The organism is Streptomyces sp. NBC_00442 (genome assembly GCF_036014195.1).
Lineage (GTDB): Bacteria > Actinomycetota > Actinomycetes > Streptomycetales > Streptomycetaceae > Streptomyces.
On sequence record NZ_CP107918.1, the window covers coordinates 1 to 112,759 of the forward strand.

The following is a 112,759-nucleotide window of genomic DNA, read 5'->3' on the forward strand; positions in this document are numbered from 1 at the left end:
GGTCGAGCCGCCGAACCAAATGCGGTGGTCGGTGTCGGAGACGATGCGGTCCCCCGTGACGGTTACGGGGTAGGTGAGGAAGCTGTACTCGACGGTGCGGTTCTCGGTGACGTACGGGATGCGCTGGACGACGAGGTGGCCGGCGCGGACGACGACGTCGTAGCCGTCGTCGAGGAGGCGGGACAGGTCCGTGTCACGAGCGAGAGGTCCGGTAGGCATCGAAGACCATCTCCTTCTTCACTCGGACGCTGTGGCCGGCGGTGAGGCTGCCCGTTCCGTGGCCTCCGTGGCCGCGGCTGTAGCGGACGGTGTAGGTGTCCTGCTCGTTCGGCTGCTGGCCGGGGTAGGCGAGGTCGACGACCTGCTCGTAGGTGATCTCCTTCGCCTCCCAGGTGTGGGGACGGGCGTTGACGATGATCGTGACGGACTTGTGCCCGTGGGTTTCCTGGGACATGGGGTCCTCCTGAAGTGGGGAGCGTGTGTTCAGAGTGGTGGGTGCCGGGGCGTCTGGCGCGCCGCCGTGTGGGCGGCGCGTCAGACGGCCGGTCGACGGTGGCGGGTCAGCGCCGGGGAAGGGCGAGGAGGTTGTTGGTCCATACGCCGTCGGCGTGGGTCCGCAGGTGCTTCTCGCCCCGGGCGGGCGTGACGACGGCGACCTCCGTGCGGTGTCCAGCCGCGTCGCTGGTGTAGGCCTTGCCGGATTTGTTCTCAATCCAGTCGACGATCTGCGCCCGGGTGCTGTTGCCGGTGTCGCCGGAGGTTTGGTTGGTCCACCACAGGTGGGTGATGTGCTCGTGCGTGGTGCCGCCGGCCGTCAGGCGCACCGCGGTGATCTGGATAGCCATGTTGCTGTTCCTGCCGTTCCTGCCGGCAACGCTCCAACGGGTTCCCGCGACCGGCGCCCGGGTTCCGTGAGCACCCTGGGTGGGGTGCTTCGCCTGGGACGGACGACGTAACTCGCGGGTAGCCGGGAGTACGTGGCGGGCGAGCCCTACGGGGTGTCAGGAGCAGTCGAGGCAGCGGCCGCTGTCCGTGGGGAACATGGCGGGCGGATGCACGATGAAGCATCCTGGGCAGGTGCGGCCGGGGGTGCGGAGCGGGCAGGCGCAGCGACCACAGTCGGGGCATCGGGGAACGCGGCAGCGCGGGCAGGCGGGTTCGAAGGAACGGTAGTGCTCGTCGCAGTTCGCGCAGTCGTAGTTGCGTGACTGGGGGCCGGTGTCGGGGGTGGGTGGGGTGAAGGCGCGCCAGGGGGCGGAGTCGGTGACGAGCACGGCGACGGTGTAGCCGCCCATGGGGGCGGTGTCAGTGTGCAGTTCGCGTCCAAGGATGCCGTCGCGGTAGCGGATCTGGGTTCGTCCTTGCGCGCGGCCGTAGCCGGTCAGGGCTCGGTCGATGACGGGGATGTCGCCTTGGAAGCTGCCGCGCCGCAGGGGTGGCAGGCCGTGGGAGGCGGCGAAAGCGAGGTGTCCGTCAGGGTCGAGGAGAAGAACGTGACCGGGGGCGGGGAGGTACTGGGCTGCTCGCACGCAGACGGCCATGCGGGAGGCGCTGCTCGACTCCCACAGGCGGGTGATCGCTGAGGCGGTGGGCCCTACGGCGTCCACGTGCTGCTCGACGAGGTGCGTGGGGATCAGGATCTGGGCGGCGAACGCGTCGCAGGCGGCGTCTTCGAGGAGGACGCCGCCGTCGGCTTCCCTGCTGAAGGGCTCCATGAGGTCGAAGCTGGTCTTCTGCAGGTGGTGACCGAGTTCGTGCAGGGCGGTGAAGTCCCGCCGTGCGTGGCTGGCGGAGGTGGCGATGGACAAGCGAGGTGGGGGGCCGTAGTCGTACGCTCCGGCAACGCTGCAGCCTGGTGCCGTCTCGTTCTCGGGAACGTCTTTGACTGTGAGCTCGGGCCAGATCCGCAATTCTGCGAGGGCGCCTTGTGTCAGGCGCTCGATGGCGCCGGGGCGGGCTGCGTCGAGTTCTGTGATTATGGCGGCGGCCTGGATCCGGGCGGCGCCGGCGAGCACGTAGTTGACCACCTCGGGCGTACCTCTCTCTTCTCTATTCGTCCAGGAGGAGTTCGAAGTAGCGGTCGGTGCGTGCAGTCCAGTTCGGCTGGGTGCGGTTTTCTTCGCGTGCCGCGAGCGCGTAGACACCGTAGGCGGCGCGCAGACGGGCGGCGTGTTCGGTTTCGCCGTACTGAGCGGCGAGCTTCTTGACCTGGCTGCGACGCAGGGGCCGGTTGAGTTCGTGTACGACGGTGGGCGGTAGGGCGGGGTTGGCGTCGAGGAAGTGGTCGGCGGGCTGGTCGTGGAGTGCGGCGAGCGTGGCGGCCTGTTCGGCGGAGAGGGGCTGCTGGCCCCTCCACACGTCCAGCGCCAGGGGTGGCGGCAGTTTCAGTTCGGCCGCGAGATGCTGGATGGTGATGTCGTGATCACGAAACACCTGAGAGAGGCCCCCCGACCCCTGCGGGGCCCACCGTGCCGAGGCGAGGACCTCCACGTGGTCGGTGAGGGTGGCACGGTACTCGCTGGCCGCCGCGGACAAGACGGTACCGCTCCCCCACTGGGCGCCGGTCACGGTGTCTGCGATCGTCCGGGGAGTGAGGGCGCCGGGGCGGCTGGTCAGTTCGCTGACCTGCCGGTCCAGCACACACCACGGCACGTCGGTCTCCAGGCCCCACCAAAGTGCAAGTGGCTGCTCCAAAGTGGTCGCCTGGGCGGGCAGGAGCAGCGTGTCGGCGTCGGCGTACCGTTCGAAGGAGACCGGGACGGCACGCACGGTGTCATCGGCACCAGTGGTAGTGATCAGAAGCAGTTGGACGGTGCCTTCCCACACCGCACGCCAGATGTGGCCGGGGCAGGGGTCCTGGGGTGGTGCGGTGGCCACCTGGTAGACGGCGTCGGGCACCCTCAGGCCCGCCGCGGCGGCTACCAGCCTCTGGTAGGCAGTGGTGTGGACAGAGCTCATGCTGTCTCCCCCGTCTCCTCGGCTGCGGTCCATCAGCGCATTCTCTTCTCACTGGGTCCAGACGACGTAACTGGGGCCGTTCACGACGCAGCCTCTTCGCAACGCCTCAGTAGCGCGGCCATCACTGCCTGCAGGTCGCTGTCCAACGACAGGGCATCGCGGAGCATGGTCTTGAGGTTGGACAGGACAAGCACTGCGTGGCCCTGCCGGATCTCCAGCAGCTGCGCCGCGTGATGCGCGTCCTTGTCGAGGTAGGGAAGCAGCAGGCGCTCGTTGGGTGAGAGTCGCTGCCAGATGTCCTCGGCGATCCCCTCCGTCCCGGTCGGGTCCGGCGCGGTAGTGGCCGCATGCTGCTCGACGATGGCGGCGACGGTCCCCTCATCGGCGAACAGCCGGGTCACGCGGGCCGGTGCCAAGAGCTCGAAGCGGGACTCGAGAACCTTTGCGAGGTCTTCCTCCCTTACCGCTCCCTGTGCGTGCTGCAGCACGCAGAGCAGGATGGTTTTGAGGGCGTGCACGGTCTGCTTGGGCGTTGGGCCGGAATGGTTCCAGCGGGTGATGCCGACGCCTCTGACGTGCGCGGCATGGGCGATGAGATCGTCGAGGTCCCCCTGCCAGAGGGCTTCTTCGGGGTGGTCGGCCAGCGCCCAACGCGGCGGGGAGCCGTTGCTCTTGCGGTAGGCCGTGTCCTCGCCCATCAGCCGGGCGATACGGCGCCGCAGTTTGCCGCGGGGGGTCTTCTTCGCTTCGTCGATGAGGTAGTTCTTAATGGAGGTGAGAAGTACGCGTTCCAGGGATTCCTGGTCTGCCGTAAGCGTGAAGCAGCGGGTCACGAACTTCTGCCCCTTGGCGGTCACCATCGCCAAAACCACCTCATAAGCAGCTTCGTTGCCCCACTGTGCGTAGCCCTCAGGCGGTGGAAATCCGTAGGCACGACGCACCTGATGCACCAGCCGCCACAACAGATCGAACGTGGCCGGCCCGAAGCCGCCGGTCTGCAGCTCCTCGTACGCACCACCTGTCACGAGCCCCACCCCGATCCATGCTCCCCACCAGACGTCTGTGGCCGTGGGGTTTCGAGCCCGCATGCACCAGCATCCGCGGACGCATGCGACACACGCATATCCCCTCACTTCGTGGCAGGACCTGACCAGTAGAAACCCAGGCGGTCTTGGCGACGGCGTCGTCAATGCCTTGTATCCGGACGCCCGAGAGGGGCTGTGGGCCGGATCGCTGTTGGCCCTGGTGGGGCATCGTTCGTACGCTACGAGCCGGCAGGCAGGGAAGCCAGTTCGCGCAGGTGAATGGGGGCGTAGGTGCAGGGCGGGCCAGTACTGCGGGCGCATCAGGTCGAGGCGGTGGACGCGGCGGCGCGCGCCTTGGCAGGCACCCCGCCGGCCAGCGGAGGTCTGCGGGCCACGGTGGTCTCGGCGTGCGGGACGGGAAAGACGTTCATGGGAGCGCACATCTCCTTGCGGGTGGCGCGCACAGGTGGCGTGCTGGTGTTGGTACCGACGCTGGATCTGCTGGTGCAGACGGTCGCCGCCTGGCGGAAGGCGGGCCGGGTGGGACCGATGGTGGCGGTCTGCTCGCTGCGGGCGGACGCGGAGCTGGATGCCGCCGGGGTGCGCTGCACTACTGACGCGAGGCTCCTGTCGGCGTGGGCTGGCAGGAAGGGGCGGGTGACGGTGTTCGCCACCTACGCGTCGCTGCCGGTGCTCACCGAGGCTCACGCCTCGGGGCTTCGGCGGTGGGACTTGGTGGTGGTGGACGAGGCGCACCGCACGTCGGGCCCGTGGGGCAAGCCGTGGGCCGCGGTCCATGACGATGCCGTGCTGCCGGCGGACCGCCGGCTGTATCTGACGGCGACGCCGCGGGTGGCCGATCCCTGGGCCGCGGTGGACGACGGGGATGACGAGGCCGCAAGCGGGCCGGCACTGATGGCCTCGATGGACGACGAGACGACGTTCGGCCCGGTGGTGTACCGGCTGACGCTGGCCGAAGCCATCGCCCGCGGGCTGCTGGCCCGCTACCAGATCATCGTGATGGAGATCCGCGACCAGGCCCTGGCGCCGGGGGCGGCGGGTGAGGAGCGCGCGGAGGTGGATGTGGCCGCGGCGCGGCTGGAAGCGCTGACCACAGCCGTACTCAAAGCCGCGGCCGCCCATCAGCTCGACCGTGTGATGACGTTCCATCACCGCGTCGCGGACACCCGCGCGTTTGCCGAGGCATCGCCGGGCGCCTCCCGTCAGCTCTGGGCCGTGGATCCGGCGATCTATCCGCGTCGGGTGTGGTCCGGCTGGCTGCACGGCGACCATGGCATGGCTCACCGGCGCGACGTGTTGGCCCAGTTCGCCCGCGGCTGGGGCGCGGACGGGGTGGTGGTGGAACGCTGCGTGCTCTCCAGTGCCCGGGTGCTGGCTGAGGGGGTGGACATCCCCGAGGTGGACGCGGTGGTCTTCGCCGACCCCAGGGAGTCGATCGTCGACACCGTCCAGACGGTCGGACGCGCGCTGCGGCAGGGGCCCAGCGGTGACAAGGTCGCCTCCCTGGTGGTGCCGGTCTTCCTGTCCCCCGACGAGCGCTGCGAGGACTGGCTGGCATCCGGCTCGTATCTGCCGCTGGTCAAGGTCCTGGCCGCGCTCGCCGCCCACGACACTGACGTGATCGACCGGCTCGCCGCCTGGCCCGGCGGGGACGACACGGGCGCGGCCCCACTGGCCAAGGGGCCGTTGCTGTTCGCCACCGACCGCCATCCCGCTGACATCGCGGAGTTCGTCAGGCTGCGGGTGATCAACGTAGAGCGCCGCGGGTGGCTGCGCGGCTGGACGGCCGCCCGCCGCTTTCACGCGACCCGCGGCCACCTGAACGTCCCCTACCTCTGCAAGGACGGGGCATTTCCGCTGGGCCAGTGGATCGCCGAGCAGCGCAAGGCCAACAAGACCGGCCGCCTGCCTGCCGTACGCATCGACGCGCTGACCAGGCTGGGCATGGTGTGGAGCCACCCCGACCATGTATTCAGCGCTGGGCTGTCGATGGCCCGCGCCTACCATGCCGTCCACGGCCACCTCGCGGCCGGGCACGACGCCGTCATGGACGGCTATCCGGTCGGAACGTGGCTGGCCAACCGGCGCCGGGAGGCACGCCTTGCCGTCGGCAGCAAGGGCGCGTTGTCCAACACGCGCAAGACGGCGTTGGCCGACGTGGACCCGTGCTGGTGCCCCGCGTGGCCGCTGGTGTGGCAGCGCCGTTTCACACTCCTCAAGCGGTACCTCGCCGCGGGAGGACCGGTAGAGATAGCGGAAATCGAGCCGGGTCACATGATTGCCGGAGAAGACGTCGGTGCCTGGCTGGCCCACCAGCGCAGCAACTGGGACACCCTCCACGAGGAACAGCGCCGGCTGCTGGCTGAGCTCAGCGTGACGCCCAGTGGTGGCGGCATCCAGAGCGCGCCGCGTCTCGCTCCAGACCACAAGTTCGCGCGGAACCTCGCCGCTGCGGCCAGCTACGCCCGGCGCGAAGGACACCTGAACGTCCCCCGCCAGCATGTGGAGATCACCGGCGGTACCGAGATCAAACTCGGGATATGGATCGCCAACCAGCGCTCCCGCCGAGCGAGACTGCACCCGCAGCGCATCGACGCGCTCAACGCTCTCGACATGCGCTGGAACTGAAGCCGGCAGCCGGGCCCACCGCAGCGCCGCGCGCACACCCTTCCGTCCACGCGCGCTCGGCGGCTCCCGCAGCCTCGGCCCAGGGCAAGCAGTTCACGCGGGTTCCGCGTGGCCTGGTCATGATGTGCTGGCCTGGGGCTTGTTGACAGGCCGTACACGCAGACGCGGACGCCGGGTGTGCTGGGGGGCCTCTGCGTCGATGCCTGACTCTGTCAGCTCGCGGTAGAACCACTCGATCCCGCGAGCAGGAACGGTGCCGCGCTCCTGGTCAGCGCTGGGCTGGGGTGGGCGCAGCCGGGCCTCTTCGGCGAGCCGAAGCAGGCCGGAGTGCTCCTCGGGACGAATAAGCAGGGGTGTGCCGGGTGCGGGGGTGAGGCGGGTGAAGCGGGCAGCGGCGTGCAGGAAGACGGTCGACCAGGAAGGAACGAGGTGCGTGGCGCAGCCGTCGGTCTGCCCGAGGGGGTCGTGCAAGGCCAGGGTGGAGGTTTCCTCGCGCCAGTCCGCCAGGCGCGCGGTGCCCAGTTGCTGCCCAGCGGCGCCGGTGAAGACCCCTACCGCCAGCGCGGCAGCGAGACGGGGGTGTGCGGTGGCGCCGTGGATGCGGCGGATGATCTCCGCGGTGGTCTGTGACGAGCACGGCCGCGGTCGGGGCCGGTAGCGCCATCTGATCGGCGGTGGGAGGCATCCGATGCAGTGGTCCTCACCGTCCCATTCCGCCAGCCGCTGAAGCGCCGGCACGGTGATCCAGCGGCCGGCAGCCCGCGGCGACACGGCGGGGCGGTCCGGGCCAGGAGCGGCCGCCCCGGCGAGGAGGTCGCCGGCGGCCGAAGCCTGGACGAGCGTGTGGGGCACGTCGGTGAGAGCGTCGCGCAGGGCAGCGGTCGGACGGGAGCGGTGGCACACCAGGACCAGGTGCGCTCCGGTGAACGCCCGCAGGTCGAGCAGGCGTTGCAGGCGGATTCGGGTGAGCAGGTGAGCACGAAGGATCGTCAGGCGTTCTACGGGAAGCGCCGCTAGCCAGGCTGTGGCGGCCTCCCACACCGGGGCGCGCGCATCTGGGAAGCCCGGGAGGTGCGCGGGTTTGCCCAGCGCCACCAGGAGGTCGTGGGCGAAGTAGCGGTCGCTGGTCGTACCCGGCGTGGGGTGGACGGTGACACAGCCGGCCGCCGGGTCGTGCCCGGCGAGCGCCGCACGGGTCACAGCAGCGTCGTCACTGGGGTCGAGCAGGACGGTGACATCAGGGAATGTGTTGTTCACAGGTCTCCGGCGTCGTTTCGTCGGCGCCAGGGTGCGGCGGGCAGATGCGGACGGGTCCGGAAGTACTCACGGCCGGGTGCGGCGGCCGAGCTTGCTGAAGACCCAGCGCAGCAGGTCCCGGTTGACCTCGAGATCCGGGGTGGCATCCAGGGCCCGCCCCAAGTGGTAGGTGATCTTGGCCCAGGTGCGGAAGACGCCATGGGCGGCCACGTCATCGCAGTACAGCAGGTCATCGCCATCCACGCCGTGCCACACCGGGTGGTAGGCGGGGATCGTGGTCAGGACCTCCTCGCGGGTCAGCGGACGAAACTCCTGCCAGATGTGCACCCGGGAGGCCAGCATGTCCTTGCGGCTCAGCACGTCGTAGGTGTTGCCGCCGCCGACGAAGACCACCGCGATATCGGTGTACAGGTCGTCGAACAGGTGCCGGAAGTACTCGAAGGACTCCTCCCGCAGCCACTGCGCCTCATCACAGACCAGCACGCGGAACTGTTCGGCCAGCACGTCTTTCAGCAGGGTGTCGAACGCGGTCGGCTGCCTGGGCGGGCTGCCCGGCAGTTCAAGCACGTTGAACAGGTTGTGTCGGATGTCCAGCACGGTGGGCCGGCCTCGGAACTCAATCCGGCGCGTCGCGCCCGGCGCCAGCTCCCGCAGCGAGGCGTTGACCGACATCGTCTTGCCCAGCCCCGCCGCCCCGTAGACACACATCATCCCGCGCGCGGCGATCACCTCCCCGAGATTGGCCAGCGTCTCCTTCAACGCCGATGTGCCCATCACGTGCGCGTCGGGCAGCGACAAGTAGTGGTCCTTGCGCGGCGACGGGAGCGGGCCGCGTCGCGGGCGGGCCGGCAAGGGGCGAGCGGCAGGTATGGCATTCATCGCGGCGTAAGGATGCTCTCGTCTTCGTCTTCGGGGCGGGGAGCAGTCGGCTTGACCGTGTCCGGTGCAGTCCAGGACGCGGGCATCTGGGCGGACAGCGGCAGGTAGCCGGGCAGCGCCACCTCGGTAAGGTCCGCGGCGGCAGCCGCGCGCAGATGTACCTCGGCCTCCATCTCGGTGACGGTACCGAGCACCTCGGCCGGTGTGCCGCGGGTAGCCGCCGCGTAGCGAGTGCCCCGGTCCTTCTCCGCCGCCGTAAGCAGCCGCTTGAGCCGGTCGGCCTCCCTGGCGCGGGACCGCTTCATCTCCCGGATCTGCTCCGCACTCGCCCGGTTCGACAGGTACGCCGACCCCAGATGCCGGCCCGTCACTGCGTCGTAGACCTCGATCTCGTGCTCGTGGTGCAGCATGTAACGCAGCCGCACCTTCCGCCCGGCCTGCCCGGTCATCCAGGCATCGACGTAGTGGCGATTGCGCCAGCGCACCCCCTTGCCGGTAAGAGTGCGCGCCCGGCCGTCGTCCTCGAGGGTGAACATGTGCAGCGCGCCCGGCTCAGCGTCCTCGATGGGAGTCAGATCTGCTTCCCACGCCGCCTGCGGGGTCCTGCCGGCCAGCGAGCGGAGGTCGTGCTCGGTGTTCCACCAGGCCACCCACTGCCCCAGCAGCTCAACGAACGCCTCCAGCGGCAGCAGCCGCTGCCCGGCGGACGGCTTCCTGCCGCCCTTCAAACGCGGAGCTGCGGTGTAACCAGGCAGCTGAGCGAAGAACATCTGCTTCGCGGCTTTGTTCAACGCCTCCACCGTGCCCTTCAGATGCGGGCTGTAGGCGGGAAGGTCGATGACCGGGACTGCGAACGCGCCCAACGCCTCACCCACCGCCCTCGACAGGAAGTCCTTCCCCCGGTCGACCCGTACCGCCCCCGGCAGGCCACCGAACGGGCCGTGCTCCCCTTCACGGGATATCGCGTCCCTGAGCGCGACCAGGACCGACTCCCGACTCGGGACCTGCGCGGTCACCGCGAACCCGCAGATCACCCGCGTCGCACAGTCGATGAACCAGGTCACCCACGGACGCCCCGGACGGCCATCGATATCAACGTCCACCTTCACCTGGACGTGATCGCTCTCCCACACCTCGTTGCGATGCCCCACCGGGCGCTGAAGGAACACGTCATGGGCCCGGCGGGCGCTCTCCCCACCCCTGAGCCCGGCCCACTGGCCCGGCGGAACATCCCTCGTTATGGCCCGGTACAACGTCGCGAGCGACGGCGCCTGCGCCCCTCCCCCGGCCTCCACGGTGACCAGCTCCCGGTGGAGCGCAGCCGCGTTCCCACGATGGAACGCCAACAGCTTCAACACCCCCGGCGTGACAACAAACCGCTCGCGTACCGCGGGGCCGAAACGATCCTCCGCGCGAGCCGCGGTAAGCCAGCGGCGGACCGTCCGCTCCGACGTCCCAAGCGTCTGCGCCACCATCCGCCTATGCGCCGGTGTCAACTCACCCCGACTCTCCAGGGCCAGCAGCCTGCGTACCGCCACCGGACGCAACACACCCACATCCGCCACAGACTCAACAGACCCCACCCGGCACCCCCGACACACAGTCCGGGCACACCGAACCCCTAAACGATCAAAAAAACCCTACCCCACTTGGAACCCTCAGCTCACTGACCAGCCAATCCTCACCCAGTGACCAGCCGACCCCCACTCCCCGTCCAACCGACACACCCATCAGCAACACACAACACCCCATGAGAACAACCAAGTTGGCCAAGTACACAAAACGATCACTGGACAACAAAACGAGAAACTACCCGGTCAGACCACCGAGATCCCCCAACCAGCGGTCCGCGTTTAGGAAGTGGGTGGGATTCCCTGCAAGGTCATCCGTGCCCCCGCAGGGTGCCCGGGGCACGATCGTGTCAGCGACCGGTTCGGGCAAGACGATCACGGCCGCCGCGTGCGCGCTGGAGAGCTTCGCAGACGGCCGGATCCTCGTGACCGTGCCGACCCTGGACCTGCTCGCGCAGACCGCCCAGGCGTGGCGGGCGGTGGGCCACCGGGCGCCGATGGTCGCGGTGTGCTCGCTGGAGAACGACGCCGTCCTCAACTCGCTCGGGGTGCGCACCACCACCAACCCGATCCAGCTCGCCCTGTGGGCCGGACACGGGCCCGTAGTCGTGTTCGCCACGTACGCCTCACTCGTGGACCGCGAGGACATCGACGCCGAGGGCCAGCGGAAGGTTCGCGGGCCGCTGGAGGCCGCTCTGGCGGGCGGAGAGCGCCTCTACGGACAGCGCATGGACCGGTTCGACCTCGCCATCGTGGATGAGGCCCACGGAACCGCTGGTGATCTTGGCCGTCCGTGGGCGGCGATCCACGACAACGCCCGTATCCCGGCGGACTTCCGGCTCTACCTGACCGCCACACCGCGCATCCTCGCCGCAGCCCGCCCGCAGAAGAGCGAGGACGGGCAGGAGGCAGAGATCGCGACCATGGCCGACGCCCCGGACGGCACCTACGGCGCGTGGCTCACGGAGCTCGGGCTGTCGGAGGCGATCGAACGCGAGATCCTCGCGGGGTTCGAGATCGACGTCCTGGAGATCCGTGATCCCTCGCCCGTTCTCGGGGAGTCTGAGGAGGCGCGGCGGGGACGGCGCCTGGCCCTGTTGCAGACCGCCCTGTTGGAGCACGCCGCCGCGTACAACCTCCGTACGGTCATGACGTTCCACCAGAAGGTCGAAGAGGCCCGCGCGTTCGCTGACAAGCTCCCCGAGACCGCAGCCGCGCTGTACGCCAACGACGCCTCCGACGCCGACCTGGCCGCCGCCGACAACCTCCCCGCATCGTCCATCGACATCGATGTGCCTTCTCCCTTGTGCACCTTGCCCGAGCACGCAGGCGGAGGCAATCAGCGGGTCAGAAGGTGTTGAAGATGACGGAGCGGAACTTCACGTCGGGGGGGCTAGTGAGCCCCTTCTTGATGACTGTGGCGGTGCCGAGGCACTCGAGGTCGGTGTAGACGGTGGCGACGTTGTCGGTGGCGTTCCTTCCGCTCCAGGCGCCGCTGTGGTCCTCGGGCTTGTCCACACCGAGAAGGTCGATGCACTTGTGGCTTGCCGGGTTGTTCTCGGTGTCGGTCTCCGTCCTGCCCTGTTCGTTGGTGAACGTGTAGCTGAACTTGCCGGTGGCGGCGTCGGCCGAGGTGGGCAGGGTGACGATGAGGGCCAGAGCGCCGAGGGCGGCACCGACCGTGTGACGAAGACGCACGTGTACTCCTACAGGCACTGAAGGGGATGTGGAACGTGAGCGCCGGGGTCTGGGGCCTCCCCCCTCAGACTCACCTGACCAGCACCAAAAACCTCTCACCGCCTGGCAGAAGTCACCCATAGGACGGGCGAAGAACCGATACCCCTATCCGCCATGCGAGGGACACCCAAACCATCCGCCCCACCGCCGGCCCGGGAGCAGCACTGCCCCTCCTTCACGCAGCGACGGCAGTGGGGGCAGGAGGCGACACTGTTAAGGAGCAAGCTCAATGGCCGGACGTGGGCCAAGAGGACTCTTGCCTGTTCGGGTTCTGCGGTGACCGTCAACGGGCGGGAGTGCGCGTGGCGGGAAGCGCGGGCGGGGCGGCTGGGTGGTGGGAGGGGGGCAGGAGGCTGCTGTGGTGTTGTTCGAGGAGGCGCTCGTGGGCGGGGGTGAAATAGGTGCGCCAGGCGCCCACCGCCAGGGGCCCGGTGCCGGGGTTGGTGGCGGTAGTGGTGGAGGGGGCGGGCCAGGCCGGTAGGGGGTCAGAGTCGGTGATGGCCGCGTGCAGGCGGGCCAGGGCCTGGTCGCGTGCCGCGGTGGTGCCGCCGAGGGCTGGGCCGGCGAGGTCTTCGTGGGTGATCACGCAGACGGCGGGGTGGTGGAGCAGCCAGCTGCTGCGGCGTGCCTCGTCCATGCCGGGAAAGTTGGGGTCGCTCAAGGCGAGGGTGATCTTGGCGTCCAAGGTGGGCAGAGCAGCCAGGATGCTGTGATAAACGAGGTGTTCGGGCATCGACCCCACAGCGTCGACGGGCCGCGAGAGCAGATGGATCTGGTCGATGATGCGGTCGCGGAGATCGCGGTGGTGGAAGACGATCCGTGGGTGCCCGCCGCTCTGCCAGTGGCGCAGGAAGTCGGCGTCGGCGCGGGCCAGGTCCAGCCCGGTCAGGTACCAGCAGCCCCGGCCCGGCAGTAGCCCGTAGAGGTCCTGCGACGGGATCCGGGCGAGACGGGCTTCGAGAGCCGGTTCGATCGGGGAGGCGTGGGTGACGGGCTGGCCCAGGCGCATCCACCACACCCGCCACAGGGCGCTGACCGCCTCCTGGAACGCCTCCTGCAAGGCGTGTCCTTTGAACTTGAGCAGGCGCACCGCTTCGTGTTGGCCGTAGCCGGCCAGCAGTACGGGGTAGGTCTCGCCGGGGGCGGGCTGCTCCTCCTCGAGCGGGCTGCCGCTCATTGTGCCGTACGAGGTGAAGCCGAGGGCGCTGGTGGCCTGGTTCAGCAGCTGGGTGCCGCTGCCGCGCAGTGAGACGACGATGACCTGGGGCACGAGGGGTCTCCGGGGAACTTAATAGGGCGCCCCCTGGTGCCTGCTCGGTGCGGTGGGCTGCCGGGACGAATGGGATCAGCGGGTTGGTACGGGGTGGGAGTGCGGCTGTGCGGGCATCCGGGTCGCCGGGGTGCGGGACGTTAGGAGGAGGTCTTCGTAGGTGTGGTGGCGGCGGGCGGTGACCCGCTCGTGCAGCAGGGCTGCAGCGCGGGCCGGGTCGCCGGCGTCGATCAGGGCGCGGGCGAGGGTGTCCTGGACGATCTCCCGCTCCACCCGCACCCCGCCCAGAGCTTCGACCTGCCCACCCAGCCCGGCCAACAGCTTCACCGCCCGGCCTGGGCGCCCGGCGGTCACCCAGGCCAGGGCCTGCACCACGGGGGCCAGCACGTCGCGGAACTCCGGGCGCTCGTCCGCGCCGGCGCGGCCGGCCAAGGCCTCCAGGTCGTCGGTGGCGGCCTCGCAGGCCAAGGCCAGGGCCAGGTTGAAGGTGTGGAAGACCTCCGCCATCCCGCCCGGGGCCGCCAGCAGCTCCCGCACGTGGGTCAGGTCGCTGAGGCGGGCGGGCGCCTGGCCGGCCAGCAGCAGCCGCCAGTTCGTCGCCGCCTGCATCCCCACATCGGCCCGGGTCAGCACCTCATCCGCCCGCCGCCGGGCGTCCGCGAAGTCTCCGCAGCTCAGCGACTGCAGGGCCGCATGCCAGTTCAAGTGTCGGAACTGCACGGCCTGCGGATCGCCCGCGAGCCACCCATCGAGGAAAGCGATGGCAGCCGTCCCGGCACCCTGCTCGTGCTCGGCATGCGTGCGGGCATGCGCGGCAACCCCCGAACGGGGGTACAGGCCCAGGGTGTGCTCGGCCAACTGGTGGGCGTCCTCGGTGCGGCCTTGCTCCACCCGCGTCCACGCCTTCCACCCCGCCCACGGCCAACTCTCCGGCCCGGCCAGCGCGTACTGCTCCTCCACCAGCGCATCCCCGCGCTGCCGGTAGCCCGGTCCGGTGCAAGCAGAGAAGGCGCCCAGCATCAGAGCAGCCGCCTCATCACCGGGCCACTGCGCGAAATGGGCCAGCAGGTGCTCGGCCGCCAGCGGGTACTGCCGGTGGGTGTACAGGAAAATCCCGTATACCACACTCGCCTCCCGCGCCCCGGCCGCCTGCGCCGCCTCGAACGCAGCCACCAGCTCGACCTTCAACGCCTCGTCACTCATGCCGCCACTGGTCTGCAAGACCAGCAACGCCCGCGCTACACCGCACTCAGGCTGCTCGGCCTGCCAGGACCGCAGCAGGGGAAGCGCCCGACCGGACAACGCCGCCACCTCCCGCACCACCAGCCGCTCCATCACTCGCCCCCCCTATTCCCCTCCCTCACCGCGTGAGATCACTCAGGCATCGTCGGTCACTAGGAGGGCCCAGGGCCACCACCCCCATTATTTTGTACATTGCCTCCGCCTCCGCCTTCGTCACCGTCGGCGTCGCACACGATGCCGCTGTTGCCGCAGTGGTTGCGGGGCAGCGACACCGGCAGCCGCAGCGCGCTCCCGCTGACCGCTCCGGGGCTCGCGACCGTGGCACCGCTGGCCAGAGCTCCGCCCACGTTGGCGCAGCTGTTGCCGAACGTCGCGTTCCCGACCGAGATGACACCGGCCTGCGCGGCACCGGCCGGAATCAGCCCGGCGCCGACCGCCGCACCCACCGCACCCACCCGAAGAGCCGTGCGCGCCGCCCGACGCGAACCCTCACCCCGGCCCGCTGTATTGGTCATTGCATCCACCGTGCACCTCCTAAGATCCAAACGGCACACCGCAGACGCCTGCCTGGTGCGCCCTGAGGGTGCGCCCTGAGGAAGACCTGTCCCCCCGACAACGACGTCCTCCCTGCCGAGACACGGCCACCGCATGTGTGGCACCGCGGGGATGCTGCGACTCGCAGGACCAGGCTTACGGAGTGAACCCTTTCTGCGGCGGGGAACAGTCCGGTCCGCTCGGGAAGGTGTAGGGCATGCAGCTTTTTGATCTTCCTGTCCCATTGGCTCTGTGCCGGCCTGTCGCGCAGGTGCGGGGTGGAGAGGGTCTGAGCCTGGAGCCGAAATTCGACGGCTGGCGCTGCCAGGTCCTGGCACGCGAGGGCCGGCTGTGGAGTCGGCACGGCACCGAGCTGACCGGGCCGTTCGCCGATGTGGCCGAGGCGGCCCGGTCCCTGCCCGCGTGTGTGTTGGACGCGGAGCTCGTCGCGGTCCTGGACAGCGGGGAGGTGGCGTTCTCCCGGCTGCAGTCCCGCTCCGGACGCGGGCCCCGGCGAGGAGAGGACTTCACTGTCCACCTGGCCGTGTTCGATCTCCTGGCCGTGGGGGACACCGACTGGGTCGTTTGGCGGTTTTGCCCACTTCCTGGTGGGTGGCGGGATGGCGGTTCTTGGAGCCGGGTGAGCGTCCGGGGCCGGGCCGGCTGGGTTTGGGCACCCGGGCCGGGCAGGGCAAGTGGGGTCGCAGGTGCCGAAACCCGCGCCGGACCCGAGTGGGTGTGAGTACCGTGTCGGGGCGGGTGGTCTTCTCCCAGGGCTTGCGCACGTCTGTCGTCAGCGGGGCTGCGAGGCGGAGTTGGGTGTGCGCGACGATGACGATCCAGGTCCAGCGGTCCGCCGCCTGCGGGTCACGCATGCGGGGACGGGCCCAGCCCAGTGACTGTTTGAACAGGCGAAATGTGTGTTCAAGGTCGAATCGGCGCAGGTAACTGGACCAGATGAAGTCGACGTCGTCCGGGGTGGCGCCGGTTGTGGAGGACCACAGCCATACCGGAGGTGCGTCGCGGTGGCGTGGCAGGTGATCGACTTTGAGGCGGATCAGGGTGCCCTCGATGACGGGGAGTTCGCTGCTGTGGTCGATCCAGGCGGACCGCTGCTGGAGCCGGGGATGGAGGCGGTCCCACGCTCGGGCTTCGGCTTTTCCGTAACGAGGCGTGTCGTTCACCGTGACGACCACGGGCTGCGGCCAGGTCTGCGGGTCGGCGAGCCGGAACTCCTTGCCGTGCCTCGGTGGCCGACCACCTCTTGGGTCGTGCACGTGCGGGGGTTTCGGCAGCCGCAGGTTGCGGTCGGAGCGCAGGCGGCCGACCAGTTCCACGGGCAGGTCCCGCAGCAGATAGGCGAGGCGCATGACGTCGTAGCCGGCGTCCATCACGATCAGCATGTCCCGGTCGCCCGGCTGCCACTGACGTGTCGTGATGAGGCGTTCGGTCACATGCCGGAGCTGCCTGGCGGTGACGGCTGCGGTGTCGTCTGCGGGGCCGAGCCGGACGACGTCCAGTACCTGGGTCCAGGAGGTGCGGTCCGGGGTGAGCGCGGCGACGAAGGAGTACGGCCAGCCCGGGATGATCTGCGCCGCCGCTTTCGAACGGCCGTGGACGTGGCAGAAGAGCCGTTCCGGTGCACACGCGGCTTCCGAGCGCAGCCACGGGGAAGCGTCCACGGTGAGCACGAGCCGCCCGCCGAACCGGGGCAACGGTAGCGATGCCAGCAGGTCCTGTAGCTGGTCGGTGTCCAGGCGCCCGTAGTTGAGGGCACCGTACAGCGAGCGACTGCGCAGATATTTCCAGCCAGTGAGTACCTACGTGGCCGGAACATGCCTGTCGACCGGAACTTGATGATCATTACGCTGGGTCGACGGATGGTGCCGTTCTGTGCACCGCTGTTGGCCTGCGTGACCGCAGGTGTCACACGTCGGTACAGAGAGGCTGAACGTCATGACCGAGTCTGGAACGCTGGAGTCGCCGCCAGATGTCTCGTGCAGTTTCAAGGCCGTGGGGCTTCCCGCACGGCGGGACGGTTCTCTTCACGCGAAGCCCGGCGATACGGTCGAGTTCCTCCTGACCGTCACCAACGACTCGACCACCGAGCAGCCTCAACTGCTCCTCGCCGTGGGTGGTAACACCTCTTACGAGGATCCCACTGATTTTACCGTTAATGGAGAGAAGAGGGAGGAACTCGCGCCCGGCACGTTCGGGGCGGGGAACCGCGTAAATTACGGCATCCCCTACACCACCGGCGCGCCGCTGGCGCCCGGTGAGACAATCACGATCCGCTTCTCCCGGCGAATCTCCACCACGCCGAAGGAGCGTGCCATCTGCCATGTTGGTGTTCGCAGCATCAACACCTCGGTCCTCACCAGGATTCTTGTCCAAAGCGTGATCGACACGCACTACGCGGGGCTGGATCTCGCTCTGACGGGCCCGGGTACCGCCGCCGCTGGTGAACAGGCAGCCCTCCGCCTTGACATCACCAACACCGATTCGCTGAACACGGACAACGATCACACCGAGGGCCAGAGCTTGAGGGTGGTCGTTTTCGCCGACTCCCGCATTACCGGGGTCAGCGGGGAGATCCCGAACGAAGGCACGAAGACGGAGGTCAAGCGGGCCGCTCTTCGCAAGCTCAAGGTGCCCGGGGCCTGGTCGAGCACTGCGGGCCTCAAGAAGCTGGCCGTCGGCGCAACCCACAGCGTGGACATCACTCTGACTGTGACGACGGAGCCTTCCCTGTTGGCCGGCACGTCACCGGCCATCATTGAAGTGTGGATCGGCAATTTCGACAAGGTGGGGGTGTGGGAGTTGCTGGGTTCGAAGGCGACCCGGGACGGCCTCGTGAAGATGCAGCAGGCGAACCCGGAGCAGTTTTGGTCCACGCAGTACCAGCTAGCCGTCCCTGCCCCTTCCTCGGTGCAGGACGTCCCTCAACCCTGACTGAGGAAGGCTCCTCCGGGACCGAGACAGTGCTGGGACATCGCAGGGAGGTGGCCGGGGCGCTGCACTTGGAAGGCGCCGGCTGTCGGCGCGGCGCGCGACAACCTCGTCTTGATGTCCTGGTCCTGGTCTGGCGGGCGGTCGCCCTGGTCGTGACCACCCAGACCCTGTTCGGACGCCCGGTCTACTTGCAGCAGTAGGCCGGGCGTCCGGCTCCGCGTCGTCCTGCCCCTGCAAGGCTTATACCGAATATCAGCTTGATCCTGAACGTCTTAATGATCGTCATGGACCTTAAGGATCAAGCTGACGGACCTCAGGATCCGCCGCCGGCCGCTTCGGCCTCTGCGACGGTCCCGTACGCCCGAAGAACGTCGCTCAGCCCAGTGATGCTCAACATCCGCCGGAGACTCGCCGCCACACACGCCAACACGACGACGACGCCCGTCGCGTGCGCCTCCCGCCATACCGCCATCAGCACATTCAACCCGGCGGAATCACAGAACGACATCGCGGACAAGTCCAGCACCACACGGCGCTGACCCTGCGCGATCTCCGCGAGGAGGCGGGCACGGAAAAACGGTGAGCTCTCATAGTCCATCTCGCCGCCGACCCGCACGACTCGGCAGTTCCCTAACGCACTCGAGTCAACTGAGGGCTCCACGGCCACACTCTCCCCACCGCCGCCTCAAGGGGAGACGCCACCAATTGTGACAATCAGCCTACCGAGCTCACCCGCCCCACACGGCGCGCCTCCGACCAGCCGCGTGTGACGACACGAGAACTGAGCTGTTCCTTAAGGCCCCGAAGATCGTTCGGGCCTTAAGGAACAGCTCAGCTTGTTCCATAAGGATTCACCCGGACGTCTGTGAGCCGGGGGCGGGGCCCCCGGGCGCCCCTGCCCTCGCCTTGATGGGGGCGGGCGTCACGCCTTCGGTGGTTTCCATGGGCGTCCGAGGGGTTTTGTCACATGGGCCGACACGGGAGAGGTGCGGCCGGAGTGCCCAAACCTCCTTCCCGAACGGTTGGCCATCTTGATCGGAGGATGCCTGGCGCCGGACACGGCATTACCCACTACCACCGGCTGAACGATCTTGTCCCAGGGTTCGGGGTTCTGCCTGTCCGTGATCACATACCACGCGATGATCCATCTGCACAGTCGGCGCCCACGCACGGGAGCCGCCTTGACCTGGCCGAGGCGCAGAGGGAGAAGTCAATGGCGATCACGATCAAGGGACGCGGCTCCGGGGGCGACGCGGTGATGGCCCCCCGATCGCGCAGCGTCCTGGCCATCCAAGACGGGACGGTGAAGGCGACCGCGCTGGAGGCGGGCAAGTTCTTCCCGCAGACCACCGGCGGCCATTCCGACCCCGCCTTCCACGAGGACACCCCGAACAGCGCTCCGCCGGCCGACGGGAAGATCGCCAGCGCAGGAAACCCCGGCGCAGCCCAACTCGACCGGACGGACATCGAGTGGGCCAAGCACCAGGTGGTCTCGGGGGAGGTCCTGGACGTCACCTGGTCCTTCACCGTGCTCCGCACGGTCCGCCGGTTCAACTACTTCCTGACCAACGCCGACTGGGACCCCACCCTGCCCCTGGCCCGCTCCCAGTTCGAGGACAAGCCCTTCTATACCGTTGAGAACACCCAGCGCCCTTTCTGGAACTACCAGAGTGAACTCGCCGCGCAGTCCCCGACGACGCACAGCATCCCCCTGCCGCAGCGCACGGACTATCAGGTGCTCCTGGCGGTCTGCGAGATCGCCGACACCGGCACCGCCCTGTACCAGGTCATCGACCTGAGCTTCGACAGCTGAGTTGAGCTTGATCCTTAAGGCCCCAGTGATCGTCGTAGACCTTAAGGATCAAGCTCAGAGATGGGGCGAAAAGGGTAGTAGTGGACACCCGGCAAAGGCGGTGCTGAAAATGCCGGGTGATCGGAGCCGGTGTCGCTGCACGATGGGGGCATGGATGACACGACCTTGGTATCCCGTTTCCTACGCGACGGTTTCGTGAAGTTGGAGGGCGCTGTCGCGCCGCGCGTGGCCGCGGACTGTGCGCGGCTGCTGTGGCGGGAGACGGGTTGCGACCCGGACGAGCCGTCGACGTGGACGCAGCCCGTGCACTGGGTGGCCGGCATGGCGCAGGGGCCGTTCGCCGCCGCACCCAACTCCCCGTCCCTGCACCGCGCGTACGACCTGCTCGTCGGCGCGGGACGCTGGGAGCCGCGCTACTCGCTGGGCACGTTCCCGCTGCGCTTCCCGCACGAGGAGGAGCCGGACGACGCGGGCTGGCACATCGAGGGGAGCTATCTGCCGGAAGGCGAGAGCTGGTACTTCACCAATCTGCGCTCCCAGGGCCGGGCGCTGCTGATGCTGTTCCTGTTCAGCGAGGTCGGTGAACAGGACGCCCCGACCCGGATCCGGGTCGGCTCGCACCTCGACGTGCCGAAGGTGCTGGAGGAGTACGGGGAGGACGGGGCGAGCGGGCTGGCCCTCGCGCCCGATCTGGTGGCGGCGTCCGACCACCGGCCAATCGCCCTCGCCACCGGGTCCCCGGGCGACGTCTTCCTGTGCCATCCGTTCCTGGTGCACTCGGCGCAGCCGCACCATGGGGTGCGGCCCCGCTTCATGGCCCAGCCGCCGCTGATGCCGGCCGCGCCGTGCGAACTGGAGCGGGCCGACGGCGCCTACTCGCCCGTGGAGATCGCGATCCGCCGGGGCCTGGGACACGACACCCCGGTCCCCAGCCTTCACTGAGAAACACTCAACCTTCCCTGCGAGAGATCAGCTCACACCTGACAGCCTCATCTCCGAGCTGGCCCGAGAGTTACCCATGGGGAAACAGGCGGGCGAGCAGGTCGCGGCGGTGGGCTTCGACGGCGAGTTCGCCGAGAGTGTCCGGTCCGACGCCGCGGGCGCGCGCGGCGAGGTCGGCGTCGGACAGGCCGACCAGATCGGGGCGCACGCCCGGTAGGCGGGTGGCGAGGTCGCGCCGGTCCATCTCCGTCATGATCCGCAACCCGTCGGCGTCGTCGAGGTGCGTGAAGACGCGCGCGAGTTCGCTGTCGGAAAACGAGGTGAGGTCGGCGGCGAGGCGTCCGCCGGGGCGGACGCGGGCGAGCAGGTCGTCGCGGTCGCGCCGGTCGGCCTCGACCTCGATGCGGGCGCGGTCGCGCTCGTCGAGGACCCCCGTCCGCATGGCGTCGGCGAGCTGCTGGTCGCTCATCTCGCGCGGCGTGCGGGCATCGCCGGAACGGATGCGTGCGGCCTCGGTGAACTCGCCCGGTGCCGGCGCAGTGTTGCGGGGGAGGTTCGAGGCTCCCGGCTGCTCGCGGTGGCGCAGCCGGCGCAAGTCGGGGTGGGCGGTGAGGTGGTCGCGCATGGCACCCTGCCACTGGCGCACCTTCGCCCGTGCGGCCTGCTGAGCTTCGGGGGTGACGGCGGCGGGTTCGCGGGCCTTGTGCTTGCGGATGTTCCGCTCGATCTCGCGCTGTCGCTGCCCGGCCTCGTAGCCGGCGGGATCGCTCTCGGCGGCCCCGGTGCGGGTGACGCCTGGGGTGTAACTACGCGTTCTGTGTCGGCAGTTGGGGTGTTGCAGTCCGGCACGCCTTGCCTCGTCGAGCGATCCGGCGATCTGTACGGGGATCATGCGGCCGTCGTCGGTGGCGTGCTCAACCTCGACCGTGCGCGCCCCGTCCGGGCCGCTGATGCTCAATACCTTGCCCTCCCACGCGCGGCACAGCGGGCACTCGCGCGGGGCGTTGGACACGACGACCATGTCGATACCGGCCGTCGTCAGGGTGCGCATGTGGGCCTCGGTGGCTGCGCGTCCGACGCTGGTCCGTATGGCCATCTCGGCGTAGCTGATGAGCTGCCAACGGCAGCCGGCGCGGTCGCTGAATGCCCGTAGACCGGTGTCGGCGAAGCGGCGCATCGCGTCTTGGGTGGCTTGGCGACGGGTGCCGGTGCCGAGGAGAGGCGTTGCGGTGACCTCGGCGACGATGGCGCGGTACTGGTCGGGGACGGCTCGCAGGATGCTGCGGTGTGTCGCGGTGAGGCGGTCGACGGTCTCTTGTGCGAGGCGGTCGACGGCCTGTGCGTTGGGGGTCACGTCGTCGACCAGGGCGCGAGCGTCGTCGGACAGGGCGCCGAGTTCAGCGACCGCGGCCCGGTGGCCGGTGTTGTACGCCTCGCTTACCGCGTCGAACACGTCGAGGGTGACGGCCTTGCCGAGTTCGTCGACAACGGCCTGCGAGGCGCGGCGGACCTGCTGAACCGCGGAGAGTTTCCGCGTGGCCCACCCGTGGGCTTCGAGGCCGTCGGCGAGCTGCCGGGCGATGATGCCCAACAGTCGCCGCTCGGCTTCCTCGTACAGGTCGCGGGTCCGCTCGGCGAGCGGTTCGACCTTGCCCGGGTGGATCGGCATGCCCCTCCCCTCTTTCCCTTGCGGTCAATTGAGTCGAGGAGGAGTCTCGTGAATCGTGTTGAGCGCGACAACGCGAGTCTGTGACGATCACGAGCAAGGGAGACTGGGCCATGAAGATGTGGGATCACAAGTTCGTCATGATCTACTCGCGTGATAATTCTGGTCGGGAGGGGCGCATGGAGGAAAGAGCACAAGAGATGCTCGACGACCACAGCAATGATGGATGGGAACTTGTTAGCCATGCCGCGCATGACTACTACCACGTTGGCATGCATGACACGCGAATTATGTGGTCATTTGCATTCAAGCGGCCCCGGGAAAACGGCTGAGGGGCCCCTCGTCTGCGTCGCGCCGATCGAGGTTGATCGAGCCGATCATCGCCCCGTCGATATCGATCACGAAGACGCCAGGGCGTCGACCGGGTATCTCTGGGACCGCGCGTTCGAGCTCATCGCGCGGTTGAGGGCCGCCGAGGTAGGTGCGGACCTCTGATGAGGCGAACAGCTCGATGAATGCCGCACGGTCCCGAGCCTCGGAATCGCGGAGCACGAGCCGTTCGGTGCGTATCGGGGTAAGTGGCCAGGCGACGGCTCCAAGCTCAGTCATGGCAGGCAACCTATCGAACGGCCGCCGAACAGTACGCGCCCTAGAAGAGCGTTTTGTCCTGCCAGGGGTGTTTGGTAGGGCGGTGGTTCGAGCGGTCCGCGGTCGCTCTCCAGAACGGTTCCGTAGGGTTCAATCTGGGTATGGGGAATGCTTTGCGGGACAGGCGCTCGGTTGAGGCGCAGTCAGAGGTGGACAGCCTCGTTTCGGCCGGGCGGAGAGCAATTGTCAAGAGTTGTGGTTCGGGTGACGCGTGATCAGGCAGCCGCGGCCTCCTCGCGCTCGACCAGGACGCTGTTTTCGAACCTTGTTCCTGCCCGGACCAGCGCGACGAGGTGCGCCGCGGTGATCGCTAGCCAGCGCGGCGGCCGCGCTGCCGGCTCCGCGGGTGATCCGGTGAGACTCGGTAATTCAGTTGAGCTGGCTGTTGTGGTTGGCACGTGTCTCGTCGGCAGCGGGTTGTGACGGGCTGAGGCTGGCCAGAAGCTGCAGCGATGCGGTGGCGTCCGAGCCGGGCGGAGCGCTGTAGATCATCATGGTCATGTCGGGATCGTCCGGGGCGCGCATGGCGACGTAGTCGAGGGTGAGGTCGCCGAGCTGGGGGTGGGCGAAGTGTTTCTTGCCTCGTGTCTTGCCCCGGACGTTGTGGTCCGCCCAGAGGCGGCGAAAGTCGTCGCTGCCCAGGGAGAGCTCGCCGATCAGGCTGGCCAGTTGAGGGTCGTCTGGGTGGCGGCCGGCGTCGAGGCGGAGGTTGGCAACGGTGTCGCGGGCTTTGTCGTCCCAGTCGGGGTAGAGGTCTTTGGCTGCCTCGTCGAGGAAGACCAGCCGGGCCATGTTCCGTTCGGCGGCGGGCATGGCGGGAAAGTCGGCGATGAGGGCTCGGGCCATGTCATTCCAGGCCAGGATGTCCAGGCGGCGGCCGACGATGTAGGCGGGGACGCCGGTGAGGGCGTTCAGGGCCTGGCGCATCTCGGCGCCGACCTGCTGCGGGCGGCTGGGTCGCTTGCGGGCGGTGGTGGGGCGGGCGAGGTTGTGCAGGTGGGTGCGTTCATCGGCGTCCAAGCGCAGGGCGCGAGCGACGGCGTCCAGGACGTCGGAGGAGACATTGCGGGCGCGGCCCTGTTCCAGGCGGGTGTAGTAGTCGACGCTGACGCCGGCGAGCAGGGCGAGCTCTTCGCGGCGCAGGCCGGGCACTCGCCGCTGGCCGCCGAATTCGGGGACGCCGACGTCGCCGGGGCTGAGCCGGGCCCGCCGGGCCTGCAGAAACTCGCTGAGCTGCTGTGCGCGATCCATGGATCCAGTGTGCGGATGCCCGAAGCGTTCTGCCTGGTCCTGGCAGACCCAGGCAGGGCCGACCCCGGCTGAGCGGAGCCCTGGGTGGTCCTGGGGTTGGCTTGCAGCATGGATGTCGTTCGCCAGCGGACATCCATTGCAAGACCATCTCACCTGGAGTTTTCTCATGTCGAACACCCTCACCCTCGTCGCCAGCTTCGTCGCCAAGCCGGGCCAGGAGGAGCGGCTGCGAGACGAGCTGAACGCGATGATCGCCCCGTCCGTCGCCGAGGAGGGCTGCCTGGGATACCAGCCCTTCACCGACCCCAACCACCTGGAGCGGATGATCATCCTGGAGGAATGGGTCGACAGCCGGGCGCTCGACCACCACTTCACGCTGCCACACTTCCAGCACGTCGCGAAGGTCTTGGACGAGATCCTCGCCGAGTCCTTCACCCTCCGGAAGCTGACCGACATCCCCAGCTGATCCGCCGGTTCTGCTGCGAGGCGGCCTCTTGCATCACCGGGGCCGCCTCGGCGTTTCCGATCTGCCACCAGCCTTGTGGGGCGGTTGAGATGGTTCAGGCTGCGTGAGCCTGGGGACGTTCGACGAGCTCGCCGTTGCGGAACACCGCGCCGGCGCGGACCAGGGCGACGAGGTGGGGCGCGGTGACCGCCCGCCAGCGTTCCTGGGCGGACTCGACCAGCTTGAAGACCATGGCCAGGGCGGCGGCCGGGCTGCCCGCGCCGCGCGTGACCTTGGTGCGGAGTTTCAGAAGGCCAGCAGCTCGTCGGTCTCCTCGGTGACCTTCTTCACCGCCTTGGGCCACTTCGCCTCGTAGGTGCGGGCGAACTCCTTGACCGCCTTGGCGGCGTGGTCACGGTCCTCGGCGTTGTAGATTTCCTGCAGGGCCCGCTTCGCACCGGGCTGGGAGGACTTCGGCAGCGCGTTGACGACGTTCCTGGTCTTGTGAACCCAGCACCTTTGGTGCCTGGCCTGCGGAAACACCTCCGCGAGCGCCCGCCACAGACCCATCGCGCCGTCCGCGACGACGAGTTCGGGATCCCGCATGCCGCGGCGGCGGCAGTCCCGCAGCAGATCGGCCCAGGACTCGGCCGACTCACGCAGCCCCTCGGCGAGCGCGATCAGCTCCTTGGTGCCGTCCGCGCGCACGCCCATCAGCACCAGAGCACACAGGAACGGGCCTGCCCGAGGCGGACCTTGGGGTGCACGCCGTCGGCCCACACGTACACGTAGTCGGACTCCGACAGGTCGCGCTCCTGGGAAGCGGCGTGATCGGCCTGCCACTGCCTCGTCAGCCGCGTCACCGTCGCCGACGACAGCCCCGCCGAGCCGCCCAGGAACTGCTCCAGCGCCGGCACGAAGTCCCCCGAGGACAGCCCGTGCAGGTAGAGCAGGGGCAGCACCTCGCTGATCTTCGGCGACTTGCGGCACCAGGACGGCAGGATCTTCGAGGAAAACCGCCGACGCTCACCGGACTCGGCATCGACGCGCCGGTCGTTCACCCGCGGGGCGGTGACCTCGATGGGCCCGGCGGCCGTGGTCACCGTGCGCGGCCGGTGACGGCCGTTGCGGACCACCAGACGCCGGCCGGCCTCGTCCTTCTCGGCAGCGAGATCGGCTATGTACTGATCAACCTCCGCTTCCAGGACGGCCGCCAGCATCCGCCGGGCCCCCTCACGGACGATCTCGTCGATCAGGGAGCCGGACTCCGTGGTGCCGTCCTCGTTGACTACGCTGAGCATGGGCGTGCCTTCCCGACCGACGGTGCAACGTCGGTCCACTCGGTGACCTATCGATCACTCGGGAAGGTACGCCCTTTCACGTCCCAACCCGAGGCCGATCCACAGATCTTGAGCATGGCTCCCGGGCGGAACGTGCAGGCCATTGCTGTGATGCGTGAGCGTGTCGGTCTGCCGACGCCGAGTGTGCATGAGTGTGTTGGTCTGGTGGATCAGCGGTTCAGCGTGTTACGGCAGGGGCCGCCGCACTCGTGAAGATGCCGCGGGCGGTGGTCATGCGTCGCGCCAGTTCGGGGTCGATTCGCGTGAGGCGGCGGCTTATGAGGTCGACCATCGCCACCTTGATCATGGCTTCGGAGCGGTTGGGATGCGTCTCATAGTCGCGGGCGAGGCGGCGATGGTGCATGAGCCAGCCGAAGTTCCGCTCGACGACCCAGCGCCGCGGAATGACCTTGAAGCCCTTCTGGGCAGGGTCGCGGCTGGTGACTTCGAGGTCGATGCCGAGGCGGGCACCGGGGTCGATGACCTTGGTGCGGTAGCCGGTGTCGGCCCATGCCTTGGTGATGCGGGGGTGGTCGGCGGCGATGGCCGTGAGCAGGTGGATGCCGCCGACGTTGTCGGAGACGCTGGCGGCGGTGACCAGCACGGTCAGGAGAAGGCCGAGTGTGTCGACGCCGATGTGGCGTTTGCGGCCTGAGATCTTCTTGCCCGCGTCGATGCCCTGGCCGGCGGCCGGGACGTTCGCGGAAGTCTTGACGCTCTGGGCGTCCAGGACGCAGGCGCTCGGCTCGGCGTCGCGGCCTTCGGCTTCCCGCACCAGGCGGCGCAGGAGACCGTTGAGCCGGTCGAGGACCGCGTCCTTCTGCCAGGCGGCGAAGTACCCGTAGACGGTTTCCCACGGGGCGAAGTCGTGTGGCAGGTACCGCCAGGGGACCCCGGTCCGATCGACATAGAGGATGGCGTCCATGATCCGGCGCAGGTCGTGCTCGGGCGGCCGACCGATGTCCAGGCCCTTTCCTTTTCGTTCGGCCCGCCAAGCTGTCAGGGTTGGTTCCAGCAGTTCCCAACGGGCATCGGACAGGTCACTCGGATATGGCCGCTGTCTGCGAGGCATGTTTCCGAAGTACCGATGGCCGCAGCCCCGCCACAGGGCGCACATAGGCGTGACCCGGGGCGTGTTGGGATTCGACAGGAGCGAAGGGACCAAACGGACCCTCGAAGGACGTCACCCGCCCCACCTGCCACAGCAGACGTCCACTGACTCAGCCCACCGCAGCGGTCCACCAACTAAACTGTAATGAAACACCCCTGACAGGACAAAACGCTCATTTAGCTTGTGCTTTATGGTCTGGCCTCGAACGATGCCCCGAACGTGATCGCCCGTAGGTGGATTCCGGGGACGTGAGCACGGGCCTTTGCCTGATGCTGTGCTCCGACCAACGAGGCGCTTGACCGGCACGAAGGCCGTGGGGGAATGAGTCTGCTCCATCAGGATGGTCAGCGGGATGCGTTCGCTGTGGCGTCACACTTCCGGAACGACTTCTACGCATCTCTGACCAGTCGGCGCGATGGCCTGTTCGAGGTCACGGACGCGCTGCTGTGCGCAGACGGGCCGGTGACTTCTCCGGTGGATCTGACACTGCTGGCCGAGCACCGCCGTGGACACGGCGCTCTCTACGGGGCTTTGAACGAGGGCCGCATCGACGCGGTGCGGTTGCGGCGGACGCTGGCCGCGCTGCCCCAGCCGAAGGCCGCCGACGGCCGGCTTGTCCTGGCCGTGGATGTGAGCAACTGGCTGCGGCCGGACGCGGAATGCAGTGAGGACAGGCTGTTCTGCCACACCTTCGGCCGGGGTCGGGACCAGCACCTGATGATCCCGGGCTGGCCATACTCCTTCGTCGCCGCGTTGGAGGCGGGCCGCACCTCTTGGTGCCAGCTGCTGGACGCGGTGCGGCTCGGCCCCGAGGACGACGTCGCCGAGGTCACCGCGCGACAGGTCCGCCGGGTGGTCGAGGATCTGCTCGTCGCCGGGCGGTGGCGCGAGGGCGAACCGGACATCCTGGTCGTCTTCGACGCCGGTTACGACGCTCCGCGCATGGCCTACCTTCTCGGCGGACTGCCCGTCGAGGTCCTGGGGCGGATGCGCTCGGACCGTGTCATGCGCCGGCCGACACCCACGCAGCTGGAGTACGCCGGAGCGTATCCCCAGGGAGGACGCCCTCCGAAGCACAGCAAGGAGTTCCGGTTCATCAAGCCCGAGACCTGGGGCGAGCCCGACGCGGCGACCGTCCAGATCGCCGACCGCTACGGCACAGCCCTGGCGATGGCCTGGGACCGCCTCCACCCTCGTCTCACCACCCGCTCCGCATGGATCGACCACGACAGAGAACTCCCCGTCATCGAAGGGACGGTGATCGGTCTGGAGGTCGACCGCCTACCCGGCGGTGGAGACCCGCTGCCGCTGTGGCTGTGGTCCTCCGCCATCGGTATGACCGGCTCCGACGTGGATCTGCGATGGCAGGTTTTCCTGCGGCGCTTCGACCTGGAACACACCTTCCGGATGATCAAGCAGACGCTCGGCTGGACCCGGCCCAAGCTCCGAACGCCACAAGCCGCGGACCTGTGGACGTGGCTGATCATCGTCGCGCACACCCAGTTGCGGCTTGCCCGGCCACTCGCCGAAGACGTCCGGCGGCCCTGGGAACGGCCGACCCAACCGAACAGGCTCACCCCGGCCCGGGTCCGCCGGGGGTTCAGGAACCTCCGTCCGGCCTTGCCCTGTCCGGCCCGTGCGCCGAAACCGTCGCGGCCCGGCACCGGCAGGCCCCTCGGCTCGAAGAACAAGCGGCCCGCCACCCGCTACGACGTGGGCAAAACCGTCAGACGACCCGAGACCATCATCGAACGCGACCGAGCCAGACCCTGACGAGGTCGCGGGAGACCTCGGCGGTCAGGTCGCAGTGGGTATGTAGGGCGCTGCTGCTTCCTGGGCCATCGTCCGAAGGATGCCTTCGAGAGCACCAAGGCAGGCATCCGCCCGCTCCCTGGCCCATGCAACTGCCAGAGCGGCGCGGCCCTGGCCGGGCCAGGCGGGCCAAGAAATCCAGGGTCTCGCACCGTCTCCGGAGGCTCGGCGTACGTCCCTCTGCTACCGGATCGAACCTGCGGGAGGTGCCCCCCCGTCGTAGCGCTCGGTCGCAGGCTGGACCGCTCTCTCTCCCACACACACCGGTAGCCGGCTCCGTACAGGCAGCCGCGGGCGGTCGCCGGTCGCCCGTGGTGATTTCGGGGATCCCGGCGCAGCCTGGTGGCAACGGGTGTGCCCCGGTCGCGGGCGGCGGTCGGGGCACGGTCGTCAGCTGTCGGGTTGGTCAGTTTTCTGTGGCGTTCAGGGCGAGGCGGTTCACGGTGGCGATGACCTCGTCGGCGAGGGATTGTGCGTCGCTGATGGTGAGGTAGGTGACGTCGGCGACGGTGTGGAGGCCGCGGACGAGGAAGGCGTAGTCCGCGCCGTCTTCGAGGAGGAGGACGATGGGCTTGCCCAGTGCGGAGGCCCAGCCGATCTCGATGTGGGTGCCGGGGGAAGCGGGGTGGCCAGGGAAGGCGACGAAGACGGTGCTCGCGGAGATCTCGTCGTAGTCCAGGCGGGTGCACTCGTCGGGGGTGAGGAACTTCGCGCCCCACGATTCGCGGCGGTGGGCGTTGTAGACGTGGTAGTCCTCGGCCTCCAGGCGCTCGATGAGCGTCTCGAAGCGGGTACGGGCCTCGGTGTTCATGGCGCCGTCCGCGTCGACGAGGGCCTTGAAGGGGCCGCCGAGGAAGACGCTGCGGGTCTGCCGGCCAGCTGTGGTGGGGGCTGCGGTCGTGGTGGTCACTGCTTGACTCCCGTGACGATGTGGAACGGCGGGTGGGCGGTCTCGGCCGGGTTCGGTCCGGGCAGGGCCGAGGGGTCGGACAGGAGGGGTTCCTCGACGGTCAAGTCGGTGAAGCCGGCCTCGGTCAGGACGTCGAGGTAGGTCTGGCGGGGCCAGTGGTGGTCGATGAGCTCCAGCGGCTCGCGTCCGCCGGGCTGGTCCAGGAGGACCTGGCGGCGCTCGCCGGGGGCGTAGGTGCGGCCGGGTTCGCCGCTGCGGAAGGTGGCGAAGCGGACGCCCGTGGTGGCGGGGTTGGTGTCCAGGACCGCGTAGCGGGCGCCGGGGCGCAGGACACGGTGGACCTCGGCGGCGATCTCGTGGAGGACCGGGACTTCGCCGACGTTGATGAAGACGTAGCAGGACATGGCCGCGTCGATCGAGTCGTCGGCGAGGAAGGTCAGTTTGCCGCTGTCGATCTGCCGGTAGTCGATGCGGGGGTGCGGACGCAGGGCCTGGGCGATTTCCAGCATGTGGGGGGAGATGTCGGCGGCCACGACCCGGACGTCGTCGCAGGATTCGGTGACGCGGGTGGCGACCTTGCCGGGGCCGCAGCCGTAATCCAGGACCGTGCGTACGGCAGGGGTGGCGATGCCGAGGGTGCGGAAGACGGCCGGGTAGCCGATGAGGCGCTCGGGGAGGTCGTCGTAGGCGTCGAAGCCGTCGGCGATCGAGGGCGTGGACTGCCAGTGGGTGCTGGTCGTCATGGCGGGATGCCTTTCAGCTGGCGACGGGGACGGGTGCGGGGGCTGCGACGCGTGCGGGGCAGATGCTCGGCCAGCGCTCTTCCATCAGACGGCGGTAGAGCGGCCACAGGCGGGTCAGTTGCTCTTCACCGACGTGTTCCTTGCTGCGGATGCGGCGGTGGATCTCGAAGAGGACCAGGACCTGGGCCCAGTACTCGGGCAGCCCGTGGATGCTCGGATCGGCGGCGAGCCGGTGGCGGCCGGTGCGTAGCTGCTCTTCCACGGCGAGGACCTCGCGTACGTAGGGCCAGTTGTCGCCTTCCGGCATGGACGGGAAGGGACATGCCGGGGGCTCGTCGGACGCCGGGTCGGCGAGGACTTCCAAGGCGCGCGCGTGGTCGGGGTCGTAGAGGTGGAGGGAGCCGACCTGGTGTACGTACGAGCCGAGGGGGACGCCGAGTTCGCGGGCGAGCATCTCCTGGAGGAAGGTGAAGGAGAAGACGTCGCTGGTCATGCCGCGGTAGACGTCGTTGGCGCGCATGAACCCGACACCGTGCAGGGCGCCTTCGCGCAGCAGGAACTGCAGACCGAGGGTGCAGGAGACGTCCGGGTTGCCGGGGACCTGGAGTTCCTCGCCGCGGAAGATCTGGATGACCGCGCGCTTGGAGTCCGGGTCGTCCCGAAGGGTTTCCGCTACGGCCGGCCACTGGTCGGGCCTGCCTTCGGCGGCCCCGAACAGGGCGCGGCCGTAGGCGGTGCCGGTCAGCCGGTGTCCGTCGGCGGAGTACTTGCGGATGCTGGGCGCGTAGTACGCGATGAAGTCGAGGTCGTCCCGGCCTGCCAGGTACCAGAGGGCTTCGGCGAAGTTGAAGACGATGTTCAGGCGCCGGGCCGGCACGAACGGAACCCGCTGGTCGGCCCGCGCGAGCCGGAAGCGGACACCGATCTGCTCGCGGCTGGCGTAGCCGCGCGGGGCGTTGCGGTAGGCGGGCTCGTCGATCAGCCACCGCAGCATGTGTGGGTAGGCATGGTGAAAGGTTTCGAAGTCCACGGAGTCGCTCTCTGCCGACGATGATCCACTCCGGTGGGAACGTACTGTCCGCCCGCCCCGGCCCCTGCCGGGCGGCGGGCTCCGAAACTGAGCGGCCAAGTGGACAAGGCCGCAGGTCAGAAGCGCTCAAGGTAACTCGGACGGCGGAGCCGATCTCTCTCCCAGTTTTCCGGATGCCGCCCACCCATCGGGTGAACCGTTGATCCGGATATGCCGGATAGCCGCAGGTCAGGCGAGGGAGAAACGTCAATTCAGGTACCCGTGTCGGGCATCGGGCGTTAACCGCGCTGCGACTGTGTGACGATCTTGGGTCGGAGGCCGTCGAACCGTCGGCGGGCGGTACCTGGAGGTCCCGATGGCCAGCGGTGTGATGTCGGCGGCGGTACTGCGAGCCTTGGGCAAGTCCCTGGAGATCGAGCTCCGCCCGCGCCCCGTCCCGGGTCCGGGACAGGTACTCGTCCGCGTTCGTGCGGCCGGCCTGTGCCACACCGATCTCCACCTGGCCGACGGCTCCGCCGTCACCCCTCCGCTGCCCATCGTCCTCGGGCACGAGATCGCCGGGGAGGTCGTCGAAGTCGGTTCCGGTGTCCGGGCTGCTCCCGGCGACCGGGTCCTGGCCTACTACTACGAGGGCTGCGGCGCCTGCACCTGGTGCGCGACCGGCTCGGAGAACCTCTGCCCCATCCCCGCGGCCAAGGTCGGCTTCGACTCCGACGGCGGACTGTGCGAGTACTACCTGGCCGGCGCCCGCTCCCTGGTGCCGATCGCGGACAGCGTGTCCTTCGCGGAAGCCGCCGTCCTCGGCTGCTCGGGAACGACCGCCGTACGCGTCGTCAGGTCCGTGGCCCGGACCGTCGCCGGTGAGACCCTCACGGTCATCGGCGCGGGCGGGGTAGGTCTGGCCGTCGTCCAGGTTGCCGTCGCGGACGGAGCGCGCGTCATCGCCGTCGACCCCCACGCGGCGAGCCGGGAACAGGCCCGCCGGTACGGGGCACACAACGTAATCGACCCGACCGCGAGCGACCCGGTCGCCGCCGTCCACACCTCGACGGACGGACACGGATGCGACGTGGTCGTCGACACAGTCGGCAACACGCACTCCCCCGGCCAGGCCGTACGGATGACAGGCACCCGCGGCCGTGTCGTCCTCGTCGGCTACACGGGCAAGCCAGCGAACCTGGACATCCTCGACGTGGTCGTACGCGAGACCGAGATCCGCGGCTCCGTCGGCGCCACCCTCGCCGACGCCCACACCGTCATGCAGATGGCCGAAGCCGGCCGCATCCGCGGACACGTGGAAGCCGAGTACCCCCTGGAACATGTCAACCAAGCCATGGCCCGCCTCGCCGCCGGCAACGTCACGGGGCGCCTGGTCATCACCCCCTGAAGGCAACGACCCCGGTCCGGATGGCCTGGAAGGCGCCAGGCCCATGGGCCACGCGACACCCGGGAGGCTCCGCCCGATATCGAGCTGCACGGACGGTAATACTGGGGATTTGGCCGCCGACGGCGGCGAGGACCAGGCGCCGGCCGGACAGGACTCCGAGCAGGCACCTGCGGCCCCGGTCGCTTCCCCCGCTGCAGACGAGCGCCCCCGCACCCCCGAAGGCATCGAGGCCGAGTACTTTGCTTCGGCGGAGTGGCAGATCCTGCGTCACGCCGACGGGCGGGTCGTCCCCACCCTGCCCGCCGTGCCGGTCGACAGGACCCTGACACAGCAGGAGTGGGAGGACGCGCTCACCATGGACCAGGGGGACCTCGCGGTCGCCGTCCTCGACGAGAAGCTGCATCTGTTGTACCGCCGGGGCGTTGACGACCACCGCCTGTGGCACGCGGTCTTCGACGGCACCGCGTGGTCCGAGCCCATCGCCCTGGAAGAGCAGACCACCGGCGACGGGGCGGCGCTGGCCGCCTTCGACGGCAAGCTCCACGCCGTCTACCCCGCGGCCGGCACCCAACGACTCGTCCACACCGTCCTCGAAGACGGCGAATGGAGCAAGGCCCAGCCCATCGACGGCCACGAGAGCGTCCAGGCCCCCGCGCTGCTGGCCCTGCCCGCCATGCCCAACAGCGCCGCAGCCCTTCTCCTCGTCCACGCCGGCCACACACCGGCCGAGTAACAGCAGCTCTCTCCTACGACAACTGCCCCCGGCCGCCCTGGCCGGGGGGAGTTGGCTCGGGGACAGCCGAGGTGTACGTCGCTGCCACCTACGCGAGGCATCACAGCCTGCCGGTCACTCCGAGAAGTGCTTCTGTGCCTCATCAGCGAGCTGTGCGGCGGTCTTGCCGGTGGGGTACAGCAGCACCGTTCCGGCGGGGACGTCCTGCCCGGCCGGTGCGTCCGGCCAGGAGGGGGGTACGTGGACTTCGCGCAGTGTGTCGATCAGGTCGGGGAATCGGCCCTCCCGGCGGGCTTGGGCGAGGCGGGAGGACAGGTACCGGTACATCGACGGCATGTGCGGCAGCACGCCCTCCGAGGCGAGGCGGTACATGACCTGGCGCAGCCTGATGCCGCCCTCATGGCTCCCCACGATCTCCCGGGCCCGGTCCACGACGACCGCCCACCGGATCCGCTCCCGCGTCATACCGGTACATGCACATGTACCCATCGCGCCCCGGCCGGCTGCCCCCGGTCGAAGCCGGCCTCTCCCACGGCTATCGCGTGGGAGAGGTGTCGGCGACCGGAAACGGCTTGCCCGCGGGGTCTGACCAGCAGATATCCAGCATCCGGTGATGTCGGGTTCACACTGTCGGCAGTGGCCGGCGGAAGTTGTTCAGAGTCCGCTGCCCACGATTGAGCCGCCGAAGGTTCCACCAGTCTGGAAGTTGTTGCCGACGCAATCGGCGGAGCCGAGGATGCCCTCGCAGTTGAGGACGTTGTCGAGGCCGATGCCCAGGAGACCCCCTCCGGGGGGCGGGTCGGCTGCGACGGACGGGGCGTTGACGTTCTGCGCGACCGTGCGCGGGGCGGCCAGGGCGGCCGGTGCGGCGGCCACAGCAGCGCCCAGCCCGGTGCAAACGGCCAACGCGATCGCGGCGACAGGGGCGGTGAAGCGAAACATCCTGACTCCTTCGTCTCCACAGCCGCGGTGTGCGGCTGCCCGCTCAGCTCAGCACGGCCACCAAATGTCCGCAGCTCAGCGCCCTCTCTCCGGGTAGGGCAGCCGAATCGTTGGGACGAGTCCGACGCCCCAGCGCGTGGTCCTCTGCCTCTGGCCAGTAGCCAGCTATCGATGACGGTCACAGCGACGGATCGGAAACTAGGCCCATAATTCGAACACGTGACGCAATGGATTGAGCCACTCATTGCGAGGAGAATCCGCCATAACGTCCCCCGCTCCAGGCCCTATGGCCAGGCCTCAACCGGTCACCTGGTCTCCCCAGACCGGTCCGTGCACCCGCTGCCACCAGCCGTGCTGCCGGTACGGCGTCGGCGGAAATCCCCTGTGCACCACGTGTCGCGAGCGACTGGCCAACGAGGGCCCATGACAGCCGCGACCACCAGCGAGCGGAAAGAGCACGCCGGGCGCAGCACGGTAGAAGGGCATGACGGCAATGGCATACAGCCACCAGCCCGGCCAGGGAGGCGGTAGCTCCCTCGGCTTCGCCAGCCGCCTCCCCGACGAAGCGGCGAGCAGGTGCTGAGCATGTACGACCCGCCTTCATCCGAACTGTCCCGCCTCGCAAAATTGCGCGTCGTGGAGGAGTACCAGGCGCACCAGCTGGAGCGGACGCGCGCTGTGATTCGCGAGTTCGAGGCCGAGCAGGAGCGTCTGCGCGAGCGGGAGAAGAAGCAGCGCATGCAGGTGTCGTGGAAACCGCAGCCCTCGTGCGCGGATGGCGGCGTCGCTCTGCTCCACCGGGGCAACTGCGGCCTGTACACGCAGGAGATGGGGTACCTCAACGCGCAGGAGGCGCAGATCGCGCCGGCCGAGGCGGGGATCGAGCCGTGCCAGGTGTGCCGCCCGCAGGACTGACCTGGGGGTGGACGAACGGCCGGACGCGATCGGGCAGGGCGCCGGTGTGGAAGGCATTACGGCATGACGTGGTCCTTGCCCGAGCCGATACTGACCGTGGCCGTGGCCGTGAACAGTCCGGTACTGCCCGCCGTGCACGCGGCGGAGCCGAAATGGGACGGGTTCCGCGCACAGCTCGCCGTGCACACAGGCGGTCGGGCAGTGCTGCGCTCTCGCCAGGGCACGGACCTGCTCGGGGCCTTCCCGGAGATTGGAGCGGCTGCCCTGGCGCAGCTGCCGCCGGACACGGGCCTGGACGGTGTTATGCGACCTGTCCGGATGTCTCACGCCCAAGGTGCCCCAGGTGAGTCAGCACACCAGGAAAGGGGGCTCTCACAGTACCTGTATCACCAGGGTCTCCCAGCCGTCCAAAACGCCTGTCAATCTGGATGAGTTGAAAGCGCCGACGACACTCCACGGACACGCACTGCAGCGTTAACCACATCAGTTCAGATTCAGCTGCCCGACTGCGCGACCGTGTCGGCGTGTTCTCCCACGACAGAAGGGACGGAGACCAATGGTGGACAACCAATGCACCACGCACACAGGACTTTTCGATCTGAGCGGAAAGTACGCTCTTGTCACTGGCGGCACCAGGGGAATTGGGATGATGATAGCGCGCGGCCTTCTCCAGGCCGGCGCCCGCGTCGTCATCAGCTCACGCAAGGCAGACACGTGCGCGGAAGCGCAGCGTGTGCTGTCCGAATTTGGAGACGTTCAAGCAATCCCCGCTGACCTGTCCAGGCACGACGAGTGTCAGCGCCTCGCTGATCATGTCAAGGCTGACTCGGAACGCCTCGACATCCTCGTCAACAACGCGGGAGCCATGTGGCGCGAGCCGCTGGAGACGTTCCCGGACGAGGCCTGGGACACAGTGATCGACCTCAACCTCAAGTCGCCGTTCTGGCTGGTGCAGGCGCTGCTCCCCGCACTTCGCCAGGCGGGCACCGCCGATGATCCCGCGCGGATCATCAACATCGGCAGTATCGCCGCCATCCACGTCGCTCAGGCGCCCAACTACTCGTACGCCAGCAGCAAGGCGGCACTCCATCAACTCACCAGAGTGCTTGCCAGAGAGCTGGGCCCACAGCACGTCACCGTGAACGCGGTAGCACCGGGAGTGTTCCCGTCGCAGATGATGGCGTCCACGCTCGATGCCATCGGCGACACGATCGCTGCGGCGACCCCGCTGCGCCGGCTCGGCCGCGACGACGACATGGCGGGTATCGCCGTGTTTCTCGCCAGCCGGGCTGGGTCCTACCTCACGGGCACCATCATCCCGGTGGACGGCGGCACCGCGACGACCGCATCGGGTACCCCTTAGATTGCGGGACGGCCTTACGGTGAGGGGATGGCCACGATGGATCTACGCACCGGGATACGGGAGTTCCTCAGCTCGCGTCGCGCCCGCATCACACCCGAGCAGGCGGGCCTGCCCGCTTACGGCGGCAACCGTCGGGTCAAAGGTCTGCGTCGCGAGGAGGTGGCGCTACTGGCGGGGGTATCGGTCGACTACTACGTGCGCATGGAGCGCGGCAGCCTCGCTGGTGCTTCCGACGGCGTGCTCGAGGCGTTGGCCTCTGCCTTGCAACTCGACGAGGCCGAGCGTGACCACCTGTTCCACCTCGCGCGTCAATCCGGGGCGCCCAGCGGCCCACGCCGGCGCAGACCTGCCGTGACGGTGCGCTCGACGCTGCAGCAGGTCCTCGACGCTATCTCCGATGCGCCGGCCTGGATCGGTAACGGACGATATGACGTGCTCGCCATGAATCAACTCGGTCGCGCGCTGTATTCACCGGTGCTGGCCGACCCGAGACGGCCCGCGAACACAGCGCGGTTCGTCTATCTGAACCCCGAGGCGGCCAGAGATCTCTTTGTCGACTACGACCAAATTACCGGTGCCGCTGCCGCGAAACTACGCATGGAAGCCGGGCGCAATCCGCACGACGAGGCGCTGATCGCCCTAGTCGGCGAACTGTCAACGCGCAGTGAACTATTTCGGCAGCGGTGGGCATCTCAGGACGTGCGGCTGCACCGGTCCGGCCGCAAACGTCTGCGCCATCCGATCGTGGGCCGGCTCGACCTGGACGTCGAGTCCCTGGAACTGCCCGCCGAACCCGGCCTGCACCTCAACGTCTACACCGCACCCGCGGGCACACCGACCGCTGACAATTTGACGCTCCTGGCGTCGTGGGCGGCCACCCAACAGACGCTGGCGACCGAGTTCGAAGCACACAACGGATAGCCCACCCCTCTCACTTCGATCACCTCGCTGATTCCGGATCCGTCCACCATCTCGGAGCTTGAGAACGGATGCCTTCTCCGCGCCCCTGACCACCTGCGCCGATGATCTGCCTGCGGATGATGAGCAGTCGATGAGACAGTTGTGGTAGCCCACGTAAACGGCGAGATCGTGGTGTGGGAGTCCGACCGGCTGGCGTTCGAGCGTCTCCAGCAGCGAATGGGTCGCCGCGGCACCGCTGCGGCCTAGGGGCTGTACGGATCCATGATCAACGCGTTGGTAGAACACCTGCGTGGTGAGACGTGAACTGAGCGATGCCGATTGGGTGTTGGTGGAGCCGTTGCTGCCGATAGGTGGGTACGGGCCGTATCCGCACCGGTTGCGGGACCAGTTCGAGGGTGTGGTCTGGCGGTTTCGTACCGGGAGCCAATGGCGTAACGCTGGGCACCTGTGAGGTGCCCAGCCCTGCCGGCCGCTGGCCTGCGGGAAGACGCATGGACGACGCTCGAAGGTGCCCCTGGCGCCGAGCCGGGCTGCATCGGGCGGCTAAGCACCGGTGCAGTGCGTAGCCGGAAACCTACCTTGCGGCGTGATCAAGAAGACCGCCAGACTTGGCAAGCCCTGCAGCCAGCCTGAAAGGACGCCTCCATGAGCGACCAGAGCGACACGACCACCTCGCCGGTACCGGTCGTGGTGACCTACCCCAACAACGACGCGCCGACGATCCCGCAAGGGCATCTGACCGCTACCGGCACGGGCGAGCCCGGAGCTGCGATTACTCTCGCCTACGACTTCTTTCCGGGCTCCTCGCCGATCGGCACCGCGGTGGTCGACGCCACCGGCGCCTGGTCCTGCACCCTAGAGCCCTACTTCGTCAACTCTGCGAAGACCCGGTCCGACGGGGAACACATCGAGGTCCGTCAGAAGTCCTCCCGCCCCACCGCGGCCGAGACCTGGACCAGCTTCAACTTCTGGATCGAATACGACACATCCTTCGACGAAGGCGATCCGTCGAGTAACGAAGGGCCGCCGAACCACGGCGCGTGGCAAGACCTGCGGTAGGTCACGGGCCCGCAGTTCCCACCACGGGGTCCCTGGTTGGGTTCTCAAGGCATGGCGGCAGTTGCACGGGATGGGGTGGCAGCAGTACGAGCCGCCCCTACCTCCCGAGACGAGCCAGTGATCACGTGGTCATCGCCGTCACCCGGCCTGTGCCCGCACGGCTGACTCCGCGTTGCCATTGGCGGAGCCAGCTCACCCAGCGGCCGCAGAAGGCCCGGCTCCGAACCCCGGGACCTCCTGCGCGCTGACTGCCGGCGTCACCTGCTCATCCCTGGAAGGGGTGGCCGTTCAGCGCCGGATGGAACACAGCGATCCCTCGAAGCCCACCTCGTGCAGCCCGATGTCGTGATGGAGATCGCCGTCGACGTCGTTCGTGATGCCGCAGGTCGGTGGCGACACTCAGTGCGGCCACACCGCGTCCGCGCCGACATCGAGGCGGCACAGGTACCGCTGTTCGGCAGCTGACCCGCGCGCGGGGACCCCGCCCGGCGAATCGGTGGGCTATGGAAGCTCGCTGCCTCTTCACCGCGCTCGCTGGTCCACCTGCCGATACGAGGGAACCGTGGCCCCTCCCGCGAGCTGCCAGAAGACGGCACACGGCAGCTTGATCTCGTGCGCCGCACCACTCGCTCCAGTTCGCCCCCTCACGCTGGAAGGAAATACGAGGACGGCTCGGCCCGGGGCGTCCGCAGACCGTGACGCTGCCCGGCCCAGGACACACCGACGAAGCCGTGATTGATCACGAGGCACGGCACTACCAGGAGAACCGGGATCTGTTCCACCAGCATCTCCACGCCGAGACCCTGTTCACGACCGGCAGCGCGAAGGTGTTCAGGGACACCGCCCGGCACTTCTTCGACGTCGCCCGAAACGGCCCCGCATACGTCCCCTCCATCCGAGCTACCCGCACTTCTGCACCGAGCTCCACTCCAACGACGGTATTCTCGGCGACGCGCGCGAGATCCACATCGAGTACTGCGACCAGTGGGACTCATGCCCCTGACCGACATGACCCAGCCGACCATGACGTTCAACGATCACCTCCAGCATCTCGCCGAGAGGGCCCTCGCATCCATCCCGGCCGCCGACGCCGGCGACATCTACGCTGTCTCCTTCCTCATCGACAACGAGGACGACGACCCTCGTCGGCCGACCTTGACGATCGGCTACAACACTGAAATTCAGGCCCGACGCAGCATCCAGGACGCCTCTGACCAGGCAGAAGCCCGCTGGAACTACGCTTTCTGGATCCAGAACGAGCTGGCCGTGGTCGGCGACCTGATCAGCGACCCCGCCGGGGCCACAGCTCGCCAGGAGTGGATCACCGAACTCGGACTTTGGTACGACGAGCCGACCGACCTCGCCGACTGGGATTCCGTCAGCGGGCCACTCGCCGCGCAGATCGAGGCCCGCTTCAACCAGACCTGCTGCCAGCTCGCCCGAACCCTCCACACGACCGGCGTCATCGAAACATCTGTCGGCCGAACCGTGCCGGTGATCGTCCACGAGCTGGAGTACCACGAGGCGATCGCCCGGCAGACCGAGGCCGCCAACCCGCTCGGCCTAGCCGGTGAGTTCACCTCATGGGTCCGCAATGGCTGAGGGATTCGGACCGTTCCAATACCCGACTCCACCATTGGGCACCAGCGGCTCCGGGTCCGCGACGAGGTCGAGGCCGAAGAAGCCCTCGCCCGAGGCCAGTTCCTCGCCGGCATGGCCACCGGCGAGGACCGTCCGGCACTGACCGGCCCGGCTGGCGCCGAGGCCGAGAGGCGGCTCGCCGAATTCGCCCGCCACACCGTCTTCGACGGCCAGGTCGCCACCGACGAAGCCCGCCTTCGCCGCATCGTGGCCCGCCACGAACCGCACCTGCACCTGCACCTCGGAGTCTTCGTCACCTGCGTCTACAACCCCGACCGCGCCCTGTGTCGAACGCCCGGCGCCTCCACCAACCGGCCCGTCCTGGACGACTGCCAGCCCCTCGCCTGCCGCAACACCGCGCTCACCCCCGCCAACCGCAACGCCCTGGCCGACCACCTCGCCCACTTGGAGAACGCCCTCGGCAAGGGCGACCTCCTGGCTCCCTACGTCCGTCACCGCCTTGAGGAACAGCACCCACGCCACGCCCGCGTTCCTCGACCGCCGCACCCCGCAGACCACCGAGTGAAACGTGCGCTGCCTGGCTTTGTTCGCGAGTTTGGGCTCTGGCTCAGCTTCTGCGGTGCCGGCCGGAAGCCAGGGCGTCGGCAAGCCGTGCCCCCGGATCCCCGGTGACGCGGTGTGTGGAGTGTCCGGTGGGCCAGGTCGAGATTCCGTCGTCCACCCATCGTGGAACGACATGAAAGTGCAGGTGGGGCACCGACTGCTCCGATCCCGGGCCGCTGGCGCTGAGGATGTTCACGCCCGATGCGTTCAGGGCGGTCCGCGCAGCCTCGGCCACGCGCTGAACCAGTGCCATCGTCATGGCGAGGACCTCGGGCGGGGTCTCGAACACGTCCGCGTAATGCAGTGTCGGAACCACCAGAGTGTGACCCGGCGCCAGCGGGTTCAGTGGAGCAAATGCACAGGCCACCGGACCACGATCCACCCAACTCGCGGTGCCTTCACGGATGAGCCCGCAGAAAATGCAATCCATGCGACCGACCCTGCCAGACGGGGGATGGCACTCGCCAACCGCTCGGGGTCTGGCGGGGACTGCTGGGACGGCCCACGACTGCACAGAAGTTGTGCCAGAACCCGAGTTTGAACAGCACTTGTTCATCGCTTTGGGCGGCACCCGTACCAGCCGGTGTTCGATGTCCATGAGAAACGACAGCACCGCAGTGACCATATGGAGCAGCGGCTTCCGCAGGGCTGCTTAATAGAGCGGGAAGGCCCAGCCGCCGGGATACCAGGGTTCGCGTTCGCCGCGGAAGGCCGCCGAACCTCGGGAAAGGGCACCACCCCGCACTTCCTTGACGAGGCCAGCGGCCGCGAGGGCCGTCAGCGAAGTGCCGCCGAGGAAGGCCGCGCCGAGTTCCGCCGCCGTCAGCCGCAGGTCGGCCGGAGCGGTCGTGGGCTCGCAGACGGCTTTGCCTGCTTCCGCCTGCAGCCGGTGGCGACCGCTATTCCACGGGCAGAAGTCGTCCCGCACATCCAGCACGAGGTCCAGCGGAAGGATGTAACTCCGGCCGCCCAGAGCCCTGTCCACGTCGGCCAGCCGCAGCCACAGGCGGTCCACCGGCGCGGCCTTGACCGCCCGGGGTTCGATGAGCAGGTGAGGCAAGGGCTCGTCCACAGAGCCCTCGTAGTCGATCCGGCTCGCCAGGTCGATGCCGGCGAGGAAGCGCCACAGCGCCGCATACGCCTGGCGCGAGCACGCTGCCAGTTCCACCACATCCACCACTCCAGCACTGCCGCCGGACCCGTCCGGGGAGGAGCCGTGCCGGTACAACGCGTAGCCGGTGGCACGTCCGTCGCGCTCCTGGTGCACGGCGAACCGCAGCGACGTCGCATCGCCGCGCCGATTCGGATGGTCCGCGAATCGGCCGGCGTGAGCCAGTCCTACCGGTTGGAGGGAACCGCCGGCCCCCGGGCGATCAGGACGTCGGCTTCGTGGCGCCAGCCGAGGGAGGAGTAGAGGCGCTGGCCTTCCTCACTGGCGATGAGAAGACCGGTACGGGCGCCCTGGGCCGCGGCGGCCTCCGCCAGAGCGCTCATCACGGCGCGGCCCATGCCGCGTCGTCGGTGCGCCGCGTCCGTCTCGATGCGATCGGCGATCGCATCAGCGCCGACCACGGCGATGGTGCCGCGCGCCGCCACATCTCCGGAGGAGTCATGGAGGGAGACGACCGTGACTGGTCCCTCCGTGCGGACCTCGCGCTCATACGACGCGGCGGGCGCGTGCTGCGAGTGCTCTGTCAGATCGGTCGTCATGAACCACTCGGACCGGTGGAGCAACTCCAGTCCGGCGGCGCCGACGACGGCTTCGACGGTGCCTGGGCGCAGCGTAGGCACCGTGAGCCAGGTGGTCTGCCGCGCGGCGCCGACGGATGCAGCCAGCCGTGCCAAGGACTCGGGTTCCTCGTCCGCACGGAGCGCGAACACCTCGACCTCTCGGCCGGGTTGGTCGCACGTGGACCGCAGGCCGTCCCCGGCGGACTCGAACGGCTCGGCCTTGGGCAAGGAGCGAGCCGCGGTCCAGCCGCTCAGCCAACGTCGTATCAGCTCTGATTCGATCTTCGCCATCCGGCGATTAGAGCATGCCCGCAATCGGTGGACGGGCGAATGATCAGCCCCCGTCGCCCCCGCCGCCAGGCGACGCAGCCCTCCATTTTGCCGGGTCGGTCCAAGCACAGCTCCGCGCTCGGCCGGCCTCGGCCGTCCGAGTCCCGCCGCGGCCCCCGACCCTGCTCCGGGCGCGCGGAAAACCGGTTGTTACCGTGCACCCGTGCCTGACTCCTCACGCGACACACCAGAAGGCGCCGGCTGGGGCAAGTCCCAACTCGGCACGTACAAAAGGCTGATGCCCGCCCAGGTGGAGAAACTCTCGTGGCTGGACCCGAGAACGCTGTGGCCCGCCCGCAACGGCGTCCTCGCCTCCTGGTTCGGCGACCCGACGGGCCGGACCCGCAGTCGCTGGGTGGAGCAGGCCGTGGCCGCGGGCGCGCCCACCGACGCGATTGTCCGCCGCACCGACGCCGACCACTTCTCCTTCATGGTCATCGGTGACACCGGCGAAGGAGACGATCCCCAATACGCTGTGGTGCCAGGCTTCCTGAAGGTCAGTCAGGGAACGGACTTCGCCGTGCTCGCCAGTGACGTGATCTACCCGGTGGGCAGCACCGACGACTACGGCACGAAGTTCTTCCGCCCCTACCGCGACTACCCGGCGCCCATCTACGCGATACCGGGCAACCACGACTGGTACGAGGGCCTGCAAGGCTTCATGCGGGTCTTCTGTGAGGCACCACCGCTGGGGCCCGAGGCACGGCCCCGCCCCCTGACACGGGCCTGGTTCCGCTCGCTGCTCTGGCACTCTCCAGGCAGGGCCGACGAGCAACGCCTCGTCGCGGCACGGGCGTTGCGCGCGGAACCGTCCCAACAAGCCGTCCAGCCGGGCCCGTACTGGGCCATCGACGCCGGGCCGATACGGATCATCGGCATCGACACGGGCCTGCTGGGCACCATCGACGCCGAACAAGGGCGCTGGCTCCGCGAGGTGTCGCGCGGCGACCGGCCCAAGATTCTCGTTACCGGGTCCCCGCTGTACGTGGACGGCGAGCACCACCCGTGTGCCATCGAAGGCGGCGGTACCGTGGACGCCATCGTGCGTGACCCGGAGCACCACTACGTCGCGGCGATCGGCGGCGACATCCACAACTATCAGCGGTATCCGGTACGGGTGGGCGGCGGACGCACGATCCAGTACGTCGTCGCCGGTGGCGGCGGGGCGTTCATGCACGCCACGCACACGATCCCACGGGTCTCCGTCGCCGACGTCACGGAGGACGAGTACCGCTGCTATCCGCTGCGCGGCGACTCGCTGGCCTTCTACAGCAGGCTGTACGGGCGCCGGCTGCGGATGACCCGCTTCTTCACGCTGACCGAGGCCGAGGCCACAGCGGTGATCGCCGAACGGCTCGGCGTTCCGCCGATCCGCGCGCACGGCGAGCCCGTTCGTGTCACCCGGCGTATGCGCCTGGTCGCCAGTCTCCTTGGCGCCGGCCGCCGCCCCGACCGCAGCGCCCTTCTCCGGCTGCCGGTGCGCAAGACCTACACACAGGTCTTCTCGCCGGGTTCGGCGACGTACAGCCCGCCGTTCTTCAAGTGCTTCCTGCGGCTGGACGTCACGCCTGCCTCGATCCGTCTGCGCTGCCACTCGGCTACCGGCACCCTCGACCACGAGATCGACCCGCCGGTCGAGGACGAGGTGACCATCCCGCTGCCCTGACGCCCTGCATGGCGTGCGCGTCCGGTCACCGCGGAAGGAGTCCTGCCCGCTCCCCGACCTCCGGATCCACCCGGACGGCCTCACCTACCGCTGGAGGTCCGCGCACCGGCCGACGGCACCGCCTACCTCTTCGGCCACGCCGCCCGACCGCGACCTGCCCGCCCCGCCCCGCCCCGCCAGCACGCTCGCTGCTGCTGCTGCACAGGGTTCCTGCCGCACTCGTCACCCGCCCCCGTCTCCCTGTCCGCCGCCGGCAGGAGAGGAGCCGTCGCCGGAGTGTCCCGTGCAGGCGAGGGGCTGGGCGAGCCGGTGCTGCCGCCTTGCGGATCGGTGACCCGGTCGGCCGACGCCGGCCGACCTACCGGGGCCCGGCCCGCCTCCGTGCGGCGCGGTGCACGCCCGTGGGCGCGACCGGCCGACCGCCGGCGTGCCGTGGTCGTGATCTCGTCCACGGCCGCCCGCCTCGACTCCCGCTCAGTCCGGCGGGCCATGGGCACCGGCACGGCCCGCCGGGAGGGATAGAAGAAGCCTCTTCCCGGTCCACAGGAAGACACCGCATGCAGTTAAGCCGTCAAGCCGTAGGTTGGTAGGCCGTAGGTTGGCAGACCGTCTCTTTCTGATCTTGCCGAGGGTCCGGCCTCGGGCCCCGGACGGCGCGCAGAGGCCGGCGAGGGGAAAGCCGGGCGGGTGGGTCGCCAGAGGCCGAAGAAGCGTGTCCACCAGGTGGGCCGTACCGCGAAGTGCTCCAGCGCGCTCAGAAGCGCCCGGACGAGGGGGTCTTGCCCAGCGCCGTCACCGCGAGGGCCGCGACGGCGAGCCCGCCGCCCAGCCACATCACCGCGGTGACCCCGGCGCCGTCCGCGACCAGCCCTCCGGCCAGTGCGCCCATGGCGATCGTTCCGTTGGAACGCCGACGAACAGAGAGGATGCGGCCGGCTGCGGCCCCCTGGTCTCGGGACCCGCAGCCAGCAGCCAGGTCCGGGTGCTGACCGACACTCCGCCGTAGGACCCCAGACGGCGAGCAGTACACCGCCGGTCAGGACAGAGCCGCCGAGCACCGGTACCAGCGCGACCGTGGCCGCCAACACCGCGCTGATCACCAGCAGGGTGGAGCGCGGTGACCGCCCCAGCCGCGAAGCTGCCCGCCGCACCGGCGACTCCGCACACCAGCAGCAGCGTGCCGATCATCCCGGCGCTCGCCCCCGAGCCCCCCTCTAGTACGGGGCGCACGAATGTGCAGGCGGCGAATTGCCCGGTGACCAGCAGCGCCACCACGGCCAGTCCAGTCCGTACCCGCGCCTCGCCGAACAGCCTCATCACACCGCTGAGCCGCACGTCCTGCTCGGCGGCCAGCCTTGGCAGCAGAGCCGCCAAGGCGACCAGAACAACCAGTGCCAGCGCGCCCACCGGCACCAAGGCCGTCCGCCAGTCGGCCAGTTCGCCGATGTACGTACCCGCCGGGACACCTGGCACCGACCCCACCGCGATGCCGCTGAAGATCAACGAGGACAGAGGCTCGGGTCCTCGGCGGGCCGGGCGGCTGAGTGTGGAGGCGCTGCGCCGGGCGGTCTACGAGCACCCGGCGCTCGCGGCGATCGTCAACGGACTCCGCGGCGACGACAGGCTCACTCGCACGCATCGACACCCGCACCCCCACAACGATGTAACGCCGGTCTTCAAGACAAGTCCCGAAGATTGGCGTTACTCACCGCAGCGGTCGGTCACATGTGCCAACAGTGTCTCCACAGGCCACGGGGCACCGTGCGTCAGTCCGAGACCACCATCACCTCAGGCGAAGAGCGGTGTTGAGCCCCATGAGCCGCATCCGAACTACGTCGGCCGATCTACTTCGGCTGGACGAGCGTGTGTTCGTCGCCGAAGCTCGATCCGGTGCGGGTGTATAGGGTGGTTTCGCCGTCGGACCAGCGGATGAGGAGGTCGTCGGGCCAGTTGTTGGAGTCGTAGGCGCCTGCGGTCATGATGGTGTCGTGGGTCCAGATGCTCTGGGGTGCGGCCATCTCGATCTCTTTGCCGAGGCCGCTGGGGCTGGTGTCCTGGTATTGAACGACGCGGCCGTCGGCCCAGCGGATGAGGGTGTCCCAGTTGACGCCGCCGGTGAAGTCGCCCGCAGTGACGAGGGTGGCACTGCGCCAGGCGTCGTCGGGCTTGCGCAGCTGGTGTTCGGTGCCGAAGCCCTTGTCGCCGACGGCGGTGTAGTCGGTGACCTCCCCGTCGCTCCAGCGCACCAGCAGGTCGGTGACGTTGTTCGCGGTGCCGAAGTTGCCGCCGGCGACCTGGTCGGCGTACTTCCAGACCGAGCCGGCGTCGGCGATCTTGATGCCGCCGCCGAGACCGTTGCTGCCGACGTCCGGAAGGATGCGCACTTCGCCACTGCTCCAGACGACCAGCAGGTCCGAGCCGCTGCCGCCGGAGAAGTCGCCGCCAGTCAGTGACTTGACGTCCTTCCAGGTGTCGTTGGGTGCGGTCAGCTGGCGCTCTCCCGTGAAGCCGCCGTTGCCGTCACCGGTGTAGAGGGTGACCTCGCCGTCGGTCCACACCACGATCAGGTCGCCCTTGCCGTCGCCGGTGTACTCGCCGGAGGCAAGGAGCCGGGCATGGGTCCAGGTTTCTCCGTTGCCCATGGAGTACGGAAGCGCGGGCTGCTGATAGGTACTGCCGTGGTCGATCTTGGGCACGTTTCTCTTGGCCTCGTCGTACAGCTTGAAGAACCAGTCGCCGTGCATGGGGCTGTAGGTGAGCCAGTCGACGTTGGCGTCGTTGCCCCCGCCGTTGTAGCCGCCGACGTTCCCGATGATTTCACCCGTTCCCGTGGACCAGTCGATCTTCGAGAACCAGGGGCCGCCGGAGGTTCCGCCGTACATGCCGCTGCATTTGGCCTGGATCTGGTAATAGCCGGGCAGGGCCTCGGTCCGGGTGGGGCAGCGCACGCCGTGGTCTTCGGGAGTGTTGTTCTTGGCGCTGGGGTAGCCGACCATCGTCACGTCGTTGTTGTAACCCGGAGTCCGTGCCAGCGTGTTCGCCCCGACCACATCCTGCACGTTCTTGCCGTCTGCGTTCGGCGTGACCCGGGCGAAGGCGAAGTCGAGGTCTGAGACCGGCTGCTTCGAGTTGTGGACATACCGGTTGTCGACGAACCAGTCGGAGCCGCCAATGCGGTAGAACCCGTAACTCTGCTTGTCCAGCGCGTACTCGGCCCGATACCAGGGTACGAAGACCGCTTTGCCGCCCTCGCAGTGGCCTGCCGTCAGGATCAGGTTCCTGCCTGGGCTCTCCACTACGCTGGCCGAGCACTTGTGGGCATGCATGTCGCCGGTGGTCGGATCCGCCTTGTAGACGAAGATCACTCCGACGGACTTGGCGCCGAGGATGTGCTCAGCCGTCGGCATGGCGGCCGACGCGAAGTTCCTGGGCCTGGTTTCCTTCGGCACGGCCAGGGCACTTGAGTCCGGGGTCGCCACGCGCGCCGGGTCGGTTGCCGAGGCCATTCGCTGCGGCGTCCAGAAGCGGAGAACATCTGCGTCAGACCACCCGTCGCTGTCGACAACGGGCTGCGGAGTGGGCTCAGTGCCGGGCGGTGCGGTCGACGGCGTGGCAGCGGCAGGTGACGGCGGGAGGCCGGTGTTAAAGGGTCTGGGGGGCGATCCAGCGGCTGGCGCTCCCGTCGGAGGACGGACCGTGGCCCTTGGGGTCGGGCTCTTCGTCTCGTCGGCGTGGGCGAGGGTGCCCATGCCGGTCGCGAGCAACCCTCCGCATACCGCGGAAATGACAAGATGACGTATTCGCATGGGTGACGTGCGCAAGAGAGTGCTCTCCGGTCAATGAATTGATGATGCGTCAGGCCATCCCGGCCCAAGGCAGGAAGAAGAATTCGGCGTAACCCGGGGAAACCGGGTCAGGGGGCCGGCGTCGGGTTCTTCGGCCTCCGCGAGCGATGGAAGGCGAAGCCGACTCCCGCCAGGACCAGAACTCCGGCGCCCGAGATCAGCCAGGGCCAGTAATGCTTTTCGGGGGACCCGGCCACCTTCAGCTCGGCAGTACTGGTGCTCTGCCCGTGGTGGCTGGTGACCGTAATCCGGTACGTGCCGACCGGCAGATCCGTGCGCAGAGCGGTGTGCCCGGCATACACCGTGCTCCCGTCGTCGCACCTGCAGCCGGGATCGTCCGGACTGTCCGTCTTGATGGTCAATGGCCCGGGGAACGCCGGCGATGTGACGGTGAGAGCGTTCTCGTTGCCAGCGGCGTGGACGTCCGCGAGGAGAACCACGACGGTGCTGCCCGGTCGCACGACCACCTTGGGCGTGGCATCGTCGACTCCCAGCGGAGTGCCGCCGTGACCGGCGACGAAGCGAGTGATCTCTGCCGGGGCAGGGGCGGTGACCGTCAGATTCGCGCTGGCCACCACACGCCCGTCGCTCGTGGCGGTCACGGGGTACGTCCTTGGCGGGATGTCCTCGCGAAGATCCCCGCCGGTTCCGTAGGGGTACCGCTTGGACTGCGAGGCCCCGGGCCGCTGAGGAGTCAGGCGGATCTGCTGTTTCAGCGCAGGAGAGGTAATCGTCACGGCCTGCCAGCCCGGGGTCATACCCGTGATGCTGACCGCAGCCCGACCCCCCACCTCGACCGTGCTGTCGTCGAACTCCAGCCGCGGCTCCGCCGACGGGCTCGCGGTCGCCGGGACGCCAGGCGCGGGGGCATCTGCTCCTGCGATCCCGCACGGCCCGCCGAGCACGGCCAGCAAGGACAGACCTGTGACAGCCAGGACTCGAACCGATCGATGAAACACGTGACGCCCCCTCAAGCCATTTCTCGTCACGGCACACAGGACGCCGACGCAGCCGCACAGCAGTCAGGTTGGCCGGCTACGGCTCAGTGCCCCTCAGCACAGGACCCAGCAGATTGTGAAGTATTGGAGATTGCTCGCCGCTCGACGACTCCTTTTTGACGGAGACTTCCTGAACCGCATCACAGCGGCGGTTACCCCTGTAGCGATCAGAGCAACAACCAACAGGACAGCAACCGTGGATCCCGCACCCAGCGTTCCGTACATGGAAACTCTCAGTGATCTTGCGATGTCCCCACGCGGGTGTCAAGGAACTATCGAACGCTTGAGCTTTTCTTGAGCAGCGTTGATCTCTTTTCGGAAAAAGAGTCGCGAACGCGCCAGACGGAAGGGCGTCATCCGCTTTCCTGTGGAGGGTCACCAGGGGTGGAGTCGAGGGAGTGAGTCCGTGCCCCATGCGGGAAAGAAGCGGTATCAGCGCGAGCGGAACCGAAAGTTTCGCCGATTCCCGGCCTTAAGAGCCTGGCTCAAATGGACAGTTCACGACCTGCCCACAAGAGGGTGAACTGTATTGGCCCCGGCTGCCGGACCCTTACATCGCTCAGGAACTGCGGCTCAAAGGCTGCCGCGAACGACGGTGCGCCGTGTGCGGCCCCGAACCGCCCTAGCCAGGCACATCCGGAAGCACCTGGCCTCCGCCGCACGAGCCCGCGCAACGCGGCGGCCTCGATGGCCGCAGCCTCGCGGCGATGCCGGGTACGGGCCTGCTCGAAGATGAAGGTATTCTCAACTTCGCTGTTTCCCGACGTGCCCGAAACATGATGGATTCCTCAACCCGGGGAGAGGTGACCACTGTGTCCGAGGCACCCCAGCGACCGCCGCTGCGCGCCGATGCCCGCCGCAACGTCGAGAAGCTGCGCAAGGCCGCCGCGGACGCCTTCTCCGAGCATGGGCTCGACACGCCGCTGGAGACGATCGCGAAGCTGGCAGGAGTGAGCGTCGGCACGATCTACAACCGCTTCGGCAACCGCGATGCGCTGCTGGACCAGGTCGTCAACGAACTCGCCGACCGGCAGGTGCGCGCGGCGATGGCCATCGCGGACGGCATGGTGGGCAGCGCGTGGGACAGGCTGCTGGCCTACGTCGAGGCCATCTGTCAGGCGCAGGCCGACGACCCGGCGTTCAACGACGCGTTCTCCCGCCGCTACCCCAATGCCCCCGCCCTCAAGGCGGTCTGCGACCGGTCCCTGACCTTCGCCACCGAGCTGGCCGTCGGCGCCCGCGCCGAAGGGGCCCTGCGCGAAGACGCCCGGATGGACGACATCGCCCGCTTCTTCCAGGTCAACGGTGACCTCGTGCGGGCCGGGGACGACGCCGGACGACGCCGCGTCCTCGCCCTGCTCTTCGAGGGCCTGCGCGCCCGCACCGGCAGCCGCCCGCTGCCCGACTGAGCCCGGCCGGGACGACGACCTGCCACGGGCGGGGAACGACGACGGTGTCGGCCCTGTCGAGGCGGGACCGACACCGTCGTCGCGCACGACTACGCGGCGCGAGCCGCCTTCTCCGCGGCCTCGAACGCGTCGGCCAGCGACCGCTCACCGAGTGGGACCAAGTGCTCCATGGCCGGGATGTGAGCGGCCAGCGTCAGGTCCACGACGACGAAGGTCGCCTCCATCTCGAAGATCACCGACAACACCGAATCCAGGTAGTTCAGCACGTGCTCGTGCGGCGCCCGGGGCGTGCCGGGGGCGTAGGAGCCGCCGCGGCTGGTCACCACCGTCACCGGTGTGCCCTTCACCTTCGACTCCGGCGAGCCGGCGGTGCGGCCCATCAGGATCACCTGGTCCAGCCAGGCCTTGAGGCTGGAGGGCACCGAGAAGTTGTACATCGGCGCGCCGATCACCACCGCGTCGGCCGCCTCCAGCTCGGCTATCAGGGTCAGTCGCTCGGCGAAGGCCCGAGCCTGCTCATCGGTGTGCTCCGCCGGGTCGAGCAACCCGGCGCTATGGGCGTGCGCGGTGATGTGCGGGACCGGCTCGACGGCAAGATCCCGGTAGACCACCTTGCCACCGGGGTGCTCTTCCAGCCACGTACGACGGAAGGCCTCGGTGACAGCCCGAGAGGTGGACGCCTGGCCCGCGAAGGCGGACGAGTCGATGTGCAGCAGTGTCGCCATGATGCAACTCCGAAATGGGGACGGGGCGTGCGACCCTCCCGCCACAGGCGGCGGACGGGTCGCAGCAGATAACTTGAATCTACCTTCAACTTTATGGGCAAGTTGAGGGCCAGTTCAAGTTTTCTTCGATGCGCGGGATCCGTAAGGAAGGGCTGCCCGATCAACAGGCGGCCCTGCACGGCACGTTGGTTCCCAGAAGCGACCCCCGAAGGGACGCCCGACAGCACCACCACCCCCACCCCCAGGACCGGCGTTGCGAGCAGGGAACTCGATGACCTCACGAGCCTGGACCTCGATCCGGCCGACACCACCACGCGTCAACGGCCGGCCGGCGCCTGCGAGATACGGCGGTTCCGCACGCAAGCACTCCGGCCCGAATGGCACCTCGATGTGATCAGCCCCGCCGCATCGGCCCTCACCTGGAACAGCTTCACCGCTCGCGCCCAGACCCCCCTCCCGCCGCCAGCAGCGGAACAGCCCGTACACGGTCTGCCAAGGCCCGTACGCCGAAGGGCGATCACGCCACGGAGCACGGTCCGGAACCGCCAGCGAATCCCATCGACCAACCAGCGTCGACTCCCCGACCCATGAGGCACACCCGTAGCAGGCAACACCGACGTCAACACCGGCCCCTGTTTCGTCCCAGAGATCCCCACGTCCCACACCGCGATCGTCGCGGGCGCAACACCTGTGGCGGGGCCGCCGTTTGAAGCACGACCCAACTGCCCAGCTCGACCGCGCGGTGCAGGTCGCGGGCATAGGCTTCCGGCTGTTTCCACGCCGCGAAGTGGCCCCCGACCGGCTGCTCCACGTACTCGCGCACGTTCAAGAACGCTTCCGCGTAGCTCCGTGGATCCGGGTTGATATCGTCCGAGAAGATCGACAGTACCGTCGGCGTGTCGCTCCGGTCCGGCAGGGTGACCGGTTCGGTGTATGTCGCGAACGAGGTGCCGATCGTGCCCGTGACCCAGTACGCCGTGATCCAGTACGCCGTGATCCAGGTCAGCAACTCGTCCAGGGTGAACGCCGGTGCGCCGGACCAGGACTCCAGCTTCTCACCGAGCCACGCCGCAGCCGGCCGGTGAGTCGCCGAGAGCCACGGCAAGGGTGTTCGGCCGCGTGGACGGCTCGGCGATGTAACCGCCCTCGCTCCGGAACCACTGCCAGCACCGCCTGGACCGCCTGGTCCGCCTGGTCCGCAGCGCGTGCCATCACCACCCGCTGGTACGACCACCGGCAACACCTCACCCACCGCTGGCAACCACGCCTCAGCCGACCGATCACTGACAGCGCCCACCTCGCCGCCACAAGCAGCTCCTCCCCCGCCCTCCTGGCACACGACCTGGTGATCCATCCCGAAACCGCTGGGCTCGCCCGCACACTCGCCACCCTGCCGAACCGGCCACACCACACCACACCACCGACGACGCTCCCAGCTTCATCGCCCACCGCCTCGGACTGCCCCGCCTCGCAGCAACGCGAACGACCCCCTCCGGGCCTTCCTCACTCACGCTCACGCACGCCACTGAGCAGCACAAGCCCCATTCGGCCCAGCACATTGACGCGGCCTCCCACGGGTGTGCCACCACACCCGAAAAGACCCCCGAAAAGGACCAAGATCATTCCCACACAACTTCAGAACTGCAGACCAGACACCCGAACAACGAGACCGACAGCACCCGCCAGCCCACGCCCGTCACACCAGAACGCAACCGCTTCAACCGTCCCGAATCCCACCCCAAAAGACAGAACACCAGACCGGAACAGCCCAATCCCCTCAAGATCAGTGCTCCGTCACAGTCCAGGAGCAACTCACCACCCAGCTCCACCGCCCGGTGTGCCAGCGCCCCCACCTGGACGGTGGTCGTTGCCGACCCGGCTCCCGCCTCGGATACCGTGTTCCTCTACGGGGTGCCATAACGGATGTGACGCCCCCCACCGGAGGTAGTCAGCGTATGAGCTCAAAGCGCAGCAAGAATCCAGCCCTGCCCGTACTTGACGACGCATTCCGACTCGAGTCGGTCAAGGACGCCGAAGAGTCCACCCGTGACTTGGCCGCGCGGCTGGCCACCACCGAGCTGCGCCGCGCTTCCCACCCGGGCCGGGTCACCTGGGAGCCCACCGATCAGGCCGAGCCCGTACCGGTCCCGCCGACTGTGGTCGATGGTGACGGGGACCTGTGGCTGCGGGACCGGGGCACTGGCACCTGGACCATGCCCGAGTTCAACCCGAAGGAATTCCCGGCCCGCTGTGGCGAGGTTCTGACGTGGAACCAGCTTGCCCGCGAGTTCGGCCCGCTGACCGCACTGGCCGACGACCGTCGCATCGGCGGCGGCCGGCGCTGACCGCGCGGCCTTCTGGGATGTGCACGCCCCTGAAGCGCCCATTAGTGCGACATCCCGTGAGTTCCTCTGAGCCCTGCTTAGCCCTTGTCACCGTGCCCAGGGTGTTGGGCCTCCTAGGACTGCTCTTTGATCTGGTGACGGAGCTTCAGGGTTCCCGACGGGCTCTCACTTCGCCCGATCGATCTGCGACCGGGATGAAGGCGAGACGTCGGCCGCAACCGGAGACTGTGGGGCTGCTGCGCCGGCCTCGTTGAGTCCCGCGGTAGCTGCTCGAACCGAGACACATAGCGAGAGGTCGACGCCATGCCCACCGCCCGGTTCTTCTTCGACGCGGGATCAGGCGCAGTCCTGTGGGCGGCCCCGGAGGACCGGGAGGTGTGGGGGTACCCGGTTGATCTGGACCGACTACCGATCAGTCTCCACCTTCGCGACGGCCTGAGCAGCCTCATAGCTCGCTACGACACGTCCTTGAACTGGGATTACCCCCCGGACCCGGGACCGTGGCGTGAAGCGGAGTGCCACGACTTCAACGAGGCGGTACGCCAAGCGGTCGGCCGCCTTCGCACCGAACTCGGCCCGACATGGCAGATTCAAGACGAGTTCACCGCACTCCACGAAGACCCGGACCTCGACCGCTACCTGGTCGACCCAGGCGGATTTGTTCGCACCTAACCCCGTCGGCGACGCGGTCGTGACGACTGCGTCGCCGACGGCGTACGCCACCGACTGGCCCCGGTCGTCGCCGACTTCGGCCCGCTCGGTGTCAAGCTGGTGCGCACCGCCGAGACCGGCCCTCCGAGTTGACAACGAACCCACGGGTTCATCCCCCGGAGTCAGGTCAATCCGCCCTCGGATTCATGCCGGAGAACCTTCAGTTTCCGTGAACTCGCGCGCCTCACGGCCCTGTTCTCGTATAGCTACGGCAGGTGGCATGTCGCGCTGAGTAACTGCCATAGCCCTCGCTTCCCCGCCACGACCACCTCGTTGAGCTAACGGCGTTGTCGGCTGTTGAAGATCTGGGCCGGAGCCGTGTGGCTCCGGAGCCGTGTGGCTGGGGACCCGAGGCGCTGACCGGGGATGGTGGTTCGGCCCCTGGTGAACGCCGATCCTCCGACAGGACCCGTCCCTATATCCTCCGGACGTGGATGATCAACGCTCGGTCGATGTTGGCGGGGTCCGGCTGGCCTATCAGATCTGGGGTCCGCCGGATGCTCCGCCGCTCCTCCTGTTGCACGCGCTGGGCGAGGATGCCGCCGACTGGGAGGCGGTTGTGCCAGCCCTCGCCAGGAGTCGACGGGTGTATGTCCTCGATCTTCGCGGTCACGGCCGAAGCGACTGGCCGGGGAACTACTCGCTCGAACTCATGCAGACCGATGTGCTCCGGTTTATGGACGCACTGGGGCTTGGCTCAGTGGATCTGATCGGGCACTCCATGGGCGGGATCGTGGCCTACCTGCTTGCGGAGGACCATCCGCAGCGGGTGAGCCGGCTCATTCTGGAGGACGTTCCAGTCCCGCGTCCCCGGGATCAGACCACCCCGACCAGGCCGGAGGGCGCCCTGACCTTCGACTGGGAGATGGTGCTGGCCATCAGGCGGCAGATCGATGTGCCTGACCCCAGATGGTTGGAGCGACTCAGCCACATCACCGCCAAGACCCTCGTGCTCGGCGGCGGCCCACACAGCCATGTTCCCCAGGACGGCGTCACCGAGCTGGCCCGCCGTATCCCCGGTGGCCGCGCGGTCACCGTCCCAGTTGGACACCTGATCCACCACGCAGCGCCGGAGGCGTTCACCGAGGCGGTTTCAGCGTTCCTGCAGGAGAACTGCCGTCCTGCCCCCAACCATGAGCGCGGTCACAGGCCGTAACGCGCGGACGGCCGCACGGGTTCTTCAAGTGTGACCAAGAAGTGGGCCCGCGCGGCCCTGTCCCACCCTGTCTTCACCGGCGTCTCACGTGCACATCTCGGTGGTTTGATCGAGGAGTTGGCCCGGCCGTGACAGGGCCGGCGGGAGTCGGCATTGCATCAAGGGCGGGGCGGGAAGTGTCACCGTGCCGGCGGGGCGCGTCCCAAGCACGAGTTGGTGTTGACCGACCGGGCGCTGCTCGCGCTGGTCCACCTGCGCACTCAGCTCCCGCACGCCGCGCTCGCCGAGCTGTACGGAGTCGGCCGCTCCACCGTCACCGAGGCCATCGGCGAGGTCCGCCCGCTGCTCGCCGACCTCTGCTCGCCGACCGCGGCTTCGCCATCCCCGAGCAGCCTGGACTGCGCCGGCGGACGTTGGCCGACGTGTTCGCCTACGCCCATACAGGAGGCATGACGAATGCACGATCAGACCGCGATGCGCACCGAGGGCATCGCCTAGCAGTTCCGGCTCCACCCGGACGTGAGAGCCGAGGTGGATGAGGGCCCTGGAGCCTGGTGGACGCCACGTGGCCCGGTGAAGTCTCCACCAGAGGGCTCGCTGATTTGATCAGTGGGAACTACGGCGCTGTGGTCACGACGGAGCTGGGAGCGTCCGTCACTGCGGCGCGCTGCTACCCCCTGCGAGGCGGAAGAGCGTCGACTCCTCGTCCTTGAGCAGAACTTCCTGCCGTGACCGGCACCGGCCCAAGCCCCCCGTCGCTGCCTGGGTCCCTGGAGCGGGCGTCGGGCCCCGCTGTCAGGGCCCGGGGTCTGGCACGTCACGGCTTGGGTGGCAGGCGCACCGTGTTGTCAGCCGCGCTTGGAGGAGATGTCCTCTTCGCAGTTGTTGCTGAACTTCCACCATCCGGACCGCTGGTGCGTCCAGGTGACGTGGTACTTGGGATCGTGCCGCACGCAGGTGTAAGCGCCCTGATAGCTGGTTCCCTTGGCGATGAAGAACGCGTCGATGTCGACTTGTTGCCGCCAGCCCCAGTCGGTGTGCGGCTTCACGTAAGCGACGTGCTTGCAGTAGTTGGAGCGGCTGGTCTGCTGGTAGTGGTTGTCGCCCTGGCCGTCGCCGTGCCAGTCGAGGCAGACCGCGATATGCGTATTCGTGCCGTTGTAGATGGTTCCGCAGACCCCAAACCGGCATCCGCCTGCGCTCGCCGGCGCCGACGCCGCGAACAGGCCGCCGGCGGTCAGTACAGATGCGGTTGTGACAGCTAAGACTGTCCTGCGCAGTGACATCCATGACTCCCAGTGCGCCGGTCCCCCGGGGCGGCGCCTCCCCCCGTTACCGGCGGTGCCGGCGATATCCCTTGTACCCCTGGAACCCGGTGAACACTCGTCAGGAAGCGCAGAAGCGGCCGCGGCACCCTGGAAGCGCATGACGCTGTACCGGGCCACGGACGCGGCGCACACCACGGACACGGCGGCCCCGCTGCTCGCCGCATAGTGCGGATACACCAGCACCGGCATGGCTCACTAAACGCTGCAGAGATACCTCCAGGTCGGGCAGCAGGACATTCGCGCTCACAGTTCGCTGGAAGGCCGGCCTCCTCCAGCGCGGCGACCGCGTTGTCGACCTTCGCCTTGGTGGTGTCCGCGAACACGAACGCGACGGGCGCCAAGCCCTCCCGTCCAGTCGGAGGGTGGAGCCTGCGCCACAGCCGCTTGTCGTGGTCGACGTGCTCGATCGCGTCCGGCCGCGAGCGGACCAGGTCCACGATGCGCTTGGCCGCGTCCTTCGGCGGCAGCCGACCCCACGCCCAGTACCGGCGCAGTTTGACCACCAGGTCGTGCGCGTCCTCGCTGCGGCAGTCGATCTCCAGCAGCAGTTCCCCCTCTCCGGAGCCACAGGAGTGCCCCCTGCCACAATGCCGGGCATGAACGCATCAGGAGCCAAGCCCCGCGCGTCAGTTCGCACAGCGCACGACGCTGCGTCGCAGCCGTTGCTGCCCGAGTGGACGCCGCCGGTGTGCGCGATTCTTTTCGGTGTCGCGGTGGCCCTGCAAGCTCCCGGTGCCGATCTCGGGCCAGGTCTGACCGACCCCATCATCGGGCTCGCTCTGGCCCTCGGCGCCTGGTGGATTTTGACGGCAGCCCGCGCGCGGAGCGGTGTGCGCAGGCGCCGCGAGCCCTCATGGTGGGTCACTGCCACAGCCGTGGTCTGCATCTCGGACCCCTCGACGTTCTTCCACAGCACGGCCGTTCTGCGCTGGCTCTACCTCGCCATGGGTATCGGGGTCACCGGGCTCGTCTGGTACCGGCTGCACAAGCCCACCAAAAGCGTCCACGACTGAACTACGCTCGCGGGCACCGCGAACATCACGGAACGTGACAGCCAAACTGGCCATACGTCCATACGTCCACATGTGGGGAATTCTCGCTGGCCGCTGTCAGCCGTAGTGACCGCGGTGGCCCTCACCAGGGCCGGTTCCGGGCGCATGTGGTGCTGCGCGCGGCGCGGGGCCGCTCCAACGCCCGGATCGCCCGGATCGCCCGGGAGATGGGCCTGCACCTGGACACGGTACGTCGGTGGCGAGTCCGGTTCTCCCAGGGCGGCCTGCCGGCCCTGGCCGACGCCGGACGCTCTGGGCGCCCCGTCCGGTTGACCCTGGTACAGGTCGCCGAAACCAAGGCCCTGGCCTGGCAGTTACCAGCCGAGACCGGCATCCCGCTGTCGCGCTGGTCATGCCCGAGCCGGCCGCCGAACTGACCGCACGCGGCGCTACCAGCCCTCTCTACGTCCACCGTGCGCCGCTGGCTCCACCAGGACTCGATCAAGCCCTGGCAGTACCAGTCATGGACCTTCATGCGCGACCCGGACTTCCGCGCCAAGGCCAAGCGGGTACTGGTGGCGGTGCGCCCGCACGTTCGAGGGTGTTCCACTGGGCGCGGAGGAGTACGTCGTCGGCTCAGACGAAAGGACCTCCATCCCAGGCCAGGTGCCGCGGCCACCCCACTCTGGCCGCCCCGAGCAGCCCCGCCATGCGGATGAACCACACCAATGGGCGCGGCGGCGCGCTGGCCTACCCGGCTGCCTACGACGTCCACCGGGCGAAGACCTTCGGCCGCACCGAGGCACGCACCGGCATCGAGCATTTCATGGACGAGCTCTCGGCCGGCAGGGGCATCCGCCGGCTGCGCAATCACGGTGACGGACGACAACGAATCAGGCGCTCGGCGGCATCGGCGCTGTCCAGGGTCGAAGCGATGGGGGTAGGGGCAGGCCTCCGGGTCAGAGTTCGCACCCTCGACCAATCCCAGGACCAACTCGTAGTACCAGGACCACCTCGCCCCGCTTGCGCTGCCCCGTTTTCGCCTCCCTACCGGGTCTGACGATGCGGCGGATCGCCGACCTCTACCCGGGCGAGGCCAGGACGGATGCGTGGGACGGATGCGCGGGACGGATGCGCGGGACGCGTTCAGCATCGCCAATGCGGCTCGGGCCACGCCTCCCGGGCTCTGACCAATGAGACTCGACCAAAGAGAGGGGCCTCCCCTTCTCTGCCCGCACGACCCGTCCGGTCGTCCTATCCGATCGTCCTTTTCCGAAGGCCCGTCAGGTGCCTTGCGCGCCAAGCTACTTGCCGCATGGCGAGCGGTCCGCCACAGTGTGAATGGAGGCGCAGCCAGCGCAAGCAGACCGAGGAGGTCTCGTCATGTACGCGCGCCAGGAGATGGTGGTCCGGTCGGAGAAAACCTCACGCCGACGATGGGCAACGGTCTCGGCCTCCCTCGCCGCAGCCAGTGCCTTGGGGCTGGTGACCGCAGCACCGGCGAGCGCCGAGGTCAAGTCCACTTGTGGCACTTACATCTGCGTGGCCACCGCCTACCAGGGGCGCGACTATGTCCAGGACATCACCGTCACGACCCGAGAGGGACTGCCGGGGACGTTGCGCGCCTTCGTGGGTGATTACCGGGGAAGCAAGGCCGGCGTGTCCCGGTGGCGGTTCATCGTCAACCGTGAGATCAGGGCGTATCCGAAGCTCGCCGTCTGCGGTGGTCTGGACCGTAGCGGCAGGGTCATCGAGAACCATTGCGTGCTGATCCCCTGACTGCCCCTCACTTTCGACCGGCCGCAATTGCGGAACTTGGATGCCTGGTGTCGTGGAAGCCGCATCCTCGCTCGCGTACGAGAAGGCACGACCCCGCGGAACTCCTGAGTTGGGGACGGCCTTCCAAACGAGCTGCCATGCTGCCTTCCGCTCGCCGCGCGGATCAGTTCCACCCGCGCCCAGGCCGGACGGCCGCTGCGCCATCGAGGTTCACCTGGTTCGAGCGCGGCCGAATCCGCCGGCACCCTCCGGGCAGGTGCGCGCCGGGGTCGGTCACGACCGGGTGGCCACGGAGTCGCACGGGCGCACGCCCTCACCCGTCGACTCCGTAGCAGGCGCTTCATCCGTCGCGACACGGGCCACCGGGTGGCGAGCCTGATGGCCGCACCGGCCCGGGAGGCCGCGAGTGCCGCACGGCGTACATGAATGTCGCGATCCCGGATAGGCGGTCATCCATGGTGCGTTTTGGGGCCGTGGCCCTGCTCATTGTGTGTGCCGCCACGGCGGCGACCGTGGCGTTCGTCGTCTCGCCCTGGTGGTGGTTCGCGGGCTTCCTGTTCGGCGTCCTCGCGCTGGTCGGATGTTACGACCTGCTGCAGCGGCGCCATTCGGTGTTGCGCAACTATCCGGTGCTCGGGCACGCCCGTTTCCTCCTGGAGGCGATCCGTCCCGAACTCCAGCAGTACTTCGTGGAGCGCAACTACGACGGCCGCCCCTACGACCGCGACACTCGCAGCATCGTCTACGAGCGGGCCAAGGGCGTGGACGCCGAGGAGCCCTTCGGCAGCGAGCGCGACATGTACAGCCGCGGCTACGAGTTCCTGGTGCCGTCGATGCATCCGGCCGATAAGCCCGAGCACGCGCCCCGCGTGCGGGTCGGCGGCCCGGACTGCACGCGCCCGTACGACATGGCGCTGCTCAATGTCTCCGCCATGAGCTTCGGCTCGCTCTCCGGCAATGCCGTCCTCGCCCTCAATACGGGCGCCGCACGTGGAGGCTTCGCCCACGACACCGGCGAGGGCGGGCTGTCCGATTACCATCTGCGTCCTGGTGGCGACATCATCTGGGAGATCGGCACCGGATACTTCGGCTGCCGCACGAAGGACGGCGACTTCGACCCGGACCAGTTCCGCGAGAAGGCCGCCCACCCGGCCGTCAAGTGCGTCTCCCTCAAGCTCTCCCAGGGCGCGAAACCCGGCATCGGCGGCGTACTGCCCGGTGACAAGGTCAACAGCGAGATAGCCCAGGTCCGCGGGGTTCCCGAGGGAAAGACGGTCATCTCACCGCCGTACCACCGCGTCTTCTCCACCCCACGCGAAATGGTCCGGTTCCTGGCCCGGATGCGGGAGCTCGCCGACGGGAAACCGGTCGGCTTCAAGCTCTGCCCCGGATCCCGCGTGCAGTTCCTCGCCGTGTGCAAGGCGATGCTCGCCGAGGACATCACCCCCGACTTCATCGTCGTCGACGGCGCCGAGGGCGGCACGGGCGCCGCCCCGCTGGAGTTCGCCGACCACTTGGGCATGCCGCTCACCGAAGGACTGATCACCGTCCACAACGCGCTGGTCGGCGCCGGACTGCGCGACCGCATACGGATCGGCGCAAGCGGCAAGGTCGCCACCGGCGCCGACATGGTCAAACGCCTCGCCATAGGCGCCGACTGGACGAACGCGGCCCGCGCCATGATGTTCGCCGTCGGCTGCATCCAGGCCCAGCGTTGCCACACCAACCGCTGCCCCACCGGCATCACCACCCAGGACCCGCGCCGGGCGCGCGCCCTCGACGTCGTCGACAAGTCGGAGCGGGTCCGCCGCTTTCAGGAGGCGACGGTCTCCAGCGCCCTGCAGATCATGGCCGCGATGGGCGCCTCCCACCCCAGCGATCTGGGACCGCACATGCTGCGCCGCCGCGCCACCGACGCCGATGACTTCCGCTCGTACGCGGAGCTCTACGAGTGGCTGAAGCCCGGCGAGCTGACCCTCGATGCGCCCGCAGGATGGGCCGCGGACTGGAAGGCGGCCGACCCGGACAGTTTCACCGGCTGACCACCTCGCCGCCCTGCCCTCCGTCCTTCTCGACGTTCCGTGACGGGACGCACCAGATGTGTGCACCCGCCGACGGCATCCCGTAAGACACTCGTAAGACACACGCAGGCCGGATACCGCAGGCCGGATCCCTTCAGGCCGGCGCCCCGCAGAAAGGTCATGTACTCATGTCTCGTACCGTCGCCCGCCTCTTCACCGACGCGCTGGAGGAACTCGGCGTGCGGCACGTCTTCGGCGTCGTCGGTGACGCGCTCAACCCCTTCACCGACGCCATCCGGACCTCCGAGACCCTCTCCTGGGTCAGCTGCCGCCACGAGGAGGCGGCCGCTTTCGCGGCCGGAGCGCAGTCCCAGCTCACCGACACCCTCGGCGTCTGCATGGGCACTGTCGGGCCCGGCTCCGTGCACCTGCTGAACGGTCTGTACGACGCGGCCAAGAGCGGCACACCCGTGCTCGCCATCGCCGGGCAGGTCCCCCTGTCCGAGGTCGGCACCGACTACTTCCAGGAGGTCGACAACGACCTCCTCTTCAAGGACGTCGCCGTCTTCCGCGCCACCGTCACCTCGCCCGAGCAGCTGCCCGCCCTCCTCGAGGTCGCCGTGCGCACTGCCATCGGCCGCCGGGGCGTCGCCGTCCTCACCGTGCCCGGCGACATCGGCGGCCAGGAACTGCCCGCCGACCGCCCGGTGCGGCTCTCCGTCGCCCGCTCCGAGAACCGGCCCGACGACCCCGACCTCGACGAGGCCGCACGCCTCATCAACGACGGCGGGAAGGTCACCCTGCTCGTCGGCCGCGGGGCCCGCTCCTCGCGCGACGACGTCCTCGCCCTCGCCGACCGGCTCGCCGCGCCCATGGTGCTCACCCTCAAGGCCAAGGAAGGCTTCGAGGGCGACAACCCCTTCCAGGTCGGCCAGACCGGCCTGATCGGCAATCCGGCCGCCGCCCACGCCATGGACCACGCCGACACCCTGGTCCTGCTCGGGACCGACTTCCCTTACCGCGAGTGGTATCCCGAGGGCAAGAAGGTCGTGCAGGTCGACCGCGTCGCCGAACACATCGGACGGCGCGTACCCGTCGACGTGGCGCTCGCCGCCGACGTCGGCCCCACCGTGCGCGGACTCCTGGATCGCGTCGCCGCCCGCGAGGACCGCAAGCACCTCGACTCGGCGCGGGAGAAGTTCACCCACTGGCAGGACGGACAGCGCCGCCTCGCCTCACCCGATCACGACAAGGGCCTGATCGGCAAGGTCCGCTCGGCCTTCGACAACCGCGACCACCTGGTACGCCCCGAGGCGCTCGCCGCCGCGGTGGATGCCGCGGCGGACGACGACGCCGTGTTCACCTCCGACACCGGCATGGCCACCGTCTGGCTCTCCCGTTTCGTAGAGATGCGCGGCAGCCGCCGCCTGATCGGCTCCTACAACCTCGGCTCCATGGCCAACGCCATGCCGCAGGCCATCGGCGCCCAGCTCCTGGACCGGAACCGGCAGACCGTCGCGTTCTGCGGCGACGGAGGCCTGTCGATGCTGCTCGGAGACCTCATGACGATCCGTACCGAGCGACTGCCCATCAAGCTCGTCGTCTTCGACAACCAGCGCCTGGGCATGGTGAAACTGGAACAGGAACAGGCGGGGCTCCCCGAGTTCGGCACCGTCCTGGACAACCCGGACTTCGCCGCGGTCGCGCAGGCACTGGGCCTCAAGGGCATCCGCGTGGAGCGCGCCGAGGACCTCGCCGATGCGATCGAGCGCGCCTTCGCCGAACCCGGACCTGTCGTCCTCGACGTGCTGACGAACCCGGACGAGATCGCCGTGCCCGCCAAGCCTACGGTCCAGCAGGGTTGGGGCTTCGCCATCGCCAAGATGCGTGAGAACGTGCGCAGCATCGGAAGCTGACTCCGGCCGGCCGGCCGGCGCGTCCGACAGCCTCCGGCCGGGGCGCGACCGCGATACGGCCGCTCGCCTGGCGGACGCGGGGCTGGCCTCGGTGTCGAGATGACGTTCTCGTGCCTCTCCTCCTCTCGGAGCGACTCGACGCCTCTCACGCTGCACCCGCTTGCCCCTGGCGGTCTTCGCCAGGGGCACCTCGGAGTTCACGCTCGCCGGCCCTGTCCTTTTCGAGTCCGTCCTTGTGTCCGGCCTGGGTGGCGATGTGGCGGGTCAGGCGAGGGGGTTACTCTCCCCAGTTGCATCCGGTCTGGAGTGCTTTGCCCGCGTCGTAGGGGACCATGTCGTAGTGCCAGGCTTCCAGGTCCCAGGTCGCGCCGCCGGCGTGGCCGCCGCTGCCGTTGGGGTAGGAGTACGACGCGTGGCAGTACAACTGCTCGTACGTCGAGTGCATCTCGCCCTGTGTGGCGTGCGGGAACATGAGCGTGTTGGACCAGACTTGCTTCCAGTTGTCGGCGGAGTCGCTGGAAGCGGTGTCCGAGCGCGACGTACTGGCGAACGCGGCGTCGGTCGGCGTGACATGCGTGGAGCGCTTGTTCTGGTCGGCCAGGTTCATGTAGACCTCGGTCTTCTTCACCCACTTCGAGTTGGTGATACCGCCATAGCCGATGCACGCGGTGTGGCAGCTCTCGAAGGCGTTGGGCTGGCCGCCGCTGTAAAGGATGTAGCGGCCGGACTGGAAGTCCTGCCGCACGCCCGTGTTGTTGTCCTCGTCGCCTCCGACGTAGTCCTCCTTGTATTCGTCGGACGTCGGGTAGCCGTAGTAGCCGCTCTCGTACCCGTTCTGTCCCCACCACCAGCCGGTGACCCCGTGGACGGCGTGGGCGCCGCTGTACTGGCTCCAGTACACGGTGCCGCCCTGGAACTGCTGGCGTAAGCCGTAACCGTCGGGGTTCGTGATCTCGTCGGTGAGGGGGTAGCCCAGATAGCCGCGTTCCCAGCCCAGGTCGGCCCAGTGCTGTCGGATCGCACCCCACGCCGCGTGGGCGCCGGTGTCGGGGGTCCAGTAGATCGAGCCATTGTCGAAGACCTGGAAGCGGCCAACGCCGTCGGGGGTGCCGAGTTCGTCGGTGGTGGGGCAGCCCAGCGAACGTTGGACGCCGGGGGTCTGGGTGTACTCGGTCCAGATGGCGCCGTCCACGGAGTGGGACCCGCAGAAGACCTCGGCGGACGCGGGAGTGGCGCCGACGATGAAGCCGGCCGTGATCGTGGCGAGGGCGAGGGCCGGGGCGACCAGGAGTGTTCCGATACGTCTGAGGGAGGAATGCATGCCTGCTTACTGCCCCAGCCCCGAGTACACCAAGCCACGGCCCGTCGGACGGCCAACGCCCGTGACCACCTTTGAGCCAAGCTTCGTCCCAGACCGGCAACCGCTTCAGCCGCCCGTCGATGGGATCGGGGAAGAACGCGAGGCGTGGGCGGCAACGACGGAGCAGAAGCTCGCCCGGCAAGGACCCCGTCTTCAGGGTCGTCGTCCTCGCCCGACAGACCTCGCGAGAACCCACCGAACGCATCGGAGCGACGTTCGTGTCCGCGTCCGGACCAGGGCTGAATACTGGGATCCATGGGACGGTCCTCCCCCGGACCCGCGCCGCTCTCCCTGCTGCGGGCGTGCCGACCCGGTCGAGACGATTGGCGTGCCGATCGGCGTGCCGATCGGCGTGCCGATTGGCGTCTGGAACCGGCTCAGCGGGTGCGCTCGTAGTGTCGGCGCGCTTTTGCGCGGTTGCCGCACACAGCCATCGAGCACCAGCGCGCGCGGTTGGCGCGGCTGCGGTCGAGCAGGAACAGCTGGCACTCGGCGTTGGCGCAAGGGCGGAGTCGGCCGGGCTGGTCCTTCTCGCCGGCGGCCCAGGCGAGGAGCACCTCGACGGCCAGCCGCGCGTGCAGGGGGGTTTCGACTGTCCACTGGAGACCATCCGAGGTGATCTCAGGAATCTGGCGGACCCCGTCAAGCAGCGGGCTCAGCACGTCTGGGGGGCTTTCTCCGCGCACGACGTTTCGTAGGGCGTCCCGCGCCTCACGCAGCAGCTCCAGCTCTGCGGTGCTGCCGTCGCCGCCATGCTCCCGCGCCCAGCGCTTGCCGTTGGCCGGGTCGCCGAGCTCGTCCCGTTCCTCACCGTTCACCATCGGCCTGCTGTTGAGCAGGTCCAGCAGAACGTCCATCGGGCACCACTCCCTCCTCTAACCGGATTGGATCCATTGACAGGTTAGTCCATGGCGTGCTTGCATGGCGAGGAACTAACCGGATCAAGCATCCAAAGGGGTTACGATGAGTGTGGTGCGCCACCGGACCGCCGTCGTCGACGGCCACGAGATCTTCTACCGGGAAGCCGGTCCCGCCGACGCCCCGGCGATCGTCCTGCTGCACGGTTACCCGACCAGTTCGTTCATGTTCCGCGAACTCATCCCGTTGCTGGCCGACAACTACCACGTCATCGCGCCGGACCACCTTGGCTTCGGCCACTCGGCGGCCCCCCTCGCAGGGGAGTTCACCTACACCTTCGACGCCCTCGCCGACCTCACCGGCAAACTGCTCGACCAGCTGGGCCTGGATCGCTACGCCCTCTACGTCCAGGACTACGGCGCCCCCATCGGATGGCGCCTCGCGCTCCGGCGCCCCGACCGGATCTCCGCCCTCGTCACCCAGAACGGCAACGGCTACGAGGACGGCTTCGTCGAATCGTTCTGGACCGACGTCTGGGCCTACGGGGCGAACCCCGGCCCCGACACCGAACCCGCCGTCCGCGCCGCGCTGGGCATCGACGCCATCCGGTGGCAGTACCTGCACGGCGTACCCGACCCGAGCCGGGTCAGCCCCGACACCTGGCAGCACGACTTCGCACTCGTCTCCCGCCCGAACAACGACGAGGTCCAGCTGGCGCTGTTCCGCGACTACCAGAACAACCGCCCGCTCTACCCGCTGCTGCACGAATTCCTGCGCACCAGCGAAGTCCCGGTACTCGCCGTGTGGGGCCGCAACGACGAGATCTTCGGACCAGCCGGCGCCCAGGCCTTCACCCGCGACGCCAAGGACGCCGAGGTGCATCTGATCAACGGCGGTCACTTCCTGCTGGAGAGTCACCTGGACGTCGTCACGGGTTACCTGCGCGGCTTCCTCGGGCGAGTACTGGGCTAGGTCGTGCCTTCAAAGTCCCCTCTCCATGACCGCTGACCAGCCGAGCGGGCCTGGCTCCGGCTGACGGGCAGGGGCGACGCCATGCATCGCCCCTCCCCCGCCCTCACGCCGTCAGCGTGCCGTCCGGAACCTCACGCACGGAGACCTTGTTGCGCTGGCGGTCCAGGGCGGTCGCCACGACGTCCCCGACACCGTCCGGGTCGTCGGTCTGCGCAGGCGGCGTTTCCGAGCGCTCGATCGCCTTCACCAGGTACTGGGGGTTCCAGGACGAAACGGCCCCCCTGACCGCCACGGACTCCACCCTGCGCTTGCCGACACGCGACTTGATGGCGGACAGGATCTGGTCCGAGTACAGGCCGCCCTCCACCCGGAACAGGCTGGCATGGCCGCCGACCTTGCCGCCATCGCGCAGGTACACCGTGATGGTGAGGCAGCTGGTCACGCTGGGGTAAGTGATCGTGCCGCCCGGCCCGACCTCACCCACCTGCCCCTCGGCGATCGACACCGCCGTGGCAGCGCTCTCGGTGCCGGGAGCGCGCTGCACCGCATGCCGCTCGGCCGGCTGTGCGGTGCCGGCTTCACGCGACTGCGGCTCGGCGCGCTGTACCGACGGGCCGGACATGGCCCGGGTCGCGTTGGCCTCGGCTTCGCGTTCGAAGCGGTCGGAGGGGTCGGAGACCTTCAGGCCCGAGCCGTTGTCGGTGCCCGTCACCGGCCCCTGGCGCTGCTGGATGACATGGGTCAACTCATGGGCCAGGGTGTGCTGATCGCCGCCCCCGTCACCGATGACGACATGACTGCCCGACGTGTACGCCCGAGCGCCGACCTCTGCCGCCGAGGCCTTCGCAGCACTGTCGTTGTGGATCCGCACCTCCGAGAAGTCCGCACCCAGCCGCGACTCCATGTCGGTTCGGGTCGCGTCGTCCAGCGGACGGCCACCCGAGCGCAGCACATCGTGCACCGCCGACCGCTGCACCTCGGGCTGTTCCGCCTGCTGATGCCCACAGCCCGCGCCATGTTGATGCTTCTCCTGCGCCCAGGGATGGCCGGCGTTGCGGAGCATCTGCACGACGGCCGCGTTGCCGGCGGAACTCTGCAGAGCGAGGAGGGCGGACGACGGCGTCCCGCCCCCGGCCCCGGACTTGCGGGCGGTCGCGGATCCGTCCTTCTTGGAGGCGTTGGCGGCGTTCGCTCTGACGTCGTCTCGGTCAGGCATGGCGGGGCTCTCTTCCCATGGGGAAAAACTCCAACTCATCCTGGATACAAGGGGTTTGATCCAAGAGCCAGGTACTTGAGGGCAACAGGGAGGCGCCCCATCGGGCAGATGGGCTTGGCGCAGGCGCGCCGCACCCCCGCTCACGTGGGCCGTTGCGGTCGGGAGGCCCCCTCCGATCCGGACCCGGCACGATCCAGCCATGTTCAGACCCGCACCAGGGCCGGCCACACCCCCGGGGCGTCGACGTTGCAGGCGACGTGGCTTCAAGTCGGCGGCGGCTCCAGACTGTCGCCCGTGCGGCAGTCGCGGTGCGGTATCCCGACGAGCGGGAGGGCCGCGGCGGGCGGTGCCTTCGGGATGACGGGTTGATCAGCCGCTTCACGTTCGGCGGCGCCCAAGACCTCCGCGCTCTCTCGGCCTGGCCCGGCGGCTGCACGACTGCCGTATCGGCTTGCGTCGGCTACGGCCGGCACTCCAGCCTCGCCATCACCTCGCTCTCATCGACACTCGTCATCCGTCTTCTTGGAGCGAGAGGCCATGACTCGACCGGCTGATGCGTCGGACCCCTCCGGTGAAGAAGCCGAGGTCGACCGGCACCGTCATCCGCCCCCAAAGCCTTGGAGCGTGTGCACGAGGATGGGTGCACTGGGCCGCGATCTCGCAGGAAGGCTGGATATCCACACAGCTACGAACGAAACGAGTGCGCATGCAGTGCGAACGAAGGGGAACGCGGTGGTCGTAACCCGACACGAGAGGCCCTGCTGCGATGCTCGAACCTCACCCCAAGACCCTGCGGATCCTCCTCGCACGCTACGCCGAGGCACGGATCGCCCACTCCTGCCACGGTGACCCAGGTGCGGCCAGGGAGCTGGAGGACGTCGCCTACACGCTGTGCGTGATGACCGCGACTGTCTGCGTGGAGGATGCCATTGCGGTCGCGGACACCATCCTTGCGACGGCCCGTGCCGGCCGCCCCGTCGGTGCCGACCGGACCGAGACGGACCTCGCCGCCTAGTCCGCCGACCCGCCGAACGCGTCGGCAATCCGGACCGCTGGACGGCCCGCGCGGAACCCGCTCGACCGCGAACGCGGCCTACCCCACTGTGTCCGTCGGCCCTGGGCAGAAGGCGTGGGCCGTGCGCGACCCCGGAGCCCTGCCGCGAACCCGGTGCGGGACTGGTACGGCAGTTGTCGGCGGTCAGGTCAGGAAGCGCTCGATGGCCTCGCGGGCGCGGGCGTTGGAGAGTGCCGCGTCTGCCAGGGACTGCGCCAGTGCATCGATCCACTCGTCCAGGCCCACGTCGCGCCGAGAGAGCACGATGCCCCGCACCTCGTGACGGATCTGACAGGCCACCCGCCCCCGATTCGTCCGCAGCGAGAGCCGCTGGTCCCCGAGCGCGACGTCCAGTTCCGCGACCGATCCCTCGCGCCCGGCCACACGTTCCGTGACGGAACGCCTGCGCTTGACCCGTACGGCCCCGGGCGGCAGGGAATCCGCCAAATTCGCGGACAGCACGTTGGCGTACAGGTTCAGGTCCGCGCTGTCCTGGCGAAGCGCCGCGGCCAGCAGTTCCACTTCCCCCTCAGGCATCGAGGCTCAGCACCATGGTCGGCTGGGCAATCACGTGGTCGTCGCGCAGGGGGCGCACCGCTGTCCCGATCGCGAAGAACTCCGTGGTGTGCGTTCCCCAGGTGTGCGAGTGCTGTCTCAGCTGGACCGCCACGATGCCCTCGGCTTCCAGGGCCTGCCCCTCCGCCTGCATGCGGCTCATCGCCAACTCGCGTGCGTCGTAGAGCGCCTGGGTGAAAGGCTCGATCTCGACGTTGCGGCCCGTAGTGCTCAACGCCTGGGCGAAGCGCTGGTGCGCCACGTGGTAGACGCACGAGCCCATGACCATGTCCAGCGGTGCGTATCCGGCCCGGATCAGCGTCCAGAAGTCCTGACCGGACAGGTCCGAGGTGAACGGCTTGCCCTTGTTGTTGAGCCAGGTTCCGGTCGCCCCCGGGTCCGCGCCGTCCGCCTTGACCGCCGTACCGACCGCGATGAACTCGGCAATGTCCGAGCCGAACTCCTTGAACTCGATGTCCAGCCGCACCCCGACGATGCCGTCCGCCCCCAGGGCGCTCGCCTCTGCCTCCATGCGGCTCATCGCCAGCTCGCGCGCGTGGTACATGGCCTGGGACAGTTTGGTCAGCTCCTGATTCTTCGTCCAACGGCCGAGCTGGATGCCGACGTGGTAGACCGAGGAGCCGAGGACCAGCCCGAGCGGGCGGAAGCCGGCCTCGCGCACCAGCAGGAACTCGTTCACCGTCAGGTCCGAGGTGAACAGCGAGCCCTTCTGCCCCGGTTGGAGCTGAGCGAGTCGCCGCATCGCGTCCTCGGGTATGCCGTCCCTGGACGGTTGTGCGGCTCCTCCGGTCGGTTCTTGTCCCGTTCGCTCGGTCATGTCAGCGCTCGCGCTCCAGTCTCATGATGGTCAGTGGTCTTGGTCCGGGGGGCCGCTCGGCACGATCGAACCTGGCGATGGAGGTGCCGACGAAGACCGCTTCCGCGCTGAGGTCGCGCGTGCTCCCGATCGTGGGGCAGTCGCGCTCCCACACGCGCAATGTCACGTCGTCCACCACGATCCCGTCGCCGCCGTGCTTCGACGCGTCCAAGGCCAGCTGTTCCCGCGCTTCGTGGCGGACATGGTTGATCAGCAGGGTGTAGCCGTCGATCTCCTGGTTCCCCGCGGTCCAGGAACTCGGGCCCGGGGTACGCCAGTCGTCGTGGCGGGTCGCGAGGGCGATGCCGAAGGCGAGTCCGGTGGGTACCCAGCCGCTGTGCACGAGCTTGGCGAAGTCCTGACCGTTCAGGTGTGACGTGAAGGGCTGACGCGGCCGGATGCGCGAGTGGGCCCGGACCGCGGTGCCCAGCGCCGTGAACTCGAGGCCCCCCGCCGGAAATGCGCCGATCCTCAGCCGCACCCCGACGATCCCGTCACCGCCGAGTGCCCGGCACTCGGCCACCGCGCGCGACAGCGCCAGCCTGCGTGCCGTGTACATCGTCGTCATCAACGGGGCGAACGACGGCCTCCACGCCGAGGACGCCGCTTTCGTGCCGTCCGCGGGCGACCACGCACCCGGACAGCCCCAAACGCCGGAGTACCCGATGTTGAAGACGGCCGTGCCGAGTACCTGACCGGTCGGCTCGAACCCGACGCCCTTGACCGCGGCGAATTCCTCGGCCGAAAGCGCCGAGTCCCAGGTGCGGCCGTCCCGGGGCCCCGCCGTCCCGTCGGCGGCGGGCCCCGGAGGACCAGCAGTTTCCCCTGAGTACGTCATCGATCCCCGTGCCATTGGCCTCACGGCTCACCGCGTTGACCGCGTCGCCGTTCGGCAGCGTACGTCATCGAAGGATTCAGCAAAACGGGGGCCTTCGGCTCCAACAACCCTCCCCTACTGGGCTGGTTGCCGGGAGGCCACCCGCCCGTCACCGGGTGATCGAGGCCGGGATGTCTGGATCATCCCTGCCTGCCACCAACAAGCCCGGAAGGGCCTGTTGACGGTGAGGACCGCGACTTCCGCTTCCGGCGACCCGGCACATCCGGTGCCCGTGCGGGTCGGCGAAGTCGGCGAAGTCGGCCTGAGTGTGACCAGCTCGTCTGCACGGCCGCCGACGCCGTCGTGCCCGGAGGAAAGCAGCCCGCCGCCCCTGGACGTCCACGTCCGGGAGGCGGGCCCCCGGCAAGTCCGGACCGTGCGCCGCAATGCGGCCGGCGATGCCCTGCGGGTGCCGGACACGTCGTAGCGCCGCCCCTGAAGCCGGCCGAACCTGGGCGCCGTTACCGGAGGCGACCTATGTATCGTCGACTGACTCGAAGCTCGAAGACAACGGGGGATCCATGTTCAAGTCATCGGCGCGGGGCGCGGCCGTCGCCTCCCTGGTACTGGCCGCGCTCTGTGTGTCCTGTGGTACGTCACCGAAGTCCGACACGGCGGTCGCGGGTGGGCGTGGAGCCGGCGCGGGAGCGAGCCGGAATGCGTCGTCGTCGGCGACGCCGCAGGGATCGGCATCCGGCGGCGATGCCACCGTGTCCGAGGCGACGCCCGACGCGCCGGCGACACCGGGGGCGGTGAAGGTACGCGACGCCTTCGCCGGGCTCCAGGCGACGCTGGGTGAATCGTGCACCCCCGGGAACTGCGCCTATTTCCTCGGGCGGGTCTACGACGAACTCCACACCATGAACAGCGCCATGAAGGCAGACCCGAAGGGACCGGGTCACTTCCCCGAACCGATCGCCCTGATCAAGAAACTGGACGCACAGCTCGGCGGCGATCGCTCCTTCGGCAACCTCAAGAGCCACCAGACCCTGCTGATCGGGACTCGCGACAAGATCAACACATGGATGCAGGGCCACCCGGAGGACTACCGCTGAAGTAGGTGGGGCGACGCGGCCGAGGAGGATCCGTTTTCTGTTTTCTCCATGTCCAGCTCCCGAGCCGGCGTCTGCGTCTGCGTCCGCGTCTGCGTCTGCGTCTGCGTCTGCGTCTGCGTCTGCAGGACGGTTAGACACGCATGGGCTGCCGTCACGAGGGTCAGGTGGCCGTGCCCGCCGGGGTGGCGGCGGGCTTGGTAGTCGTCCGGGCGCATTTCTGCTCGGCGGTCCGGCCGCACTCCTCGATGGCCCACCGGCTCCCCGCGACAGGAGCGCCCGCCCCCGCTCTGCGGCGATGCCGACGCGCTGACCGGTCATCTGCCGCCGCGCGTCGCGGAGTTGGCGCCAGAGGGTGCCTGGGCGCTGGAGGCGCCCAGTCGGTCGTCGTGCAGCGACCGGGCACCGCGGAGGCGCGCATCTTGCCGTCTGCCGAACGAGCGGCGAGCGCGGGCTCCGTTGTCAGTGGTGGGTTCTACCGTGGTGACACGGCACTTGGTAGGTCTGGAGAGGACAGGGGAGGCGGCATGCCCGAGTGGGCTCTCGCAGTACTCATTCCGGTCGGTCTGTTGGGTGTGGGCCTGGGGACGTTCTGGGTCTGGGCCTGCCTGGGGACGAAGGAACCGGTGAATCACGACAATCCGATGCCGGAAACCCATTTTCGACAGGGCGATGGCATGGGCGGCGGCTGAGCGGCGGCGTGCGGCCCGGCCTGGCCGACACGTGCCATGGCGCCACGGGCGCGCTCCGCCGGTGGGCGGGCGGGTACCCGTGACCGTGATCGTGACCGTGCGGAACCGGATCGGGGGCCGGATATTCGGTGTTCCGCCCGCCCCTCAGGACACACGATGGTGCGCATGACTTTGGCCACCCCCACCCTGCACACCGCCCGCCTGCGGCTGCGTCCCTTCGCCGACGCCGACGCGGACCGTCTCTTCGCGCTGCACAGCAGCACCCACGCGATGCGCTACTGGGACTCTCCGCCCTGGAAGGACCAGGCCCGCGCCCGACGTTTCATCGCGATGTGCCAGAAGATGGCCGACGAACACACCGGGGCACGGGTAGCCATCGACCGAGCCAGTGACGGGGCCTTCGTCGGCTGGTGCGCTCTGAGCGGATGGAACCCGGACTACCGCAGCGCGTCGCTGGGCTACTGCCTCGACGAAGCGATGTGGGGCCACGGCTTCGCCACGGAGGCCGCGCACGCCGTGCTGCGGTGGGCCTTCGACACCCTCGACCTGAACCGGGTCCAGGCCGAGACCGATACCCGCAACGTGGCATCCGCCCGGGTCCTGGAGAAGGTCGGCTTCGTGCGCGAAGGGACGCTGCGGGAGGACTGCGTCGTGAACGGCGACGTATCCGACTCGTGGGTGTTCGGACTGCTCAGGCGGGAGTGGCGGCCGGGCGCCCTGTCTGATCCCGCTCCCGGAAAGCAGCCCTGAGAACTCCTCCCGGAGCCTGCTGCCCGGACGCGCGCGGACCGAACCCCGGTCCGGACGCGCTTTGGGTCCCTTCGGGCGGCCGGCCCGGACAGCGCTGGAGGCGGTCTCCGGCCCCCACCGGCCGGCGGCCGGCGGCCCGCAGCTGACGGCCCACAGCCGGTGCTCGGCCCCGCGCGCCCCTCACTCGCGCGCGGCGAGCCGGGCCGCGAGGTAGGGAGCGGTGGCGCTGCGGCGGGACCTGGCCACCTTGGCCGGCGGGCCGGCCGCGACGACTCGCCCGCCCGTGTCGCCGCCGCCCGGTCCCAGGTCGATGACCCAGTCTGCGGTGGCGATCGTGTCCAGGTCGTGCTCGACGAGGACGACGGTGTTGCCGGCGTCGACGAGGCGGTGCAGCTGGCGCAGCAACAGCGCGATGTCCGAGGGGTGCAGTCCCGCGGTCGGCTCGTCGAGCAGGTAGAGCGCGTGCCCGCGCCGGGCCCGCTGCAGTTCGGTGGCCAGTTTGATGCGCTGCGCCTCGCCACCGCTGAGTTCCGTCGCGGGCTGGCCGAGCCGCAGGTAGCCAAGCCCGACCTCGCGCAGGGTCTCCAGAGCGCGGGAGGCGGCCGGGACCGCGGACAGGAACGTGGCGGCGGCGTCGACGGACAGCCCGAGGACTTCCGCGATGTTCTTCCCGCGGTAGGTGACCTCCAGCGTTTCGGCGTTGTACCGGGCGCCCTGGCAGGCCGGGCACGGCGCGTAGGTGCCGGGCAGGAACAGCAGTTCCACCGCGACGAATCCTTCGCCCTGGCAGGTCTCGCACCTCCCTTCGGGGACGTTGAAGGAGAACCGGCCCGCCGAGTAGCCGCGCGCCCTGGCCTCGTCCGTCGCCGCGTACAGCTTGCGCACCGCATCGAACATCCCCGTGTACGTGGCCAGATTTGACCGGGGGGTCCGGCCGATGGGCCGTTGGTCCACCAGGACCAGCCGGTCGAACGTCTCGACCCCCGACGCATCCCGGACGTCGACCTCCAGCCGCGCCTCGTCGGGTTCCTCGGGTCCGAGTCCGAGATGGCTGCGGACGACCTCGGCGAGCACCTGCGTCACCAGCGTCGATTTCCCGGAACCGGACACGCCCGTCACCACCGTCAGGGCACACAGCGGTACGTCGACGGACACGTCGTGCAGATTGTGGCGGGAGACGCCGCGCAGGCGCAGCCAGCCGTGTGGTGTGCGCGGGCGGTGACCGAGCGGCTCGGCGCGCCCGAACAGGTACTGGCTCGTGGCCGACTCCGCCACCCGCTCGAGCCCGGCGAAGGGGCCGCTGTACAGCACGCGTCCGCCGCCCTCGCCCGCACCGGGGCCGATGTCGACCACCCAGTCCGCCCGGCGTACGACGTCCATGTCGTGTTCCACGACGAACAGCGAGTTGCCGGCCGCCTTGAGGCGCTCCAGCACGTCAAGGAGTGGTTCCGCGTCGGCCGGGTGCAGGCCCGCGGAGGGTTCGTCGAGGACGTAGACGACGCCGAACAGACCCGAGCGCAGCTGGGTGGCGATGCGCAGCCGCTGCGCCTCGCCGGGCGACAGGGTCGTCGAACGGCGCCCGAGGCTGAGATACCCAAGGCCCAGGCCGAGCAGCACGTCGACCCGGGCGACCAGGTCGCCGCAGATCCGGACCGCGGCCTCCGTCGTCTCCCCCGACCGGGCCATCGACGTGGTGGCGTCGGCCTTGGGCCGCCCCGCGACGGGCCGCAGCAGCGCCACGATCCGGGACAGCGGCATCGCGTTGATCTCGGCGATGGAACGTCCGGCGAAGGTCACGGCGAGCGCCTCGGGCCGTAGTCCGCTGCCCTGACACGCGGGGCAGGGCACGCTTCTGACGAACCGCAGCGCCCGTTCGCGCATCCTCTCGCTCTTGGAGTCGGCCAGGACGTGCATCACGTGCTTGCGGGCGCTCCAGAAGGTGCCCTGGTAGCCGTAGTCGATGCGGTCCTCCTCCGGCTCCACGTACACGGAGGGCTGCTCGTCCGTGTACAGCAGCCAGTCCCGGTCCTTCTTCCTGAGCCTGCGCCACGGCCGGTCGATGTCGATCCCCAGGCCACTCACGACACTGCGCAGATTGGCGCCCTGCCAGGCACCCGGCCAGGCGGCGATCGCTCCCTCGCGGATGCTCAGTGAGGGGTCGGGGACGAGCAGGTCCTCGGCGACATCGTGCACCAGGCCCAGCCCGTGGCACTGCGGGCAGGCGCCGGCCGCGGTGTTGGGCGAGAACGACTCGGCTTCCAGGCGGTCTGCCCCGGGCGGGTAGGTACCGGCCCGGGAGTACAGCATGCGCAGCAGATTGGAGAGCGTGGTCAGGGTGCCCACCGTCGAACGCGAGCTCGGCGACCCGCGCCGCTGCTGCAGAGCCACGGCCGGCGGCAGACCGGTGATCTCCTGCACGTGCGGCGCGCCGACCTGCTGGAGCAGCCTGCGGGCGTACGGGGCCACGGACTCGAAGTAGCGGCGCTGGGCCTCCGCGTAGAGCGTGCCGAAGGCGAGCGAGGACTTGCCCGAACCGGAGACGCCGGTGAACGCGACCATCGCGTCCCTCGGTACGTCGACGTCGATGTTCCGCAGGTTGTGCTCACTGGCGCCCCGAACATGTACGAAGGAGTCGCTCGCGTCCCTGTTCACCCTTCCTGGTTACCCGATCGCGCCGGGAACCGCGCGACAGGAGACGCCACCGGCCCAGCTCATCCGGGCATCCGGGCATCCGAAGGGTCCCGACATGTGCACGGCATCAGGTCCCGGGATGCGGCACCTCACCGGCGGTGCCACTCCTGTGCCAGGAGTTCGTAGGAGCGCACCCGGTCGGCGTGGTCGTGGGTGATGGTCGTGATGATGAGCTCGTCGGCGCCCGTGGCCTCCTGCAGCTGTTCGAGCCGGTCGGCGACGCGCGCCGCGGAGCCGACGAACTGGGTGTCGACACGGTCGGCGACCAGGGCCCGGTCCGCTTCGGTCCAGGGGTGGGCACGTGCCTGGGCCGGGGTGGGGAAGGGGATGGCGCCTTCGGCGGTGCGGATGCTGCGCACCCACGGGCCGTATCCGGCGGCCAGCTCGCGGGCCCTCTCGTCGTCCTCGGCGACGACAACGTCGGCCGATACGGCGACGTAGGGCTTGTCGAGGTGGTCGGACGGCTGGAACGCGGCGCGGTAGCCCTCGGCCGCCTCCAGAACGGTGGCCGGGCTGACATGGTAATTGGCCACGAAACGCAGGCCGTTGCGGCCCGCGACCTCGGCGCTCTGGCCCCCGCTGCTGCCCAGGACCCACACCTCCACCTCGGCGCCCTCGCCGGGGACGGCGTGTGCGTCGACACCGTCCGCGGAGCGGTAGTCGCCCCGCAGGAGCGCGAGGATGTCGTCGACCTGCTCGCCGTAGTCCTGGGCGCGTGCGTCCGGCTGACGCAGCAGTTGCTGCTGGAGCAGAAAACGAGGCGACCCGGTCAGGTGTTCGAAGGAGAACCGTGGCGGGATCCTCAGGCCGTTGGGAGCGCGCCCGTCGACGACGGGGATCGTGGTCGGCCGGGGGCTCGTGCTCTGTCCGGGGGGACGGCCGCCCGAGCGGCCAAGCCCCAGGTCGAGGCGCCCGGGGTGCAGGGCGTCGATGAGACCGAACTCCTCGACGGTGGACAGAGCGGTGCGATGACCGAGCTGTACGGCCCCCGAGCCGATCCTGATCGTGGACGTCGCGGAGGCGGTCAGGGCCAGCACCACGGCGGGCGAGGCCCCGGCCACACCCGGGTTGAGGTGGTGCTCGGCGAACCAGTACCGGGCATAGCCGAATCGTTCGGTCTGCCGGGCGAGATCGATGGTGTTGCGCAGGGCGTCCGCGGCGCTGGAGCCGGACGGGATCGGGACCAGGTCGAGGACCCCGAGGCGGATGTCGGACATGATCGGGTGGTGCTCCTCAACTCTCGGTGGGCGCGATCGCCGGCCCGCGCTTCGGCGCGGATAGCCGGCCGGAGACCCGCTCGGACTCGGACTCCCGCTCGGACTCGGACTCCCGCTCGGACTCGGCAAGGCGCGGGGCCCAGGGGAACGGCGGGTCGGGGATGTCACGCCGCAGAACGGGGGCGATGCCGGACTGGAAGAGTTCGAGTGAGTCCCGGTGCTGGGCATGGGTGAGCCCGCTCGCCTCGGCACGCAGGTGGAGCACGCTGTGCCCGAACTGCTCGTGGTAGCGGTGCACTTTGTCGATGATTTGCTGCGGGCTGCCGATCAGCGCCGAGCTGCGTTCGACGAAGTCCTCCAAGGTGGCGAAGACCGGCTCCACGCCCGCGCTCTTCTGGAACGCGAGCTGGCCCTCGAACACCGGCCGGTAGGCGGCGATCGCTTCCTGTGAGGTGCGGGCCGCGTAGTAGCCGGCCGTTCCCGCGCCGACGACGGCCCGAGCCGGGTCGTGACCGTAGTGCTCCCACCGCTCCCGGTAGTGGCGGACGAGTTCGGCGTACGGCTCGATCGGGTGGGTGACGTTGGCCGAGAAGAGGGGGTCACCGTAGCGGGCGGCCAGATCGACCGACTCGCGGCTGGTCGCGCTGCCGTGCCACACCCGGATGGGCTGCTGGAGCGGCCTGGGCCACACCTCGGCGTCTGCCAGCTCGGGGCGGAACCGCGGCAGGGCGCTCACCCTGTCCCGCCGCCAGATGCGGCGGAACAGCTCGTAGCTCTCGGCGTTGCGGTCCCACTGGTCCTCGGGCGTGACATGGAACAGCTCTCGCTGGGCAGTGCCGTTGCCCTTTCCGATGATCAGGTCGAGGCGGCCCGCCGACAGGTGATCCAGGGTCGCATAGTCCTCGAACGCGCGTACCGGATCGAGCAGGCTGAGGGTGGTGACGGCGGTGAACAGTCGGATCCGGGAGGTCAGTGCGGCGATGTGGCTCAGTACAACCGGCGGCGAGGAGGAGATGAACGGCCTCTCATGGCGCTCACCGACGCCGAATCCGTCGAACCCGAGCTCCTCGGCCAGCCGCGCGTTGTCGACGACCTCACGGAAACGCTCGTTGGTGGACTTCTGGACGCCGGTGACCGGATCCGGGGCGTGCACGATGAGGGTGACGGCCAGGAACTTCATGACGCGGCCCGCCCGGCCCCGGGCTCCGCGTGGGCGTCGGGATGGGACAGCCCGAGGTGGTCGCGGAGCGTGGTGCCCGTGTACTCGTCGCGGAACACCCCCCGTTCCTGGAGCAGCGGGACCACGGTGTCGGCGAACTCGTCCAGGCCGCCCGGGGTGATGTGCGGGACCAGGATGAAGCCGTCGGCGGCGTCCGCCTGGACGAAGGAGTTGATGGTCTCGGCGACGGTGGCGGGCGTGCCGATGAACGACTGGCCACCGGTGGTCTCGATGACCAGCTCGCGGATCGACAGGTTCTCCGCCGCGGCGCGCTCGCGCCACTGCCTGGCGACGACGAGCGGGTCCCGGAACCTGCGGACGCTGGCCCGGCCGCGGGCAATCGTGTTCTCGCCGGGGTCCGGGTCGACGTCGGGGAGCGGGCCGTCCGGGTCGTAACCGGACAGGTCCCGGTTCCAGATGTGTTCGAGGTACTTGATCGCGGTCCGACCGCTGACCTGTTGACGGCGTATCTCGTGCGCGCGCTCCTGTGCCTCTGCCTCCGTGTCGCCCAGGACGAAGGTCGCCGCGGGAAGGATCAGCAGTTGGTCACGGGCCCGTCCGTGGCGGGCCAGGCGTCCCTTGACGTCGGCGTAGAACTCCAGGCCCGCCTCCATTGTGCTGTGCCGGCTGAAGATGGCGTCAGCACCAGAAGCCGCGAATTCGCGCCCCTCCTCGGAATCGCCCGCCTGGAAAATCACCGGACGGCCCTGCGGGCTGCGCGGGACGTTGAACTGCCCTGCGATGTCGAAGTGCTGTCCTTGGTGGGCGAACGCTCCGGCCCGCGCGTCCTTGACGAAGATGCCGGAGTCTTGATCGGCGACGAGTTCTCCGCCGTGCCAGGAGTCGAACAGCTCGGTCGCGGTGGAGAGGAACTCCTTGGCCCTGGAATAGCGCTGCTCCTGTGGCAGGAAGCCCCCGCGCCGGAAGTTCTCGCCGGTGAAGGCGTCCCAGGAGGTGACGACGTTCCAGGCGGCGCGTCCGGCGGAGAGATGGTCAAGCGCGGCGAACTGCCGGGCCACCTCATAGGGTTCGTTGAAGGTGGAGTTGATGGTGCCGGTCAAGCCGAGGTGCTCGGTCACCGCGGCGAGCGCGGACAGCACGGTGAAGGTGTCGGGCCGCCCCACCACGTCCAAGTCGTAGATGAGACCGCCCTGTTCGCGCAGACGGAGCCCCTCGGCGAGGAAGAGGAAGTCGAACTTGGCCCGCTCGGCGGTCCGTGCGAAGTGCGCGAACGAGCTGAACTCTATGTGGCTGCCCGCCCGCGGGTCGCTCCATACGGTGGTGTTGTTGACGCCGGGGAAATGGGCCGCGAGGTGGATCTGCTTGAGGGGCTTGCCCGAGGCCGCCTTGCCCGGGACCGGTGTGCTCGTGCTCTGCTTGCCGGACGTCGGCTCGCTCGTGCTCTGCTTGCTCATGGTCGTACGACTCCTCCGGCTTCAGGCAGCGGCGTAACGGTTCGCGGGGCGGGCCAGTCCGAGGAGCCCGCGCAGGGTGTCCGCCTCGTAGGCATGCCGGAAGGCGTCCCGGCGCTGGAGTTCGGGCACCAGGTGCCGCGTGATCTGCTCCAGGTCGTGACCGATCGCTCCTGGACGCAGCCGGAAGCCGCTCAGGCCGGCCCGGCGCCACTCCAGCAGGAGGTCCGCCAGCTGCCCGGCGGACCCCGTGAACACCTCGGCGTCGCTGGTGTAGACGTAGCCCGCGAGACGGTCCAGACGCTCCTTGCGGGCGCCGGCCGCCGCCGGGTCCTCGTCCAGGAACACCACCAGGTCACCGAAGATGTGCAGCGGCTCCTCCTCCCGTCCCGCCACGGCCTGTGCGGCACGGATGTCGGCGACGACGGCGCGGGCCTGGTCGGTGTCGTGCGGGGTGACGAAGCCGATGTCGGCCGAACCGCCCACCAGGGGGAAGCTCGCACTTCCGTGCGCGAGCGCGCTCACGACGGGCTGTCCCTGTGGCGGCCGGGGGGTGATCGAGGGTCCCTTGACGCTGAAGTGCCTCCCCTCGAAATCGATGTAGTGCAGCTTGTCGCGGTCGACGAAACGTCCGGTGGCGACATCGCGGATCTCCGCGTCGTCCTCCCAGCTGTCCCACAGGCGCCGCACCACCTCGATGTGGTCGGCGGCCTCCCCCAGGAGCTCGGCGCTCAGTTCGCGGCCTTCCGGTGTGTCCCTTTCGTCGAAGCGAAGACGCGGGACGGTCCGGCGGCCGAAGTGCGCGGCCTCGTTCTGCCGTGCCGACACCTGGACGCGCACACCCGCACGACCGGCGCTGACGTAGTCCAGCGTGGCGATCGCCTTGGAGATGTGGAACGGCTCCGTGTGGGTGGCGACCACCGTTGGGATCAATCCGATGTGGCGCGTGAGAGGGGCGACCCGGGCGGCGACGAGCACCGCGTCCAGCCGGCCCCGTACCTGGTCGGTGCGCGCGTCCGGCTCGATGGGGTGCGAGGACTGCGGCCCGAGCGAGTCCTCGAACGTCACGAAGTCGAGCCGACCGCGTTCGGCCTCGGCCACGAGATCGGCCCAGTAGCGGGCGGTGAACAGGTCGTGGGGCCGGGCGTCCGGCTCACGCCATGCGGCGGGGTGCCAGCCGGCGCCGTCCAGCGCCACGGCGAGGTGAAGCGGGGGTTGTGCGGACACGAGAAGGGTGCCTTCCTGGTCGACCGTAGGTGATCACCGAAGCCCCGTTGCACAGGGCCGCTGCGAGGAACGGGTCAGGAACGACACAGTGCGCAGGCCACCCGTTGCAGATCGATGTGGAGCCGCGAGTACAGGTGGACGCAGCCACGTGCGGCGCAGATCTGTGTGGCATGGCCCTGTGTGGCGCGGACCTGCGGGGCGCGGACCCGGGCGGTCGGGGTGAGCGCAGTGGGATGGGGGAACAACACGGTCACCTCCGCTCTTTCATCCGCTGGTCCGCTCACGAACGGGCCCTGCCGCGCTCGGCGCGGCAGCCCATCTCCTCGCACGTTAGGCGCATCCGGACGGACGGAGGTGTAGGGCGTATTGCGGTTCCATGAAACCGTCCGGGCGCGGCTTGGCCGGCTCGGTGGCGGGCCCCTCCATGACGGGGACGGACCAGTCCACGATGTGCACCGCAGCCCCCGCGGCCTCAAGACCTTGGCAGTGGGCATGGTGCAGGCGGGCGATGGCCTCCAGGTCGAGGTGGGCGGCGAAGGCGGGGTGGGCGGCCAGACGCCGTGCGTAGGCCCACAGGCACGGATGTCCGGCGATGTGGCGGACGGCGGCGGCGTCCAGGTGCAGACGGTGCACGACGTCGAGTTGCACCAGGGTGACCCACAACTCCACGTCGGCTGAGGTCATTTCGTCGCCCAGGACGAAGTCGTGATGAACGAGCCGCCGCTCCAGTGAGTCCAGGGAGCGGAGCAGGGAGCTGAGGGCGGCCTGCCGCGTCGCGGCGTCGGCGTCGGCCCGACCGGCTTGCTGTGCCGCCTCGTTGACGCCGTACTCGCAGAGGCGTCCCACGGACTCGATGTCCTCCTCCGCGCCGGCGGGGTGGAGGACGGGGCGGCTGGAAGCGTCGTCGCCGAAGTGCCGTGCCAGGTCTCGGAGGATGCCCGGTGTGTCCGTGCTGACGATCCGGCCCGTCCAGTCGTCGCTCAGCACCGGGGCGGTGGCCGGCCCGTGATGCCGGTGCGAACTGGCCTCGTAGAGCGGGCGCAGCGCGCGGTAGCCGCCGTCGAGGCTGTCGGGCACAGCCGGCAGCAGAGCCACCGGGAGGGTCTCTCCGAGGCCGAGCAGGCTGTGGGTGATGGCGATCCGCAGACAGTGGGGGCAGGACGGCGAGAGGTGGAGGCGGTAGCGGCGCGACACGGCGTAGTAGCCACTGCTCGCGTCGGAACCGATCCTTCCCCGGAACGCCGGTACCGAGGGCCGGGAAGGCCGGGACGGCACGATGGGCGGGGGTGCGGCGGTCATGTGTCTCCCTGGGTCCGGCTCGTCCGGTCTCTGGTTCCCAAAGGCGCGGCGAGCGGTGCACGTGGCGTGGTGGGCGCGCGACGGTGTCGACGCGCACCCGTACCCGGCAGCGATGCGGGCGCCCGTGGGCACCCCCGGTGTCAGCGCGGGGAGTTCGCCGCGCTGCAGACACGCAGGAGATCGATGTGGCGGCGGGAGGTCAGCAGGAGAGGCGGCCGTGCGGGCTCCACGGCACGCACGGTGCGGTCGGTGCGGTCGGTGCCGACAGCACGGTCGGCGCGCACAGCCCGCGTGGTGCGCACAGCCCGCGTGGTGCGGACGGCACGGTCGACGTGGACCGCGGGCGACTCCTGACGCTCCATTGTTCCCTACTGATTCACTAGGGTTCCTTCCTTCGGAGTCTCCGGCTGTCTTGGCACCACGTCAAGAGGGCCTGCACGTGGATGGGTGCGACATGTGCCGTCGCGGTCACGCGGCCCGTCCGGCCGGCAGGGCCGCGCGGCTGCCGAGGGCTTCGGAGAACTGGTCGACGACCTGCGTGAGGGCCTCGGCCGCGGCCGGCGCGACGGTCAGCGTGCCGTCGGTGCCCACCACGAGGTCCTGGTCGAGCGTGAACCAGCCCTGGACGATGTGCGCGGCACCCATGGAGCTGAGGACCGGACGCAGCGCGTAGTCGATCGCCAGGACGTGCGCCGTACTCCCGCCGGTCGCCAGTGGCAGGACGGTCTTGCCGACAAGGCCGTACTGCGGCAGCAGATCGAGCAGGGACTTCAGCAACCCGGAGTAGGCGGCCTTGTAGACGGGCGTGCCGATCACCACCCCGTCGGCACGGGCGAACAGTTCGGCCGCCGCGACGATCGCCGGGTGCCGGAAGTCGGCGCCGAGCAGGGCCTCGGCGGGAAGGGTGCGGACGTCCAGAGGGATCACCTCGTGTCCCTGTGCCGTGAGCCGCGCGTCCAGGTGACGCAGCAGGCGGGCGGTGCGCGAGGTGGCGGAGGGGCTTCCGGAGACGGAAAGGACGGTGGCCATGGCGGATCCTTCGGGGAGAGGGCGGTGCGGGTGAGGTATGCGTGCGGTGTACGTGCGACGCGTGGGTGAGGGGCCGCGGACCGCGGCGCGTTGCGGCGCCGCGCCATCGGCGCCTATGTGGTGGTCCTGGGTAGTCCGGGCGGGTTGATCCCGGACGTGGTCACGGCCTCGCCGGACAGGCCCCAGCGCTCCAGCACCTTCTGGTAGGTGCCGTTGCGGATGATCTCGTTGAGCGCGTCGGCGAGCGGCTTGACCAGGCCGCTGTCCTTCTTGGTGGTGGCCGCGATGAGGCCCTGAAGGGTGGAGCCGGCACCGGAGTAGGTACCGACGACCTCCGTCTTCCCGGTGCTGGCCGCGTGGTAGGCGGCGGTCGGGTTGGGGCCGAGGTAGAGGTCGATGCGGCCGGACTGGAGCGCGAGGTAGGTGTCGCTGTCGTTCTGGTAGTACTTGATGTTCACCGGCTTGCGGCCGGCCCTCTCGTTCTCCTTGCTCCACTCGATGAGCAGCTTCTCCTGGTTGGTGCCGCTGCCCACGGCGACGGTCCTGCCCGCCACGTCCTTCGGCCCGGTGATCTTCAGGCCGCTGCCCTTCTTCGCCTCGAAGCCCAGGTTGTCCTCGCGGTAGGGGGCGAAGTCGTACTTCTCCTTGCGTTCCTCCGTGACGGTGATGTTGCTGAAGCCCACGTCGTACTTGGCGCTGTCCAGGCCGACGAAGATGTTCTCCCAGGACACCGTGTTGATGTGCGGTTCGAGGCCGAGCACGTCCGCGACCAGGAAGGCGATGTCGGGCTCGACGCCGATGACGGTCTTGTTGTCGGTGGCGTGGAAGGTGAGGGGGGCGGCGGAGCCGGTCGAGCCGACGATCTCCAGGGTTCCTCTGCTGCGGATCTTCTCCGGGACCTCGGCCGCTATGGAGGCGACTTTGCCGGTGGTGACGCGGTTCTGGTCCGGACTCAGGTTGATCTTCGTCGTGCTGCCGGACGTGGCCGCGATCTCGGTCGTGCCGCCGTCGGTGGGGTTGCCGCACGCGGCGAGAACGAGGGCGGTGGTGAGTCCCAGCGCGGCCGCGGTGGTGCGGCGGGTGATCGAGGTGGGCATGGTCGTGCTCCTTGACGGAGGTGAGGGGTGCGGGGTGGTCAGAGGACCTTGGAGAGGAAGGCACGCGTACGTTCGTGCCGGGGGCGGTCAAGGACGGCCGACGGCGGGCCCTGTTCCACGACGAGTCCGCCGTCCATGAACACCACGGTGTCGGCGACCTCACGGGCGAAACCGATCTCGTGCGTCACGACGATCATGGTGGTCCCGGAGCGGGCCAAGTCCTTGATGACATCGAGGACTTCACCGACGAGTTCGGGATCGAGCGCCGAGGTGGGCTCGTCGAAGAGCAGCACCTTGGGTTCGAGTGCGAGTGCGCGGGCGATGGCCACGCGCTGCTGCTGGCCTCCGGACAACTGCCGTGGATAGACGTCGCTCTTGTCGGCGAGTCCCACTCTCCGCAGTAGTCGGCGGGCCGTTTCCTCCGCCGCTCCGCGCGGGCGGCGGAGCGCGGAGACGGGAGCCTCGATGAGGTTCTCCAGCACGGTCAGGTGCGGAAAGAGATTGAAGTTCTGGAAGACGAACCCGATGTGGGTGCGCTGCTTGAGAACGTCCTTCTCCTTCAGCTCGTACAGCTTGTCGCCGGATCGGCGGTAGCCGATGAGCTCGCCGTCGATGCTGATCCAGCCGCGATCGACCTTCTCCAGGTGGTTGATCGTGCGCAGCAGCGTGGACTTCCCGGAACCGGACGGCCCGAGGACCACGGTGACGTCGCCCGCACGGACCTGGAGGTCCACGCCGCGCAGCACCTCCAGCGGACCGAAGCTCTTGTGGACGCCGCGCACGTCCACCATCACGCCGTCGCCCGCAGGCCTCGCCTCTTCGACGGCCACCGTCACATCCGTCACATCCGTCACGTCGCTCATCTGCTCTCTCCCAAGGGCGCAAGGGCTACGACCGGCTGATTGCGCCGGGCGGCCGACACGCGCGCGGCGCGGACGAAGCGCCGGGCGCGCTGGAGCGGAGTGGGCGGCGGGGTGCGGTTGGCGCCCCGGGCGTATCGCCGCTCCACGTAGTACTGGACGACGGACAGCAGGGACGTCAGCATCACGTACCAGGCGGTGGCGACGAGGAGCAGCGGGATCACCCGGCCGTTGCGGCCGTAGACCACCTGCACCTGGTAGAACAACTCCCCGATGGCCATCACGTAGACCACCGAGGTGCCCTTGAGCAGGCCGATGATCTCGTTGCCGGCCGTGGGCAGGATGGCGCGCATGGCCTGCGGCAGCACGATCCGGCGGATCTGGCGCAGCCGCGGGATCCCCAGCGCCGCCGCGGCCTCCAGTTGTCCGTGGTCGACCGCGATGACGCCGCCGCGCACGATCTCTGCGGCGTAAGCGCCCTGGTGCAGCGTCAGGCCGATGACGGCGGCGCCCATGGTGCCGATGATGCTGTTGCTGTCGACGGACCACAGCACCGGGCCGAAGGGGACCCCCACGCCCAACTGCTCATACAGCGCACTGAGGTTGAACCAGAACACCAGCTGCACGATCATCGGGATGGACCGGAAGATCCAGATGTAGGTCCAGGCGACGGTCTGCAGTACGGGGCTGCGCGACAGCCGCATGAAGGCCAGGACGGTCCCCAGAACGAAACCCAGCACCGTGGCGTAGGCGGTGAGCTGGAGGGTCACCCACACCGCCTGCACGATCGTGTCGGACAGAACGTAGTCGCGGAAGACGCCCCACTCCCAGACCGGGTTGGCGGACAGCCCGTGCACGAACTGGGCGGCCAGCACGGTCACGGCGGCGGCGGCCACCCAGCGGGCGTAGTGACGGGCGGGGACGACCCGGAGCGAAGCAGGGTCGTCCGGCGCGGGCGGGGCTTCGCGGCCGCCGCCCAGGACGGCCGCGCCGGGCGGCAGGGTGTCGGTGATCGGTCTCATCGTGGTGTTCCTGCTCGACTCTCATGTGTCCGGGGCGGATTGACTCGACTCTCATCCGCAGAGGTCATGTGCTCAGAACCCATGTGCTCGCGGCTCATGTGCTCGCAACTCATGTGTGCTCGGGCGCGTTGATCCGCGACGACTCGATCCCGGAGGAGGAAGTGCCCCACTTCTTGAGGATGCGGGCGTATGTACCGTCCTTGATGAGCTCGTTGACGGCGGCCTGGAACGCCCTGGTGAGCGGGGAGCCCTTGGTGAAGGCGAAGCCGACGTCGAGGCGGTGGTACTCGCCGAGGAAGGCGGTTCCCGACGCGGGCTGCGCCGCCTGGTAGCGCAGGCCGTTGATGGTCGACATGATCACGTCGGTACGGCCCTGCTGGAGCGCGGTGAGAGTCGCCCCGTTCTCCGAGTAGACCTTCACGTCGTAGGGCTTCTTGCCCGCCTTGGCGCATACGCCCTTCTGCGCGGTGAGGGTCGCCTCGAAGGTGGTGCCGACGCCGGTGCCGATGGTCAGGCCACACAGCTGGGTGAGGTCAGTGACCTTGGTCTTGAGCGCGGTGTTGCCCTTCTTCACCGCGAAGCCCTGGCCGTCGTTGATGTAGGTGACGAAGTCGATGCTCTTCAGGCGGGCGGCGGTGACGCCGAAGTTGCCGGTTCCGAAGTCGTACTTGCCGCTGCCGAGGGCCGGCAGGATCGTCTCGAAGGATGCGTCCTGCCGCTCCAGCTTCACGCCGAGGACCTTGGCCACCGCGTCCGCGATGTCGATCTCCTGGCCGGCGGCCGGCTTGTCCGGCCCGTTCGGGTAGTACGCGCCGGGCGGGAACCCGATCGAGCTGCCGACGCGCAGCGTGCCTGCCTTGCGGACATCGGCGGGCAGCAGCGCGGCGACGGAGCCCACCGCGTGGACGGCGGCGACCGGATCGTCGGACGGCGCGGGGAGCGCCTGGGCTCCCCCCGGCGCGGCGCCCGCGGTGTCGCCGGCCCCGCAGGCGGTGAGCGTCAGCAGGGGCAGCAGCGCGATGGTGGCGGCCGCCCGCAGTCGTGTTCCGGTGGTACGGGCGCTCACAGGTCGGCTGCCTCTCGGTGGGGTGGGGCGGGCGGCAGGTGCTTCTCGAAGGGCAGCGGGCCGATGGTTTCCGGGTCGGCCTCGGTGTCGAACAACGGCGTGTAGCCGGTCGTCAGGTACAGGCCGCGGGCCTCGGGCTGGCGCGGGCCGGTGGTCAGGTAGATCCGCCGGTAGCCGCGGCCGCCGGCCTCGTGCTCCAGGTCGGCGACGACGCGTCGGGCCAGACCACGCCTTCGGTGGGCGGAGTGGGTCCAGATCCGCTTCAGTTCGGCCGTGGTCTCGTCGTAGCGGCGGAAGGCGCCGCCGGCGACCGGCTCACCGTGTTCGAGGAGCAGGAGCAACGCCCCGCCGTACGGTGCGGTGAACTCCTCGTCGGGATAGCGGGCGAGTTCGGCGTGGGCGTCCCTGCCGTAGCGGGCGGAGTATTCGTCGCCCAGTTCGCGCAGCAGGGGACGCACGCGGGGGTCCGCCATACCGACCTGAATGACCGTCACATGCGGGACGGGCAACGGTGTTGGGGTGACGGCGGACGTCATGCGGTCACCGCCGCGAGGGGCTGCGGGGTACGGGCCGCCCGCTCCGCGTCCCGCCGGGCGACCTCCTCGCGGACGATCGGGATCACGTACCGTCCGAAGTCGATCGCGTCGCCCAGCAGGTCGTAGCCGCGGGCGGAGAGGATGTCGACGCCGAGGTCGTAGTAGTCCAAGAGGGCCTGGGCGACCGTCTCGGGAGTTCCGACGAGGGCGTTGGAGTTGCCCGCGCCTCCGGTCGCCGCGGCGGTCGGGGTCCACAGGGCGCGGTCGTAGCGCTCCCCCGCCTCGGCGATGGCCAACAGGCGCTGGGAGCCCGCGTTTTGAGGCGGCACGGCCTGCGCTCGCCCCTGGCCGCGGTCGCGCTTGGTGACCGCCTCGCCCTTCTCCCTGCGGGCCTTGATCGCGCCGACCGTGCGGCGGGCCTTTTCCCAGGCCAGTTCCTCGGTCGGGGCGATGATCGGGCGGAACGCCACCTGAATGCGGGGCACGTCGGTGCGCCCCGCGGCCCCCGCCGCGGCCTTCACGGCCGCGATCTGCTCGGCTGTCTTGTCCAGGGGCTCGCCCCACAGGCAGTAGATGTCGGCCTCGGCGCCCCCCGCCGCGTACGCGGCCGGTGAGGAGCCGCCGAACGACACGTTGGGGCGGGGGCGTTGGACCGGGAAGACATCGCTCACGAAGTCGTGGAAGCGGTAGTGCTCGCCCTCGTGGTCGAACGGTTCGTGCGTGGTCCAGATCTTCTTGACGATGCGGATGTACTCGCGGGTGCGGGCATAGCGCTCGTCCTTGGTGAGGGTGTCTCCCTCGCGACCCTGCTCATGGTCGTTGCCGCCGGTGATGAAGTGCACGGTCAGCCGGCCGTCGCTGATCTGGTCGAGGGTGGCGAAGGTCTTCGCGGCGAACGTCGGGTAGGAGACGTTCGGACGGTGGGCCAGCAGGATCTGGAGGCGGTCCAGCCGGCTCGCGATGAACGCGGCGGCCGGCGCGGGGTCCGGCGATCCGGACCCGTACGCGAACAGCACACGGTCCCAGCCGTGTTCCTCATGCGCGCGGGCGATCCGGAGAGTGAACTCCTTGTCGAAGGCGGCGCCTGAGCGCGGGGTCGTTTCGGAGCCGTCGTGGGTGGCGGCGATGCCGAGGAATTCCACTGGCATGGGTGATGGCCTTTCCTCAAGTCCTCTGGGCCCGTGCCGTTGCGCAGGCAGCGGGCGGGTACGGCGGAGCAGCCCTGGGAGCGGCCGTGCATGACGGCGCTCCGAGGGTGCGGAGCCAGATGGTGAGCAGGGGTGATGACGCCGGGCGCGCGGGCTTCGGGCGCGGCGGGGCGGGGCGGTGGGACCGCCGGGCGGTGGCAACGCGTCCCAGGTCCCGCCGGTCTCTTCGTCCGCTGATTCAGCGCTGCATCAGCGCGTGTCCGGCGCGCGATCGACGCCTGTTCAGCGTGTTCCAGCGCATGCGTACGACGGTCCGGCGAAGGACGAACTCGGCCCGCGACGGGGTCACCGAGGGAGGGAAGGGCCGGTCAGAGGACCCGCTGCCGCGTCAGGCGCAACACGCCGCGGACCACACCCGACCGAAGTCGATGTGGTCACGGGTGACCAGGCGCTGCTCGGCATTCATGCGCATAATTGAGCAGTACATCGCGCTTCTCGTCAACCACGGCCCGGATGCCGGACCGGTACCCCGCGGTTCTTCCACGTGGTTGACACATCCGCCCGGTGCGCCCATACGATCGGGAGCGGACCGGCTCCGCCCCCGCGCGGCAGCCGTACCGGCCGCGTTGAGGGACGCGGCGAACACGATGACGCCGAGCGCGGCCCCAACCTCCTTTGCCCACATGGGACTTGTCCGCCGTTCACGCAGATGGATCGCCGGACGGGCACCCATGGGCGCCTCCCTCCCCCTGGAGAGCCTCCTGATGGTCTCGCCGCCCAACGTCGCCGCCTCCTCCCCCATCACCGCGTCCGCCCCTCTTCCGGGACAGCCGAAAGCCCCCGCCCGTCCGGACCCTGACGGCGATCTGCCACGGATCGTGCCGCGCCGGCAGACGGGCCGCCGGCTGGCCGCCGCCGCCGCGCTGCTCGTCTTCGCGATGGTCGTCAACTCCGTCGTCCGCAACCGGGCCTTCCAGTGGGATGTCGTCGGCCGGTACTTCACCACCGCGGCCGTGGTGGACGGCCTGCTGCTCACCTTGTGGCTCACCGGCGTGGTGACCCTGCTCGGCTTCCTGCTCGGCATCCCGCTGGCCGTCATGCGGCTCTCTGCCAACACGGTTCTGCGGACGCTGAGTTGGGGTTATGTGTGGATCTTCCGGTCCACCCCACTCCTGGTGCAGCTCCTGTTCTGGTTCAACATCGGCGCCCTCTATCCGACGCTCGGCCTGGGTGTGCCCTTCGGGCCCCAATTCGTCACCGTCAAGACGGTCAACCTGCTCGGCCCCACCCTCACCGCCGTCATCGGCCTGACCCTGCACGAAGCCGCGTACGCGGCAGAGGTGGTGCGCGGAGGCATCCTCTCGGTCGACGCGGGTCAGACCGAGGCGGCTCAGGCCCTCGGAATCGGGCGACGGCGCTCGCTGCGCCGGATCGTCATCCCCCAGGCGATGCGCTCGATCGTCCCGACCGCGGGAAACATGCTGATCGGAACACTGAAGGGCACGAGCATCGTCAGCGTGCTGGCCGTGCACGACCTGCTGTACTCGGTGCAACTGGTCTACAACCAGACCTACCAGGTCATCCCGCTGCTGATGGTCGCGACCCTCTGGTACATCGCCGTCACGACCGTGCTCAGCGCGGGGCAGGTCTACGTCGAGCGGCATTACGCCCGCGGCTCCGCGCGTGCACTGCCCCCCACGCCACTGCGAAGGTTCAGGGTCCGGGCGGCCGCGCTACGTGCCCGGCTGGCCAGAGCGACGGCACCGGACGCTGCCCCGGCGAAAACCGACGACCGGTGATCCGACCTGCGGTTTCACCTTCCCCATATTTCCCATCGATTTACTAGGAAAGCATTGACGGTCCGCCCCGCCGGTGCGCAGGATGGGCACATGGCCCCCACACAGCAGCGGCTCGTCCGCCGTCGGCATGTCGACTTCGGTCACGTCATCAGCGCCGCCTGTCGTCACGCGTAGGGCGAGCCCCTCCCGTAGTGCACGCCGCGGCCGCGGCGCTTTCGGCCCAGGCCGCTCCCTCGGCACCGCGCCCGTCGCGTCATGACACGTCGCGTCGCGCCACGTCATAGAGCTGCGCACACGGACACGAACTCGTGCTGCCGTCAAGGACGTTGAGCCTGGCCGCTGCGCCTGGGGAGCGCCCAGCGGCTCCGTTCCTCCACCGTACGGCGCGTGGCCCGCACGCACACACCCGACCGGCGCGGGGGCCCAACACCCCACCCTGCCCACGAGCTTGAGGAGACCACCGCCATGGGCGTTGCCGCAGCGCCGTCCCTGCCCGCCTCGGATTCCGACCGGGCCGCACCCAGCCGCACGCACTGGCCACGAGTGGCCCGCGAGACGGCGGACGACCTGGCCACGGACGCGGCGGCCAGGGAACAGGCGGGCAAGGCTCCTTTCGACGAGGTGTCCCGGCTGCGTGAGGCGGGACTCCTGACGCTCCTCGTACCGCACGAGCTCGGGGGCGGCGGCGCGGACTGGCCCACGGCCTATGCCGTCGTCCGGGAGATCGCCGCCGCCGACGGCGCGGTCGGTCAACTGCTCGCCTGTCACTACTTCTTGTCGTGGAGCGCCCGGTTGTTCGCCGCGCCCGCACTCGCCGCCGAGATCGAGCGGAAGACCGCGGCGGAGCAGTGGTGCTGGGGCGGTGGGCTCGGCCGTCAGGAGCTGCCTCTGACACTGGTCAGAAAGGCGGGTGGCTATGTGCTCGACGGTCGCCAGAGCTACGCGACCGGCATCCTGGTGGCCGACCGCCTCGCCGTGCGCGCCGAGCGTGCCGACACCGGCGAACCACTCGCCGTCGTCGTCGATTCCGCGCGTCTCGGCGTGCGGATCGACGACGACGCCGACACCTTCGGCCAGCGGCTCGCGGCCGGCGGGAACGTGGAGTTCGATGCCGTGCCGGTCGCCGCCCAGGACGTACTCGGCTCCCTGTCCGCGGACGAGGACGTGCTGTCACCGCGGGCCGCTCTGGCCGCGCCGGTCGGGCGTCTCCTCTCGGCCCAGCTCCTTCTCGGCATGACCGAGGGGGTGCTCGCCGAAGCGCGTGAGTACAGCAGGGCCGCCCACTCCCCCTGGCGCCCGGACTGGCCGATCGGCTCCCCCCAGGACCCTCAGGTGCTGACCACCTACGGAGAGCTCACCGTCCTGGCCCGGTCCGCGTCCGCCCTCGCCGACCAGGCGCTGAAGGCCGTGCACGGCGGGCTGGCACGCGGCGAGGACCTCACCTACGACGAGTACGCGGAGATCTCCGTCCTCGTGGCCGTGGCCGAAGCCGCAGCCTCCCGAGCGGCACAGGAGTCCACCGCCCGAGCCCTGGACATCATCGGCGCCCGATCCGTGTCCGCGCGACTGGGCTTCGACCGCTTCTGGCGCAACGCACGGGCCCACACACTGTACGAGCCGGTCACCCATCGGCTGCGCGACGTCGGCGACTACTTCCTCAACGGCGCGCACCCGCCGTTCGTCCTGCCTGTCCGGCCTTGACCCTCGCGGGCGCCACCGCGGGCGAGGGAGACCGGATCACCCCTCCCCCGCCCGGCGCCACGCCCGCGACGGACGCCGACGGAAGCCATACGGGATACTGCGCTCATGAGGATCTCAGCCAGGGCCGACTACGCGGTACGCGCCGCGCTGCAGCTCGCCGCGTCACGGGATGCCGCGCCGCTGAAGGCCGAGGCCATCGCGGACGCCCAGAACATTCCGCACAAATTCCTCGAAAGCATCCTCAACGACATGCGCCGGGGCGGTCTCGTGCTCAGCCAGCGCGGCGGCAACGGCGGATACCGGCTGGCCAAGCCCTCCGAGTCCATCAGCATCGCCGACGTCATCCGCGTCGTGGACGGTCCGCTGGTATCGGTACGCGGCGTACGCCCCCCGGAGCTGTCCTACACCGGCCCCGCCGAGTCGCTGCTCCCCCTGTGGATCGCCCTGCGGTCCAACGTGCGCGAGATCCTCGACGGCGTGTCCCTCGCGGACGTCGCCTCCGCCCAACTTCCCGCACCCGTCTCCGCGTTGGCCGAAGCACCCGGCGCCTGGGTGAACCCCTGAATCGCCGTACCCTCCCCCGTGACCCCGGCCCCGTAACCCCGAACGCCCCCGCTCCTCGCCGACGTCCGATCCCGAGAGGCGCCATGTGGGCCAACTACCGACGCCCGTGCGGGTGTTGGAGCGCATCGAGTTCCGCTCGGGCCTGCTCGGCTGCCGTCCGCGTGACCTTCGCCCGATGATCGGCCTGCTGGTGGCGGCGAGCCGCGGCGTCCGCCTCGGTGGCACGGTGGCCACGTTCCGCGCGCGCGGTCTCCAGCCTGCCCTGGAGTCCCGCGATCTGCCGGTCGAGTTCGTCGAGCCGTGACCGGCTCAGTGCCCATGCCTCCCGCGCGAGCGCGAGCTCGTCATCGGCTTCGCGATACGCCTGCGCGGTCCGGTCGGCTTGAGCCTGGGCCCGCTTCTCCGCCGTGATGTGCGCCTTGGTGTCCGCCTTGGTGTCCGCCTTGGTGTCCGCCTGCCGAGGCTTGTGCGCCGGGGCCGCCTTGGCCGTGGGCGCCGGCGCAGTGGCGCCGGGCGCCGGTTCCAGGCCCGCGAAACCGACGGCCGGCGGTGGCGTCTTCGTCAGAACACCCCCGGCCCAGGTCCGAGCGGTTTCCGGGTCCGCGAGAACCGTGTGCAGGATCTCCTCGACGCCGTGCTGAACGGCCTCGGAGACGGGCTGACCCGCTTCCTCCGCGAGCTCACGGGCCTGCCGGGCCATGGCAGCGACCACCGCGTGCCGCTGGTGCGACAGTTCCCGCAGCTCCTCCCCGGCCAATGCCCGGTGGGCCTCACGCAGTGCCTGTCCCAGCTCCAGCAGTCGCCGCGTCCGGTCCGCGTCGGAGCGCGCCAGAAGGTTCGCGGCCCATACCACGAGGGTCGGCTTGCGCAGAGCTTTGATCTCCTTCGCCACGGCGCTCTCCCCCGCGGAACGAGCCCTGGCCGCACAGGCGTCCCGTTCGGCGGTGAACTCATCCGGCCGCAGCCCGTACAGCTCCCGCGTGATCGCGTCCACATCAGCCACATTCATCACTGTCCCGCACGCATCACACACCAGCACGCGGGACGATCCGGACGGCGCAGACCCGCCGCGGCCGGCGCCGGCCCCGTCGCCCCGTCGCGCCTGCGCGCCGGCTGCGAGGGCTTCGGTCCGTACGGCTGCGAGGCATGCGGGGTCCGAGGAAAAGGGCACGGTTCTGCGGGGTGCTCACCAGATGAGGGCGCCGTTGGCCGAACGGATTCGGAAGGAGCGCCGGGCTCATGAGAGGGCACGCATCCCCGCACCCGTGGGGGGGGCGGAGGGCTGGGAGGATCCGCCCGCCTCGGTAACGTGCGCGCGACGGCCGAGGGGAGGGGGGCGGCGCGGTGACGGACAGCGGTTCGGGGTGGATCGGCGAGCACTGGTACAGCGGTGCGATCACCAAGGACGGGATGCTTTTGCGACCTCAGCCTCACGGCAGTGCGCGGTGTGGACCCGGTGGACTTCGTGGTGTGCCTGGGCGCCGATCGCCGCATGGCCCAACGGCCGCCGCTGTTCAGGGACTTCGACCGACCGAGCGTGAACCCGGGTGACAGCGTGGCCATGTTCGGCCGCAGCGGCGCGTGGACGTACGTCGTGGAGGTCGAGCGGTCCACCTGGCACCTCGGCTTCCTCGACCGGCTCGGCCAGGACACCTTGGTGGAGCAGGGCGACGAACTCCTTTGCCTGGACCGCTTCCTGCACGAGCACCAGTGGGCGTGTTACGTCGACGCGGCCGGCTAGGTGAGTTCCGGTGAGCTGGGTGACAGCCTGCTGCGGACCGCTGTCCCGCCCAGCGACCGGCTGGGGGCGTTCGCCGCACTGGACGGGGCCATGCGCCGGGCCGGAGCCCTGCGGGGCACCTTCCCCGGCTGCGCCGACCCAGGGGACGAGGACGAGGAGTTCGCGAAGCAGCTGTTCGCGGCGGTGGGCGAGCACCTCGGGCTGTCGCTGCCACGTCGCGAGATCGAGCTGGGGCCGCTGCCGGCAGTTCACCTGCCCTCGCCGGTGTGATCCGAGGTCAGCGGGGCACCTCACCCTTTCGGCCCGGGACTCGCCCCCGCATCCCTCGCAGGGCCGCGCAGTCCTGTTCGTACGAGGCAACAGGGCCAGCACAGGCGTCACGCGGCTGCACCCGCGGCCTCGGGGCCGCCGTCGGCGGGTCGTCGCCGGCCCGAAGGCAGCACCTCGGCGGTGATGAAGGCGACCGCTGCCGCGAGGATCACCAGGGGCATCAGGCCGGGGGTGTCCAGCAACAGGGCGACGAGCACGACGCTGCTCACGGGGAGCCGCAGGGTGGCCGCCGTGGCCGCCGCCATACCGATGGCCATCGCCGGGATCACTCCGAGGCCCGGCAGGGGGGCGAGCAGCACGCCGGCGGCGGCGCCCAGGAAGACGGCGGGGAAGATCGGGCCGCCCCGCAGGCTGCCCAGGCACAGGGTGTAGGCGGTTCCCTTGAGGGCCAGGACGGCGAACAGCGCGCCGACGCCCCAGGTGTGCGGGTCGGAGGCCAGTGCGCTGAGGGCGGCCTGGCCGGACGTGGCGACCTCGGCGGGTGAGCGGCCGGTGCTCAGTGCGTAGACGGCGGCGCAGGCCGCGGCGCCCAGCGCGCACAGGACGGTCCGCACGATCACCGCGTCCTTGGTGAAGGTGGCCACCCTCTGCCCCGCGCCCAGCACCAGCCGCATAGCGGCAGCGATGGCGATGGCCACGAGCAGCGACCACAGGACGTCCGGGGCGTCCAGACGTGGGGGCGCCGACGACAGTTTCAGGCCGAGGCTTCCCGTACCCAGTCCGGTCCAGCGTCCCAGGGCGGTGAAGACCAGGGCACCGAGCCCGCTGGACAGCAGGGCGGGCAGCAGGACGGCGAACAGCCGCGGACCGCCCACCCCCGCGATCTCGATGAGGAGGACGGCGACGACCAGCGGGTTGCCGAAGATCGCCGCGATGGCCGCGGCGGCGCCGGCCGCGCCCATCAGCGCCGTGCTCTGCGGGGTCACGGGTGCGCGTGCGACATCGCGGAACAGGAGGGCCAGTCCGCCGCCCAGGGCGATCAGCGGTGCTTCCGGGCCGAGGACGGCACCGAACGGCAGGCTCGCCAGCGCGGCGAGGAGCACGCCCGGCAGCGTATGGGGGGCGGTGCCTCCGGCGTGCAGGCCGGAGGCCGGGATGTGGCCGCCCGCGCCGGGGAGCCGCGAGGCGATCAGGCCGACCAGCAGGCCGGCGACGAGGAGGAGGGGCAGCGGCCACCACCATGCGGGCGCGTCCCACCCCAGGTCGTGGGGGAGGTCCACCCACAGGAGGCGTTCCGATTCGTGCAGCGCGACCAGGAACCAGAAGGCCGCGAAGGACACCGGGATGCCGACGAGAGCGCAGAGGGCGAGCATCTTCAGATAGCCGGGAGCCAGCAGCATGTCCCGCAGCCGGTCTGCCTCTTGGGGCTGTGAGCCCGCGGGGGCGGCCGCGTCGGGCGGAGGGCTGGGCTCGGCCATTGTGAGTTCCTTCCCATCGCCTCGGCGTACCGGGGCACAGCCGGCTGCGAGCCTGAGGTGACCGCGGCGTCACGGACCCTGTGACGCAGGTCCCACCGTCGCACAGGTTCCTCGCCATCCCTGGTCTCGACCGAGCGCGACACGGACACTCGGCCGACGGCGTGCGGCTGTTCCGCCGGCGAACGGCCGTCATGGTCCGGCATGCGCGGTACCGGTCCGAGGTGCAGCGGCGCCGTCGTACGTGCAGACACCTTGGTCCGACCGGATGACGAGGCGTGACACCCGACCTGCACGCAAACCGTCAGCGGTCGGCCTCAGGCGTGGCTGAGGATGGCCAGCAGCGCGCCCGCCTCCGCAAACAGCTGAGCGGCGAGCGCCCCCCGCCGTACCCGCACCGCCGGAGCGGCCAGTGCGACGAGCAGCGCCAGAGCGCCAGTACCCACGCTCCACTCGAAAGCCCAGCTCGGCAGGCCCGGAGTGCATTGCACGCCCTGGGTCAGACATCCGGAGGCCCTGTCCGAGAACAGCGTCACGATTCCGGTCACCACGGCCGTCGGCACGAAGAGGAGGGCGGCCGCGGCTGCCCACAGCCGGGTGCGGTCCTTCGGCGACGTCGGCAGAGGAGGGCAGGCGGGAACGGAAGCGGATACGGAGCAGTTCATACCCTCATCCAACGCAGCGGGCTCGCAGCGCACAGCCGCCCGCATACGCAGATCCGGGGCGTGCGGATACTCAGACAGGATGCGCCCGGCCGGAGCCCCCAGGAGTCGTCCTGCCGACAGGAGCGCAGCGCCCCGCCCCGCCGGAGGCTCGCGCGACGGCGAAGCGGTCCCTGCATTCGGGGGAACTTTGCACGCAACCTCCCCTGTTCTCGGTATCGACCACGATCGGGCCGCGGGGACGCGCTATGCCTGTGCGGTGATTCCGATCCGGTCCCGCGCCATCGCCGCGTTCGCGGTGTGCGGCGCCTTGTCCCTCTGCGGCCTCTGCGGCCCGGTTGCCACAGCCCGCCCGACGGGTGGCGCCGCCCACATCGCGCTCGACCCGGTCGATGCCCTCGACGCGGTCGTCACCGCCGTCCCGCCGGCCAAGCTGGGCCTCAGCTGGCATGCCGGCTGCCCGGTGCCGGCCTCCCGGCTACGGCTCGTGCAAATGAACCACTGGGGCTTCGACAGCCAGGTCCACCGGGGCGAACTCGTCGTCCGCGACCGGGCGGTGGCCCCGCTGCTCCACGTCTTCGCGCAGGCCCTCCAGGCGAAGTTCCCCATCCGGCAGATGCGGGTGATGGCCGAGTTCGACGGCGACGACGAGGCGGCGATGGCCGCCGACAACACCTCCGCTTTCAACTGCCGCAAGGTCACCGGCGATCCGTCCGAGGTCTCCCAGCACTCGTACGGGGACGCGGTCGACATCAACACCTTGGAAAACCCGTACGTCGATGTGAACGACACGGTGTATCCGTCCGCCGGAGCCGCGTTCCTGGATCGGTCACAGCAGGTGAAGGGCATGATCCATCCCGGTGATGCGATCATCGAGGCGATGCGCGAGGCCGGCTGGCAATGGGGCGGCCGCTGGGATCCCCCGGACTACCAGCACTTCTCGGCGAACGGGCGCTCGGCGTAACCGCCCAGGTCAGAGTTGCGCGGGCCGTGCGGTACAGGGAGAAACGGCCAATTCCCGTGGCTGCTCGGCCACGCGAGGCGGGGACGGCGTCTACTGCTCGTTGATGAGGCTGGGGAGTTTGCGCATGTCGTGGAAGACGATGGCGCCGGGGCCTTCGAGTCGTTCGGCCGGGGTGAGGCCGCCGGCGTAGCCAAAGGCACGCATCCCGGCGGCGTGGGCGGCCTGGACGCCGGGGTAGCTGTCCTCGACCACGGCGCAGGCCGCAGGATCGACGCCCATCCGCCGTGCCGCGTGCAGGAAGAGGTCGGGGGCCGGCTTACCCCGGGAGACCTCGGTGGAGCTGAAGATGTGGCCCGTGAACCGGTCGTAGAGTCCGGTGACGCCGAGAGTGTGGCGCATCTTCTCGTGGGAACCGCTGGAGGCGACGCAGACCGGCAGGGTGATCTCGGCGAGTGCCTCGGGCAGCCCGTCCACGGCCTCGAGTCCTGCGTCGACCGCCTCGCGGTGACGCTGCATCAGCTGCTCCCACCAGTAGGCGGCGATCTCCTCCCCCAGCCGCTGGGCGATCTGTTCGCAGATGGATTCCCGTGAGCGCCCGATGAACAGGTCTATGACGTCCGCCTGGGTCAGCGGCCAGCCGAGCTCCGCCCCCAGCTCGATCTGGATGCGCACGGCTATGCGTTCACTGTCGACGAGCACACCGTCACAGTCGAATATGACGAGTTCAATCGGCTTGATCATTTCCGCAGCATAAGCTGCTTGCCGGGTCATGCGGCCATGATGCGTCCACGGGCGTGCGTTCCCGACCGTGTTCGCAGCCCCGGATCCTCGATGGCCATCAATCGGGCACTCGGGAACGTACGCCCCTCGCGTGCAACCCGGGGCCGATCCACAGGTCTTGAGCAGGACGCGAGTGCAGCGACGCGCGGCGACACGAACACTCGCGCGGACGGGCGCTCGCGCGACAGAGCGGGCCGGAGCAAAACCAGCTGCGCGCAGTGACAGCACCCGGAAGGATGGCGGGCATGCCAAGCCCCACCGTGGAAGAGCTCCTCGCCCGCGTTCACGGGCTGACCCCTGAACGCGCGCAACAGATCGGTGATCAGATCGATGAGTGCAGACGGCGGCTCACCGCGAGCGGCGACATGGATGCCGTCCAGCAGCATCTGAAGGACCAAGGCGTCAGCACCTTCCAAGCAGTGATGATCACCATCAGGCTGCTGGACGACGACCATCCGAGCAGGCTGCGCGCAGCACGAGAAATCGTGGAGTGCAGCCCGGCCCGAACACACGGCTCCGCATAGGCATGCCGGCCCGCGAGCAGCGCACCAAGCTCATTCGAATCCGGTACGCGCTCTACCCGTGGAACGTCGTGACCTCCTCCAGCGGGGCCCGGCCCGTCGTCACTTGGTTGACCGGTGCGGATCCGTCGGCGTAGCCGAAGGAGACGCCTGCCAGCAACTGTCCCTCGTTCAGGCCGAGTTCCTCACGGACCGTGTCGGCGTAGAAGCTCAGCAGACCCTGGGGGCAGCTCGCCACCCCGTACGCCGTCATCGACAGGAGCAGCGTCTGCAGGTACGCGCCCACATCGGCGGCGAGTCGCGCTCCGCCGTCGCCGGTCACGAACAGGAACGCGGCGTGCGGTGCGCCGTAGAAGCTCAGACTCCGTGCGTTGTACGCCGCTCGGGCCTCATGATCGTCGGGGGCGATGCCCAGGGCTCCGTAGAGCTGTGCGCCGAATGCCGCGCGGCGCGCCTGGTGGGCCGGTGCGTACATGCCCTCGGAGTACGGGAGGTCGATCGTCGTGCGGCGCTCCGCGTGGGCCACCCGGAGTGCGCGCGCCAGTCGGTCGCGGACAGCGCCGCTCACCACCTCCACCCGCCACGGCTGCGCGTTGGAGTTCGAGGGCGCGGCGCCGGCCAGGCGGAAGACCGCGCGCATCGTGTCCTCCGGCACCGGGTCCGGGCGGAAGGCGCGGGTCGCGCGACGGCCTCGTATCAGCGCTTCCGCGTGGTCACGCAGGTCGGTGGATGCGAGCGGGCTCATGGGTGGGGCACTCCTCGGCAGCCGGCAAGTAAACGGGAGCGTTTACATGCCGGACACTAGCAGCTCGACGCCCCTGCGAAGTAAACGCGCCCGTACACTTGGCGCATGAGTGCGACGAGTGAAGCCCAGGCCGGGACCGCGGCGCCGCAGAGGCGTGGGCGCGGCGGGCGCGAGCGCATCCTGGCCGCCGCTGCCCGGCTGTTCGCCGCCCAGGGGATCAACGCGACCGGCATGGAGCAGGTGGCCGAGGCGGCGCCCGTCTCCAAGCGCACGCTCTACGCGCACTTCCGGACCAAGAACGACCTGGTCGTGGCACATCTCCAGGACCTCGTCCCCTCCGGGGCCACGCTGGAGAGCGTCCTGACGCGGCAGGACGTTCCGCCGCTGGAGCGGATCCTCGGGCTGTTCGACTCGCCCGCACCGGATGCGTCACCGGTGCGCGGGTGCCCGTTCATCGACGCCGCGGTGGAGTTTCCCGATCCGGACAGTGCCGTTCACGCCTATGCGCGTGAGCAGAAGGTGCGGATGGTGCAGTTGGTGGGTGTGCTGGTGACCGAGTTGGGGTGTCGCGAACCGGCCGCCCTCGCCGAGCAGTTGGTGATCCTCGCGGACGGGGCCGCCAGCCGTGCCATGGTCCTGAACGAGGCCGGCTACGGCCGGCACGCGCGGGCAGCGGCGGAGGTCCTCCTCGCGCACTCGCTGTCGGGCACGTCCCGGCAGCACTGAATCGGCCGGTTCCGTCCGCCATACGGGGGTCCTGCGCCGCGCCGATTTCCATCGACACCTCGTAGGCGCGCACCCGCGGCGGAACGCAGAAGCCCCCTTGCCTCGGGAATCCGTCCGAGTGGACCAATCCGAAGCCTGCGCGGCCCCGAATCACTGGCGAATACGGCGCCGGGCAAGCGGCGCCGCGCGAGGCTGGAGGCGACGGGCACAGTGGAGCGGCGACAGATAGCCGTAGTGGGCGGCGGGGTGGCGGGACTGACCGCCGCCTACGTGTTGCAGCAGGCCTGCGACGTGACGCTGTACGAGGCCGACGAGCGCCTGGGCGGGCACGCCCACACGCACGAGGTGGCCCAGGCGGCGGGCGGCACGGTGCGGGTCGACAGCGGCTTCATCGTCCACAACGAACGTACGTATCCCCTGCTGCTGCGCCTGTTCCGCGAGCTGGGGGTGGCCACCCAGGACGCGGAAATGAGCATGTCGGTGCGGTGCGACGGATGCGGCCTGCAGTACGCGGGCGCGCGTGGGCTCGCGGGGCTGTTCGCTCAGCCCCGCAGGGCGCTGAGCGGTCGCTATCTGCGGATGCTCGGCCAGGTCCCCGCGTTCCATCGTGCCGCGCGGGCGGCGCTCGCCTCGGACCGTGACGGCACGATGACGCTCGGGGAGTTCTTGGCGGAGGGCGGCTTCACGCCGTACTTCGTGCACCATTTCGCCACCCCGCTGGTGTCCGCGGTGTGGTCGTGCGCCCCGGAGACGGCCATGCGGTATCCGGCCACGTACCTGTTCCAGTTCCTGGAGCACCACGGCATGCTGTCGGTCCGAGGGGCGCCGCAGTGGAAGACGGTGACGGGTGGCTCGGTCGAGTACGTCGGCCGGGTCGTCAAGCAGCTCACCGCCTGTCACACCGCCACCCCGGTGCGGGCGGTGCGGCGCGCCCCCGGCCGGGCCGAGGTGATCACCGCCGATGGTGTGACGAGCACGTACGACGCCGTGGTGATCGCCGTCCATCCCGATCAGGCCCTGCGGCTCCTGGCCGATCCCACCCCGCGGGAATCCCGGGTCCTGAGTGCCTTCCCGTACTCGCGCAACCACACCGTGCTGCACACCGACTCCGCCCTGCTGCCCAGTGCCCGGCGGGCCAGGGCGTCCTGGAACTATCTGATGCCCTCCTGCGAGTCCCCGGCGGACACGGTCCGCGTCAGCTACGACATGGGCCGGCTGCAACGCCTGGATTCCCCCGACCCGTACATCGTCACCCTCAACGCCGGGGACCGCATCGACTCCGGCCAGGTGCTGGCCCGCATGACCTATGAACACCCCGTCTACACACGGGAGTCGGTCGCCGCGCAGCAGCACCTCCCCGGGCTGAACACCCCGGTCACCGTGTACGCCGGCGCCTATCACGGCTGGGGATTCCACGAGGACGGGTGCCGCTCCGGTGTGCGGGCCGCCGCCGCTCTGGGGGTGCCGTGGTGACCACCATGACCCCTGCCCCGGTCCGCGCCCGGCCCGCCCCGGCGCTGTACGAATGCGTCGTTTCGCACGTGCGTACCGCTCCGCTGCGGCACGCGTTCAGCCACCGCACCTACATGTGGCTCGTCGATCTCGATGAACTGCCGATCCTGCCCCGCGCGCTGCGGCCACTGGCCCGCTTCGAGGCGCGCGACCACTTCGCCGGGACGGACACGACGCTGCGCGCCGGCCTCGACCGCTTCCTCGCGGCGCGGGGTGTACGCCTGCACGGGGGCCGGGTCCTCATGCTCGCCCAGGCGCGCGTGCTGGGCTACGTCTTCAACCCGCTGTCCCTGTACTGGTGCCACGGCCCCGGCGGCGATCTGGTCGCCGTGGTCGCCGAGGTCCACAACACGTACGGCGAACGCCACTGTTATCTGCTGCGCACGGACACCGAGGGACGGGCCGTGGTGCCCAAGGAGTTCTACGTCTCTCCGTTCTTCCCCGTGGACGGTGCCTACCGGATGCGTCTGCCCGAGCCCTCCGACCGCCTGAACCTGAGCGTGCAGCTGCGCCGGGGCGACGAGCGGCCGTTCACCGCGACGGTGCGAGGCGCGCGTACTCCCGCGACGCCCCGCCGCCTGCTGTCGGCGGCGTTGCGTCACCCGTGGTCGACGCTCGCCGTCGCGGCCGGGATCCGCAGGCACGGACTGTGGCTGTTCCTGCGCCGCCTGCCCGTCCATTCCCGACCCAGCCACTGCCTCCAGGAGGGCATGAAGTGAAGGCCGCAGTCTCTTTCCCCGACAGTTCGACCGGGGCCGCCGCGCCGCCCGCAGTCGTGGACGCGTCCCGGTGGCCGGACGTGGCCGGGGTGCCGCGCAGTTCACCGCTTCGGACAGCCGTGGCGGCGTGGGTCGTTCGGCGCGCCCTGGGGCGGCTGCCGCTGCGCGTACAGCTGGGTGGCGCGGCTCCCACCGGGGACCGGGGGCCGCTGGTCACCGTGCACGCCCCTCAGGCGTTCTTCCGGCGCCTGGGCACCGACGGGCTGATCGGCTTCGGCGAGTCCTACATGGCCGGGGAGTGGGACACCGACGATCTGGTCGGAGTCCTCACCGTCCTGGCCGCGAACGTCTCCTCGCTCGTTCCGCGTCCGTTGCAGGCACTGCGCGGTCTGTGGGCGCACCGCCAGCCGGCCGCGGAACGCAACAGCCTGCACGGCGCGCGCAGCAACATCCAGCGCCACTACGACCTGTCCAACGACTTGTTCGCGCTGTTCCTCGACGAGACCATGACGTACTCCGGTGCCGTCTTCCGCGGCTTCCCCGCCGGCCGGCCACAGCTGGCCGAGGCTCAGGGGCGAAAGATCGACCGGCTGCTCGACCTGGCTCAGGTGACGCGTGGCACCAGGGTGCTGGAGATCGGTACCGGCTGGGGCGAACTCGCGTTGCGCGCGGCCGCGCGCGGCGCACACGTCAAGACGGTGACGCTGTCCCGCGAGCAGCGCGACCACGCGGCCGCACGCATCGCGCAGGCCGGCCACACCGGCCGCGTCTCGGTCGAGCTGTGCGACTACCGCCATGTCACGGGCGACTTCGACGCGATCGTGAGCGTGGAGATGATCGAAGCCGTGGGCGAGGAGTACTGGCCCGTCTACTTCGACACCCTGGCCCGCCTGCTCACTCCTGGCGGACGGATCGCGCTGCAGGCCATCACGATGCCCCACGACCGCGTGCAGGCCACCCGCGGCACCTACACCTGGATCCACAAGTACATCTTCCCCGGCGGTCGCATTCCCTCCGTCGAAGCACTGGGGCACGCCGCCGAAGCGGCGGGCCTCGCGACGGTGCACGACGACGCGTACGGGCCGCACTACGCCGAGACCCTGCGGCTGTGGCGTGAGCGCTTCGCCGACCGGGGCGGTGACGTGGCGGCCCTCGGCTTCGACGGCACCTTCGCCCGGATGTGGGAGTTCTACCTGGCCTATTCGGAGGCCGGGTTCAGAGCTCGCTACCTCGACGTGCACCACCTCGTACTCGCCGGGGCGGGTGCGCGGTGAAGGGCGTGGCGCCTCGCCTGGCCGAGGCCGTCCAGTCGTACACCGGGGCCGCTCTGCCGGTGCGGCTGCGCGCCTGGGACGGGAGCGAGGCCGGACCCGACGGCGCGCCGGTCGTCGTCCTGCGCTCACCGCGCGCCCTGCGCCGTCTGATGTGGGAGCCGGGTGAACTCGGGCTGGCCCAGGCCTACATCAGCGACGAGCTCGACGTCGAAGGGGACCTGGCCGCCGCGCTGAGCACGGTGTGGCGTTCGGTCCGCGCACGCCAAGTGCGGCCGGGCCGCCCGGGAGCTCGACGGCATGTGACCGCCGCCCTCACCGCCCTGCGCTGCGGAGCCGTCGGCCCGCGCCCGCCCGCCCCGCACGCACCGCAGGCGCGGCTGCGCGGCCGGCTGCACAGCACCGAACGCGACCGGGCCGCGATCAGCCACCACTACGACCTGTCCAACGACTGGTACGCACTGCTCATGGACGAGTCCATGGCCTACTCCTGCGCCTACTGGACCCGCCCGGACGACCCTTCGTACGGTCTGGCCGAGGCCCAGCGCGACAAACTGGAGCTGATCTGCCGCAAGGTGGGCCTGACGCCCGGCGCGCGCCTGCTGGACGTGGGCTGCGGCTGGGGAAGCCTGTCGCTGTACGCGGCACGCCACTTCAAGGCGCGCGTCACCGCGGTCACCCTGTCGCGGGAACAGCGCGACTTCGTCACGGCGCGCGTTCACGAAGAAGGTCTCGACGATCTCGTCGATGTCCATCTGCGGCACTACCGGCACATCACCGGCGCCGACTACGACGCCGTCTGCGCGATCGAGATGGGCGAACACGTCGGCGACGCCCACTACCCCGACTTCGCCGGCCGGCTCCACACCCTGCTGCGCCCCGGCGGCCGTCTCCTGATCCAGCAGATGTCGCGGACCGGGCACGCCCCCGGTGGCGGCGCGTTCATCGAGTCCTACATCGCACCCGACATGCACATGCGGCCCCTGGGCGAGACCGTCGCCCTGCTGGAAGGCGCGGGCCTCGACGTGTGGGCCGTGGAGTCGCTGCGCGAGCACTACGTTCGTACCATCGCCGCGTGGCACGCCACCCTGGAAGCACGGTGGGCGGAATTCGTGGCCCTGGCCGGCCAGGAGACGGCCCGGGTCTGGCGTCTCTACCTCGCCGGCGGGGGCCTCGCGTTCGCCGAACGCCGTATGGGAGTCGACCAGATCCTCGCCGTACGCCCCGGCACGGACGGCACGGCGACCATGCCCGCCACCCTGTCCGACTGGTACCAGCAGAAAGGCATGTGATGGCCGGCTTTCCCTGGCACGCGTTCGCCACCGGGCTCCTCCTCACGGCGGCCGCGGTGCTCGCCGTCATGCTCATCACCTTCGCCGTCGCCGTGGTCACGGGCATGCACCGGGTGGTCGATGTCGCCTGGGGCCTGGGGTTCACCGGCGCGGCGCTGGTCGCGTACACCGTCTCGGCAGGCCACGGCGATGATGCGGGCCGGCTCCTGGTGACGCTCGCGACCGCGATCTGGGGGCTGCGTCTGGCCGCGCACATCGCCTGGCGCGGCCGCGGGCACGGCGAGGATCCGCGCTACGACCGCATGCTGGCGAAGGCTCCCGGCAGCCGCAACGCCTACGCCCTGCGCATGATCTACCTCTTGCAGGGCGGCCTCATCTGGCTCATCTCTCTGCCCGTCCAGGCCGCGCAGTTCACGCCCGGCCCGCTGGGCGCCGCCGCCCTGACCGGGGGCGTCCTGTGGGCCGCGGGGCTGGTCTTCGAGTCGGTGGGTGACTTCCAGCTCGCCCGGTTCAAGGCCGACCCCGCACACCGCGGCCAGATCATGGACCGCGGCCTGTGGGCGTGGACCCGGCACCCCAACTACTTCGGCGACTTCCTGATCTGGTGGGGCCTGTTCGCCATGGCCTGCGGGACGTGGCAGTCGGCGGCGCTCTCGCTCCTGTCACCGCTGCTGATGTCGTTCCTCCTCACGCGCGGCAGCGGGAAACGCCTCCTGGAAGAGCACATGAAGGACCGCCCCGGCTACACCGCGTACGCGGCTCGCACCAGCGGCTTCGTCCCCCTCCCCCCACGCCGTCACCCCTCCTCCTCGACGGCGCGGCCATGACGTCCTCCCCCGGCTCCGCCGACGACACGGCGACGGCCTCGCGTCACGCTGCCAGGCTGAGTGTGCGCACGGCGCCCCCGAACCCCCAGGCCGCCGTGGTGCTGCTGCACGGCGGGCGCGCCGACGGCCTCGCAGCGCCTCCGTGGATCAACCTGCCCGCGCTGCGACTGCGTTTCTTCGGGACCGCGATCCTGCGTGCCCGGCCCCGGAACACCCTGCTGCTCGCCTCGGTGCGCTATCGCCGACGCGGCTGGAACGGGCCGTTGGCCGACCCCGTCCACGACGCCCGTGACGCCCTCGACGAACTGGGCCGTCTCTCCCCCGGCCTCCCGGTCGTCCTCGTGGGCCACTCCATGGGCGGCCGTGCTGCCCTGCGGGCCGCAGCCCACCCATCGGTACGCGGCGTCATCGCGCTCGCCCCCTGGTGCCCGGCGGGCGAGCCCGCCTCCCACCTGCGGGACAAGACCGTCGTGATGCTGCACGACCCCCGGGACCGCGTCACCCGGGCCGATCTGACATGGGCCTTCGCCCGCAGGGCCCGCGCCCAGGGCGCCGATGTGCACGCGGTGAAGATGCCGCACGGCGGCCACACCATGCTCCACGGCGCCCAGGGCTGGCACCACATGACCGCCCTGTGCGCCGCCGCCGTCCTGGACGGCACACCGCCGCCCCATCCGATCCCGTCTCTCTGACCACCCCGATCTCCTCTCCCTCTGCGTCAGTACCCCGTCAATGGGCGGAGGCCCCGAACTCGGCATGCCGGGCACGCAGCGCGAACTCCGCGTCATCACCCGGCTCGTGCGCGGGAGGAGGGAGAACCACGCGACGCGCCTCCTCGCGTGCCTCGGCCAGGAGGGCCCGGAACTCCTCGTCCGTCATCGCAGCTCACCTCGTCACGGTCCGGCCCGCGTTCTGGGGCCTCACTGGGGATTCGTTCCTGGACGACGTGCAGATTGCTCTGTCGTGGGGTCTGCTACGGCCATGCGTGCCCCCGCGAGGGCCGTGGCCGTGAAGCCGGCCGGTGTTCAGGGCCCCTGAGGCCCCTGAGGCCCCGGCGGACCGCCGGACCGCCGGACCAAGGCCAGGGCGTGCGTGAATAATCAGGGCATGTTTTCCGACTTCACGCACGGCCACGACGGTGAACGCCTCAGCGGTATCTACGCCGGTGATCCCTCCGATCCCACCGTGGTGGTGCTGCATGGCGCGGGCAGCAGCAGCAAGGAGCGACTGCTCCCGCTGGTAAGGGAGTTCGTGAACCGCGGCTGCCGAGGGGTGGCCCTCGATTTCTCCGGGCACGGCGAAAGTACGGGAGAACTCGGCGAGTTGAGCCTGCGGCGACGGTTCGGACAGGCCGTCGGGGTGATCGATGCGTATGGCGGCGCGGAGGGGCCGCTGGTCCTGGTGGGCTTCAGCATGAGCGGGCAGACGGTGGCGGATCTCGTGGCGCACTACGGGGATCGGGTGACGGCGCTGGGGCTGTGCGCGCCCGCCGTGTACACCGAGGAGGCGTGGGACGTGCCCTTCGGGGACGGGAACGGGCGGTTCAGCGGCATCATCCGGCGGCCGGACAGCTGGCGGGAGGCGCGTGCGCTTCAGGTGCTGCGGGCGTACGAGGGCCGGGCGGTGCTGGCCGTGCCGGGCACGGACGCGGTCATTCCGGCCGCGGTGACCGAGTCCGTACAGGAAGCGCTGGCCACCCGCTCCCAGTACACGCGGTTCGAACTTCCCAACGCACAGCACCAGTTGGCGATGTGGTTCCGCGATCACGGCGAGGACCGGCGGGAATTCGTCGACGCGGTGCTGACCGGCCTCGACGACCAGGGCTGGTCGGCTACCCGTACATGGGTGGCCAAGCAGCTCGGCAACGGCCGTGAGGTCACCGGCTCGCGCCTCCTGTCCGGTGGCTGGAGCTCCCAGATGCGCCGGCTCAGCCTCGACGACGGTACCGCCCTGGTACAACGGACCTTCGTGAAGCCGTTCTTCCGCCATCACGGCCCCGGGCTGCTGACCCGCGAGGCGTCCGTCCTGACGCTGCTCGCCGGGCAGGAGAACATTCCGGCGCCCGACTTCGTCGCCGTGGACGCCACGGCCGAACACTGCGACCACCCGACGCTGTTGATGTCCGCGCTGCCCGGCCGCGTCCGCGTGGACGAGGACGACCTGGCCCGGCGCCTGGACCTGCTAGCGGCTCAGCTCGTCGGCATCCACGGCGTCGTACCGGACGAAAGACCGCGCACGTACCAGGCGTGGACGCCCCCGGAACGCGTGCGCACCCCCGACGGCCCCCTGTGGGAGCGGGCCGTCGACGCGCTCCGCCGGGAGCCGCCGGCGTACGACGGCCGCTTCCTGCACCGCGACTTCCACCCCGGGAACGTACTCTTCGCGGGAACCGGTCCCACCCTGCGGATCACCGGCGTCGTGGACTGGGTCGAGACGTCGTGGGGACCTGCCGACCTGGACGTGGCGCACTGTTCGACCGCGCTCGCGCTGCTGCACGGGCCGGCGCACGGGCTGGAGTTCCGCGAGCGGTACGAGGCACAGGGCGGCCGCTGCCTCGCCGACGACCACGACCACCTGTACTGGCGGCTGCTCGACGCCCTGCACTACTGCCCCGACGCGGCGAAACTGGCCGGCCCGTGGCGTGAACTGGGCCGGGACGATCTGACGTCCGACGTGGTGGCGGAACGGCTGGAGGCGTACGTGGACGGACTGCTGCGGCGATACGGCTGACCGATCGTGATCACTCGCCCGCGCGTGGCGGACGGGCCACTCCACCGGCCCCAGGACAGCCCGCTCTCATCGTCGAGCTCCTGCGGGAACCGCTCGCCGTCGGCACCATCCGTCCTTGACGCACGGCATCGAGGACGAGGATGTCGCCCACCTCATGGGCGATGGGCGGCGGGGAGCATGACGGTCAGGGAGTTCGTTCCTCGGGGGTGCGAACGGAGCGCGGTGTCACCGCGTCCTGTTCCGCGAGGTGGCTGTCCATGGTGGTGTTCAGGCCGGCCATGAACGCCTCCACCTGTTCCAGGAACTGGGGCGGGTAGTGCGACATCGCGGCGTCGAGGCGGTGGGCGAGCGGGCCGAAGAACTCGTCCGCCCGTTCCTGGATGTGGCCGCCGCTGCGCAACGTGACGATGCGCCGGTCGGTGTGCTCGCGGGCGCGGGTGATGTGCCCTGCCGCTTCGAGGCGGTTCAGGAGGGCGGTGGTGGCGCCGGTGGACAGGGAGATCCGCTCGCTCAGCCGCGCCGGCGACAGGGGGGTGCCGCGCTCCTCGGCTGCGGCGATCTCCAAGACCGCGGTCGCATCCGTGGAGTGCAGGCCCAGCCAGGCGGCGAAGCGCCGACTGAGTTCGGTGTAGTGGCCGCCGTAGATCCTCAGCGACTCCATCAGCCGCTCACGCTGCTCCGCGACACCGTCGCGCACTGCTTCCTCCACGCCTCCGCCCTTCTCCCGCCGCGCGAGCCGCGCGGTCCCATGCTCGGCAGCGATCCGCGTGGTCCGCGCGCCCACTCCGCTTTGACAACCTACCGGCATCAATTTACCTTCATGGTGGAATTGCTTCACCGTGGAGGTATCTGGCGTGCACAACCCGGCCCCGACCCCCGACGAGACGACCGAGCCCTACCGGTGGCGATGGCTGATCCTGGTGGTGATGATCGTCGCGGAGATCATGGACCTCCTGGACGCCTCGATCGTCAACGTCGCCGGACCGGACCTGGAGAAGTCCCTCGGTGCCGGTTCCGTCGGCCTGCAATGGGTGATCGGCGGTTACGCCCTCACCCTGGGCGGCGGGCTCGTGCTCGGCGGCCGGCTCGGCGATCGCTACGGCAGGCGCCGGATGTTCCTGATGGGACTCGCGGCATTCACCACGTGCTCCCTGCTGTGCGCGATCGCGCCGAACATCGGGTCGCTGATCGCCTTCCGCCTGCTGCAGGGCACCGCCGGAGCGATACTGCTGCCCCAGGGCCTGGGTCTGCTGCGGGAGAACTTCTCCGGCCCCGAGCTCACCAAGGTCTTCGCGGTCTTCGGGCCCGTCCTGGGTCTGGGCGGCATCGTCGGCCCCGTCCTGGGCGGCTTCCTGATCGAGGGCGACTTCTTCGGCCTGGGCTGGCGGTCGGTGTTCTTGGTCAACCTGCCCATCGGCATCGCGGCACTGATCGTCGCGGCGCGGTTCGTGCCCAAGAAGACGGGCGACCGCGCGGTACGGGTCGACATGGCCGGCGCCGCCCTGGTCGTGGCGTCCTGCGCTCTGCTGGTGCTGCCGCTCAACCAGGGGCAGGAGGAGGGCTGGCCCCTGTGGACGTGGCTGTCCATGGCGGCCTCGGCGATCGGGTTCGTTCTCTTCGCCCTGCACCAGCGCCGTGCGGCGGCCGCGGGCCGCGAGCCGTTGGTGACCCCGGGCCTGCTGCGCAAGCCGGCCTTCACCGTGGGGCTCGGCGGCATCGCCCTGTTCTTCGGCGGACTGATCGGCAGCCAGCTCGTACTCACCCTGTTCCTCCAGATCGGCCACCGCTTCACCGCCGGAGAGGCGGGTCTTGGCAACCTGCCCCTCGCGGTGGGAACCGCGATCGGCGGCGCGGTCAGCGGCGCGTTCCTCGCCGACAGGATCGGCCGCAAGGTGCTCCAGATCGGACCGCTGGTCCAGCTGGCCGGAGCTGCCGTGCTCTGGCGCGAGCTCGACGGCCTCGATGCCGCCTCGGTCTCGATCTGGGACATCGTTCCCGGAGTCGCGGTGGCGGGCGTCGGCGCCGGCCTGGTGATCGCCGCCCTGTTCAGCTTCATCCTGGCCGCGGTCGACGACGACGAGATCGGATCCGCCTCCGGTGTCCTGTCGGCGG

104 protein-coding genes and 11 pseudogenes (1 of these 115 cut by a window edge) are annotated in these 112,759 nt (G+C 69.5%); 50 read left to right on the forward strand and 65 right to left on the reverse strand.

The genetic code is table 11. From position 1 onward, the window contains the following. The 6 genes from OG432_RS00005 to OG432_RS00030 all read right to left on the reverse strand — a co-directional run. A partial coding sequence (locus OG432_RS00005) for a DUF6791 domain-containing protein (RefSeq protein ID WP_328306359.1) occupies positions 1-219 on the reverse strand: 219 nt, incomplete at its 3' end. Beyond that, a complete protein-coding gene (locus OG432_RS00010; RefSeq protein ID WP_328306362.1) occupies positions 194-454 on the reverse strand; it encodes a multiubiquitin domain-containing protein in 261 nt (86 codons plus the stop codon). The genes OG432_RS00005 and OG432_RS00010, both read right to left, overlap by 26 nt. 106 nt (positions 455-560) lie before the next feature. Beyond that, positions 561-845: a DUF3892 domain-containing protein gene (locus OG432_RS00015; RefSeq protein ID WP_328306364.1), complete on the reverse strand. Its 285-nt coding sequence runs from the start codon at positions 843-845 to the stop codon at positions 561-563. Between the two features lie 156 nt (positions 846-1,001). Continuing rightward, a complete protein-coding gene (locus OG432_RS00020) occupies positions 1,002-2,027 on the reverse strand; it encodes an ImmA/IrrE family metallo-endopeptidase (RefSeq protein ID WP_328306366.1) in 1,026 nt (341 codons plus the stop codon). A 22-nt stretch (positions 2,028-2,049) separates the two neighbouring features. Continuing rightward, entirely contained in the window at positions 2,050-2,958 is a 909-nt protein-coding gene (locus OG432_RS00025; RefSeq protein WP_328306368.1) for a hypothetical protein, read from the reverse strand. Positions 2,959-3,038: 80 nt separating this feature from the next. Further along, complete coding sequence (locus OG432_RS00030; protein ID WP_328306370.1) at positions 3,039-3,992, reverse strand: hypothetical protein; 954 nt, start codon at positions 3,990-3,992, stop codon at positions 3,039-3,041. Between the two features lie 324 nt (positions 3,993-4,316). Here OG432_RS00030 and OG432_RS00035 point away from each other — a divergent pair, with 324 nt between their 5' ends. Further along, on the forward strand, positions 4,317-6,632 hold the full coding sequence (locus OG432_RS00035) for a DEAD/DEAH box helicase (RefSeq protein WP_328314944.1): 2,316 nt from the start codon (positions 4,317-4,319) through the stop codon (positions 6,630-6,632). Between the two features lie 117 nt (positions 6,633-6,749). On the opposite strand, the gene OG432_RS00040 is transcribed toward OG432_RS00035, so the two are convergent. From OG432_RS00040 to OG432_RS00050, 3 genes are all read right to left on the reverse strand, one after another. Next, entirely contained in the window at positions 6,750-7,889 is a 1,140-nt protein-coding gene (locus tag OG432_RS00040) for a hypothetical protein (RefSeq protein ID WP_328306372.1), read from the reverse strand. A gap of 66 nt (positions 7,890-7,955) precedes the next feature. Beyond that, a complete protein-coding gene (locus tag OG432_RS00045; protein ID WP_328306374.1) occupies positions 7,956-8,687 on the reverse strand; it encodes an ATP-binding protein in 732 nt (243 codons plus the stop codon). Between the two features lie 77 nt (positions 8,688-8,764). Then, the gene (locus tag OG432_RS00050; RefSeq protein ID WP_328306376.1) at positions 8,765-10,243 is read right to left on the reverse strand and encodes a transposase family protein; all 1,479 of its coding nucleotides are present in this window, start codon (positions 10,241-10,243) and stop codon (positions 8,765-8,767) included. A gap of 275 nt (positions 10,244-10,518) precedes the next feature. Here OG432_RS00050 and OG432_RS00055 point away from each other — a divergent pair. Then, a pseudogene (locus tag OG432_RS00055) lies at positions 10,519-11,631 on the forward strand (DEAD/DEAH box helicase family protein); the annotation flags it as partial. A 55-nt stretch (positions 11,632-11,686) separates the two neighbouring features. Here the strand turns inward: OG432_RS00055 and OG432_RS00060 are convergent. From OG432_RS00060 to OG432_RS00075, 4 genes are all read right to left on the reverse strand, one after another. Further along, complete coding sequence (locus OG432_RS00060; protein WP_328306379.1) at positions 11,687-12,037, reverse strand: hypothetical protein; 351 nt, start codon at positions 12,035-12,037, stop codon at positions 11,687-11,689. Positions 12,038-12,359: 322 nt separating this feature from the next. Further along, a complete protein-coding gene (locus tag OG432_RS00065) occupies positions 12,360-13,346 on the reverse strand; it encodes a hypothetical protein (protein ID WP_328306381.1) in 987 nt (328 codons plus the stop codon). A 75-nt stretch (positions 13,347-13,421) separates the two neighbouring features. Beyond that, positions 13,422-14,681 carry a hypothetical protein gene (locus tag OG432_RS00070; RefSeq protein ID WP_328306383.1) on the reverse strand — a complete coding sequence of 420 codons (1,260 nt, stop codon included), beginning with the start codon at positions 14,679-14,681 and terminating at the stop codon, positions 13,422-13,424. Between the two features lie 59 nt (positions 14,682-14,740). Beyond that, positions 14,741-15,103, reverse strand: a complete 363-nt coding sequence (locus OG432_RS00075; protein ID WP_328306385.1) for a chaplin family protein — start codon at positions 15,101-15,103, stop codon at positions 14,741-14,743. Between the two features lie 236 nt (positions 15,104-15,339). Between OG432_RS00075 and OG432_RS34875 the strand changes: the two are divergent. Further along, positions 15,340-15,639, forward strand: a pseudogene (locus OG432_RS34875) (ATP-dependent DNA ligase); the annotation flags it as partial. A 10-nt stretch (positions 15,640-15,649) separates the two neighbouring features. Here OG432_RS34875 and OG432_RS00080 read toward each other — a convergent pair. Continuing rightward, positions 15,650-16,909: pseudogene (locus tag OG432_RS00080) on the reverse strand (NF041680 family putative transposase); the annotation flags it as partial. A gap of 169 nt (positions 16,910-17,078) precedes the next feature. On the opposite strand from OG432_RS00080, the gene OG432_RS00085 reads away from it, so the two are divergent. Continuing rightward, complete coding sequence (locus tag OG432_RS00085; RefSeq protein ID WP_328306387.1) at positions 17,079-18,074, forward strand: hypothetical protein; 996 nt, start codon at positions 17,079-17,081, stop codon at positions 18,072-18,074. A gap of 29 nt (positions 18,075-18,103) precedes the next feature. Continuing rightward, the gene (locus OG432_RS00090) at positions 18,104-18,274 is read left to right on the forward strand and encodes a hypothetical protein (protein ID WP_328306389.1); all 171 of its coding nucleotides are present in this window, start codon (positions 18,104-18,106) and stop codon (positions 18,272-18,274) included. A 113-nt stretch (positions 18,275-18,387) separates the two neighbouring features. On the opposite strand, the gene OG432_RS00095 is transcribed toward OG432_RS00090, so the two are convergent. Further along, a complete protein-coding gene (locus OG432_RS00095; protein WP_328306391.1) occupies positions 18,388-18,741 on the reverse strand; it encodes an STAS domain-containing protein in 354 nt (117 codons plus the stop codon). A gap of 546 nt (positions 18,742-19,287) precedes the next feature. On the opposite strand from OG432_RS00095, the gene OG432_RS00100 reads away from it, so the two are divergent. Beyond that, positions 19,288-19,887, forward strand: coding sequence for a lytic polysaccharide monooxygenase auxiliary activity family 9 protein (locus tag OG432_RS00100; RefSeq protein WP_328306393.1), 600 nt, complete (start codon positions 19,288-19,290; stop codon positions 19,885-19,887). Between the two features lie 150 nt (positions 19,888-20,037). Continuing rightward, entirely contained in the window at positions 20,038-20,829 is a 792-nt protein-coding gene (locus OG432_RS00105; protein ID WP_328306395.1) for a phytanoyl-CoA dioxygenase family protein, read from the forward strand. Positions 20,830-20,899: 70 nt separating this feature from the next. On the opposite strand, the gene OG432_RS00110 is transcribed toward OG432_RS00105, so the two are convergent. Then, positions 20,900-22,498, reverse strand: coding sequence for a phage minor capsid protein (locus OG432_RS00110; protein ID WP_328306397.1), 1,599 nt, complete (start codon positions 22,496-22,498; stop codon positions 20,900-20,902). Positions 22,499-22,608: 110 nt separating this feature from the next. On the opposite strand from OG432_RS00110, the gene OG432_RS00115 reads away from it, so the two are divergent. Next, the gene (locus tag OG432_RS00115; RefSeq protein WP_328306399.1) at positions 22,609-22,827 is read left to right on the forward strand and encodes a hypothetical protein; all 219 of its coding nucleotides are present in this window, start codon (positions 22,609-22,611) and stop codon (positions 22,825-22,827) included. Positions 22,828-22,837: 10 nt separating this feature from the next. Here OG432_RS00115 and OG432_RS00120 read toward each other — a convergent pair. The 3 genes and pseudogenes from OG432_RS00120 to OG432_RS00125 form a co-directional block, all read right to left on the reverse strand. After that, positions 22,838-23,104, reverse strand: a pseudogene (locus tag OG432_RS00120) (GNAT family N-acetyltransferase); the annotation flags it as partial. A 254-nt stretch (positions 23,105-23,358) separates the two neighbouring features. Next, positions 23,359-23,497: pseudogene (locus tag OG432_RS34880) on the reverse strand (IS256 family transposase); the annotation flags it as partial. Between the two features lie 15 nt (positions 23,498-23,512). Further along, complete coding sequence (locus OG432_RS00125) at positions 23,513-24,394, reverse strand: helix-turn-helix domain-containing protein (protein WP_328306401.1); 882 nt, start codon at positions 24,392-24,394, stop codon at positions 23,513-23,515. A gap of 166 nt (positions 24,395-24,560) precedes the next feature. Here OG432_RS00125 and OG432_RS00130 point away from each other — a divergent pair, with 166 nt between their 5' ends. Next, positions 24,561-24,860, forward strand: a complete 300-nt coding sequence (locus OG432_RS00130) for a putative quinol monooxygenase (protein WP_328306403.1) — start codon at positions 24,561-24,563, stop codon at positions 24,858-24,860. Between the two features lie 94 nt (positions 24,861-24,954). On the opposite strand, the pseudogene OG432_RS00135 reads toward OG432_RS00130, so the two are convergent. Both OG432_RS00135 and OG432_RS00140 read right to left on the reverse strand, forming a co-directional pair. Next, positions 24,955-26,140 (reverse strand): annotated as a pseudogene (locus OG432_RS00135) (IS256 family transposase). Positions 26,141-26,410: 270 nt separating this feature from the next. Next, positions 26,411-27,251 (reverse strand): annotated as a pseudogene (locus OG432_RS00140) (IS5 family transposase). 360 nt (positions 27,252-27,611) lie between these two features. Here OG432_RS00140 and OG432_RS00145 point away from each other — a divergent pair. Next, positions 27,612-29,063: an NF041680 family putative transposase gene (locus tag OG432_RS00145; RefSeq protein WP_328306405.1), complete on the forward strand. Its 1,452-nt coding sequence runs from the start codon at positions 27,612-27,614 to the stop codon at positions 29,061-29,063. 445 nt (positions 29,064-29,508) lie between these two features. Here OG432_RS00145 and OG432_RS00150 read toward each other — a convergent pair whose 3' ends face one another. The 3 genes from OG432_RS00150 to OG432_RS00160 are packed head-to-tail and all read right to left on the reverse strand — an operon-like array spanning position 29,509 to position 31,785. Continuing rightward, positions 29,509-30,012 (reverse strand): nucleoside 2-deoxyribosyltransferase, encoded by a 504-nt coding sequence (locus tag OG432_RS00150; RefSeq protein ID WP_328306407.1) that lies wholly within the window; start codon positions 30,010-30,012, stop codon positions 29,509-29,511. After that, positions 30,009-30,755 (reverse strand): class I SAM-dependent methyltransferase, encoded by a 747-nt coding sequence (locus OG432_RS00155; protein ID WP_328306409.1) that lies wholly within the window; start codon positions 30,753-30,755, stop codon positions 30,009-30,011. The genes OG432_RS00150 and OG432_RS00155 overlap by 4 nt, the downstream gene beginning before the upstream one ends. Positions 30,756-30,768: 13 nt before the next feature. Further along, positions 30,769-31,785, reverse strand: coding sequence for a thymidylate synthase (locus OG432_RS00160; RefSeq protein WP_328306411.1), 1,017 nt, complete (start codon positions 31,783-31,785; stop codon positions 30,769-30,771). Positions 31,786-32,140: 355 nt separating this feature from the next. Between OG432_RS00160 and OG432_RS00165 the strand changes: the two genes are divergently transcribed. Both OG432_RS00165 and OG432_RS00170 read left to right on the forward strand, forming a co-directional pair. After that, a complete protein-coding gene (locus OG432_RS00165; RefSeq protein ID WP_328306413.1) occupies positions 32,141-33,172 on the forward strand; it encodes an alcohol dehydrogenase catalytic domain-containing protein in 1,032 nt (343 codons plus the stop codon). Positions 33,173-33,281: 109 nt separating this feature from the next. After that, the gene (locus OG432_RS00170) at positions 33,282-33,905 is read left to right on the forward strand and encodes a hypothetical protein (protein WP_328306415.1); all 624 of its coding nucleotides are present in this window, start codon (positions 33,282-33,284) and stop codon (positions 33,903-33,905) included. 114 nt (positions 33,906-34,019) lie between these two features. Here the strand turns inward: OG432_RS00170 and OG432_RS00175 are convergent, their stop codons facing one another. Both OG432_RS00175 and OG432_RS00180 read right to left on the reverse strand, forming a co-directional pair. After that, on the reverse strand, positions 34,020-34,370 hold the full coding sequence (locus OG432_RS00175; protein ID WP_328306417.1) for a hypothetical protein: 351 nt from the start codon (positions 34,368-34,370) through the stop codon (positions 34,020-34,022). Between the two features lie 189 nt (positions 34,371-34,559). Then, entirely contained in the window at positions 34,560-34,847 is a 288-nt protein-coding gene (locus OG432_RS00180) for a hypothetical protein (protein WP_328306419.1), read from the reverse strand. A gap of 585 nt (positions 34,848-35,432) precedes the next feature. On the opposite strand from OG432_RS00180, the gene OG432_RS00185 reads away from it, so the two are divergent. The 6 genes and pseudogenes from OG432_RS00185 to OG432_RS00210 all read left to right on the forward strand — a co-directional run bounded on the left by OG432_RS00185 (position 35,433) and on the right by OG432_RS00210 (position 40,707). Further along, the gene (locus OG432_RS00185; protein WP_328306421.1) at positions 35,433-35,762 is read left to right on the forward strand and encodes a DUF6233 domain-containing protein; all 330 of its coding nucleotides are present in this window, start codon (positions 35,433-35,435) and stop codon (positions 35,760-35,762) included. Between the two features lie 556 nt (positions 35,763-36,318). Further along, a complete protein-coding gene (locus tag OG432_RS00190) occupies positions 36,319-37,125 on the forward strand; it encodes an SDR family oxidoreductase (RefSeq protein ID WP_328306423.1) in 807 nt (268 codons plus the stop codon). 27 nt (positions 37,126-37,152) lie between these two features. Further along, a complete protein-coding gene (locus OG432_RS00195; protein ID WP_443058309.1) occupies positions 37,153-38,046 on the forward strand; it encodes a helix-turn-helix transcriptional regulator in 894 nt (297 codons plus the stop codon). A 289-nt stretch (positions 38,047-38,335) separates the two neighbouring features. Further along, positions 38,336-38,479 (forward strand): annotated as a pseudogene (locus OG432_RS00200) (transposase); the annotation flags it as partial. A gap of 212 nt (positions 38,480-38,691) precedes the next feature. Next, the gene (locus OG432_RS00205; protein WP_328306425.1) at positions 38,692-39,105 is read left to right on the forward strand and encodes a hypothetical protein; all 414 of its coding nucleotides are present in this window, start codon (positions 38,692-38,694) and stop codon (positions 39,103-39,105) included. Positions 39,106-40,113: 1,008 nt separating this feature from the next. After that, on the forward strand, positions 40,114-40,707 hold the full coding sequence (locus OG432_RS00210; RefSeq protein ID WP_328306427.1) for a hypothetical protein: 594 nt from the start codon (positions 40,114-40,116) through the stop codon (positions 40,705-40,707). Here the strand turns inward: OG432_RS00210 and OG432_RS00215 are convergent. From OG432_RS00215 to OG432_RS00230, 4 genes are all read right to left on the reverse strand, one after another. After that, positions 40,687-41,229 (reverse strand): hypothetical protein, encoded by a 543-nt coding sequence (locus OG432_RS00215; RefSeq protein WP_328306429.1) that lies wholly within the window; start codon positions 41,227-41,229, stop codon positions 40,687-40,689. The genes OG432_RS00210 and OG432_RS00215 overlap by 21 nt on opposite strands. An 85-nt stretch (positions 41,230-41,314) precedes the next feature. After that, the gene (locus OG432_RS00220) at positions 41,315-41,740 is read right to left on the reverse strand and encodes an HIT family protein (RefSeq protein ID WP_328306431.1); all 426 of its coding nucleotides are present in this window, start codon (positions 41,738-41,740) and stop codon (positions 41,315-41,317) included. Between the two features lie 222 nt (positions 41,741-41,962). Continuing rightward, positions 41,963-42,709, reverse strand: coding sequence for a sterol carrier protein domain-containing protein (locus OG432_RS00225; RefSeq protein WP_328314946.1), 747 nt, complete (start codon positions 42,707-42,709; stop codon positions 41,963-41,965). After that, on the reverse strand, positions 42,649-43,332 hold the full coding sequence (locus OG432_RS00230; RefSeq protein ID WP_328306433.1) for a GNAT family N-acetyltransferase: 684 nt from the start codon (positions 43,330-43,332) through the stop codon (positions 42,649-42,651). The genes OG432_RS00225 and OG432_RS00230 overlap by 61 nt, the downstream gene beginning before the upstream one ends. A gap of 202 nt (positions 43,333-43,534) precedes the next feature. Between OG432_RS00230 and OG432_RS00235 the strand changes: the two genes are divergently transcribed. Then, positions 43,535-45,037, forward strand: a complete 1,503-nt coding sequence (locus tag OG432_RS00235) for a metallophosphoesterase family protein (protein ID WP_328306435.1) — start codon at positions 43,535-43,537, stop codon at positions 45,035-45,037. A 754-nt stretch (positions 45,038-45,791) separates the two neighbouring features. On the opposite strand, the pseudogene OG432_RS00240 reads toward OG432_RS00235, so the two are convergent. The 3 genes and pseudogenes from OG432_RS00240 to OG432_RS00250 form a co-directional block, all read right to left on the reverse strand. Continuing rightward, positions 45,792-46,552, reverse strand: a pseudogene (locus tag OG432_RS00240) (MFS transporter); the annotation flags it as partial. Positions 46,553-46,881: 329 nt separating this feature from the next. Then, positions 46,882-48,444, reverse strand: a complete 1,563-nt coding sequence (locus OG432_RS00245) for a trypsin-like serine peptidase (protein WP_328306437.1) — start codon at positions 48,442-48,444, stop codon at positions 46,882-46,884. 506 nt (positions 48,445-48,950) lie between these two features. Next, positions 48,951-49,484 (reverse strand): hypothetical protein, encoded by a 534-nt coding sequence (locus tag OG432_RS00250; RefSeq protein ID WP_328306439.1) that lies wholly within the window; start codon positions 49,482-49,484, stop codon positions 48,951-48,953. 1,208 nt (positions 49,485-50,692) lie between these two features. On the opposite strand from OG432_RS00250, the gene OG432_RS00255 reads away from it, so the two are divergent. Further along, positions 50,693-51,289, forward strand: coding sequence for a TetR/AcrR family transcriptional regulator (locus tag OG432_RS00255; RefSeq protein WP_328306441.1), 597 nt, complete (start codon positions 50,693-50,695; stop codon positions 51,287-51,289). 89 nt (positions 51,290-51,378) lie between these two features. Here OG432_RS00255 and OG432_RS00260 read toward each other — a convergent pair whose 3' ends face one another. Together OG432_RS00260 and OG432_RS00265 are read right to left on the reverse strand one after the other, a co-directional pair. After that, positions 51,379-52,014: an FMN-dependent NADH-azoreductase gene (locus OG432_RS00260; protein WP_328306443.1), complete on the reverse strand. Its 636-nt coding sequence runs from the start codon at positions 52,012-52,014 to the stop codon at positions 51,379-51,381. A 619-nt stretch (positions 52,015-52,633) separates the two neighbouring features. Further along, complete coding sequence (locus OG432_RS00265; RefSeq protein ID WP_328306445.1) at positions 52,634-53,023, reverse strand: hypothetical protein; 390 nt, start codon at positions 53,021-53,023, stop codon at positions 52,634-52,636. Positions 53,024-53,969: 946 nt separating this feature from the next. Here OG432_RS00265 and OG432_RS00270 point away from each other — a divergent pair. The 4 genes from OG432_RS00270 to OG432_RS00285 all read left to right on the forward strand — a co-directional run bounded on the left by OG432_RS00270 (position 53,970) and on the right by OG432_RS00285 (position 56,679). After that, complete coding sequence (locus OG432_RS00270) at positions 53,970-54,359, forward strand: hypothetical protein (RefSeq protein WP_328306447.1); 390 nt, start codon at positions 53,970-53,972, stop codon at positions 54,357-54,359. Positions 54,360-54,662: 303 nt separating this feature from the next. Beyond that, a complete protein-coding gene (locus tag OG432_RS00275; protein WP_328306449.1) occupies positions 54,663-55,031 on the forward strand; it encodes a hypothetical protein in 369 nt (122 codons plus the stop codon). A gap of 469 nt (positions 55,032-55,500) precedes the next feature. Beyond that, positions 55,501-56,226, forward strand: coding sequence for an alpha/beta fold hydrolase (locus OG432_RS00280; protein WP_328306450.1), 726 nt, complete (start codon positions 55,501-55,503; stop codon positions 56,224-56,226). A 216-nt stretch (positions 56,227-56,442) separates the two neighbouring features. Then, complete coding sequence (locus OG432_RS00285) at positions 56,443-56,679, forward strand: helix-turn-helix domain-containing protein (RefSeq protein WP_328306452.1); 237 nt, start codon at positions 56,443-56,445, stop codon at positions 56,677-56,679. Between the two features lie 395 nt (positions 56,680-57,074). Here the strand turns inward: OG432_RS00285 and OG432_RS00290 are convergent, their stop codons facing one another. Continuing rightward, complete coding sequence (locus OG432_RS00290; RefSeq protein WP_328306454.1) at positions 57,075-57,512, reverse strand: hypothetical protein; 438 nt, start codon at positions 57,510-57,512, stop codon at positions 57,075-57,077. A gap of 638 nt (positions 57,513-58,150) precedes the next feature. Here OG432_RS00290 and OG432_RS00295 point away from each other — a divergent pair. The 5 genes from OG432_RS00295 (at position 58,151) to OG432_RS00315 (ending at position 64,262) form a co-directional block, all read left to right on the forward strand. Further along, complete coding sequence (locus OG432_RS00295; protein WP_328306456.1) at positions 58,151-58,567, forward strand: hypothetical protein; 417 nt, start codon at positions 58,151-58,153, stop codon at positions 58,565-58,567. A 146-nt stretch (positions 58,568-58,713) separates the two neighbouring features. Continuing rightward, entirely contained in the window at positions 58,714-58,983 is a 270-nt protein-coding gene (locus OG432_RS00300; RefSeq protein WP_328306458.1) for a helix-turn-helix domain-containing protein, read from the forward strand. Positions 58,984-59,929: 946 nt separating this feature from the next. Next, positions 59,930-60,325 (forward strand): hypothetical protein, encoded by a 396-nt coding sequence (locus tag OG432_RS00305; RefSeq protein ID WP_328306460.1) that lies wholly within the window; start codon positions 59,930-59,932, stop codon positions 60,323-60,325. A gap of 455 nt (positions 60,326-60,780) precedes the next feature. Continuing rightward, positions 60,781-62,367 carry an FMN-binding glutamate synthase family protein gene (locus tag OG432_RS00310; RefSeq protein ID WP_328306462.1) on the forward strand — a complete coding sequence of 529 codons (1,587 nt, stop codon included), beginning with the start codon at positions 60,781-60,783 and terminating at the stop codon, positions 62,365-62,367. Between the two features lie 167 nt (positions 62,368-62,534). Further along, complete coding sequence (locus OG432_RS00315; RefSeq protein WP_328306464.1) at positions 62,535-64,262, forward strand: thiamine pyrophosphate-dependent enzyme; 1,728 nt, start codon at positions 62,535-62,537, stop codon at positions 64,260-64,262. A gap of 277 nt (positions 64,263-64,539) precedes the next feature. On the opposite strand, the gene OG432_RS00320 is transcribed toward OG432_RS00315, so the two are convergent. Continuing rightward, entirely contained in the window at positions 64,540-65,583 is a 1,044-nt protein-coding gene (locus OG432_RS00320) for an LGFP repeat-containing protein (protein WP_328306466.1), read from the reverse strand. A gap of 416 nt (positions 65,584-65,999) precedes the next feature. Continuing rightward, positions 66,000-66,479 carry a CGNR zinc finger domain-containing protein gene (locus OG432_RS00325; protein ID WP_328306468.1) on the reverse strand — a complete coding sequence of 160 codons (480 nt, stop codon included), beginning with the start codon at positions 66,477-66,479 and terminating at the stop codon, positions 66,000-66,002. 106 nt (positions 66,480-66,585) lie between these two features. On the opposite strand from OG432_RS00325, the gene OG432_RS00330 reads away from it, so the two are divergent. Then, complete coding sequence (locus OG432_RS00330) at positions 66,586-67,452, forward strand: alpha/beta fold hydrolase (RefSeq protein ID WP_328306470.1); 867 nt, start codon at positions 66,586-66,588, stop codon at positions 67,450-67,452. A gap of 511 nt (positions 67,453-67,963) precedes the next feature. On the opposite strand, the pseudogene OG432_RS34885 reads toward OG432_RS00330, so the two are convergent. Next, positions 67,964-68,668 (reverse strand): annotated as a pseudogene (locus tag OG432_RS34885) (eCIS core domain-containing protein); the annotation flags it as partial. Positions 68,669-69,434: 766 nt separating this feature from the next. On the opposite strand from OG432_RS34885, the gene OG432_RS00340 reads away from it, so the two are divergent. Beyond that, complete coding sequence (locus OG432_RS00340; RefSeq protein ID WP_328306472.1) at positions 69,435-69,683, forward strand: DUF5133 domain-containing protein; 249 nt, start codon at positions 69,435-69,437, stop codon at positions 69,681-69,683. A 183-nt stretch (positions 69,684-69,866) separates the two neighbouring features. On the opposite strand, the gene OG432_RS00345 is transcribed toward OG432_RS00340, so the two are convergent. Genes OG432_RS00345 through OG432_RS00355 form a run of 3 tightly spaced genes read right to left on the reverse strand, consistent with a single transcriptional unit; the run spans position 69,867 to position 71,992 of the window. Then, entirely contained in the window at positions 69,867-70,259 is a 393-nt protein-coding gene (locus tag OG432_RS00345) for a hypothetical protein (protein WP_328306474.1), read from the reverse strand. After that, positions 70,252-71,115, reverse strand: a complete 864-nt coding sequence (locus OG432_RS00350) for a heavy metal-binding domain-containing protein (RefSeq protein ID WP_328306476.1) — start codon at positions 71,113-71,115, stop codon at positions 70,252-70,254. Before OG432_RS00350 ends, OG432_RS00345 begins: the two co-directional genes overlap by 8 nt. A gap of 1 nt (position 71,116) precedes the next feature. Further along, positions 71,117-71,992, reverse strand: a complete 876-nt coding sequence (locus OG432_RS00355; RefSeq protein WP_328306478.1) for a heavy metal-binding domain-containing protein — start codon at positions 71,990-71,992, stop codon at positions 71,117-71,119. A 560-nt stretch (positions 71,993-72,552) separates the two neighbouring features. On the opposite strand from OG432_RS00355, the gene OG432_RS00360 reads away from it, so the two are divergent. Next, a complete protein-coding gene (locus OG432_RS00360; RefSeq protein ID WP_328306481.1) occupies positions 72,553-73,086 on the forward strand; it encodes a hypothetical protein in 534 nt (177 codons plus the stop codon). Here the strand turns inward: OG432_RS00360 and OG432_RS00365 are convergent. Further along, positions 73,077-73,354 (reverse strand): annotated as a pseudogene (locus tag OG432_RS00365) (hypothetical protein); the annotation flags it as partial. The gene OG432_RS00360 and the pseudogene OG432_RS00365 overlap by 10 nt on opposite strands. 256 nt (positions 73,355-73,610) lie before the next feature. On the opposite strand from OG432_RS00365, the gene OG432_RS00370 reads away from it, so the two are divergent. Together OG432_RS00370 and OG432_RS00375 are read left to right on the forward strand one after the other, a co-directional pair. Further along, the gene (locus OG432_RS00370) at positions 73,611-73,775 is read left to right on the forward strand and encodes a hypothetical protein (protein WP_328306483.1); all 165 of its coding nucleotides are present in this window, start codon (positions 73,611-73,613) and stop codon (positions 73,773-73,775) included. 165 nt (positions 73,776-73,940) lie between these two features. Next, on the forward strand, positions 73,941-74,525 hold the full coding sequence (locus tag OG432_RS00375) for a GNAT family N-acetyltransferase (RefSeq protein ID WP_328306485.1): 585 nt from the start codon (positions 73,941-73,943) through the stop codon (positions 74,523-74,525). Positions 74,526-74,705: 180 nt separating this feature from the next. Here the strand turns inward: OG432_RS00375 and uvrA are convergent, their stop codons facing one another. The 15 genes from uvrA to OG432_RS00445 form a co-directional block, all read right to left on the reverse strand. Next, complete coding sequence (gene uvrA / locus OG432_RS00380; protein ID WP_328306487.1) at positions 74,706-77,177, reverse strand: excinuclease ABC subunit UvrA; 2,472 nt, start codon at positions 77,175-77,177, stop codon at positions 74,706-74,708. Positions 77,178-77,305: 128 nt separating this feature from the next. Next, entirely contained in the window at positions 77,306-78,433 is a 1,128-nt protein-coding gene (locus tag OG432_RS00385; RefSeq protein WP_328306489.1) for an MsnO8 family LLM class oxidoreductase, read from the reverse strand. A 16-nt stretch (positions 78,434-78,449) separates the two neighbouring features. After that, positions 78,450-79,613 carry an LLM class flavin-dependent oxidoreductase gene (locus OG432_RS00390; protein WP_328306491.1) on the reverse strand — a complete coding sequence of 388 codons (1,164 nt, stop codon included), beginning with the start codon at positions 79,611-79,613 and terminating at the stop codon, positions 78,450-78,452. Beyond that, positions 79,610-81,067 (reverse strand): NtaA/DmoA family FMN-dependent monooxygenase, encoded by a 1,458-nt coding sequence (locus OG432_RS00395; RefSeq protein ID WP_328306493.1) that lies wholly within the window; start codon positions 81,065-81,067, stop codon positions 79,610-79,612. The genes OG432_RS00390 and OG432_RS00395 overlap by 4 nt, the downstream gene beginning before the upstream one ends. Positions 81,068-81,088: 21 nt before the next feature. Next, a complete protein-coding gene (locus tag OG432_RS00400; protein WP_328306495.1) occupies positions 81,089-82,291 on the reverse strand; it encodes an LLM class flavin-dependent oxidoreductase in 1,203 nt (400 codons plus the stop codon). A gap of 74 nt (positions 82,292-82,365) precedes the next feature. Continuing rightward, a complete protein-coding gene (locus OG432_RS34890; protein ID WP_443058310.1) occupies positions 82,366-82,620 on the reverse strand; it encodes a putative leader peptide in 255 nt (84 codons plus the stop codon). Between the two features lies 1 nt (position 82,621). Then, entirely contained in the window at positions 82,622-83,590 is a 969-nt protein-coding gene (locus OG432_RS00405) for a glutathione S-transferase C-terminal domain-containing protein (protein WP_328306497.1), read from the reverse strand. Between the two features lie 140 nt (positions 83,591-83,730). Further along, the gene (locus OG432_RS00410) at positions 83,731-83,952 is read right to left on the reverse strand and encodes a hypothetical protein (protein ID WP_328306499.1); all 222 of its coding nucleotides are present in this window, start codon (positions 83,950-83,952) and stop codon (positions 83,731-83,733) included. A 106-nt stretch (positions 83,953-84,058) separates the two neighbouring features. Then, positions 84,059-84,619, reverse strand: coding sequence for an NADPH-dependent FMN reductase (gene ssuE / locus OG432_RS00415; protein ID WP_328306501.1), 561 nt, complete (start codon positions 84,617-84,619; stop codon positions 84,059-84,061). A gap of 113 nt (positions 84,620-84,732) precedes the next feature. Next, positions 84,733-85,716, reverse strand: coding sequence for an ABC transporter substrate-binding protein (locus OG432_RS00420; RefSeq protein WP_328306503.1), 984 nt, complete (start codon positions 85,714-85,716; stop codon positions 84,733-84,735). A 38-nt stretch (positions 85,717-85,754) separates the two neighbouring features. Further along, on the reverse strand, positions 85,755-86,507 hold the full coding sequence (locus OG432_RS00425) for an amino acid ABC transporter ATP-binding protein (protein ID WP_328314947.1): 753 nt from the start codon (positions 86,505-86,507) through the stop codon (positions 85,755-85,757). Positions 86,508-86,575: 68 nt separating this feature from the next. Further along, positions 86,576-87,598: an amino acid ABC transporter permease gene (locus tag OG432_RS00430; protein WP_328306505.1), complete on the reverse strand. Its 1,023-nt coding sequence runs from the start codon at positions 87,596-87,598 to the stop codon at positions 86,576-86,578. A 109-nt stretch (positions 87,599-87,707) separates the two neighbouring features. Then, positions 87,708-88,664 carry an ABC transporter substrate-binding protein gene (locus OG432_RS00435; RefSeq protein ID WP_328306507.1) on the reverse strand — a complete coding sequence of 319 codons (957 nt, stop codon included), beginning with the start codon at positions 88,662-88,664 and terminating at the stop codon, positions 87,708-87,710. Further along, complete coding sequence (locus OG432_RS00440; protein ID WP_328306509.1) at positions 88,661-89,137, reverse strand: GNAT family N-acetyltransferase; 477 nt, start codon at positions 89,135-89,137, stop codon at positions 88,661-88,663. The genes OG432_RS00435 and OG432_RS00440 overlap by 4 nt, the downstream gene beginning before the upstream one ends. A gap of 59 nt (positions 89,138-89,196) precedes the next feature. Continuing rightward, entirely contained in the window at positions 89,197-90,348 is a 1,152-nt protein-coding gene (locus OG432_RS00445; RefSeq protein ID WP_328306511.1) for an LLM class flavin-dependent oxidoreductase, read from the reverse strand. A gap of 764 nt (positions 90,349-91,112) precedes the next feature. Here OG432_RS00445 and OG432_RS00450 point away from each other — a divergent pair. The 3 genes from OG432_RS00450 to OG432_RS00460 all read left to right on the forward strand — a co-directional run bounded on the left by OG432_RS00450 (position 91,113) and on the right by OG432_RS00460 (position 94,412). Beyond that, positions 91,113-92,147, forward strand: coding sequence for an amino acid ABC transporter permease (locus tag OG432_RS00450; protein ID WP_328314948.1), 1,035 nt, complete (start codon positions 91,113-91,115; stop codon positions 92,145-92,147). 465 nt (positions 92,148-92,612) lie between these two features. Beyond that, entirely contained in the window at positions 92,613-93,848 is a 1,236-nt protein-coding gene (locus OG432_RS00455; RefSeq protein ID WP_328306514.1) for an acyl-CoA dehydrogenase family protein, read from the forward strand. A gap of 105 nt (positions 93,849-93,953) precedes the next feature. Continuing rightward, on the forward strand, positions 93,954-94,412 hold the full coding sequence (locus OG432_RS00460; RefSeq protein WP_328306516.1) for an RrF2 family transcriptional regulator: 459 nt from the start codon (positions 93,954-93,956) through the stop codon (positions 94,410-94,412). A 94-nt stretch (positions 94,413-94,506) separates the two neighbouring features. On the opposite strand, the gene OG432_RS00465 is transcribed toward OG432_RS00460, so the two are convergent. Next, the gene (locus OG432_RS00465; protein WP_328306518.1) at positions 94,507-95,415 is read right to left on the reverse strand and encodes a hypothetical protein; all 909 of its coding nucleotides are present in this window, start codon (positions 95,413-95,415) and stop codon (positions 94,507-94,509) included. Positions 95,416-95,850: 435 nt separating this feature from the next. Between OG432_RS00465 and OG432_RS00470 the strand changes: the two genes are divergently transcribed. Next, positions 95,851-96,153 (forward strand): hypothetical protein, encoded by a 303-nt coding sequence (locus OG432_RS00470; RefSeq protein ID WP_328306520.1) that lies wholly within the window; start codon positions 95,851-95,853, stop codon positions 96,151-96,153. Beyond that, positions 96,154-96,423: a hypothetical protein gene (locus tag OG432_RS00475; protein WP_328306521.1), complete on the forward strand. Its 270-nt coding sequence runs from the start codon at positions 96,154-96,156 to the stop codon at positions 96,421-96,423. A 107-nt stretch (positions 96,424-96,530) separates the two neighbouring features. Here OG432_RS00475 and OG432_RS00480 read toward each other — a convergent pair whose 3' ends face one another. Then, a complete protein-coding gene (locus tag OG432_RS00480) occupies positions 96,531-97,901 on the reverse strand; it encodes a chloride channel protein (protein WP_328306523.1) in 1,371 nt (456 codons plus the stop codon). 314 nt (positions 97,902-98,215) lie between these two features. Beyond that, positions 98,216-98,563, reverse strand: coding sequence for a hypothetical protein (locus tag OG432_RS00485; protein WP_328306524.1), 348 nt, complete (start codon positions 98,561-98,563; stop codon positions 98,216-98,218). Between the two features lie 256 nt (positions 98,564-98,819). Between OG432_RS00485 and OG432_RS00490 the strand changes: the two genes are divergently transcribed. After that, entirely contained in the window at positions 98,820-99,524 is a 705-nt protein-coding gene (locus OG432_RS00490; protein WP_328306526.1) for a M15 family metallopeptidase, read from the forward strand. Between the two features lie 90 nt (positions 99,525-99,614). Here OG432_RS00490 and OG432_RS00495 read toward each other — a convergent pair whose 3' ends face one another. Further along, entirely contained in the window at positions 99,615-100,265 is a 651-nt protein-coding gene (locus tag OG432_RS00495) for an HAD family hydrolase (RefSeq protein WP_328306528.1), read from the reverse strand. A gap of 284 nt (positions 100,266-100,549) precedes the next feature. On the opposite strand from OG432_RS00495, the gene OG432_RS00500 reads away from it, so the two are divergent. Then, positions 100,550-100,828 (forward strand): hypothetical protein, encoded by a 279-nt coding sequence (locus OG432_RS00500; RefSeq protein WP_328306530.1) that lies wholly within the window; start codon positions 100,550-100,552, stop codon positions 100,826-100,828. 52 nt (positions 100,829-100,880) lie between these two features. On the opposite strand, the gene OG432_RS00505 is transcribed toward OG432_RS00500, so the two are convergent. After that, a complete protein-coding gene (locus OG432_RS00505; RefSeq protein WP_328306532.1) occupies positions 100,881-101,570 on the reverse strand; it encodes a nitroreductase in 690 nt (229 codons plus the stop codon). Between the two features lie 105 nt (positions 101,571-101,675). Between OG432_RS00505 and OG432_RS00510 the strand changes: the two genes are divergently transcribed. The 7 genes from OG432_RS00510 to OG432_RS00540 all read left to right on the forward strand — a co-directional run bounded on the left by OG432_RS00510 (position 101,676) and on the right by OG432_RS00540 (position 108,609). Next, entirely contained in the window at positions 101,676-102,296 is a 621-nt protein-coding gene (locus OG432_RS00510; RefSeq protein WP_328306533.1) for a TetR/AcrR family transcriptional regulator, read from the forward strand. Between the two features lie 210 nt (positions 102,297-102,506). Next, positions 102,507-103,769 carry an NAD(P)/FAD-dependent oxidoreductase gene (locus tag OG432_RS00515; RefSeq protein WP_328306535.1) on the forward strand — a complete coding sequence of 421 codons (1,263 nt, stop codon included), beginning with the start codon at positions 102,507-102,509 and terminating at the stop codon, positions 103,767-103,769. Between the two features lie 5 nt (positions 103,770-103,774). Further along, positions 103,775-104,527, forward strand: a complete 753-nt coding sequence (locus OG432_RS00520) for a DUF1365 domain-containing protein (protein ID WP_328306537.1) — start codon at positions 103,775-103,777, stop codon at positions 104,525-104,527. Beyond that, positions 104,524-105,801, forward strand: a complete 1,278-nt coding sequence (locus OG432_RS00525; protein ID WP_443058311.1) for a class I SAM-dependent methyltransferase — start codon at positions 104,524-104,526, stop codon at positions 105,799-105,801. The genes OG432_RS00520 and OG432_RS00525 overlap by 4 nt, the downstream gene beginning before the upstream one ends. Continuing rightward, the gene (locus OG432_RS00530; protein WP_328306538.1) at positions 105,798-107,090 is read left to right on the forward strand and encodes a cyclopropane-fatty-acyl-phospholipid synthase family protein; all 1,293 of its coding nucleotides are present in this window, start codon (positions 105,798-105,800) and stop codon (positions 107,088-107,090) included. Before OG432_RS00525 ends, OG432_RS00530 begins: the two co-directional genes overlap by 4 nt. Then, positions 107,090-107,917 (forward strand): DUF1295 domain-containing protein, encoded by an 828-nt coding sequence (locus tag OG432_RS00535; RefSeq protein ID WP_328306541.1) that lies wholly within the window; start codon positions 107,090-107,092, stop codon positions 107,915-107,917. The genes OG432_RS00530 and OG432_RS00535 overlap by 1 nt, the downstream gene beginning before the upstream one ends. Continuing rightward, the gene (locus tag OG432_RS00540) at positions 107,914-108,609 is read left to right on the forward strand and encodes an alpha/beta fold hydrolase (protein ID WP_328306542.1); all 696 of its coding nucleotides are present in this window, start codon (positions 107,914-107,916) and stop codon (positions 108,607-108,609) included. The genes OG432_RS00535 and OG432_RS00540 overlap by 4 nt, the downstream gene beginning before the upstream one ends. A 37-nt stretch (positions 108,610-108,646) precedes the next feature. Here OG432_RS00540 and OG432_RS00545 read toward each other — a convergent pair whose 3' ends face one another. Further along, on the reverse strand, positions 108,647-108,796 hold the full coding sequence (locus OG432_RS00545; RefSeq protein ID WP_328306544.1) for a hypothetical protein: 150 nt from the start codon (positions 108,794-108,796) through the stop codon (positions 108,647-108,649). Positions 108,797-109,024: 228 nt separating this feature from the next. On the opposite strand from OG432_RS00545, the gene OG432_RS00550 reads away from it, so the two are divergent. Further along, a complete protein-coding gene (locus OG432_RS00550) occupies positions 109,025-110,647 on the forward strand; it encodes an alpha/beta fold hydrolase (RefSeq protein ID WP_328306546.1) in 1,623 nt (540 codons plus the stop codon). Between the two features lie 184 nt (positions 110,648-110,831). On the opposite strand, the gene OG432_RS00555 is transcribed toward OG432_RS00550, so the two are convergent. After that, on the reverse strand, positions 110,832-111,308 hold the full coding sequence (locus OG432_RS00555) for a MarR family winged helix-turn-helix transcriptional regulator (RefSeq protein ID WP_443058535.1): 477 nt from the start codon (positions 111,306-111,308) through the stop codon (positions 110,832-110,834). A gap of 178 nt (positions 111,309-111,486) precedes the next feature. On the opposite strand from OG432_RS00555, the gene OG432_RS00560 reads away from it, so the two are divergent. Then, on the forward strand, positions 111,487-112,759 hold the 5' portion of the coding sequence (locus tag OG432_RS00560) for an MFS transporter (RefSeq protein ID WP_443058312.1). Its footprint extends 251 nt past the window's final position; the window shows 1,273 of its 1,524 coding nt (coding positions 1-1,273); the start codon lies at positions 111,487-111,489; the stop codon falls past the right edge of the window.

Coding starts and splice junctions, on each gene's coding strand:
- OG432_RS00010 (WP_328306362.1), bottom strand. CDS start 454: ATGTCCCAGGAAACCCACGGGCACAAGTCCGTCACGATCATCGTCAAC.
- OG432_RS00015 (WP_328306364.1), bottom strand. CDS start 845: ATGGCTATCCAGATCACCGCGGTGCGCCTGACGGCCGGCGGCACCACG.
- OG432_RS00025 (WP_328306368.1), bottom strand. CDS start 2,958: ATGAGCTCTGTCCACACCACTGCCTACCAGAGGCTGGTAGCCGCCGCG.
- OG432_RS00050 (WP_328306376.1), bottom strand. CDS start 10,243: ATGGTGGCGCAGACGCTTGGGACGTCGGAGCGGACGGTCCGCCGCTGG.
- OG432_RS00070 (WP_328306383.1), bottom strand. CDS start 14,681: ATGGAGCGGCTGGTGGTGCGGGAGGTGGCGGCGTTGTCCGGTCGGGCG.
- OG432_RS00075 (WP_328306385.1), bottom strand. CDS start 15,103: ATGACCAATACAGCGGGCCGGGGTGAGGGTTCGCGTCGGGCGGCGCGC.
- OG432_RS00085 (WP_328306387.1), top strand. CDS start 17,079: ATGACCGAGTCTGGAACGCTGGAGTCGCCGCCAGATGTCTCGTGCAGT.
- OG432_RS00100 (WP_328306393.1), top strand. CDS start 19,288: ATGGCGATCACGATCAAGGGACGCGGCTCCGGGGGCGACGCGGTGATG.
- OG432_RS00105 (WP_328306395.1), top strand. CDS start 20,038: ATGGATGACACGACCTTGGTATCCCGTTTCCTACGCGACGGTTTCGTG.
- OG432_RS00110 (WP_328306397.1), bottom strand. CDS start 22,498: ATGCCGATCCACCCGGGCAAGGTCGAACCGCTCGCCGAGCGGACCCGC.
- OG432_RS00115 (WP_328306399.1), top strand. CDS start 22,609: ATGAAGATGTGGGATCACAAGTTCGTCATGATCTACTCGCGTGATAAT.
- OG432_RS00125 (WP_328306401.1), bottom strand. CDS start 24,394: ATGGATCGCGCACAGCAGCTCAGCGAGTTTCTGCAGGCCCGGCGGGCC.
- OG432_RS00130 (WP_328306403.1), top strand. CDS start 24,561: ATGTCGAACACCCTCACCCTCGTCGCCAGCTTCGTCGCCAAGCCGGGC.
- OG432_RS00145 (WP_328306405.1), top strand. CDS start 27,612: ATGAGTCTGCTCCATCAGGATGGTCAGCGGGATGCGTTCGCTGTGGCG.
- OG432_RS00155 (WP_328306409.1), bottom strand. CDS start 30,755: ATGACGACCAGCACCCACTGGCAGTCCACGCCCTCGATCGCCGACGGC.
- OG432_RS00165 (WP_328306413.1), top strand. CDS start 32,141: ATGGCCAGCGGTGTGATGTCGGCGGCGGTACTGCGAGCCTTGGGCAAG.
- OG432_RS00175 (WP_328306417.1), bottom strand. CDS start 34,370: ATGACGCGGGAGCGGATCCGGTGGGCGGTCGTCGTGGACCGGGCCCGG.
- OG432_RS00180 (WP_328306419.1), bottom strand. CDS start 34,847: ATGTTTCGCTTCACCGCCCCTGTCGCCGCGATCGCGTTGGCCGTTTGC.
- OG432_RS00185 (WP_328306421.1), top strand. CDS start 35,433: ATGTACGACCCGCCTTCATCCGAACTGTCCCGCCTCGCAAAATTGCGC.
- OG432_RS00190 (WP_328306423.1), top strand. CDS start 36,319: ATGGTGGACAACCAATGCACCACGCACACAGGACTTTTCGATCTGAGC.
- OG432_RS00195 (WP_443058309.1), top strand. CDS start 37,153: ATGGCCACGATGGATCTACGCACCGGGATACGGGAGTTCCTCAGCTCG.
- OG432_RS00205 (WP_328306425.1), top strand. CDS start 38,692: ATGAGCGACCAGAGCGACACGACCACCTCGCCGGTACCGGTCGTGGTG.
- OG432_RS00210 (WP_328306427.1), top strand. CDS start 40,114: ATGACCCAGCCGACCATGACGTTCAACGATCACCTCCAGCATCTCGCC.
- OG432_RS00220 (WP_328306431.1), bottom strand. CDS start 41,740: ATGGATTGCATTTTCTGCGGGCTCATCCGTGAAGGCACCGCGAGTTGG.
- OG432_RS00230 (WP_328306433.1), bottom strand. CDS start 43,332: ATGGCGAAGATCGAATCAGAGCTGATACGACGTTGGCTGAGCGGCTGG.
- OG432_RS00245 (WP_328306437.1), bottom strand. CDS start 48,444: ATGCCGACGGCTGAGCACATCCTCGGCGCCAAGTCCGTCGGAGTGATC.
- OG432_RS00260 (WP_328306443.1), bottom strand. CDS start 52,014: ATGGCGACACTGCTGCACATCGACTCGTCCGCCTTCGCGGGCCAGGCG.
- OG432_RS00270 (WP_328306447.1), top strand. CDS start 53,970: ATGAGCTCAAAGCGCAGCAAGAATCCAGCCCTGCCCGTACTTGACGAC.
- OG432_RS00275 (WP_328306449.1), top strand. CDS start 54,663: ATGCCCACCGCCCGGTTCTTCTTCGACGCGGGATCAGGCGCAGTCCTG.
- OG432_RS00290 (WP_328306454.1), bottom strand. CDS start 57,512: ATGTCACTGCGCAGGACAGTCTTAGCTGTCACAACCGCATCTGTACTG.
- OG432_RS00295 (WP_328306456.1), top strand. CDS start 58,151: ATGAACGCATCAGGAGCCAAGCCCCGCGCGTCAGTTCGCACAGCGCAC.
- OG432_RS00305 (WP_328306460.1), top strand. CDS start 59,930: ATGTACGCGCGCCAGGAGATGGTGGTCCGGTCGGAGAAAACCTCACGC.
- OG432_RS00310 (WP_328306462.1), top strand. CDS start 60,781: ATGGTGCGTTTTGGGGCCGTGGCCCTGCTCATTGTGTGTGCCGCCACG.
- OG432_RS00315 (WP_328306464.1), top strand. CDS start 62,535: ATGTCTCGTACCGTCGCCCGCCTCTTCACCGACGCGCTGGAGGAACTC.
- OG432_RS00320 (WP_328306466.1), bottom strand. CDS start 65,583: ATGCATTCCTCCCTCAGACGTATCGGAACACTCCTGGTCGCCCCGGCC.
- OG432_RS00325 (WP_328306468.1), bottom strand. CDS start 66,479: ATGGACGTTCTGCTGGACCTGCTCAACAGCAGGCCGATGGTGAACGGT.
- OG432_RS00330 (WP_328306470.1), top strand. CDS start 66,586: ATGAGTGTGGTGCGCCACCGGACCGCCGTCGTCGACGGCCACGAGATC.
- OG432_RS00340 (WP_328306472.1), top strand. CDS start 69,435: ATGCTCGAACCTCACCCCAAGACCCTGCGGATCCTCCTCGCACGCTAC.
- OG432_RS00345 (WP_328306474.1), bottom strand. CDS start 70,259: ATGCCTGAGGGGGAAGTGGAACTGCTGGCCGCGGCGCTTCGCCAGGAC.
- OG432_RS00350 (WP_328306476.1), bottom strand. CDS start 71,115: ATGACCGAGCGAACGGGACAAGAACCGACCGGAGGAGCCGCACAACCG.
- OG432_RS00355 (WP_328306478.1), bottom strand. CDS start 71,992: ATGACGTACTCAGGGGAAACTGCTGGTCCTCCGGGGCCCGCCGCCGAC.
- OG432_RS00360 (WP_328306481.1), top strand. CDS start 72,553: ATGTTCAAGTCATCGGCGCGGGGCGCGGCCGTCGCCTCCCTGGTACTG.
- OG432_RS00370 (WP_328306483.1), top strand. CDS start 73,611: ATGCCCGAGTGGGCTCTCGCAGTACTCATTCCGGTCGGTCTGTTGGGT.
- OG432_RS00375 (WP_328306485.1), top strand. CDS start 73,941: ATGACTTTGGCCACCCCCACCCTGCACACCGCCCGCCTGCGGCTGCGT.
- OG432_RS00385 (WP_328306489.1), bottom strand. CDS start 78,433: ATGTCCGACATCCGCCTCGGGGTCCTCGACCTGGTCCCGATCCCGTCC.
- OG432_RS00390 (WP_328306491.1), bottom strand. CDS start 79,613: ATGAAGTTCCTGGCCGTCACCCTCATCGTGCACGCCCCGGATCCGGTC.
- OG432_RS00395 (WP_328306493.1), bottom strand. CDS start 81,067: ATGAGCAAGCAGAGCACGAGCGAGCCGACGTCCGGCAAGCAGAGCACG.
- OG432_RS00405 (WP_328306497.1), bottom strand. CDS start 83,590: ATGACCGCCGCACCCCCGCCCATCGTGCCGTCCCGGCCTTCCCGGCCC.
- OG432_RS00410 (WP_328306499.1), bottom strand. CDS start 83,952: ATGGAGCGTCAGGAGTCGCCCGCGGTCCACGTCGACCGTGCCGTCCGC.
- ssuE (WP_328306501.1), bottom strand. CDS start 84,619: ATGGCCACCGTCCTTTCCGTCTCCGGAAGCCCCTCCGCCACCTCGCGC.
- OG432_RS00420 (WP_328306503.1), bottom strand. CDS start 85,716: ATGCCCACCTCGATCACCCGCCGCACCACCGCGGCCGCGCTGGGACTC.
- OG432_RS00425 (WP_328314947.1), bottom strand. CDS start 86,507: ATGGTGGACGTGCGCGGCGTCCACAAGAGCTTCGGTCCGCTGGAGGTG.
- OG432_RS00430 (WP_328306505.1), bottom strand. CDS start 87,598: ATGAGACCGATCACCGACACCCTGCCGCCCGGCGCGGCCGTCCTGGGC.
- OG432_RS00440 (WP_328306509.1), bottom strand. CDS start 89,137: ATGGCGGACCCCCGCGTGCGTCCCCTGCTGCGCGAACTGGGCGACGAA.
- OG432_RS00445 (WP_328306511.1), bottom strand. CDS start 90,348: ATGCCAGTGGAATTCCTCGGCATCGCCGCCACCCACGACGGCTCCGAA.
- OG432_RS00450 (WP_328314948.1), top strand. CDS start 91,113: ATGGTCTCGCCGCCCAACGTCGCCGCCTCCTCCCCCATCACCGCGTCC.
- OG432_RS00455 (WP_328306514.1), top strand. CDS start 92,613: ATGGGCGTTGCCGCAGCGCCGTCCCTGCCCGCCTCGGATTCCGACCGG.
- OG432_RS00460 (WP_328306516.1), top strand. CDS start 93,954: ATGAGGATCTCAGCCAGGGCCGACTACGCGGTACGCGCCGCGCTGCAG.
- OG432_RS00480 (WP_328306523.1), bottom strand. CDS start 97,901: ATGGCCGAGCCCAGCCCTCCGCCCGACGCGGCCGCCCCCGCGGGCTCA.
- OG432_RS00485 (WP_328306524.1), bottom strand. CDS start 98,563: ATGAACTGCTCCGTATCCGCTTCCGTTCCCGCCTGCCCTCCTCTGCCG.
- OG432_RS00495 (WP_328306528.1), bottom strand. CDS start 100,265: ATGATCAAGCCGATTGAACTCGTCATATTCGACTGTGACGGTGTGCTC.
- OG432_RS00500 (WP_328306530.1), top strand. CDS start 100,550: ATGCCAAGCCCCACCGTGGAAGAGCTCCTCGCCCGCGTTCACGGGCTG.
- OG432_RS00505 (WP_328306532.1), bottom strand. CDS start 101,570: ATGAGCCCGCTCGCATCCACCGACCTGCGTGACCACGCGGAAGCGCTG.
- OG432_RS00510 (WP_328306533.1), top strand. CDS start 101,676: ATGAGTGCGACGAGTGAAGCCCAGGCCGGGACCGCGGCGCCGCAGAGG.
- OG432_RS00520 (WP_328306537.1), top strand. CDS start 103,775: ATGACCCCTGCCCCGGTCCGCGCCCGGCCCGCCCCGGCGCTGTACGAA.
- OG432_RS00535 (WP_328306541.1), top strand. CDS start 107,090: ATGGCCGGCTTTCCCTGGCACGCGTTCGCCACCGGGCTCCTCCTCACG.
- OG432_RS00540 (WP_328306542.1), top strand. CDS start 107,914: ATGACGTCCTCCCCCGGCTCCGCCGACGACACGGCGACGGCCTCGCGT.
- OG432_RS00545 (WP_328306544.1), bottom strand. CDS start 108,796: ATGACGGACGAGGAGTTCCGGGCCCTCCTGGCCGAGGCACGCGAGGAG.
- OG432_RS00550 (WP_328306546.1), top strand. CDS start 109,025: ATGTTTTCCGACTTCACGCACGGCCACGACGGTGAACGCCTCAGCGGT.
- OG432_RS00555 (WP_443058535.1), bottom strand. CDS start 111,308: ATGGAGTCGCTGAGGATCTACGGCGGCCACTACACCGAACTCAGTCGG.